Here is a 104,920-nt window from a genome sequence, read left to right on the forward strand (position 1 = left end):
CAAAACCCCTATCTGCGCATGCAGGTAGGGGTTTTGTTTTTGCGCCGCCGAAATACTCGGGACACCTGGTCGAAAGGCTGGCCCGGCCCCTGTAGGAGCCAGCTTGCTGGCGATGAGGCCCTCGAGTCTTGCAGCGCCTACCCGGCCGCCATCGCCAGCAAGCCGGCTCCCACAGGGATCGGTGTTCCGGCAGGGGCGATTGGGCGCGCCGGAGGTGGTAAAGTCCTGCCTTCGTTTTGAATTCTCCAAGGAAGTCGGCATGTCGGATGCGACGTCACTCAACCCAGCCTTCATGGTGGTTCAGAGCAACAGCCCTGAAGAGCTTCGCAGCCTGGTGATCAACGTGATGCGACGTTATCCCCTGGCCCCCCTGGAGAATGAAATCGCCCTGGTGCAGAGCAACGGCATCGCCCAGTGGTTGAAACTCGCCCTGGCCGAAGACCCCGCAGACGATGACCAGGGCGGCTGCGGCATCGCCGCCGCCATCGATGTGCAACTGCCCGGCAGCTTCATGTGGCAGCTCTATCGGATGGTCTTGGGCCGCGACGAGATCCCGGCCAGGTCCCTGCTCGACAAGGGGCCGCTAACCTGGCGCCTGATGCGCCTGCTGCCGGAGCTCATCGATCAGCCCCACTTCGAACCCCTGCAACGCTTTCTCACCCACGACAGCGACCTGCGCAAGCGCTACCAACTGGCCGAACGCCTCGCCGACCTGTTCGACCAATACCAGGTCTATCGCGCCGACTGGCTGGAAGACTGGGCTGCCGGGCGCCATCAACTGCGCGGCGGCCGTGGCGAGATCAAGCCGCTGCCCCCGGCCAATTGCTGGCAGGCCGAGCTATGGCGCGCACTGCTGCTGGATGTCGGCGAGTCGGGCATGGCCCAGAGCCGGGCCGGCGTTCACCAGCGCTTTATCGAACGGATCAACCAGCTGGAAAACCCACCGCCAGGTCTGCCGCCGCGGGTGATGGTGTTCGGCATCTCCTCGCTGCCCGCCCAGGCCCTCGAAGCCCTCGCCGGACTGGCCCGTTTCAGCCAGGTGTTGCTCTGCGTGCACAACCCCTGCCGGCATCACTGGTCCGATATCGTCGCCGACAAGGACCTGCTGCGTAACCAGTACAAACGCCAGGTCCGCAAAGCCGGAATGCCGCTGGCCCTCGATCCGCAAACCCTGCACCAGCACGCGCACCCGCTGTTGGCCGCGTGGGGCAAGCAGGGTCGTGACTACATCAACCTGCTGGACAGCTACGACGATCCCGCCAGTTATCGCGCGGCTTTCCGCGACGGCCGTATCGACCTGTTCAGCGACAGCACGCCGCTGACCCTGCTCAATCAACTGCAGGACGATATCCTCGAACTGCGCCCGCTCAATGAAACCCGCGAACACTGGCCGGCCATCGACCTGGCGCGGGACCAATCGATCCGCTTTCACGTCGCCCACAGCGCCCAGCGGGAAGTGGAAATCCTCCACGACCAACTGCTCGAGCGCTTCAGTGCCGAGCCGCAGCTGCGGCCGCGCGACATCATCGTCATGGTCCCGGATATCGACAGCTACGCGCCGCATATCCGCGCCGTCTTCGGCCAGCTCGAGCGCGGCGATCCGCGCTTCATCCCCTTCACCCTGGCCGACCAGGGCCAGCGTGGTCGCGACCCGTTGCTGATTGCCGTCGAACACCTGCTCAAGCTGCCCGACAGCCGCTTCCCGGTCAGCGAGATCCTCGACCTGCTCGATGTCCCCGCCTTGCGCGCCCGCTTCAATGTGCAAGAGCGTGACCTGCCGACCTTGCATCGCTGGATCGAAGGCGCCGGCGTGCGCTGGGGCATGAACGCGGAACAGCGCGCCGGCCTTGGCCTGCCCGACACCCTGGAGCAGAACAGCTGGCAGTTCGGCCTGCGGCGCATGCTGCTGGGCTACGCGGTCGGCAGCGGCGACGCCTGTGAAGGCATTGAACCCTACGACGAGATCGGCGGCCTCGACGCCGCCTTGATCGGCCCGCTGGTGGCCCTGCTCGACGCACTGGAAATCGCCCACCAGGAACTTTCCGAGCCGGCACTTCCCGAGCAATGGGGCGAGCGCCTGCACGCACTGATCCAGTTGTTTTTCCTCGCCGACACCGAACACGACGACTACCTGCTGATGCAGCTTGAGCAACTGCGCGCCGACTGGCTGGAAACCTGCCAGGCGGTGAACCTGCAAGAAACCCTGCCGCTGACCGTGGTACGCGAAGCCTGGTTGGCCGGCCTCGACCAGGGCCGCCTGTCCCAGCGCTTCCTGGCCGGTGCGGTGAACTTCTGCACCCTGATGCCGATGCGGGCCATCCCGTTCAAGCTGGTCTGCCTGCTGGGCATGAACGACGGCGACTATCCCCGTGCTCAGCCGCCGCTGGATTTCGACCTGATGGGCAGCGACTACCGTCCCGGCGATCGCTCACGGCGCGAAGATGACCGTTACCTGTTGCTCGAAGCCTTGCTGTCGGCCAGGCATCAGCTCTACATCAGCTGGGTCGGTCATAGCATCCGTGACAACAGCGAGCGTCCGGCCTCGGTCCTGATCGGCCAGTTGCGCGACCATCTCGCTGCCGGCTGGCGACTGCCGGACGCCGACGGTGAACAGCTGCTGAAAGGCCTGACCCAGGCGCATCCGCTGCAGCCCTTCAGCGCCCGCTATTTCCATGACAGCCATGCCGATCTGTTCAGCTATGCCCGCGAATGGCAACAACTGCACGAGCCCCAGGACCCGACCGCGACGAGCGCCGAACTCGACGCCTATCGGCAGGAAGAGCCACTGACGCTGGCCCAGCTCCAGGACTTCCTGCGTAACCCCGTGCGGCACTTTTTCAGCCAGCGCCTGAAGGTCTTCTTCGAAGCGGCCCAGGCACCGCTGGCCGACGAGGAGCCGTTCGTGCTCGACGCCCTGCAACGCTACAGCCTTAGCGACAGCCTGTTGCAAGCGGCGTTGCTCCAGGCCGATAACCCGGACGATGCGCTGCGCCACCAGGCCCGGCGATTGCAAGCGAGCGGCCTGCTGCCCATGGCCGGATTCGGCGAATTGCTGCAGCACGAACTGATCGAACCGTTGCCGGATCTGCTGCAACGTTACCGGCAACTGCTCAGCCTCTGGCCGACCCCGCTGACCAGCGCCGTGCCCGTGGCCTTCGACACCGGCGGCACCCGGGTGGAAGGCTGGCTGAGCGGCCTGCACCAACGCAGTGACGGCGGCCTGCTCGCGGTGACGACCATTCCCAACAGCATCGGCTCGCTCAAGACCCGTAAATGGCATCGCCTCACCCGGCCGTGGGTCGAGCACCTGGTGGCCTGTGCCTGCGAACTGTCGATGACCACTGCGTTGGTGGCCAGCGACGACACCCTGCTGTTGCCGCCTTTCGAAGCGCCGCGTGCCGCCGAGATCCTCGGCAACCTGCTGCTGGCCTGGCAGTCCGGCATGCGGCGTCCGCTGCCGGTCGCGGTCAAGACCGCCTTTGCCTGGCTCGCCCAATCCGACCCGCTCAAGGCGCAGGACGCGGCCCGCAAGGCCTACGATGGCGACGGTGTGAACAGCGAGGGCGAACGTCGGGAAAACGCGGCCCTGGCCCGACAGTTCGCCGACTACAACGCGCTGATCGCCAGCGAGGAATTCGAAGGCTGGTGCGATGCGCTCTATCGTCCGTTGCTCGAAGCGCCCTGGCGTTCACTCGCCGCCGAGGAGGCGCGCTCATGACCGACAGCAAGACTCCCCTGGCCCTGGCCTTCCCGCTGCGCGGCAGCCAACTGATCGAAGCCAGTGCCGGCACCGGCAAGACCTTCACCATCTCCGCGCTCTACCTGCGCCTGGTTCTCGGCCATGGCGGAGAGGCCTCGGGTTTCGGCCGCGAGTTGCTGCCGCCGCAGATCCTCGTGGTGACCTTCACCGACGCCGCCACCCAGGAATTGCGTGACCGTATCCGCACCCGCCTGGCGGAAGCCGCGCGGTTCTTTCGCGACGAGATGGAAGCCCCCGATGCGCTGATCGCCCAACTGCGTGACGAATACCTGCCCGAACACTGGCCGGCGTGCGCCAACCGCCTGGATATCGCCGCCCAGTGGATGGACGAAGCGGCGGTGTCGACGATCCACGGCTGGTGCCAGCGCATGCTGCGTGAGCATGCCTTCGACAGCGGCAGCCTGTTTACCCAGACCCTGGAGACCGACCACAGCGAACTGCTCGGCGAAGTGTTGCGCGATTACTGGCGGCTGTTCTGCTACAAGATGCACGGCGATGCGCTGAACTGGGTCCGGGCGAACTGGGGCGGCCCGGCGGCGCTGTTGCCCCGGGTGCGAGCCTTGTTCGGCAGCGAACGGCGCAACGACAATCCACAGGAGCCGGCCGAACTGATCGAGGCCTGCCTGCAGGAGCGTCGCCAGGCCCTGGTGCAGCTCAAGGCGCCCTGGCGGCAATGGGCCGTCGAACTGCGGGATATCTGCCTGCAAGGCGTGGCGAACAAGACCGTCGACGGTCGCAAGATGCAGGCGCGCTACTTCGAACCCTGGTTCGAAAAACTGACGGCCTGGGCCGAGGACGAGAGCCAGGAGCAACTGGATATCGGCACCGGCTTCAGCCGCCTGACCACCACGGGCCTGGCCGAAGCCTGGAAGGGCGAGCCGCCGAGCCACCCGGCCCTCGACGCCATGGCCGGCTTGAAGGTCAGCCTCGACGGCTTGCCCACCCCGGACGCCGCCGTGCTCGAACACGCCGCCCGCTGGGTCGGCATGCGCTTCGAGGAAGAGAAACGCCGGCGTGCCGAGATGGGTTTCGACGACATGCTGCTGCGCCTCGACGCGGCGCTCCAGGCCGACGCCGGCGAGCGTCTGGCGAGCCTGATCCGCGAGCAGTTCCCGGTGGCCCTGATCGACGAATTCCAGGACACCGACCCGGTGCAGTACCGGATCTTCGAAAGTATCTACCGCATCGAGGACAACAGCCCCGAGTGTGGCCTGTTCCTGATCGGCGACCCGAAGCAGGCGATCTACGCCTTCCGTGGCGCCGACATCTACACCTACCTGCGGGCGCGCCAGGCCACTCACGGTCGGCTGCATACCCTGGGCACCAACTTCCGTTCCAGCCAGGCGATGGTCACGGCGGTCAACCACGTCTTCGAATGGGCCGAGCAGCGCGAGCAGGGGCGCGGTGCGTTCCTGTTTCGCGAGGGCGACGACAACCCGGTGCCATTTCTGCCGGTGGCCGCCCAGGGGCGCAAGGAGGTGTTGCAGATCGACGGCCAGCCCGTGGCGGCGCTCAACCTCTGGCAACTGCCATCGGAGCAACCGGTGTCCGGCGCGGTATATCGCCAACAGTTGGCGGCGGCCTGCGCCAGTCGCATCGTCGAACTGCTCAACGGTGGGCAACGGCAGCTCAGTGGTTTTGTCCGCGACGGCGTGCTCAAGGGCGTGCTGCCCTCCGATATCGCGATCCTGGTGCGTGACGGCAAGGAGGCCCAGGCGGTGCGTGGCGAGCTGGCGAGTCGCGGCGTGCGCAGCGTCTACCTCTCGGACAAGGATTCGGTGTTCGCCGCCCAGGAGGCCCATGACCTGCTGGCCTGGCTCAAGGCCTGTGCCGAGCCGGATGTCGAACGCCCGCTGCGGGCGGCCCTGGCCTGCATCACCCTGAACCTGCCGCTGGCCGAACTGGAGCGGCTGAACCAGGACGAGCTGGCCTGGGAAGAACGGGTCATGCAGTTCCGCCGCTATCGCGAGATCTGGCGCAAGCAGGGCGTACTGCCGATGCTGCGTCGGCTGATCCACGACTTCCACTTGCCCCGGGCGCTGATGGTCCGCAGCGATGGCGAGCGGGTGCTGACCAACTTGCTGCACCTGTCCGAGCTGCTGCAACAGGCGGCCTCCGAGCTGGACGGCGAACAGGCACTGATCCGTCATCTCGGCGAGCACCTGGCATCCTCCGGCCAGGCGGGCGAAGAACAGATCCTGCGTCTGGAAAGCGACGAGCAACTGGTCAAGGTGGTGACCATCCACAAGTCCAAGGGCCTGGAATACCCCCTGGTGTTCCTGCCGTTCATCTGCTCGGTCAAACCGGTGGATGGCAGTCGCCTGCCGCTGCATTACCACGATGCCGACGGCAAGGTCCAGGTCAGCCTGAAACCCACCACCGAACTGATTGTCCAGGCCGACAACGAGCGCCTGGCCGAAGACCTGCGCCTGCTCTACGTGGCCCTGACCCGGGCCCGGCATGCCTGCTGGCTGGGAGTGGCCGACCTCAAGCGCGGCAATCACAGCAGCTCGGTGCTGCACCTGTCCGCCCTCGGTTATCTGCTCGGTGGCGGTGCTGTGCTGGGCGAGTCCACCGGCCTTGAACGCTGGCTGCTGGACCTGCAGCAGGATTGCCCGGCGCTGGCCTGCGAACCTCTGCCGGCGGCCACCGCCGAAGCCTTCCAGGCGCCGCGCAACGACGCCAGCTTGCTCGCTCCGCGCTTGCCCAAGCGCAGTGCCAGCGAATACTGGTGGATCGCTTCCTACAGCGCCTTGCGCATCGGCGAGGTGCAGAGTCCCGACAGTGACGAAGCGCCGGAAAGCCCCCAGGCGCAGAAGCTCTTCGACGACGAGCGCCTCGATCCGGCCGCGCCTCGCGACCTGGCACAGAGCGGTAGCGACATTCACCGTTTCCCCCGTGGCCCTAACCCCGGCACCTTCCTTCACGGGCTGCTCGAATGGGCCGGTGACGAGGGCTTCGATGCCGACCGCGCGCTCATCGAAAAAGCCGTCGCCCCCCGCTGCAACCTGCGCGGTTGGAAAGGCTGGATCGCGGCCCTGAGCGACTGGCTCGCCGATCTGCTGCAAACGCCTTTGCGGCTGGGCAACGATCAGCCGCCGGTGGTGCTCAAGGACCTGAAGGCCTACCGGGTGGAAATGGAGTTCTGGTTCGCCAGCCACAGCGTCGATGTGCTCAAGGTCGACGAACTGGTGCGTCGCCATACCCACGCTGGTGTCGCCCGGGCCAAGGCCGAGCCGGTATCGCTCAATGGCATGTTCAAGGGCTTTATCGACCTGACCTTCGAACACCAGGGGCGCTATTACGTGGCGGATTACAAGTCCAACTGGCTGGGCGTCGATGACGCGGCCTACACCGAGCAGGCGATGAACCTGTCGATCCTCGACAACCGTTACGACCTGCAATACGTGCTCTACCTGCTGGCCCTGCATCGCCAGCTCAAGGCGCGGCTGCCGGATTATGACTACGACCGGCATATGGGCGGGGCCTTGTACCTGTTCCTGCGGGGCACCCGTGCGCCGAGCCAGGGGGTGTTTTTCACCCGGCCGCCGCGCGAACTGATCGAGCACCTGGACCTGCTGTTCCAGGGCAAACCGGTGCCCCGTGGCGAGCCCGCCTGGGAGCAGGGGAGTCTGTTATGAAACGCTCTTTTTCCGAAATCCTGCCGACGGCGCTGAGCGACGACAGCCTGGCCGAACTGACGCCCCTGAGCCGCGCGGCGGACTTGTTGTTGCTGTTGGAGCGCTGGGTTGAACGGGGTTGGCTGCGGGCGCTGGACAAGGCCTTCGTGGCCTTTCTCCACGAGCTCGATGCCGAGGCCGATCCGCTGGTGCTGCTGGCGGCGGCGCTGACCAGCCACCAGTTGGGACACGGGCATGTCTGTCTCGATCTGTTCGCCACCTTGCAGGAACCGGACTTCGCCTTGTCGCTGCCGCCGGAGGGTGATGTGCAGGGCGGTGCGTTGCTGCTGCCGTCGCAGTTGCTGGTGGCCCTGGACGGCGAGCACTGGTGCCGGTCGCTGCAGGCCAGTTCGCTGGTGGCGCTGGCGGACGATGGGGGTATCGAGGCGGCACAGCGCCCGTTGGTGCTCAGCGGGCGACGCCTGTACCTGCGGCGCTACTGGGCTTACGAGCGGCGTATCGACGAGGCCTTGCGCCGACGCCTGGCGGAACAGGAAGAGACCCCGGACGACTTGGCGCAACGCCTGACCGCGCTGTTTGGCGCAGCAGCTCCCGGCGCCCGCATCGACTGGCAGAAACTCGCCTGTGCCCTGGCCACGCGAGGGGCATTCAGCATCGTCACCGGTGGTCCTGGCACGGGCAAGACCACCACCGTGGTGCGCCTGCTGGCGTTGCTCCAGGCCCCGGCGGTGGCGGCGGGAAAACCCTTGCGCATTCGCCTGGCGGCGCCCACCGGCAAGGCCGCCGCGCGGCTGACCGAGTCCATCAGCGCGCAGGTGCGCTCGCTGGAGATCGACGACGGCGTGCGCGGCAAGATCCCCAGCGAGGTCACCACCGTGCACCGCCTGTTGGGCAGCCGGCCGGGCACGCGGCACTTCCGGCATCACGCGGGCAATCGCCTGCCACTGGACGTGCTGGTGGTGGACGAAGCGTCGATGATCGACCTGGAAATGATGGCCAACCTGCTCGATGCCTTGCCTGACCACGCCCGGCTGGTGCTGTTGGGCGACAAGGACCAGCTGGCGTCGGTGGAGGCCGGCGCGGTCTTGGGCGACCTGTGCCGTGATGCCGAGGAGGGCTGGTACAGCGCGTCGACCCGTGACTGGTTGCAGGCGGTCAGTGGCGAGGCGATGGACGCCAGCGGTTTACGCGAGGACCTGGACGACAGCCATCCGCTGGCCCAGCAAGTGGTGATGTTGCGTCATTCCCGGCGCTTTGGCGAAGGCAGCGGTATCGGTCAGTTGGCCCGCCTGGTCAATCGCCAGTCGGCGGACGAGGCGCGAGCGCTGTTGGCGGCCGGCAGCCACGCGGATCTGTTCGCGCTGTCGCTCAAGGGCGAGCAGGACAAGAAGTTCGAACGCCTGGTATTGGACGGCCAGGGCTCCGGCCCGAAAGGCTACCGGCACTACCTGGGAGTGCTGCACAGCCGGCGTCCGGATGCGGCTACCGACCTGGCGGATGCACGCTGGACCGACTGGGCGCGCACGGTGCTCCAGGCTTTCGACGAGTTCCAGTTGCTCTGTGCCGTGCGCAAGGGCCCCTGGGGTGTCGAGGGTTTGAACCAGCGGATTACCACGGCGTTGTTCGCCCAGCGCCTGATCGACAGCGACCAGCATTGGTACGAGGGGCGTCCGGTGCTGATGACCCGCAACGACTACGGCCTGGGCCTGATGAACGGCGATATCGGCATTGCCTTGAAACTGCCGGAGCGCGACGGCCCGCAGGCTGGCCAGCCGGTGCTGCGGGTGGCCTTCCCGCGTAATGACGGGCAGGGCGGGGTGCGCTTTGTCCTGCCCAGTCGCTTGAACGATGTGGAGACGGTGTACGCCATGACGGTGCACAAGTCCCAGGGCTCGGAGTTCGCCCACACCGCGCTGATCCTGCCGCAGGTGTTGAACCCGGTGCTGACCAAGGAGTTGATCTACACCGGGATCACCCGGGCCAAGGACTGGTTCAGCCTGATCGAACCGCGCGCCGGGGTATTCGAGGAGGCGGTGGGGCGTAAGGTCAAGCGGCTCAGCGGACTGATGCTTGAGCTGGGCGCGGAGCACTGACCGCGCCGACTTCAATCCCCATGAACCGGCGCACCCGCTCGCCCTTCGCCTCCTCGCGAATCGCTTGCGGGCTGGCATCCAGCTGCACCACGCCGTTCTCCATGAACACCACCCGATCGGAAATCGACATGGCGAAATCCATCTCATGGGTGACGATCAGCATCGTCATCCCCTCATCCGCCAACTCGCGAATCACCTTCAGTACTTCCCCTACCAGCTCCGGGTCCAGCGCCGACGTCGGCTCGTCGAACAGCATGATCTGCGGTTCCATCGCCAGCGCCCGGGCAATCGCCACCCGCTGCTGCTGGCCGCCCGAGAGCTGATGCGGGTACTTGCGGGCATGGGCCAGCAACCCGACCTTGTCCAGCAGGGCCAGTGCACGCTGTTCGCTCACTTCCCGGCTCGCACCGTGGTAGAGCGACGCCAGGGTGATGTTGTCGAGGATGCAGCGATGGGGGAACAGGTTGAAGTTCTGGAACACCATGCCGATGCGCCGCACACCTCGGCGAATCTGCGGGCTGTTGGGGTGATTGGCGGCGCTGATAAAGCCCTCGCCGAATAGCACGATCTTGCCCTGGTCGATGCTTTCCAGGCCGTTGATGGTGCGGATCAGCGACGTCTTGCCCGAGCCGGACGGGCCGATGATGGAAATCACCTGGCCACTGCCGACCGCCAGGTCAATGCCCTTGAGCACGGCGTGGCTGCCATAGCACTTGTGGATATTCTGCAGATCCAGCGCCAGCGGGGCCCCGCTGACCGACTGCGCGCGGGGCGACTGGGGCAGCGTTGGTTGCGCGGCCCTGAGTCCGGCGATGGCGTTCTCGTCGAGGGTTTGCGGCGTGCGCTGGCCCAGGTCCAGGTAGCGCTCCAGGCGCTGCAGGAGCCAGCCGAACAGGCTGACGATCAGCACGTAGTACACCGCCACCGCGCCGAGGGTTTCCATCACCAGGAAGTTCTGCGCGTAGAGGCGCTGGCCGACGGTGAGCAGCTCGGTGAGGGAAATCACCGAGACCAGCGAGGTCAGTTTCACCACCGTGATGTATTCGTTGATCAGGGTTGGCAGCGAGATACGAAAGGCCTGGGGAATCACGATCAGTCGTTGCAGCCCCAGCACGCCGATGCCCAGGGCGCGGCCGGCTTCCTTCTGGCCCCTGGCGACCGAGATCAGTCCGCCGCGATGGATCTCGGCCATGTAGGCGGCTTCGGTGACCACCAGCGCGAACAATCCGGAATAGAACGGATTGGACAGCACGCTGCCGGTCAGCGGGAGCAGCTGCGGCAGGTTGTAGACGAACACCACCAGCACCAGCAGCGGGATGCTGCGAAAGAACCAGATGTAGGCGGCGGCCGGCAGGCGCAGCCAGGCCGAGGCGGACAGCTTGGCCGAGGCCAGGAAGAAGCCCAGCAACATGCCGATGAACCAGGCCAGGGCGCTGAGCTCGACCACCGTGACACAGGCTTTCCAGAAGTCCGGCGCCGAGAACAGTGAAAAGAAATAGGGCCAATCGAATTGCATAGAGACCTCGGTGTTGCAATGGAGCTGGTGCGATCGCTCGCAGGGTTCGGGTTCAATCCGGTCCCTGTAGGAGCTGGCTTGCCAGCGATGGCGCCCTCAAGTACAGCGCAAACCTTAAGGTCCTCATCGCCGGCAAGCCGGCTCCCACAGTCCGGTGATTCACCGAAAAGTGCTGTCTAGCCCGGCCCCCGCAGGAGTCTGCGCCGGCAGTCCATGGGCGTCCCGACAGAAAGGGCCTACCCCTGAATCCAATCGGTTCTACTGCGCCGCTTCCAGGCTGTACTTGCTCAGGATCGCCGCGTACTCGCCGCTCTTCTTGGTTTCCTCGAACGCCTTGAGCAACGCCTGGTACAGCGCCTCATTGCCCTTCTTCACAAAGATCCCGAGGGTCTGCGGATAGACCAGGTGTTCGCTGCTCACCACCACCCGGCCCTTGGTCTTCTCGGCGATCAGCTTCGCCGCGCCGGCAATTTCCACCTGGGCCTGGACGTTGTTCGACAGCAGCGCCTGGGTGACTTCCGGGGCCGACGGATACTCATTCACTGTGATCGCGCCCTTGCCCTTCGGCACGCAGTAGTCGGTCGACAGCTTCTGCAGCTGCGCCACCCAGGTGGTGCCCTGCTCAAGGCCGACCTTCAGCCCGCAGAGGTCTTCCGGCGTGCCCGGTTTCAGTGTGCTGGTGCCGGGCACCAGGATCGCCGCGCCGGTCATGGCGTAGGGAATGGTCATGGCCTGGGTCTGGCGCTCGGGGGTGATGTACATGCCGGAAATGATCGCGTCATAGTGACCGGCATTGAGGCCGAGGATCAGGCTCGGGAACTTGGTGTCGACGAACTGCGCCTTGGCCTCCAGATGCTTGGCCAGGGCCTGCGACAACTCCGGGTCGGAGCCGACCACGTTCTTGTCGGTGTCGTAGGACTCGAACGGCGGATAGGTGATTTCCATCCCGACTTTCAATTGGCCGGGAGTGGCCGTGGAGGCGAGGGCGGCGCTGCTGCACAGCAGGGCGGCGGCGATCAGGGTCAGGCGCGAATTGTTCTTGTGCATGTTCGGTGGCTCCGATGTGAAGGCTGGGGTGTGAGGGCTGGGTTCAGGACGGCTGCGACTGGTTTTTCAAATGGCCGAAACTCGACGGCTTGCGGGCTTTCTCGGGCAAGGCGATCTCGCCGTTCTCCACGCGCTTGCGCAGGTACTGGTAGGTTTGCAGGGCTTGGCCGTACATGTGCTCGCCAATGGCGATCTGTTCATAGTCCTGGTCGGCCTGGACGAAACCCGGCAGCGGCTGGATCAAGGTGTGGAAGTCGCAGGCATAGAACAGCGGGAAGGAATAACGCTCCTCGCTCACCGTGCGCACCCGGTGGGCCGTGGCCACGAAGGCCCCGGCGGTCATCACTTCGAGCATGTCGCCGATGTTCACCACGAAGGCGCCGGGCAGGGGCGGCGTGTCGATCCACTGGCCCAGGTCGTTCATCACTTCCAGGCCCGGCTTGTCCGCCAGCAGGATGGTGAAGCACTCGTAGTCGGTGTGGGCGCCGATGCCGGGGGCGTCCTGGGCGGCATCGTCGAAGGGGTAGTGGATCAGCCGCAGCTTCGACGGCGGCCGGGTGACCAGGGCATCGAAGGTGTTCTCTTCCAGCCCCAAGGCCAGGGCGAAACCACCGAACAGCTTGCGACCCAGGGCGAACACCGCGGCGTAATAGGCCTGCACCGCCTCCTTGAACCCCGGCAGCGTCGGCCAGTCGTTCGGTCCCAGCAATGGCGTGCCGGCCAGCACCAGCGGATCGTCCTCCGGCACTTCGAAGCCGATATCGAAGGCTTCCTTGTGATCCGGTTTACCCTTGGCGTACACCTCTTCGCCTTCCGGGACGAAGCCCTTGTGGGATTTCGAGGTGCCGATGTAGTGCTGCATCTTGGTTTCGAACGGCTGGGCGAAATAGTCCTTGGCCGCTTGGCGCAGGTTGTCGATCAACTGCGGGTCGATGCCGTGCCCGGTGATGTACAGGAAGCCCACTTCGCTGGCGGCGTTCCCCAGTTGTTCGGCCACCGCCAGGCGGTGTTCGAGCTCGACGCTGAACAGCCCGGCGATGTTCACCACCGGAATGCTCTTGAAGTTGGCCTCGGCCGGGCTTTTGTGATTGTTCTCAGGCATGACGCAAACACCTCACGGATGGGTTGATTGGCTGAAACGCTGGAAATGTTCGCGCTCGGTCCGGGCCATCCAGACGTTCAGCGACCACAGGTCGGCGACCGGCACGTTGGTGAAGGGCAGGTGATGCAGGTAGCCGTCGGCACCGAACTCCGGGGTCAGCGTGGTGACGGTGTAGCCCCGCGCCTGCTGGGCCCGCCAGATGCTTTCCCAGTGGGCCTGGTGGAAGGCCAGTTCCCGGGCGTATTCCGGGGCGCCGGGGTGCGGTACCTGCGGCCCCTGGTCATAGCCGACCCGCGCCTGGATATGGTGAACGCGCTCGACGAAGGCGCCGAGGTCGTCGGCGGGATCGTCCAGCAGGCGTTCGCAGGTGACGATCCAGTGGCTGATGTCGCTGGTGAAACGCAGGTCGGGCAGTTGCCGGATCAGTTCCAGGGTCAGCCAGGGATTGAACAGCGAGCGCGAGCGATGGGTTTCGAACGTGCAGAACTGGCCGTGGCGTTTCGCCAGGGCCATGGCCTGGCCGAAGAACTCCACCTGTTGCGCCAGGGGCCAGCGGTCGTTGCCGGCCAGCACATTGACGAAGCGCGGCTCCAGTTCGGCGGCCCAGGCCAGCTTGCAGTCCAGGTCCCGCAGGTGTTCGGCGGGCGCGGCGGCCTGTTCGGGGAGTACATCATAGGCGGTGAAGAGCGTGCTGATATAGCCCAGGCGGTTGGCGCGCAGAAAGGCGGCGAACTCGGCGCGTTCGGCGGCTTGCAGGGGCAGGCGCGCCTCCATGCCGTCGAAGCCTTCGGCCAGCAGCTCGTCGAGTGCCTGGGCCTTGCTCGCGGTGTAGCCCCAAAGGGTACGGAAAATCTCCAGTTTCATCGGTGCGCCTCAACGAAGCCTTGAACGGTTCGATGCACGTCACGGTGTTGGGCCGGGACGAGCGGTTACGGCAGTAACAGAGGGCGTCCGTCTAGCCAGTTCTCTGCGGAGCCGGTCTGACATCAGATCAGGGGAGAGTATTCCCCCCTGCTGGAGCATGGCGTCGATCTTAGACAGCCCATGGCACGCGGAAGAATAGGAAAGCTCAAATCCATACTTCAGAGATTCATAAACCAATAGTGGGCTATCTACTGCTGGGCATCCGTCCTTGCGAGCCAAGGGGTGTGCTATCGTTGCGGCTCTATTCGTACATAAATCTAAGAGAATTCCTTCATGAGCGTGGCTGTCTCGACGACAGGGCGATTTTGGGGTTGGAGACAGTTCTGCCTGTCTGCCCTGTTCTGTTTGTCGACGCACATAAGCATTGCCCAGGACGCCGCGCCCACCGGCGCGGCCGATCAACGTGCCCAGGCGGTGACCCAGGTGGTGCTGGGGATTCTCAGTTATGCTCGCTGGCCGGTGGAGCCGGAACAACTGCGCTTGTGCATCGTTGGTCCCACCGAGTACACCGACGACCTGGTCAAGGGCACCACCCAGGCCACCGGGCGACCGGTGCTGGTCCAGCGCCTGCTGGCGAGCAGTCCGGCCCTCGGCAGCGCCTGTGACGCCGTCTATATCGGCAAGCTGAGCAGCGACGAACGCAGCCGTCTCTTTACCGCCCTGAGCGGCCACGCGGTGCTGAGCATCAGCGAAGGCGGCGATCAGTGCACGGTCGGCAGCCTCTTCTGTCTGCGGGTGGCGGATAACCAGGTGTCGTTCGAGGTCAACCTCGACTCGGTCGCCCGCAGTGGTGTGCGCATTCACCCCAGCGTATTGCAACTCTCGCGCCGCCGGAGCGCCCAGCCATGATCGGTAGGTTCAAGTCCGACGCGCCCCCCAGCCTGCGCTCGGTGCTGGGGCGTGGGCATCTGCTGGCGGCCATGGCCGCGGTGGGCCTGGTGAGTGTCTCGCTGACCTTTCTCGGCGTGCTGGCCCTGCGGGTCTACGCCGACCACAACCTGCACCTGATCGCCCGCTCCATCAGCTACACCGTGGAAGCGGCGGTGGTGTTCAACGACAGCAGTGCGGCCACCGAGGCCCTGGCCCTGATCGCCGAGACCGAGGAAGTGGCCGATGCCGAGGTCTTCGACGCTCACGGTCAACGGTTGGCGCGCTGGCAGCGGCCGGAAACCGGCTTGCTGTCCAAGGTGGAGATGCAACTGGCGCGTACCCTGCTCGAACAACCTATCGATCTGCCGATCGTCCATCAGGATCGCGAGGTCGGCAGTATCCGCCTGACCGGACATGGCGGCAGCCTGCTGCGTTTCCTGCTCAGCGGTCTGCTCGGGATCCTGGTGTGCAGCGCCCTGGCGGCGTGGCTCGGGCTGTATCTGGCGCGGCGCCTGCTGCGGGGCATTATCGGCCCGTTGCGCAGCCTGGCCGAGGTGGCCCATGCCGCTCGCATCGATCGGGCGTTTGACCGGCGCGTGCCGCCCGCGTCAATTGCCGAGCTGGACAACCTGGGCAGCGACTTCAACGCCTTGCTCGACGAGTTGGAGGCCTGGCAGAGCCATCTGCGCAGCGAAAACGAATCCCTGGCCCACCAGGCCAATCACGATAGCCTGACCGGCCTGCCGAACCGTGCCTTCTTCGAAGGTCGCCTGATACGCTCCCTGCGTAACGCCGCCAAGCAGGGCGAGCGAGTCGGCGTGCTGTTTCTCGACAGCGATCGCTTCAAGCAGATCAACGACAACTTCGGTCATGCGGCGGGTGATGCGGTGCTGGTCGCGGTGGCGACGCGAGTGCGTGCGCAACTGCGTGAAGAGGACCTGGTGGCGCGCCTGGGCGGCGACGAGTTCGCCGTCCTGCTGACGCCGCTGCACAAGATCGAAGACGCCCAGCGCATCGCCGACAAGATCATCGCCAGCATGGACGCCCCCATTGCGGTGCCCGGGCAGGCCCAGGTGCTCACCTCGTTGAGCATCGGTATCGCGGTTTACCCCGAGCATGGCATTACCCCGAACGCCCTGCTCAACGCCGCCGATGCGGCGATGTACCAAGCCAAGCGCCTCGCCCGAGGCGGGCAACACACGGCGGGGTCGGAGCACTCCGCCGCCATTGTTCAAACCAGGAGTTGAACCCTTGTACACACTGACCCGACAGACCTTGCGTTTTTTCACCTTGGCCCTGTTCACGGTGCTGCTGGCATTGGCCGGCTGCCAGACCGCACCGCCCAAGGGCCTGAGCGCGGCGCAGATCGCCGTGCTCAAGCAAGAGGGCTTCCGGCTGACGGACGATGGCTGGGCTTTCGGTCTGTCGGGCAAGGTGCTGTTCGGCAGCGACCTGGAAGTGTTGAACAAAGAGAGCCATGACATCGTCGATCGCATTGCCAAGGCCCTGTTGGGCGTGGGTATCGAGCGAGTGCGGGTGGACGGGCATACCGACGCCTCGGGCAAGGACGCCTACAACGAGCAGCTCTCCGTGCGTCGGGCCAACAGTGTGGCGACGGTGCTGGAGCAGGCCGGCATGAAGCGCCAGAATATCCAGTTGCGAGGCCTCGGCAGCCGCGTGCCGGTGGCCAGCAACGACACGGTAGAGGGGCGCACCGAGAACCGCCGGGTGTCGATTGTGGTGATTGCGGACTGAGCCTTTTGCAGGGCTGCGCGGACGCTATTTGTATCGATGTTGCTAGCAACGTGATACCTGTCGAAATAAATGCCGATTCTCTTTCTCGATTCCCCTGCATGCGGGTATAAGTATGGACCCTCTCAGGAGGGCGCCGCCTGAGAGGAAGTTTGAATGTTTAACGTTCGATGGGTCAGCCGCGCTGCGTCTATCCCCGCAACGCTGTGGGAAAGCTGTTTTACCGGTGTCGAAGGCCGCTGGTGGTATGAAGCCCTGGAAGACGGTGGGCTTGAGGACCAGTTCGAATTTGCCTACGCCATTCTGGAGAAAGAGGGGCAGCCGATCGGGCTGGCTCCCACGTTTGTCATGAACGTTCCCATGGAATTGGTCGTCCCGCCCATGATTGCCAAGGTGCTGAGAGTGATCCCGGCGCTCCGTTACCAGCGCACCCTGTTCGTCGGCTCACCCTGCTCCGACGAGGGCTCCATCGGCTTGCTGCCCGGTCATTCGCTGGCGGATATCGTTGTGCCGCTGCAAGACGCGCTGACCCGAAGGGCGAAAGCCAAGAACGTCGCGATGACCGTCTGGAAGGACTTTGGCGAATTGCAGAAGCCGGCGCTTGAAGGGCTGTGCGAGGCGCGTGGGCTGTTTCCCATGGTGAGCTTTCCAGGCACGGCGGTCGAGCTGGCCTCGGGTGGTTTCGAGGGCTATCTCAAGACGCTCAAGAGCCGCCATCGTTATCTGCTGAAAAAGAAGCTCAAGCACGGCCTCGTGCCGGGGGCCTTGGCGGTAACGGTCGTGCAGCAGCCGGATGAAGAAACGCTGCAGGAGTTGTACAGCCTTTTTCTGCAAACCTACGAGAAGGGCAAGACCAAATTCGAAAAGCTCACGTTCGAGTTCTTTCGACAGATTGCCCTCAAGCCCGAATCGCATTTCATCCTGCTGAGCGATGGACAGACTGGCAAGATGGCGGCGTTCATGCTGTGCTTTCTGCTCGGTGACAAGGCCATCAACAAGTTCATCGGCATCGATTACCACGTGGGCAAGCAGTCGCACCTGTATTTCCAGCTATGGGAGCAGGCGGTGAAGTGGTCCTACAGTGTCGGGGCCACACGCCTGGACAGTGGCCAGACAGGCTATCGGGTCAAGCGTGAACTCGGTCATCAGCTGGTTTCGCTGGACTGCTATTGCCGTCATCGCAACCCGTTGCTGCATCGCATCTTCGGCGCGGTGGCCAAGGGCATTACCTGGCAGAGCCTGGACCCGGACCTGCAGACGATGGCCGAGGAGTACTAGAGCTCTTTATCAAGACCCTGTGCGGCGCAACGGCGTGGTCCAGCGCTCCGACAGAATCACCCCGCCGAGGGTCAGCGTCCCGCCCAGCAGGTGATACAGCGCCAACTCTTCATGCAGGACCACGGCGGCGATCAACGCGGTGATCAGTGGCAACAGGTTGAAAAACAGGGTGGTACGGCTCGGTCCGAGTGTCGCCACCGATCGCATCCACGCCAGCGGGGCCAGCATCGAGGCCAGCAGGCAGGCATACAGCACCAGCCCGACGTTGTGCAGGTTCGGCCCGACCTTCGGCGACAGCCAGAACAGCGGGAACAGCACCACCACCGCCACCAGCACCTGCAGGTACAGCAAGACCAGCGGTGGCAGGCGCAGTTGCCATTTCTTCAGCAAGGTACTGTAGATCGCATAGGCCAGGGTGGCGATCAGCATCATCGCGTCGCCCAGGTTCACGCCATGGGTCAGTAGCGTCGCGAGGCTGCCGGACGACACCACCACCAGCACCCCGGCAAACGACAGCAGCGCCCCGACCAGCGCGCCGGCCGTCAGGCGTTGGCCGAGGCTGAGGATGGCCAGGGCCAACGACATCAATGGCATCAACGACAGGATGATGCCCATGTTGGTGGCCGAGGTCAGGGTCGCGGCGAAGTACGCCAGGCTCTGGTAGACCGCCATGCCGAGCACCCCGAGCACGAAGATCCGGCCCAGGTTCGGGCGGATCTGGCTCCAATGGGCAATTACCGGCTTGAGCATGAACGGGGTGAACAGCAGGCCGGCCAGCAACCAGCGGTAGAAGCCGATTTCCGCCGGGAAGATCGCGCCGACCGCCATCTTGTTGATCACGGTATTGCCGGCCCAGATAAAGATCGCCAGCAGGGGGAAAGCGTATTGCATGGGGGGTGTAGCCCGAATCGTCAATGAGCGGGGATTATCCTTGTGCCGGGATGAAACCTCTACCTCGATCCTGTCAATCGTGCAGGAGCAGTACCGGTGGCCGGCGCGTAGGGCCTGGCTGGGCGCTGCTGGATGTGTAACTGCGTTTGTCTACACTGAAGGCATGCCGTGCCCTTCGGTGCGGTAACAAGGAGAAAACTCCATGAAGATGCTCCGTATCCCATTGTTGTTGATCGGCTTGTTACTTTGCTCACAGGGTTTTGCCGCGACGGCTCAGCAAAACAAGATGGCCACCTGTAACGCGGATGCCAAGACCCAGAACCTCACTGGCGACAAGCGCCAGGCCTTTATGAGCAATTGCCTGAAAGCCGCGCCTGCGGCCACATCGGCCATGCCCGCCGCCACGCCTGCGGCTACACCGGCCACCACGCCAGCCGCCATGCCGGCCACACCGGCGACCAAGCCGGCGACCGCGGCCGTGCCGGCCAAGGTGCTGACGCCGCAGCAGCAGAAGATGAAGGACTGCAATGCCGCCGCCAAGATCCAGGCGCCCAAGGGCGATGCGCACAAAGCCTTCATGAGCAATTGCCTGAAGAAGAAGTAGCGTCGAACCGCTGTCCTTCTGACGCTTGCCGCTGGTCCTCCCTGGAGAAGGCTGGCAGACTGCCTGTCTTTTAATGCCGTTCTTTTTGAGGCTGTATGTCAGCGTTTCCCCAGCGTTATGTCGTCCTGGCCAGTTTGATCCTTGTTTTCGGTGGGTTGCTGCTGGCATTGCCGTTGCGCCTGCTCCCCAGCCTGTTGGCCGGCTTACTGGTGTTCGAGCTGGTCAACATGCTCACGCCCAAGCTCGAGCACCTGATTTCCGGGCGGCGTGCGCGCTGGTTGGCGGTGGCGTTGCTGGGCACCTTGATCGTCAGCGTGCTGAGCCTGATCTTTGCCGGGGCCATCAGCTTTCTGCTGCACGAAGCGGAAAACCCCGGCGCGTCCCTCGACAAGTTCATGGTGGTGGTGGACAAGGCGCGTGGCCAGTTGCCGCCGTTCATCGACGCTTATCTGCCGGCCAGTGCGGCCGAGTTCCAGGTCGCTATCGGCGAGTGGCTGAGCAAGCACCTGAGTGAACTGCAACTGGTGGGCAAGGACGCGGCGCATATGTTCGTGACCCTGCTGATCGGCATGGTGCTGGGGGCGATCGTGGCCTTGCAGCATGTGTCGGACATCAGCCAGCGCAAACCCCTGGCGGCGGCGCTGTTCGAGCGTTTGCGGCTGCTGGTGCAGGCGTTTCGCAATATCGTCTTCGCGCAGATCAAGATCTCGGCGCTCAACACCGCGTTCACCGCGGTTTTCCTGGCGGTGGTCCTGCCACTGTGCGGGATCAAGCTGCCGCTGACCAAGACCCTGATCGTGCTGACCTTCCTGCTCGGGCTGTTGCCGGTGATCGGCAACCTGATGTCCAACACCCTGATCACCATCGTCGGCCTGTCGCTGTCGGTCTGGGTCGCGGCGGCGGCGTTGGGCTACCTGATGTTTATCCACAAGCTGGAATACTTTCTCAACGCGCGGATCGTCGGCGGTCAGATCAGTGCCAAGTCCTGGGAGCTGCTCATGGCCATGCTGGTGTGCGAGGCTGCGTTCGGCCTGCCGGGGGTGGTGGCGGGGCCGATCTACTATGCGTACATCAAGAGCGAGTTGAAGCTGGCGCAGCTGGTCTGACCCCAGCATTAAAAACGCCGCCAAACCTTGTAGGAGCTGTCGAGCCTTGGCGAGGCTGCGATGACGGTAGTCCAGTCAATATTGATGTTGCCTGACCGACCGCGATCGCCGCCTCGCCAAGGCTCGACAGCTCCTACAATAACCGCGTGTTCAATCGAGTTTCAGCCGTAGCGCTTCTTCGCCTCGATCGCCAGGCCGCTGCCGATGCTGCCGAAGATGTTGCCTTCCACATGCCGGGCGTTGGGCAACATCGCCGCCACGCTCTGGCGCAGTGCCGGAATGGCGCTGGAACCGCCGGTGAAGAACACCGTGTCGACCTGCCCGACACCCACGCCGGCATCGCCGAGCAACTGGGTGACGCTGTTGCGGATACGCTCCAGCAGGTTGTCGATGGCCGACTCGAACAATCCCCGGCTCAACGCCACGCTCAAGCCCTGTTCGATGCGGTCCATCGGCACGTGGCGCTGTTCGGCATGGGTCAGCTGGATCTTGGTTTCCTCGACTTCCATCGCCAGCCAGTGCCCGGCGCGCTGTTCGATCAGCTTGAACAGGCGATCGATGCCCCCTGTGTCCTCGATGTCGTAGCGCATGCTGCCCAGGGCCAGCTGGGATTTCTGCGAGTACACCGAGTTGATGGTGTGCCAGGTCGCCAGGTTCATGTGATGGCTGGTGGGCATATAGGCACCGCTCTTCATCCGGCTGCCGTAGCCGAACAGTGGCATCACGCCTTGCAGGCTCAGTTGCTTGTCGAAGTCGGTTCCGCCGATGTGGACACCGCCGGTGGCGAGGATATCCTCATGGCGGTTGTCCAGGCCCCGGCGCTCGGGCGACAGGCGCACCAGGGAGAAGTCCGAGGTGCCGCCGCCGATGTCGACGATCAGCACCAGCTCTTCACGGTCCAGGGTCGACTCGTAGTCGAAGGCCGCCGCGATGGGTTCGTACTGGAAGGACACGTCCTTGAAACCGAGCTTCTTCGCGACTTCCGCCAGGGTGTCTTCGGCTTCCTGGTCGGCGGCCGGGTCTTCGTCGACGAAGAACACCGGACGGCCCAGCACCACCTGCTCGAACTCGCGGCCGGCAGTAGCTTCGGCGCGCTGCTTCAACTGGCCGATAAACAGCCCCAGCAGGTCCTTGAACGGCATGGCCGTGCCCAGCACGCTGGTGTCGTGCTTGATCAGCTTGGAGCCCAGCAGGCTCTTGAGCGAGCGCATCAACCGGCCTTCGTAGCCTTCCAGGTACTCGTGCAGGGCCAGTCGGCCGTAGACCGGGCGGCGTTCCTCGATATTGAAGAAGACCACCGAGGGCAGGGTGATCTTGTCGTCTTCCAGCGCGATCAGCGTTTCCATGCCGGGGCGCAGCCAGCCGACGGTGGAGTTGGACGTGCCGAAGTCGATACCGCAGGCACGGGCCGGAGAGGCGTTGTTCATGGTGTTCGGGTTCCGGTTGAAAAAACGGCCGCGCAGTGTATGCCAGTCGCGCCCGGATTCGAAGGCCGGTGATCCGTTAAATGGCGGTTCTTGCGCGGTCTTGCCCTTGAAAGGCCAGCATTCGCCCCCAACCTTGCAGTTAATGGTTCGGCCCGCGCCTGTCGATGACAAGAAATCGCCGCGACGGCCGATATATTCCGCTACGCCCCTGAGTCACAGCCTTGAGCTCGGTCAATCCTTGTCGCGCCGATGCGCGCAGGCTGTGTCTTGCCGAGCGGCGCGATATCGATAACGGATGGTGATCCTTAGATGGACTTCAAAGATTATTACAAGATCCTGGGCGTGGAGCCGACGGCGGACGACAAGGCCATCAAGGCCGCGTACCGCAAGCTGGCGCGCAAGTACCACCCGGATGTCAGCAAGGAAAAGGACGCCGAGGCGAAATTCAAGGATGCCTCCGAAGCCTATGAGGCGCTGAGAAGCGCCGACAAGCGCGCCGAATACGACGACCTGCGCCGATACGGCCAGCACGGCCAGCCGTTCCAGGGCCCGCCGGGTTGGCAGGGGCGCGGCGGTTTTGGCGGTGGCGCGGACACGGGCGACTTCTCGGACTTCTTCAGTTCGATCTTCGGCTCGCGCGGTGCCGGTTTCGGGGGTGGCCAAGCGGGTCGCAGCGCCGGTCGGCGAGGGCAGGACGTGGAACTGGAACTGCCGATCTTCCTGGAAGAAAGCCTCTCGAACGAGTCGAAGAAGGTCAGCTTCCACATCCCGCAGCACAATGCGGCCGGCAAGCATGTCAGCAACACCAGCAAGAGCCTGAACGTGAAGATTCCGGCCGGTGTCACCGACGGCGAGCGTATCCGTCTCAAGGGCCAGGGCGCGCCGGGTATCGGCGGCGGGGCCAATGGCGACCTGTACCTGACGATTCGCTTCGCGCCTCACCCCAGGTTCGAGGTCGAAGGCGAGAACCTGATCATCACCCTGCCGCTGGCCCCCTGGGAGCTGGCGTTGGGGGCCGAGGTCGCGGTGCCGACCCTGACGGGCAAGATCAACCTCAAGGTCCCGGCGGGCAGCCAGAACGGCCAGCGCATGCGGGCCAAGGGCCACGGCCTGTTGAACAAGGCCGGGCAGCGCGGTTATCTGTTCGTGCAACTCAAGGCGGTGATGCCGCGGCAGAACGACGATGCCGTCAAGGCGTTGTGGCAGGAACTGGCGAAAAAGGCCGCCTTCGACCCGAGAGAGCACTGGGGTAGCTGATACCTGTTGGAGGAGGTGCAGCATCTGCGGGCGGAGAGCCAGATGCTGCGCCAGTGCCTGGGGTGCTTTGTCCTCGATTGAATGGCCGCCTGCGGCGGATCGCCAGCAAGCTGGCTCCTACAAGGGGCGCCCGGGTTCAGAACAGAAAGTAGCGTTGCGCCATCGGCAACACGTCCGCCGGCTCGCACCACAGCAGCACGCCATCGGCCTTGACCTGGTAGGTCTGCGGATCGACGTCGATGTGCGGCAGGTAGTCGTTGTGGATCAGGTCGGTTTTCTGCACGTCGCGGCAGCCCTTCACCACGGCGATCCTTTTCTTCAGGCCCAGGCTCTGGGGGACCCCCGCGTCCTGCGCGGCCTGGCTGATAAAGGTCAGGCTGGTGGCGTGCAATGAGCCGCCGTAGCTGGCGAACATCGGCCGGTAATGCACCGGCTGCGGGGTCGGGATCGAGGCGTTGGCATCGCCCATCAGGCTCGCGGCAATTGCCCCGCCCTTGAGGATCAGCGTCGGTTTCACGCCGAAGAACGCCGGGCGCCAGAGCACCAGGTCGGCCCATTTGCCCACTTCGATCGAGCCCACTTCATGGCTGATGCCGTGGGTGATCGCCGGGTTGATGGTGTATTTGGCGATGTAGCGCTTGACCCGGAAGTTGCTGTTGCCGTCACCGTCGCCCGGCAGCGGGCCGCGTTGTCGCTTCATCTTGTCGGCGGTCTGCCAGGTGCGCGTGATGACTTCACCGACCCGGCCCATGGCCTGGCTGTCGGAACTGATCATCGAGAACGCACCGAGGTCGTGGAGGATGTCCTCGGCGGCGATGGTTTCCCGGCGGATGCGGCTTTCGGCAAAGGCCACGTCCTCGGCGATGCTTGGATCGAGGTGATGGCAGACCATCAGCATGTCCAGGTGCTCGTCGATGGTGTTGCGGGTGAACGGCCGGGTCGGGTTGGTGGAACTGGGCAGCACGTTGGCGAAGCCGCAGGCCTTGATGATGTCCGGCGCATGGCCGCCACCCGCGCCTTCGGTGTGATAGGTGTGGATGGTGCGGCCCTTGAACGCGCCGAGGGTGGTCTCGACGAAGCCGGATTCGTTGAGGGTGTCGGTGTGGATCGCCACCTGCACGTCGTACTGGTCGGCCACGCTCAGGCAGTTGTCGATTGCGGCGGGGGTGGTGCCCCAGTCTTCATGCAGCTTGAGGCCAATGGCACCGGCCTCGACCTGCTCGATCAGCGGCTGCGGCAGGCTGGCGTTGCCCTTGCCGGTGAAGCCGATGTTCATCGGGAAGGCGTCGGCGGCCTGGAGCATGCGCGCCAGGTGCCAGGGCCCGGAGGTGCAGGTGGTGGCGTTGGTGCCGGTGGCCGGGCCCGTGCCGCCACCGATCATGGTGGTGACGCCGCTCATCAGCGCTTCTTCGATCTGCTGCGGGCAGATGAAGTGGATATGGGTGTCGATGCCGCCGGCGGTGAGGATCATGCCCTCGCCGGCGATGACTTCGGTGCTGGCGCCGATGGCGATGCTCACGTCGGGCTGGATGTCCGGGTTGCCGGCCTTGCCGATGGCGGCGATGCGACCGTCCTTGAGGCCGACGTCGGCCTTGACGATACCCCAGTGGTCGATGATCAGGGCGTTGGTGATCAGGGTGTCGACGACTTCGGCGGCCAGCAGTTGGCCCTGGCCCATGCCATCACGGATCACCTTGCCGCCGCCGAATTTCACTTCTTCGCCGTAGGTGGTGAAGTCCTTTTCCACTTCGATCCACAGTTCGGTATCGGCCAGGCGCACCTTGTCGCCGACGGTGGGGCCGAACATGTCGGCGTAGGCTTGTCTGGAAATCTTCATCGTGGATCCTTGGAAGGGTGAGCCTTCATCCGGGCGTCAGGCGTACCGGCGATGGCGAATTTGAGTCCGTCTTCGCTGGCAAGCCAGGCTCCTACAGGTCTGTGGCGGTACACAGAATCTGTGTTCGACGCTGAACTGTAGGAGCCGGCTTGCTGGCGATGGCGTCGGTGCAGGCAACCGCTCAATCAAGGTCGCCCATGACCCGCCCGGCAAACCCGAACACCCGGCGCAATCCCGCCAGTTCCACCAGCTCGACGTCCCGGCTCTGCCCCGGCTCGAAGCGCACGGCGGTACCGGCGGGGATATTCAGGCGCATGCCGCGGCTGGCGGCGCGATCGAAGGTGAGCGCGTCGTTGGTCTCGAAAAAGTGATAGTGCGAGCCGACCTGGATCGGTCGGTCGCCGCTGTTCGCCACATTCAGGCTGAGGGTGCGGCGACCGGCATTGAGCTCGATGTCGCCGGGCTGGATCTGATATTCGCCAGGAATCATTCGGGTTGTCCCAGGGTCTTGTAGTAAATGGCGGTGGCCTTGTAGCGACCGTCCGGTGTGGCGCAGTAGTTCGGCAGTTCGCCGACCCGGGTGTAGCCCAGGGCGCTGTAGAAGGCTTCGGCTTCGGAACCGACCTCGGTGTCGAGGTGCAACAGGCCGCGCTTGTGCTGGCGCGCCGTCTGTTCCAGGGCCTCGATCAGTTGCTGGCCGAGACCGCGATGCCGGGCCTCGCTGTACACCAGCAGCTTTTGCACTTCGGCGCGGTTCAGGCCGTTGGGCTTCTGGCACAGGCTCAGTTGCACGCTGGCCAGTACCTGTTCGTCGCGGACCACCACCCACAGCAGCAGGCTGCCGTCCTGCAGCGCCGCTTGCACCGTGTCGAAGTAGTCCCGGGCCTGGGCGGCATCGAGGTCGGCCAGGAAACCCACGCTGGCGCCGTGCCGAACGGCGTCAAGCAGCAAATCGATCAAACCCTGGCGGTAGTGCGCAAAGCTTTCGGTATTCACACGACGCAATTGGGCGGCGTTCATGGTGGCTTACTCCTGGTTGACGGCGGGCGGCAGGGCGCCTGGATTCAAGGTCAGTTGCATGAAGGTCAGGTCCAGCCAGCGGCCGAACTTCACGCCCACCTGGGGCATCTGTCCGGTGATGACAAAGCCCTGGCGTTCATGCAGGCGAATGGACGCGCTGTTGCCACTTTCGATGGCGGCGACCATTACATGTTTGTCACAGCCCCGGGCGCGCTCGATCAGGGCCGCCATCAGGCGCGGGCCCAGGCCGTTGCCGCGCTGGTCGCTGCGTACGTACACCGAGTGTTCGACGGTGTGGCGGAAGCCCTCGAAGGGGCGCCAGTCGCCGAAGGAGGCATAACCGAGCACGCTGTCGCTGCTGTCGACGATCACCAGGATCGGGTAGCCCTGGCCTTGCCGGGCGCTGAACCAGGCCTGGCGGTTGCCCAGGTCCACCGGTTGTTCGTTCCAGATGGCGGTGGTGTTGAGTACCGCGTCGTTGTAGATGTCACGGATCGCCGGCAGGTCGGCGTGGGCGGCATCACGGATAACGTAGGACATGCTCGGCCTCAGGCGATGGGTTGGTGGACGGTGACCAGCTTGGTGCCATCGGGGAAGGTGGCTTCAACCTGGATCTCCGGGATCATTTCCGGGATGCCTTCCATCACTTGTTCGCGGCTGAGCAGCGTGGTGCCGTAGTGCATCAGCTCGGCCACGCTCTGGCCGTCGCGGGCACCTTCCAGCAGGGCCGCCGAGATGTAGGCCATGGCTTCCGGATAGTTGAGTTTCACCCCGCGGGCCAGGCGCCGTTCGGCCACCAGACCAGCGGTGAAAATCAGCAGTTTGTCTTTTTCGCGGGGTGTCAGGTCCATGGTTCGGAGTCCGTTGGCAGGCAGTCAAAGAGGTGCGGCATATTCATGTGTTCCAGATCCTCGGTGGCACCGCGTCGCGCCCCAGCAGGGCCGGGCGCAACAGCCGCCACAGCTCGATCAGCCAGGCGCGGGCGTGCAAGGCCTCTCCGGCCAGGCAGCGCGCCACCAGCAGGTTGGGCAGTTGTGTCAGGTCGCCGCGCACCCGCGCCGGCACTGAGCGGCAGCGTTCCAGCAGTTCGCTGTCGATCTCGCCGGTGACCAGCAGGGTGGCGAAGACCGGTTGGCCGTCGAGGCCGATGGGCGAATCCAGCAGGCCGTCGCCGCCCCGGATGCGTTGGCGTTCGTGCCAGAACAGCTGACCGTCGCGGCGGATGTCCAGCTGCGAGTGGAAATGCCCGCGATCGAAACGCTCGCCACTGGCGGGGCGCCCGAGGGCGACCATGTCCCAGTAGAACAGCCGGGCGTCGCCCTCCAGATCGATGGTAGTACGGAGTTCGGCCTGGGCCGCGCTGAACACGATGGTTTCCTGGGGCAGCCATTCCAGGGTCGCTCCGGCGGCGACCTTCAGGTCCAGGGTCTGGTAGGCCGGTCCGGTGGCGCGATACCACTTGGCGGCCCCGGGGCTGGTCAGTTGCGCCCAGGCAGCGGGTTCGACCCGGGCGCTGATGGCCAGCCGGTCACCCCCGGCAATGCCGCCCGGTGGGTGGACGATGATGTGCTGGCAGACTTCGGGGCCTTCGGCGTACAGGTGTTTCTGCACCCGCAACGGCCCCAGGTGTCGCCGCGTGACCGGGCGCGTGCAATCGCCGAAGCGGGCGTAGCCGAGTTCCAGCTCGGCATGCCAACTGGGGGTGAACAGGGCGTTGGTGGCAGGTAAATTCATGGTTTCTAATTATCGTCCGGACGTTACAGGTTAGATCGTAACCAGTCCGCGCACACCTTCGGCTTCCATATTTTCTCCACGGCCTTGCTGGACGATCTCGCCCCGGGACATCACCAGGTACTGATCGGCCAGCTCGGCGGCGAAATCGTAGAACTGCTCCACCAGCAGGATCGCCATGTCGCCCCGGGCGGCGAGTTTCTTGATCACCGCGCCGATCTCCTTGATCACCGACGGCTGGATGCCTTCGGTGGGTTCATCGAGGATCAGCAGGCGTGGGCGACTGGCCAGGGCCCGGCCGATGGCGAGCTGTTGCTGCTGGCCGCCGGAGAGGTCGCCGCCGCGGCGTTGTTTCATCTGCAGCAGGACCGGGAACAGTTCGTAGATGAAGGCCGGGACTTCCCGGGCTTCGGCGGCGGGGAAGCGCGACAGGCCCATCAGCAGGTTTTCCTCCACGCTGAGGCGGCCGAAGATTTCCCGACCCTGGGGGACGTAGGCAATGCCGGCGTGGACCCGTTGGTGCGGCTTGAAATGGGTGATGGCCTTGCCTTCCCATTGCACCGCCCCTTCCTTGGCGGGCAGCAGGCCCATCAGGCACTTGAGCAGGGTGGTCTTGCCCACGCCGTTGCGCCCCAGCAGGCAGGTGACTTCGCCGACTTTCACGTCAAAGGACAGCCCCCGCAGGATGTGGCTGCCGCCGTAGTATTGGTGCAGTTTTTCGACTTGCAGCATGGTTGTGTTCCTGAATATGGGGTGCCTTCAGCGGCCGAGGTAGACCTCGATCACCCGCTCGTTTTCCTGCACCTGCTCAAGCGACCCTTCGGCTAGCACGCTGCCCTGGTGCAGCACGGTGACATGGTCGGCAATCGCGCCGACAAAGCCCATGTCGTGCTCCACCACCATCAGCGAATGCTTGCCGGCCAGGCTCTTGAACAGCTCGGCGGTGAACTCGGTCTCGGCATCGGTCATGCCCGCCACCGGTTCGTCGAGCAGCAACAGTTGCGGGTCCTGCACCAGCAGCATGCCGATCTCCAGGAACTGCTTCTGGCCGTGGGACAGCAAGCCGGCCGGGCGATTGACCGAGCCGGTCAGGCGAATGGTTTCCAGGACCTGGGCAATCCCGTCTTTCTGCTCGCCGCTCAAACGTGCCCGCAGGCTGGCCCATACCGACTTGTCGGTCTTCTGCGCCAGTTCCAGGTTCTCGAACACCGTCAGTGCCTCGAACACCGTCGGCTTCTGGAACTTGCGGCCGATCCCGGCCTGGGCGATCTGCACTTCGCTCATCGACGACAGGTCCAGGGTTTCGCCGAACCAGGCCTTGCCGTGGCTGGGCCGGGTCTTGCCGGTGATCACGTCCATCAGGGTGGTCTTGCCCGCGCCGTTGGGGCCGATGATGCAGCGCAGTTCGCCGACGCCGATGTACAGGTTCAGGTTGTTCAGGGCCTTGAAGCCGTCGAAGCTGACGCTGATGTCTTCCAGGGTCAGGATGGTGCCGTGGCGGGTGTCCAGGCCGTCGCCCTTGGCCTGGCCGAGGCCGATGGCGTCGCGGCTGCTGCCGGCGTCCCTGTTGGGCTCGAGGATCGGTTCGAGCATGAATTCGGCAGTCGCTGTGACTCTCATTGTTCGCCCCTTTTCTTCAGCAACCCGATCACGCCCTTGGGCAGGTACAGGGTCACGACGATAAACAGTGCGCCGAGGAAGAACAGCCAGTATTCGGGGAAGGCCACGGTGAACCAGCTCTTCATGCCGTTGACCATGCCCGCGCCCAGCAACGGGCCGATCAGGCTGCCGCGTCCGCCCAGGGCCACCCACACGGCGGCCTCGATGGAGTTGGTCGGCGACATTTCGCTGGGGTTGATGATGCCCACCTGCGGCACATACAGCGCCCCGGCCAGGCCGCACAACACGGCGCTCAAGACCCAGACGAACAGTTTGAAACCACGGGGATCGTAGCCGCAGAACATCAGGCGGTTTTCCGCATCGCGCAGCGCCGTCAGCACCCGGCCGAACTTGCTCCGGGCCAGGCGCCAGCCGCTGTAGAGGCTGGCGACCAGCAACACCACGGTGGCGAAGAACAGCACCGCGCGGGTGCCCGGCTCGGTGATGCCGAACCCCAGGATGCTGCGGAAGTTGGTGAAGCCGTTGTTGCCGCCGAAGCCGGTCTCGTTACGGAAGAACAGCAGCATCCCGGCGAAGGTCAGGGCCTGGGTCATGATCGAGAAGTACACGCCCTTGATTCGCGAACGGAAGGCGAAGAAACCGAACACCAGCGCCAGCAGCCCCGGCGCCAGCACCACCAGGCACAGGGCCCAGAGGAAGTGGCTGGTGCCGGTCCAGTACCAGGGCAGTTCGGTCCAGGACAGGAAGGTCATGAACGCCGGCAGTTGGTCGCCGGACGCCTCGCGCATCAGGTACATGCCCATGGCATAGCCGCCGAGGGCGAAGAACAGGCCGTGGCCCAGGGACAGCAGGCCGGCGTAGCCCCACACCAGGTCCAGTGCCAGGGCGACGATGGCGTAGCAGAGGATCTTGCCCACCAGCGTCAGGGTATAGGCCGAGACGTGGAGCAGGTTCCCGGGCGGCAGCAGCGACAGCAGCGGCAAGGCCAGCAGCAGCGCCAGGACGGTTGCGCCGATGGCAAGCGTCAGCCTGGGCCCGGCTTTTTGGGTCGCGGTGAGCATCAGGGGCTGGTTCATCAGTCGATCACCCGTCCTTTCAGTGCGAAGAGTCCTTGCGGGCGTTTCTGGATAAACAGAATGATCAGCGCGAGGATCAGGATCTTGCCCAGGACCGCGCCGATCTGCGGTTCGAGGAGCTTGTTGGCGATGCCCAGGCCGGAGGCCGCCATGACGCTGCCGGCCAACTGGCCAACACCGCCGAGCACCACCACCAGGAAGGAGTCGATGATGTAGCTCTGGCCCAGGTCCGGGCCGACGTTGCCGATCTGGCTCAGGGCGACGCCGCCAAGGCCGGCGATGCCGGAGCCGAGGCCGAAGGCGAGCATGTCCACGCGCCCGGTGGGCACGCCGCAGCAGGCGGCCATGTTGCGGTTCTGGGTGACGGCGCGCACGTTCAGGCCCAGGCGGGTCTTGTTCAGCAGCAGCCAGGTCAGGATCACCACGAACAGGGCGAAGGCGATGATCACCAGGCGGTTGTAGGGCAGGACCAGGTTGGGCAGCACCTGGATACCGCCGGAGAGCCAGGCCGGATTGGCCACCTCGACGTTCTGCGCGCCGAACAGCAGGCGCACCAGCTGGATCAACATCAGGCTGATGCCCCAGGTGGCGAGCAGGGTTTCCAGCGGGCGGCCGTAGAGATGGCGGATGATCGTGCGCTCCAGGGCCATGCCGATCCCGGCGGTGACGAAGAACGCCACCGGCAGGGCCACCAGCGGGTAGAACTCGATGGCCTGCGGCAGGAAACGCTGGAACAGCAGCTGCACGACGTAGGTGGCGTAGGCGCCGAGCATGAGCATTTCGCCGTGGGCCATGTTGATCACCCCGAGCAGGCCGAAGGTGATCGCCAGGCCGAGGGCGGCAAGCAGCAGGATCGAACCCAGGGACAGGCCGCTGAAGGCCTGGCCGAGCCATTCACCGAGCATCAGCCTGCGTTTGACTTGCGCCAGGCTGGTTTCGGCGGCGGTATGCACGCCGGCATCGGTTTCGACACCGGGTTGCAGCAGGCCTTCGAGGCGGGTCCGGGCCAGCGGGTCGCCGCTATCACCGAGCAGGCGTACGGCGGCCAGGCGCACGGCCGGGTCGCTGTCGACCAATTGCAGATTGGCCAGGGCCAGGCTGAGCGCGGCGTGGACATCGGCGTTGGTTTCGCCGGCCAGTTGCTGGTCGAGGAATTTCAGTTGCGCCGGCTTGGCGCTTTTTTGCAGTTGCTGGGCGGCGGCCAGGCGCACCTTGGCGTCGGCGGCGAGCAGTTGCTGGGCGGCGACGGCGGTGTCGATCAGGCCGCGCAGGCGGTTGTTCAGGCGCAGGGTCCTGGTTTCGCCGTTGAGCGTCAGTTGGCCGCTGTGCAGGGCATCGATCAGCTCGATGCGCGCCGGCTCCGGGTGCGCGGCCCAGGCTTCCAGCAGGGCGGCCTGCTGGTTGGGGTTGGCGGCGACGAAGTCTTCGGCCTCGCCGGCCTGGGCGGCCATCGGCCACAGCAGCGTGAGGGCGAAGGTGAAGAAAAGACGGTAGAGGGCAGTGGGCATATCATTGGCCTTGCATAAGACACTGTGGGAGCCGGATTGCTGGCGATAGCGGCCGATCAGGCAATGCAAGACTCACTGGCCTCAATCGCCAGCAAGCCGGCTCCTACAGGGGGATTGGGTCAGCCCGCAACTACCTGCCGGGCTCGACCTTCAGCGGCTGTTCAGTTGCCCTTCACCGCATAATCCGGCTTCTTGTCGTTACCCGGGATGAACGGGCTCCACGGCTGGGCCCGGATCGGTCCCTCGGTCTGCCAGACCACGTTGAACTGACCGTCCGGCTGGATCTCGCCGATCATCACCGGCTTGTGCAGGTGGTGGTTGGTCTTGTCCATGGTCAGGGTGTAGCCCGACGGCGCGGCGAAGGTCTGGCCGGCCAGGGCCTCACGGACCTTGTCGACCTCGGTGGACTTGGCCTTCTCCGCCGCCTGGGCCCACATGTGGATGCCGACGTAGGTGGCCTCCATCGGGTCGTTGGTCACCGCCTTGTCGGCACCCGGCAGGTTTTTCTTCTTGGCGTAGGCCTTCCAGTCGGCGACGAATTTCTGGTTCACCGGGTTGCTCACCGACTCGAAGTAGTTCCACGCCGCCAGGTTGCCCACCAGCGGCTTGGTGTCGATGCCGCGCAGCTCCTCCTCGCCCACCGAGAAGGCCACCACCGGTACGTCGGTGGCTTTCAGGCCCTGGTTCGCCAGTTCCTTGTAGAAGGGCACGTTGGAGTCGCCGTTGACGGTGGAAATGACCGCGGTCTTGCCACCAGCGGAGAATTTCTTGATGTTGGCGACGATGGTCTGGTAATCGGCGTGGCCGAACGGGGTGTAGACCTCTTCGATATCCTTGTCCGCCACACCCTTGGAGTGCAGGAACGAGCGCAGGATCTTGTTGGTGGTGCGCGGGTAGACGTAGTCGGTGCCCAGCAGGAAGAAACGCTTGGCGCCGCCGCCGTCTTCGCTCATCAGGTATTCCACCGCCGGGATTGCCTGCTGGTTCGGCGCGGCGCCGGTGTAGAACACGTTCGGCGACATCTCTTCGCCTTCATACTGCACCGGGTAGAACAGCAGGCCGTTGAGTTCCTCGAACACCGGCAGCACCGACTTGCGCGACACCGAGGTCCAGCAACCGAACACCACCGCGACCTTGTCCTGGGTCAGCAACTGCCGGCTCTTTTCGGCGAACAGCGGCCAGTTGGACGCCGGGTCGACCACCACCGGTTCGAGCATCTTGCCGTTGACCCCGCCCTTGGCGTTGATCTCGTCGATGGTCATCAGCGCCATGTCCTTGAGCGAGGTCTCGGAGATTGCCATGGTGCCGGACAGCGAGTGCAGGATGCCGACCTTGATGGTCTCGGCCGCCTGGACAGTCCAGGTCATGCCCATGGCGGCGATCGATGCCGAGAGTGTGAAAGCCTTGAGCAAGCTGCGACGCTTCATTGTGCAATCTCCATGAACTCAACGTTGTTATGGGGCAGGTCGAGAGGGTGATTGCAAGCGGTGTGCCTAGTCGGCTGAAGGCAGCAAAACGTCGCTTTTTAGCGGAGGGCGGGGAGGCAGGCGCCCCAAGAGGAGGCTTTGCCGCGCCGGTGGGCATGGCTATGCGTCATTCTGGTGCTGCAGGGAGGGCTGGCTCGCTCCCCCCGTGTCTCTGGCCGGGTTTGGGTTAGTTCACGCCCGGGAAAGAGTCCACATACTTGATGGTGAAGTCGGGAAAGGAGTCGACGATCTGGATTTTGTAATCAGGGAAACTGTCGACGATTTTCCACTTGCCAGGGGCGTCGGCGAAGGAATCGACTTTCTTCACGTTGAGGTCTTCAAAGGAGTTCACGACCTTGACCTTGTAGTCGGGGAAACTGTCGACGAACTTGATATTGCCGTAGATCTTCGAGACATCGACGCTGGTATCGGCCGAGGCGTTGAAGGAGCAGCAGAGCAGCAGTGCCAGGGCGGCGGTTTTCAACATGGGACTCATCCTGAGAGTGTTGGACAACGCGCCATCATACAGGTCGTCCGCTGCGATTGCAGGTGCCGGCGTCAACCGCGCTTGCGCATCAGGCCGATGAAAAACAACCCACCGATCGCCGCCGTGGCTACGCCGATGGGCAGGTCTTCCGGGGCGATCAGGGTTCGCGCCGCGACATCTACCCAGACCAGGAACAGGCTGCCCAGCAGTGCCGACACCGGCAGCAGGCGACGGTGCTCCGCGCCCACGAGGTAGCGGGCGATATGCGGCACCATCAAGCCGACGAAACCGATGGAGCCGCTGATGGACACCAGTACGCCAGTCAGCAGCGAAGCGATCAGGAACACCTTCAGACGCACATTGCGCGCACTCAGGCCGAGGGTCACGGCGGTCTGCTCGCCCGCCATCAGGGCGTTCAACGGCCGCGCCATGCTCACCAGCAGTATCAGCCCCAGCAGCACGCTCGCCGCCGGGATCGGCAGCAGTTCCCAACGGGCCAGGCCGAGGCCGCCGAGCATCCAGAACAACACCGCGGAACTGGCCCGGTGGTCGCCGAGAAACAGCAGCAGGTTGGCCAGCGCCATCATCACGAAGGACACCGCGACCCCGCACAGCAGCAGCCGGTCACTGTCCAGCCGCCCCTTGCGGCTGGCGATGGCCAGCACCACCAGCATGCTGCCCAGGGCACCGAGAAAAGCGGCGATGGGCAAGGTCAGCAGGCCGACGATTTCGCCCACATGCAGGACCACGATCACCGCGCCGAGGGTTGCCCCGGAGGTGACGCCGAGCAGGTGCGGGTCGGCCAGGGGATTGCGGGTGACCGCCTGCAGCACCGCGCCGATCAGGGCCAGCCCGGCCCCCACCAGCGCCCCGAGGAGCATGCGCGGCACCCGGATCAGCCAGACGATGGGCTCCTGGCCGGCGCTCCAGTTCACCTCGCCCAGGCCCAGCACCTTGTACGAGAGAATCCGCCACACCACGTCCACCGGCACCCGTGCCGGACCGAAGCCCAGGGACAGCACGCAGGAGAGCAGCAACAAGGCGCCGAGGGCGACCAGCAACAAGGCGTAGCGGCGGTTCATCATTGCGGGTGGAACGCCTTGGCGAGGGTTTCGATGGCCTGGACGTTATCGATGCCCGGTGTCGCCTCGACATAGGGAATGACCACGAAACGCTTGTTGCGGATGGCGTCCACCGACTGCAGCGCCGGGTTGCTTTCGAGGAAGTGCTGCTTCTGTTCGGCGGTGATTTCGCTGTAGTCGACGATGACGATCACCTGGGGATTCTTCTCCACCACGCTTTCCCAGTTCACCCGGGTCCAGCTGGCGTCGACATCATCCAGTACGTTGCGACCGCCCGCGGCTTCGATCAGCGCCTGGGGCATGGCCAGGCGGCCAGCGGTCATGGCGCGGTCTTCGCCGCTGTCGTAGAGAAACACCCGTGGGCGCTCGGCCGGCAGGCTTTTCTGCACGGCGCTCACCCGCGCCTGCATCGCGCCGACCAGGGCATCGGCACGCGCCTGCACGTCGAAGATCCGGCCCAGGTTGCGCAGGTCGTTGTAGGTGTCGTCGAGGCTGGCACCCGGGCGTTTCATCACGAAGGCGCAGGACTCGGTCAACTCGTAGACGTTGATGCCCAGGGGCGTCAGCGTCGCCGGGGTGACGGCACCGCCGACGCTCATGCCGTAGTCCCAGCCGGCGAAGAAGAAGTCGACATTGGCATTGAGCAGGGTTTCCACCGACGGGTACTTGGCCGCCAGTTCCGGCAGGCCGTCGAGGATCTTCGCCATCTGCGGGGTGACCGCTTTCCAGCCACTGATCCCGCTGTAGCCGACCATGCGCGGCTTGAGGCCGAGGGCGAGCATCATCTGGGTCATGTTGATGTCATGACTGACCGCGTGCCTGGGCGCCTCCTTGAAGGTCACCTCGCGGTTGCAGCTCTGGATCGTCAGTGGGTAGTGCGTCGACTCGGCCAGGGCGGACATGGACGTGAACAGTAAACCGAGGCAAAGCGCCAGGTGCCGTAGCTTCATGGTTGGGTTATCCAGGTGATTCGCGGGTAGCCGGAAAGTGGGTGGGTATCGATCAATGCTTCGACGCCGAAAACCTCGCGCAGCAGCTCGGCGGTCAGGACTTCGGCGGGTGTGCCGCTGGCGACGATGCGACCGTGGTGGAGCACGTACAAGCGGTCGCAGAACGCCGCGGCCAGGTTGAGGTCATGGATGCTGGCCAGGGTGCCGATCTTCAGTTGCCTGACCAGGCGCAACAGCTCCAGCTGGAAGCGTGGGTCGAGGTGGTTGGTCGGTTCGTCGAGGATCAGCAGTTGCGGTTGCTGGGCCAGCGCGCGGGCGAGGATCACCCGTTGTTTTTCACCGCCGGAGAGGGTGGCGAAGGCGTGGTCTTCGAAGCCCAGCATGCCCACCGACTCGAGGGACTGGTGGATCAGTCGGCGGTCGGCCTCGGTGTCGCCGTCGAAGAGTTTCTTGTGCGGGGTACGGCCCATGGCGACCACTTCCTCGACGGTCAGGCCAAAGGCATCGGGGAATTCCTGGAGCACCACGGCGATGCGCTGGGCGCACCAGCGTGGCGATTGTTTCCAGACGTTCTGGTGGTCGAGCAGGACCTCGCCGTGTTCCGGTTGGCTGAAGCGGTAGGCGCAGCGCAACAGGCTGGTCTTGCCGCTGCCATTGGGGCCGATCAGGCCGACGAACTCACCGGCGGCCACCCGTAGGTTGGCGTCACGCAGCTGGAACTGGTGATGGCAGTGGCCACGGCCCAGGGGTGTCCAGGCGAGATGGGTGAGGGTCAGCGAGGTCATTCGTTACTCATTGTTCGGGAAATATACGCAACCCCCTTTGTAGGAGCCGGCTTGCCGGCGATGGTCGTCAACGATAACGCGGGATACCTGAAACCACGCGGCGCTCTTGAGCTCATCGCCAGCAAGCTGGCTCCTACAGGGAGGGGTGTTGTTATATTATAACTATGCGCAATTGCAACAGATTTGCATTAAAAGTCTACCGATTTTTCGGTGGCATGCCTCTCAACGGCTTCAGCTTGAAGATGAGGCGGATTCAGGTTCACCCTTGAGGCGCGACAGCAGCGCCCAGTCCAGCAACCAGACGACAATCAGCGAGACCCCGACCAGCGGGAACAGGATCGCCAGGGCGAACATGATCACCAGGGCGGTTTTCCAACGCGGCAGATCATGGCGCAGCGGCGGCACTCCGAGGCCACCTTGCGGGCGGCGCTTCCACCACATCACCACACCGCTGACCGCGCTGAGCAGGATCATCAGGCACACCAGCAGCATGACCAACTGGTTGATCGTCCCGAACAGCTTGCCTTCATGCAGCATCACGCCCATCTCCGTGGCCCGGGCGACATTGCCGTAGTGTTGCCAGCGCACATCGGCCAGGACCGTGCCGGTGTACTGGTCTACGTGCAGTGTGGCGTCGTTGCGCGGGTCGTCGGCGAACACGGCGATGGTGAACACACCTTCGGCGGTGCTTGGCAGGGTGATGCTGTAGCCGGGTTCGACCTGCCGCGCGGTGGCGATGTCCACCATCTGTTGCAGGGGGATGCCTGGTGCTGCCGGGCCGGTCGCGGCGCCGCCGTGGTTCATGTGTTCGGCATGCTCGCCGGACACCGGCATCGGCGTGTTTTCCAGGGCCCAGGGCACGGTCTGGCGGGCCGAGTCGTTGAGGCTGCGGGCCTCGATGTCGGACTTGGGCATGTTGTTCCACATGGCGTCGGGAAACCTGTTCCAGACCTCGGCGTATTGCTTGCCCCAGACACCGGTCCAGGTCATGCCGCTGAGCAGCATGAACAACAGCAGTCCCGCACCCCAGAAGCCGGTGACGGCATGCAGGTCGCGCCAGACGATCCGTCCGCGCTTGCCCAGGCGCGGCCAGAGCACGCCGGCGCCGGAGCGGCCCCGTGGCCACCAGAGGTAGAGGCCGGACACCACCAGCATCACCCCCCAGCCGGCGGCCAGTTCCACCAGGCGGTCGCCGACCGTGCCGATCATCAGTTTGCCGTGCAGGGAGCGGGCGACGGCTTGCAGGTTGAGCTTGGCATCCTGCTCGCCGAGGATAGTGCCGCGATAGGGGTCGAGGAACACGTTGAGCTCGCGACCGTCGCGGATAACCACGAACTGCGCGCTGTGTTCGGCGTTGATGGGCGGCAGGTACTGTTTGATCCGCGCCTGTGGATAAGCCATCTCGATGCGCCGCATTTGCTCGTCGGCATTGAGGCTGTGATGACCGGCCTGGACCGTCATCAGGTCGCGGTACAGCAGCGGGTCGAGTTGCGGCTTGAACAGGTAGATGATCCCGGTCAGGGCCAGCAGGACCATGAACGGGGCGACGAACAGCCCGGCATAGAAATGCCAGCGCCAGGCCAGGTTGTAGAAAGAGATTTTAGGTTGGCTCATCAGGAGCGCTCCGCAAGGTTCGATTGTTTTTGGTCGTCTGATGTCGTGATGTCTTTGTCATCGTGCTATCCCTGTGGGAGCCGGCTTGCCGGCGATGAGGCCAGCAAGTCTTGCGTCGCTCTTACGGCCGCCATCGCCGGCAATCGAGCGTCGACCGGCCGTTCCTACAGGTTTTGCGCTGATCTCAAAAACGATGTGGTCTAGAAACTCATGTCCACCTTGGTCCAGAACGTGCGCCCCGGTTCGTTGATGGCTGTCGGGTCATTGGCCGGGTAGCCGAACCCGGCGTTACCCGCCAGGTTCAGGTGTTCGGCGTAGGCCTTGTCGAACAGGTTGTCGACACCGCTGCTGACTTTCACGTGGGCGTTGATCCGGTACGCGCCGTTGAGGGAGAACACCCCGAAACCGGCGCTTCTGGAAAAGTCCTTGCCGACCACGTTGCCTTCATTCAGGTCGACGCGGTTCTGTTGCGCCACCACCCGCCACAGGCCCCCGGCACTCCAGTTGTCGCGGCTGTAGGTCAGGCCCAGGCGGGTTTCCAGGGGCGGCATCTGCGGCAGCGCCTTGCCGTCGCTGGTGTTCTTGCCCCAGGCATAGGCCAGGGTGGCATCGGCTTTCCAGTTGGCGGTCAGCCGGTAGGCCGCGCCGAGTTCGCCGCCCATGATCCGCGCGTCGACATTGCGCGCCTGGGAGGTCGTGCCCATCATTCCCGGCTGGTAGTTGAACAGGATGAAGTCGCGCACCTGGCCGACATAACCCGAGGCCCAGGCCTCCAGGTCCTCGGTCTTGTACTGCAGGCCGACATCCAGCTGGGTGGTCTTCTCCGGCTTGATGGCATCGAAGGCGTTGAGCGAGCCGCTCGGGCCCTGGTTGGGGGAGAACAGTTCCCAGTAGTCCGGGAAGCGCTCGGCGTGACCCAGGCCGGCGTACAGCGTGGTCGGGCTGGCGGCCAGGTCGTGCTCGTAGCGGACGAAGCCGCTGGGCAGGCTGCCTGCGCGGGTCTGGTTGACGGTCGGATTCGGTCGGGCGCTCATCCCGGAGCCGATGCGCTGGCGAAAGTCCTTGGCCGAAGCCTGGTCCAGCCGGGCGCCGCTGATCAGGCGGTCGCGCTCGGTGGCGTACCAGGTCAGTTCGCCGAAGAGGCCATAGTTGTGGAACTCGGCGTCCCTGTTGCGCGGCAGGTCCTTGTAGGTGCCGATGCCCGGGCCTTTACGCTGGCGGTGCTCGTCGGTCTGGGCGTCGAGGCCGCCGATCAGTTGCCAGTCGGCCCAGCGCCAGGTGGCCTTGAGCCGGGCGCCGAGGGTGCGGCGGTCGACGTTGGAGGCCATGGGCCCGGCCATCATCCCGGTGCCCGAGGGCGTGCGCAGGCTGTAGTTGTCCATCACGTGGTCGGCGTAGTTGTAGTAGACCTGGGCCTCGAGTTTGTCGAGGACCTCGCCGAGGTTGGACTTTTCAAAACGCAGGCCGAGGCTCTCGCGCTTGAACTGTGCGCCATCCATGCTGCGTCCGGCGTAGCGGGCTTCTCCGTCGCCCTTGCCGGCGGTCAGTTCCAGCAGGGTGTCGGCGTCCGGGGTCCAGCCCAGCGCGACATCGCCGTTCCACTTGTCATAGCGCGAGGGCACGCTGTCGCCGTTGCCGTCCTTGTAGTCGCCGGCACGGGCCTGGTTACCGATCGCCCGGACATACCCCAACGGCCCGCCGGCGGCGGCATCGACCACCTTGTCGAAACGCCCGTTGGAGCCGGCCAGCACACTGGCATTGAGCCGTGTGCCGAGTTCGCCGAAGTGCTCCGGCTCGCGGTCGAAGAGGATGGTCCCGGCCGAGGCGCCCGGACCCCAGAGCACGGTTTGCGGGCCTTTGATCACCGTCAGCTTGTCGTAGGTTTCCGGGGCGATATAGGAGGTCGGTGCGTCCATGCGGCCCGGGCAGGCGCCGAGCATCTGGCCGCCATTGGTGAGGATGTTCAGCCGCGATCCGAACATGCCGCGCAGTACCGGGTCGCCGTTGGTACCGCCGTTGCGCACCAGGGCAAAGCCGGGGATGGTCTTGAGGTAGTCGCCGCCGTCACTGGCGGGCACCGGCTGGCGCGGATCCTTGGGGTCGGTGATTACCGTCAGCGGCGAACTGGGGGCGAGGGCGGTAATCACCGTCGGGGCGATTTCCCGGGCGGGATCGTCCTGCGAGTCGGCGGCGAAGACGCCGGGCGCGAGCAAGGCGCCGCACATCAGCGCGGTGGTCTGGCGCAGGCGTGCGCGGGCCTCGTTCAGGGCGAACGGCGACGACGCCCGCGCAACGCGCAGGCGAGTGTTGGCAGTGGACATAAGCGTTCCATCATTCAAGCGAATACAACACGGCTGCCGCCCTGGAACTGCGATTTACAGTCCAGGTGGGCCGGGTGAGAAAGTTGTGTCGTTGCTTAATGGAACGCGGGCGGAGCGCGGGTGCGGGCACCCGGGAAGGTGGTTTGCCGGGCGTGGCCCAGGCGGGTCAGGGTGACGACGGCGGTGGATGGCCGAGGGCCGTCAAGGGCGGCGAAGCTGAGGGTCTGCGGCAGTGCCGGGCAACTGAACAGCAGGGTGCAATAGCCGCATTTTTCCCACAGCGCATGGTGTTCGGCGCTGGGGGCGTGGTGCTCGGCGGCGCTCTGCTCCATGCCCGCCTGCCCGGGCATCTCCATCGACATGTCCATGCCCATCGACATGGGCATGCGGTGATCCATCGGCATCGCCTGGGAAATCAGCGGACCGATAAAGATCATCAACATGGCGAACAGGCTCAGCCAACTGCCGTGTACCTGTGCACGGGAGCGGGGCGACCTGAGGCGTGAGGCGCGCATGGCGTTCAAAGTCGTCGTCGGTTACTGCGCGTGGTCCATGTGACCCATGGCATTCGTACCGGCAGGCGCCTGTTTCTGCACCGACACCTCGACCGTCACGTCGCCGGCCTTTTCAAAGTGCAGGGTCAGCGGGAAGTGCTTGCCATCCTGCAGTTGGCTGCGGTCCTTGAGGTCCAGCAACATCACATGAAAGGCCATGGGCGCGAATCGAACTTCGCCCCCGGCGGGGATGTCGACGCTGGCGACGGGCTGCATTTTCATCAGGTCCTGCTGCATCACGTGTTCATGCAGTTCGGCCTTGCCGGCAATGGGACTGTCGACGCGGGTCAGGCGGTCGGCCGTGGTGCCCGGGTTGTGGATCACGAAATAGGCCGCCACCGTCGGGGCGTTGGGCGGCAGTTCCTGGGACCAGGGGTGGCTGATCTGCAAGTCACCGACCTTGAATTCGTGGGCATGGGCAAAGCAGGCGGGCAGCAGCAGGGCGGCCAGCAACAGGGCATTCTTGAGCATGGTGGTTCTCCATAACGATTCATGACGCACAAGGACTGCGAGCGTGAATCAGGTTAGCGGAGAAGCCCTGGGGTTGAGCGAGGGCCATTGCTGGCGAGGGGTGGGGGCATCGATTTCGGTAGCGGGGCGCGTGGGGTTGGTTGCGACCTGCAGAACCGGAAGTTGCGTCACGTGGCCGGGCAACGCCAGCAGCGGCGCAAAGGCCGCACAGCACCAGCAGTGCTGCATGGTGGAATGCTCATCGTTCTGCGGGGCTTTCTGTTCCAGCTTGCCGAGGTCGATGGCCACCAGCCGGGTGCCACTGGCGGAGCAGAAGCTGCCCCATAGCAGTTGCTCCGGGAGCGAACTCTCCGACGCTTGCGCCATGGCTCCGGACATCGGCATGGCGAGCAGATTGAACAGCACTGCGAAGCAGGCGATCCAGGCAAATGCTAGCCGTTGTCGGGACATGGGAAGGCTTTCCGTCAGTGTTTTCAAACAGATGGGTTATTTAGCCTGAACGTCCTTCATAAGTAAAAGCGCGGGCTGCGGTGAAAGGTCGCAAGCTTGTGTAGGGTTTATCGGTGATCCTTGTGCACAAGCGTAGCAGGATGCCGTCACATGGCCGGAACAGCATGGACCTCGATCTTCACGCCCAGGGTGGCGCGAATCACGCTGAAGATAGCGGCCAAGTTGTCCATGCTCGGATTGCCCTTGGCCGAGAGCATGCGGTGCAGGCTTTTGCTCGGCTTGTCGGTTTCCTTGGCCAGGCCCTCGAAGCCGACGGTGGCGTTGACCAGGTCACGCAGGATCACCCGTGCAATTTCGGGTTCGCCATTGAGAAACAGGGTGGCGGCTTCATCCAGCAGTGCCTGGGCGAACGCCGGGTCGCGCTGCGCCCGCTCGGCGATGGTCTGTTTGAAGCTGCGAGTAAGGGCCATTCAGTGTTACCTCGTTTTCGATGCGGCTTTTTTACGGCGCTGGTATTCGGCAATGAGCGCTTTGGCTTGCTTGATGTCGTTGTTCTGGCTGGATTTGTGACCACCGCCAAACAGGATGATCAGCCGTTTGCCCTCCTGGATCAGATAGATTCGGTAGCCTGGGCCCCAATCTATGCGGTATTCACCCAGACCGTCGAACCACTTGATGTTGGAGGTGTTGCCCATCTGCATGCGAAGGATTGCAGTGGATACCTTCGTGGCGGCCTGCACATCCAATGACGCGAACCAGTTTTCGAATGGGTTGGCCTGGTTGTCCCGAATATATTCTTCAACCTCGATCATTGTGCTCTCAAGGTAACCTAAAGGTTACTATATTTGCAAGCTGATGATCGTGATCTATTCGTGGATGCTTGCCAACGCGGCAAGTGTTTCAGTGAGCGTCTGGAACTCCCGGTCCACCGGCGGCAATGCCGGGCGCTGGAGAATCAGCACCGGTACCCCGAGCTCTCGGGCCACCTGCAATTTGGGTTCGGTCGCGCTGCTGCCGCTGTTCTTGCTGATCAGCACGTCGATGGCGCGGCGCTGGAACAAGGCGCGCTCGTCTTCCTGCAGGAAGGGCCCGCGTGCGCCGATCACTTCGCAGCGGGCGTTGCCGGGATAAGTCTCGAGGGCGCGCAAGGTCCAGAATTGCCCGGCGGGAATTTCTTCCAGATGTTGCAGCGGCTCGCGGCCGAGGGTGAACAGCGGGCGCTGGAAGGGCTTGAGGGCCTCGACCAGTTCGGCCCAGTCGGCGACTTCGCGCCAGTCGTCGCCGGGTTCCGCGACCCAGGCCGGGCGCCGCAGCGCCCAACAGGGGATGCCGCTCAAGCGCGCGGCAGTGGCGGCGTTGTGGCTGATTTGCGCGGCGTAGGGATGGGTGGCGTCCAGCAGCAGGTCGATGCCTTCATCCCGGATGAATTGCGCCAGGCCTTCGGCCCCGCCATAACCGCCGACCCGGACCTGGCATTTCAAGTCTGTCGGCACCCGCCCGACACCCGCCAGGCTGTAGATATGTCCCGGGCCCAAGGTCCGGGCAATCGCCAAGGCCTCGGTGACGCCGCCGAGCAGCAACAGGCGTTTCATGGCTGTACTCCCGCGTGACCGACGATGCCGCCCTGGCGGTCGATGGCGAAGACTTCCACCTGCACCTGCGCGGGGACCACGCTGCGGGCGAAATCGCGGGCCCGCCGGCAGACCGCATCGCCGAGGGCGATGCCCGCCGCGCTGGCCATGGCCAGCGCCTGCTGGCTGGTGTTGGCCTGGACAATCGCCGTCTGCAAGGCCTGATCGGCACCGACTTCTCCGGCCCATTCGGCCAGTTGCGGCAGGTCGATGCTCGAGTGCCGGCTGTGCAGGTCCATGTGCCCGGCCGCCAGCTTGCTGATCTTGCCGAAGCCGCCGCACAGGCTCAGCTTGTCCACCGGAACCTTGCGCAGGTGCTTGAGCACGGCGCCGACGAAGTCGCCCATTTCGATCAGGGCGATTTCCGGCAGGTTGTAGACCCGGCGCATGGTGTCTTCGCTGGCGTTGCCGGTGCAGGCGGCGATATGCAGGTAGCCGTTGGTCTTGGCGACGTCGATGCCCTGGTGGATCGAGGCGATATAGGCCGCGCAGGAAAACGGTCGGACGATGCCGCTGGTGCCGAGGATCGACAGCCCGCCGAGAATGCCCAGGCGCGGGTTCATGGTTTTCAGCGCCAGGGCCTCTCCGTCGCGGACATTGACGGTGACCGAGAAGCCGCCGGGGTAATCCAGCTCGGCTGCCAATTGCCGCAGATGGTCGCTGATCATCTGGCGCGGCACCGGGTTGATCGCCGGTTCGCCGACAGCCAGGACCAGGCCGGGGCGGGTGACGGTCCCGACGCCTTTGCCCGCATGAAACTGCACGCCGGGTTCGGCGGTCAGGCGGACTTGCGAGTACAGCAGGGCACCGTGGGTGACATCCGGGTCGTCGCCGGCATCCTTGAGGGTGCCGGCCTCGGCGCCGTCGTCATGGCGGCGACAGAACTCCAGGCGCAGGTCCACGCGCTTGCCCTTGGGCAGGGTGATCTGCACCGCGTCACAGCTGACACCACTGAGCAGCAGGCGCGCCGCCGCCAGGGCGGTGGCGGTGGCGCAGCTGCCGGTGGTCAGGCCGCTGCGCAGGGGCGCGGGCTGTTCGGCGGTTTCCTCACGCATGACCAACCCCTTGTAGGAGCTGGCTTGTCGGGACGCCGCATCGCAGCGAGGAGGCCCTTGAGCCTTGCGGTGTCCGTGCGGACGCTATCGCCAGCAAGCCGGCTCCCACAGGGGATCGGTGTTCATTCAGGCTGTTCAAGGTTTGACCACATCGAGCAAGGTGATCGGCAAGGCTTGGCGCCAGGTGTCGAAATCCCCCAGCGGTTGGGCCTGGGCGATATGAACGCGGGTCAGTTCGCCGCCATGGGCCTGGCGCCAGTTCATCAACAACAGTTCGCTTTGCAGGGTCACCGCATTCGCCACCAGCCGGCCTCCCGGCTTGAGCTGCGCCCAGCAAAGGTCCAGCACCCCGGGGCGGGTGACGCCGCCGCCGATAAAGATCGCATCCGGCGGCTCCAGGCCCTCCAGCGCATCGGGCGCACGGCCACGAATCAATTGCAGCCCCGGTACCCCGAGGGCGTCACGATTGCGCTCGATCAACTGTTGGCGACCGGCGTCGGCCTCGATGGCAATGGCCCGGCAACTGGGGTGGGCGCGCATCCATTCGATGCCGATGGAGCCGCTGCCCGCGCCGACATCCCACAACAGTTCACCGGGCAGCGGGGCGAGGCGGGCGAGGGTGATGGCGCGGACATCGCGCTTGGTCAGTTGCCCGTCATGCTCGAAGGCGCTGTCCGGCAACCCGCCAATACGCGACAGACGCGGCGTGCCGGGGGCGGCCAGGCACTCGATGGCGACCAGGTTCAGGTCGGCAATCGGCGGGTCGCTCCAATCCTCGGCCAGCCCGTCGATCCGCCGTTCCGCCGGGCCGCCCAGGTGTTCCAGCACGCTGATCCGGCTCGGGCCGAAACCCCGTTCGCGCAGCAGCGCGGCAATGGCCGCGGGACTCAGGCCATCATTGCTCAGCACCAGCAGGCGCACACCGCTGTGCAGGTGCGCAGCGAGGGCGGCCAGCGGGCGGGCGACGACCGAGAGTATCTCCACGTCCTGCAAGGCCCAGCCCAGGCGGGCGGCGGCCAGCGAGCAGGAGGAGGGCGCGGGCAACACCTGCATCTCCTCGGCGGTGACCCGGCGTGACAGGCTGGCGCCCACGCCGAACAGCATCGGATCACCGCTGGCCAGCACGCAGGTCGGCGCGCCGCGCAGGGCCAACAGCGGCTCCAGGGAAAACGGACTTGGCCAGCCCAGGCGCTCGGCGCGAATGTCCGCCGGCAGCAGGTCGAGCTGACGCTGGCCGCCGAATACCCGTGAAGCCGCCGCCAGGGCTTCGCGGGCGTGCCGGCCGAGCCCACTGAAGCCGTCTTCACCGATTCCCACGATTGTCAGCCAAGGCGCCATCTAAAATCCTCAAAACACAGCGGTTCCGACGGGCAGGCTTTTCATGCCGTCGGACAAAGCAGGCATAATACCGCGCCTTCGACGGCGAAACGCTCTTCGATAGCAGCCAATACTTTTCCTTCACTGCCGGTCGCCCCTTGAACGAACGCCTGCCTGTCACCGCCATTCGCCCCTCGGCCTGTCCGGGGTTGCTGCGTATCGTCCCGGCGCTGGACGGTGGTATCTGCCGGATCAAGCTGGCCGGCGGGGTGATCAGCGCCGACCAGGCCCGGGCGGTGGCCCGAGCCGCCGCACGTTATGCCGGCGGCGTGATCGAGGCGACCAACCGGGCCAACCTGCAGATTCGCGGTATCGGCGAGCAGCATGCGGTGCTGATCGGCGAGTTGCTCGACGCCGGCCTCGGGCCCACCACGGCGGCGGGCGACGATGTGCGCAACCTGATGCTCAGCCCGAGCGCGGGCATCGACCGCCAGTTGTTGATCGACACCCGGCCCCTGGCCGAACAGATCCTGGCGACCCTGCAGACTCACGCACGCTTTCATGAGCTGTCGGCCAAGTTCGCGGTGCAACTGGACGGCGGTGAAGCCCTGGCGATGCTGGAGCATCCGCATGACCTGTGGTTGTCGGCGTTGCTGCTGGGCGACCAGGCGTATCTGGCCTTCGGCCTGGCCGGCTGTCCGGCCAACGACCTGCCGCTGGGCGCCGTGCCCCTGGCCAAGGGGCATGCGCTGGTGGTGGCGGTGCTGGAGCTGTTCCTTGATCTGGCCCGTCCCGAGCAGACACGCATGCGTCACTTGCTGGCCGAAGTCTCGACTGCGGAGTTCCTCCGGCAATTGGCCCAACGGCTCGGTTTCGAACCCGCGGCGGTCCCGTCCTGGCAGCGATCCGCGGCGCCCGGTCTGTTGCATATCGGCACTTATCCACAGCGCCAACCGGGGCGTGTGTACATCGGCGCCGTGGCGCCTCTCGGACGGCTCGATGCGTCGATGCTCGACGGCGTGGCCCGGCTGGCTAGCGAATTCGGCGATGCCAGCCTGCGCCTGACGCCCTGGCAGGGCCTGTTGCTGCCCAATATTCGTCTCGAAGACGCGGCAAACGTTACCGCACACCTGCAACACCTCGGATTGCTATGCGACAGCGCTGACGCCCTGGCGCAACTGATCGCCTGTACCGGCTCGGCCGGCTGTGGCAAGGGCCTGGCCGACACCAAGGCCGACGCCCGCACGCTGGCGCTGCACCTGCAAGGCCGGCCCCAGGGCGTGCACTTGTCCGGCTGCACGCGTTCCTGCGCGGCCGCCCATGTGGCGCCGGCTACCTTGCTGGCGGTTTCTCCTGGCCACTATGACCTCTATTTTCGCGATGCGACCCACCCGGGCTTCGGCCGGCCGCACGCACGCAACCTTACTATTGAAGCGGCGGGCGTCCTGCTGGCAGCCCGCTCACGGAGCAACACCGATGATTGATTACATCCGCGACGGTCAGGAGATCTATCGCAACTCCTTCGCGATCATTCGCGCGGAAGCCAACCTGGCGCGCATTCCCGCGGACCTGGAAAAGCTCGCCGTGCGGGTGATCCACGCCTGCGGCATGGTCGACGCCATCGACGGCCTGCAATTCTCCCCCGGTGCCGGCAAGGCCGGGCGCGAGGCCCTGGCGGCCGGTGCGGCGATTCTCTGCGATGCGCGGATGGTCAGCGAAGGCGTGACCCGTGCGCGCCTGCCCGCCAACAATCCGGTGATCTGCACCCTGCGCGACGAGCGCGTGCCCGAGTTGGCCGAGGAACTGGGCAATACCCGTTCGGCGGCGGCGCTGGAGCTGTGGCGCCCTTATCTGGAAGGCAGCGTGGTGGTGATCGGCAATGCGCCGACGGCCTTGTTCTACCTGCTGGAAATGCTCGATGCCGGCGCGCCGAAACCGGCGTTGATCCTCGGTTTCCCGGTGGGCTTCGTCGGCGCCGCCGAATCCAAGGCGATGCTCGCGGCCGACAGCCGTGGCGTGCCGTTCGTGATCATGCAGGGCCGGCTGGGCGGTAGCGCCATGGCTGCCGCTGCGGTGAATGCTCTCGCTACGGAGATTGAATGATGCAGCAGCCTGGACGTCTGATCGGCCTCGGCGTGGGCCCCGGTGACCCGGAACTGATCACGCTCAAGGCCTTGCGCCTGCTGCGCGAGTCGCCCGTGGTGGCGTACTTCGTCGCCAAGGGCAAGAAAGGCAACGCGTTCGGCATCATCGAGGGCCACTTGCAGGAGGCCCAGACCTTGCTGCCGCTGGTCTACCCGGTGACCACCGAGGCGCTGCCCGCGCCCTTGTCCTATGAGCAGGTGATCAGCGACTTCTACGACGAGGCCAGCCTGGCCGTGGCCGCGCACCTGGATGCCGGCCGCGACGTGGCGGTGATCTGCGAAGGCGATCCGTTCTTCTACGGCTCCTACATGTACCTGCACGACCGTCTTGCCGAGCGTTACGACGCCCAGGTGATTCCCGGCGTCTGCTCGATGCTTGGTGGCGCCTCGGTGCTCGGGGCGCCGCTGGTATATCGCAACCAGAGCCTGTCGGTGTTGTCCGGCGTGCTGCCCCATGACGAGCTCAAGCGCCGCCTGGCCGACGCGGACGCGGCGGTGATCATGAAACTGGGGCGCAACTTCCACAAGGTTCGCCAGGTGCTGGAAGAGCTGGGCCTGGCCGGTCGCGCCCTGTATGTGGAGCGCGCGACCATGGCCAACCAGAAGATCGTCCCGCTCGATGAGGTCGAGCCGATGTCCTCGCCGTACTTCTCGCTGATCATCGTGCCCGGCGAACGGTGGCAGGGATGAGCCGCGCGCAACCGGCCATTGTCATCCTCGGCAATGGCAGCCTCGCGACGGCCCGCAAGCTGCAACGGATTTACCCGGATGCGCTGGTCTATGGACTGGCGGAGCGGGTCGACGGCGCGGACCGGCTCTATCACGAGTTTGGCGCGACCCTGCGCCAGCTCTATCAGCAGGACACGCCGATCATTGCCCTGTGCGCCGCCGGTATCGTGATTCGCACGCTGGCCCCGGTGCTGCTGGAGAAGGGCGCCGAGCCGCCGGTGCTGGCGGTGGCCGAGGACGGCAGCGCCGTGGTGCCGCTGTTGGGCGGGCTGGGCGGGGTGAATGTCATGGCGCGGGAAATGGCCGCCGGCCTCGGTGTGGCGGCCGCCATCACCACCAGCGGCGAGCTGCGTTTCGGCACCTGCCTGCTGAATCCGCCGAGCGGTTATGCCCTGGGCGACCTGGAGCTGGGCAAGCGCTTTGTCTCGGACCTGCTGGCTGGCGAAAGCGTGCGTATCGAAGGGGCGGCACCTTGGCTGGCGCAGGCGCACTTGCCGGAGGATCGGCAGGCACGCCTGTCGATTCATGTCGGCAGTGCCGAGCGTGCGCCGGCCGCCAATGAATTGCTGATTTATCCACGCAGCGTGCTGGTGGCGGTCACGGCCGGCGTGCCGGAGCTGGCCGGTGCCGTGCGTGAAGCCTTGCACGGGGCGAATATCGCCCGCCAGTCGCTGGCCTGCCTGTTGGCAGCGGACAGCGAGATGGCCAGTCCTGCGCTGCGCGAAGCGGCTGCCGAGCTGGGTGTGCCGCTGCGCTTTGTCGCCTCGGGCGGCTCTGTCGCCGAAATGGCACAACAGGCGATACCGCAGTTGTTGCCGCCGATCTGTGTCGGCGAAGGTCTGGCGATTGCTGTCGCCAGCCAGCCGTTGGAACCGGAGCGCATCGGTCGTCCACGGGGGCGCCTGGCGGTGATCGGCCTTGGCCCGGGTGCCGCCGAGCTGATGGTGCCGGCGGTGAAGGCCGAGCTGGCGAAGGCCAACGACGTGCTGGGTTATGAAACCTACGTGCGCATGGCCGGCCCGTTCCGCGCCGATCAGGTGCTGCATTGCACCGATAACCGCGAAGAGATGCAGCGTGCCCGGCATGCCTTCGAACTGGCGGCCCAGGGGCGCTCTGTGGTGGTGGTGTCATCGGGTGACCCGGGTGTGTTCGCCATGGCGGCGGCGGTGCTCGAAGCCCTGCACGAATCCAGTGACCCGAGCTGGCACAACGTCGACCTGGAGATCCTTCCGGGGGTGTCCGCCTCGCTGGCAACGGCGGCCCAGGCGGGTGCGCCGCTGGGGCATGACTTCTGTGTGATGTCCCTCTCGGACAATCTCAAACCCTGGAGCATCATCGAGAAACGCCTCGACCTGGCGGCCCAGGCCGACCTGGCCCTGGCGTTCTACAACCCGATCTCCCGTTCCCGCCCCTGGCAGTTGGGCCGGGCCCTGGAGATCGTCGCCGGGCACCGCACAGCGCAGACGCCAGTGGTCCTGGGACGGGATATCGGTCGGCCGGGACAGACCTTGCGGGTGACTACCCTGGGCGAGTTGACGCCGGACCAGGTGGACATGCGCACCATGGTCATCATCGGTTCATCCACCACCTGCGTCTTCCCTCGCGCCGAGGGTGGCGAGTGGGTGTACACACCGCGCTGGTACGGTGAAAAGCCCCGCTCTTGAGGGGATGTGAGCTCACAAAAGGACGACGTCCATAGTCGTCCGTAATGGGCTATAAAGGCGCTACCAGGTACCCCCGCACCCCGGTAAAGATGATCTGCGCCGCCAGGGCGCAGACGAACAGCCCCATCAGGCGGCTGACGATCTGCAGGCCCTGGTCGCCGAGCATACGTTCGATACGGTTGGACAGGTACAGCACCACGCCCACGGTCAGGCTCGCCAGGGCGATACTGACGATGGCCGAGAGCTTGTCATCCCAGTGCGGCTGGCTGACCCCCATGACCAGCAGGGCACCGATGGTGCCGGGGCCGACGGTCAGGGGAATGGTCAGCGGCACGATGGTCACGTCCTGCTGCACGTTGTCGGTCTGCACCGCCGATTTACCCTGGGCCATGCCCAGCGCCGAAATGAACAGCACGCTGCCGGCGCCGATGCGGAAGGCATCCACGGTGATGCCGAACACGCTGAAGATCACCCGCCCGAACAGGTACAGCAGCACGCTGGAAACCAGCGTCGCCAACGCGACCTTCCAGGCCAGGCGTCGCCGTTCCTTGCTGGAATAACCACGGGTCAGGCCGATGAAGCAGGACAGGACGAAGAACGGGCTGTAGAGCACCAGCATCTTCAGGTAAACGCTGAATAGCACGTGGAGCATGGTGTGGGCTCGCGACGGAGGAGGGCGACGGCAGTCTATCAGGCGTTGCGCGGGCTGTCGGCTGTGTGCGGGAAAGGGCCGCACGAATTGTCACGGATGAGCGATTACCCGACCGTCAGGAGGTCGGTACCTGGGCCTGCTGGTTCGCGCGCTCGGCCACCCAGTGCTCCACCAGTTCACGCAACTGCGACAGTTCCACCGGCTTGGCCATGTGGCCGTCCATCCCGGCCTGGCGTGCGCGTTCCTTGTGCTCGGTGAGAATGTGCGCGGTCAGCGCCACCACCGGGGTGCGCACGCGCTGGTTGCCGACTTCCCAGGCGCGCAGTTGCTGGGTCGCGGAAAAGCCGTCGAGGATCGGCATCTCGCAGTCCATCAACACCAGGTCGTAACGCTGGGCTTTCATCGCCCGCAGGGCCTCTTCGCCGTTGCTGGCGGTGTCGGGCTTGAGGTTGAGCTTGCCGAGCATGCCGCGGATCACTTTGGTGGAGATGCTGTTGTCTTCGGCCACCAGGATGCGGAAGTCGCTGGGCACCGAAATCGGCTCCACCGGCTCGGGACTCGCCACCGGTACCGGCACGGGCCCCTTGTCGCGCTGGGCCAGTTCGTCCGCCAGGGTGGTCTTGAGGGTATAGCCGGCCACCGGCTTGGCGAGGATGCGCTTGACCCCGGCATTGCGCGCGATGATCTTGCTCGGCGCGTTGCTGATGCCGGTGAGCATGATCAGCAGGATATCGTGATTCAGGCTCGGGTCTTCCTTGATCTTCGCCGCCAGTTGCATGCCGGTCATGCCGGGCATGTTCTGGTCCAGCAACACCGCGTCGAAATAGTCGCGCAGGTGGGCCTTGGTCCGCAGCAACGCCAGGGCTTCCTTGCCCGAAGGCACGGCGCTGACGTTCAGGCCCCAGGCGCTGCATTGCTGCACCAGCACCTTGCGGCAGGTGTCGTTGTCGTCGACCACCAGGACCCGCGCGCCCTTGAGCGGACCGTCGAGGTCGGAGGTCGGGTTCTCCAGGTGCAGCGGGTCCAGCGGCAAGGTCAGCCACAGGGTGCTGCCCTGGTTGATACCGCTCTTGATGCCGAACTCGCCTTGCATCAGCTGCACCAGCTGGCGGGCGATCACCAGGCCCAGGTTACCCCCCAGGCGAGTTGCCGCCAGGAAGTTCTTGCTCTGCAGCTCGGCGTGGAGCAGGGCATCGCGTTCCTCGTCGCCCATCGGCACGCCGCTGTCCTGGACCGCGATGCGCAGACGCGGTTGGCCGCTGCGCTCGTCGAGGGCGACGACAATGAGGATCTCGCCCTCGTCGGTTTTCTTCAGGGCGTGTTCCAGCAGGCTGAGCAGGGTCTGGCGCAAGCGCGTCGGGTCGCCGCTGATCACGCGGGGCACCTGGGGCTGGATGAAACTGATCAGCTCGACATTCTGCTGCTCGGCCCTGGCGCGGAAAATACTCAGGCAGTCGTCGATCAGGGCATTGAGGTCGAACTGCACGTCATCCAGTTCGATCTGCCCGGATTCCAGCTTGGAGATATCGAGGATCTCGTTGATCAGGGTCAGCAGCTCGTTGCCGGCGCTGTGGATGGTCTGCACATAGTCGCGCTGCTTGACTGACAACGGCGTGCCCAGGAGCAGTTCGGTCATGCCCAGCACGCCGTTCATCGGCGTGCGGATCTCGTGGCTGATCTTCGCCAGGAACTCGGCCTTGGCGGCGATTTCGGCATTGCTCGCCGCCAGGTCACGGCTGAGGCTGAACTGGTCCTGGGTGATGCTGCGGCGGCGCTCGCCCAGGGCCACGCTCATCAACAGGCCGCTGATGCAGATGAACACCAGCAGCGCGATGATCAGGCCTTGTGGTGCCACCTGGGTCAGCCCCAGCAGCGCGGGCAGGATGACCAGCGTACCGATGTTGAAGATCACCATGGCCACCACGAACAGGCGCGCCGGGCGGTAGCCCTTCTGCCAGTGATAGGCGGCCACCAGCAGGATACTCAGGCTGGCCAGACCTACCAGGCCGTAGGTCATGACGTTCAGCGGCAGGGTGTCGACGAACAACAGCAGCAGGCCGCCGAGGCTGATCACCAGGATATCGCCCAGCAACAGCTTGTTCAGCGGATGCGGACCCAACTGCGAAAAGAACGAGTAGGTGAACATCAGCCCGCAGGGCGCGGTCAGCAACAGCGCGATATAGGCGGCGGGGGTTTGCGCGCCATGCCAGTCGGGCAGCCAGGGGCCGATCAGGTTCAGCAGGAACAGCGCGCTGAGCAGCAGCAAACCCTCGCAGGAGGCCAGCCACAGGCTGCTGCGCGAGCGGGTGTAGGCGAAGCGGATCAGGTTGTGCAGGATCAGCATCATCAGGCTGCCGAAAAGCAGGCCGTACAACACCGACTGGCTCTGGTCGGCGGCGACCTCGATGGCCGGTTCGAGGGTGACATGGGGGCGCAGCTCGTGCTTGGACACCAGCCGCAGGTAGACATCCAGTGGGTGGCCGCTTTGTACCAGCGGCAGCATGAAGTCGCTGCTGGGCAACGGTCGCTCGGTCTGGGGCAGGTCGTTGCCGGTGCGCACCTGGGCGATCAGGTTGTCGCCGTCGAGGGTGTAGAGGTCGAGACGGGCAAGGTCCGGGGCGAAGACCCGCAGCACTTGTTCGTGGCTGCCCGGTTGCAGGCGAAAGCGTAGCCACAGGGCGCCTTCGGGCCTGGCGGCGGTCAGGCGTTCGAGCTCGACCGGACTGAATTGGTTGGTGTAGCGCGAAGAACGGATATCACTCAGTTGCAGATCGGCCTGGTCGTCGAGCAAGGACGCCCAGCCAATGCCTTGCGAGGCCTGGGCCGGAGCAAGGCAGAGCAGGGTCAGCAAGCTGACAGTGAAACCTATGGCGATCCTGAGCCAGCGCACGGCGAAATCCCTTCGTAGGTTGATGCCTGATGATAACTATGCGCAGGGCGGGAATAGTTCGGCAAGGGCTGAACGCCCTTGCCTATCCTTTCGGATAGTTTATTCCTTCGAGTCTGCGCGTTCGCGTGCAATTGCACGATAGCCTATGTCGCTACGGTAGAAGCAGCCTTCCCAATTAATCTTAGCCGCGAGCTTGTAAGCCTGCTGCTGGGCGGCGTCGACGCTGTTGCCCAGGGCGGTGGCGCAGAGTACGCGGCCGCCGGAGGTGACTACCTGCCCGTCCTTCAGTGCGGTACCGGCATGGAAGACTTTGCCTTCCAGGCCCGCGGCAGCGTCCAGGCCGTTGATCACGGCGCCCTTGGTGTAGTCGCCGGGGTAACCGCCGGCGGCCAGGACCACGCCCAGGCTCGGACGCGGGTCCCATTGGGCTTCTATCTTGTCCAGGGCCTGGGCCAGCGCGGCCTCGATCAGCAGAATCAGGCTCGATTGCAGGCGCAGCATCACCGGTTGGGTTTCCGGGTCGCCGAAGCGGCAGTTGAACTCGATGACTTTCGGGTTGCCGGCCTTGTCGATCATCAGCCCGGCGTAGAGGAAACCGGTGTAGACGTTGCCTTCCTCGGCCATGCCGCGCACGGTGGGCCAGATCACCTGGTCCATGACCCGCTGGTGCACCTCGGCGGTGACCACCGGGGCCGGCGAGTAGGCGCCCATGCCGCCGGTGTTCGGGCCGCTGTCGCCGTCGCCGACGCGCTTGTGGTCCTGGCTGGTGGCCATCGGCAGGACGTTCTTGCCGTCGACCATGACGATGAAGCTGGCTTCTTCGCCGTCGAGGAATTCCTCGATGACCACGCGCGAGCCGGCGTCGCCGAAGGCATTGCCGGCGAGCATGTCGCGCACGGCGTCTTCGGCTTCGGCCAGGGTCATGGCGACGATCACGCCTTTGCCGGCGGCCAGGCCGTCGGCCTTGATCACGATCGGCGCGCCTTTTTCACGCAGATAAGCCAGGGCCGGCTCGATCTCGGTGAAGTTCTGGTAGTCGGCGGTGGGGATCTTGTGGCGGGCCAGGAAATCCTTGGTGAAGGCCTTGGAGCCTTCGAGCTGGGCGGCACCGGCGGTCGGGCCGAAGCAGTCCAGGCCACGGGCGCGGAACAGGTCGACGACACCGGCCACCAGCGGCACTTCCGGGCCGACGATGGTCAGGGAAACGTTTTTCTCTGCAAAGTCCGCAAGCTGCTCAAGGGCCAGGACGTCGATGGCGACATTCTCGCACTTGGCCTCGATGGCGGTACCGGCGTTGCCCGGGGCAACGAAGACTTTCTCGACACGCGGATCCTGCGCCACTTTCCAGGCCAGGGCGTGTTCACGGCCACCGCTGCCGATGATCAAAACATTCATTTCAAAAACCTCGATGACGCAAATCTGGGAAACGCTGAGCTTCTGTAGGAGCGAGCTTGCTCGCGATGGTGGTCAACGATGACGCGGGGTGCCTGAAGCACAGCGGCGTCTTGTCGTTCATCGCGAGCAAGCTCGCTCCTACAGGGGGAAAGCGGTTCTGTTAGTGACGGAAATGACGCATGCCGGTGAAGACCATGGCGATGCCCGCTTCGTCGGCGGCAGCAATCACTTCATTGTCACGCATCGAGCCGCCCGGCTGGATCACCGCGGTGATGCCGACCTTGGCCGCATTGTCGATACCGTCGCGGAACGGGAAGAACGCGTCCGAGGCCATGACCGCGCCCTGCACTTGCAGGCCAGCATGTTCGGCTTTGATTGCAGCAATACGGGCAGAGTTCACTCGGCTCATCTGCCCAGCGCCGACACCGATGGTCTGGCGGTTCTTGGCGTAGACGATGGCGTTGGACTTGACGTACTTGGCGACTTTCCAGGCGAAGATCAGGTCGTGGATCTCTTGCTCGGTCGGCGCGCGTTTAGTCACCACCTTCAGGTCGTCGCTGCCGATCATGCCGATATCGCGGCTCTGTACCAGCAGGCCGCCGTTGACGCGCTTGTAGTCCCAGGCCGGAGCGCGGTTGGCGTCCCACTGGCCACAGGCCAGCAGGCGCACATTGGCCTTGGCGGCGACGATGGCGCGGGCTTCTTCGCTCACGGACGGCGCGATGATCACTTCGACGAACTGACGCTCGACGATGGCCTTGGCGGTTTCGGCATCCAGCTCGCGGTTGAAGGCGATGATACCGCCGAAGGCCGACTCGCTGTCGGTGGCGTAGGCCAGTTCGTAGGCCTGGCGGATGCCGCCTTCGGCGTCCGGGCTCACCGCCACGCCGCACGGGTTGGCGTGCTTGACGATGACGCAGGCCGGCTTGACGAAGCTCTTCACGCATTCCAGCGCGGCGTCGGTATCGGCCACGTTGTTATAGGACAGCTCCTTGCCTTGCAGCTGGGTGGCGGTGGCGATGCCGACTTCGGCGGGCTTGGCTTCCACGTAGAACGCCGCGCTCTGGTGCGGGTTCTCGCCGTAGCGCATTTCCTGGGCCTTGATGAACTGGCTGTTGAAGGTGCGCGGGAATTCGCTGCGGCCTTCGGTCGACAGGGTCTCGGCCGCCTGGTTCACGGTGCCCATGTAGTTGGCGATCATGCCGTCATAGGCGGCGGTGTGTTCGAAGGCCTTGAGCATCAGGTCGAAGCGCTGGGCGTAGGTCAGGCCGCCGGCCTTGAGGCTTTCCAGCACCTGGCCGTAGTCGCTGGCGTTGACCACGATGGCCACGTCCTTGTGGTTCTTGGCCGCCGAGCGGACCATGGTCGGGCCGCCGATGTCGATGTTCTCGATGGCGGTCGGCAGGTCGCAGCCCGGTTTGGAGATGGTGGCCTCGAACGGGTAGAGGTTGACCGCCACCAGGTCGATCGGCTTGATGCCGTGCTCGTTCATGATGGCGTCGTCGATGCCGCGACGACCGAGGATGCCGCCGTGGATTTTCGGGTGCAGGGTCTTGACCCGGCCGTCCATCATTTCAGCGAAACCGGTGTAGTCCGCGACTTCCACCGCGGCCACGCCATTGTCCCGCAACAGCTTGAAAGTCCCGCCGGTGGAGAGGATCTCCACGCCCAGGGCTTCCAGCTCCTTGGCGAATTCGAGGATCCCGGTCTTGTCGGAAACACTGATCAAGGCGCGGCGGATCGGCAGGCGGGTAGTCTGGTCGGTCATCTCAATTTCCATCAAAAGCAAAGGAGTCAGCAAAAAAGGCGACCGGTTCTACGCGGGCGCCTTTCTGGTTTGATTGAATGCTTACAGCAAATCGTACTGCTTGAGTTTCTTGCGCAGGGTGCCGCGGTTCAGCCCGAGCAGCTCGCTGGCCTTGGTCTGGTTGCCCTTGACGTAGTTCATCACGCTTTCCAGCAAGGGGGCCTCGACTTCGGAGAGCACCAGGTTGTACACGTCCGTGACGGCCGCGCCCTCAAGGTGGGCGAAATAATTGTGCAGCGCCTTCTCGACACTCCCGCGAAGGGTCTGGCCTTCTTCGCTCGGGGTGTTGAGGTGCTGTTTCAAATTGACGTTGTCGCTCACGGGCGTTGTTCCACTCACTAAAGTCTCGGTCATCATCGTCATGCGGCCACCCCTCTTCCTTCCCCTGTCACCAGGCTCTTGTAACGCTCGGCGAAGAACTCACGAACGTTGGCGCACTGTGCTTCCGTCTCTTCCACACGATTGAAGTGGGCGCGAAACTCCTTGGCGCCCGGCAAGGTTGCGAGATACCAGCCGACATGCTTGCGGGCGATACGCACACCCATCACTTCCCCATAGAAGGCATGCAACGCGGCCAGATGCTCTAGCAGAATACGTTCCACCTCGAACAGTTCCGGTGCCGGGAGGGTTTCGCCGGTCCGCAGAAAATGCTCGATTTCACGAAAAATCCATGGCCGCCCCTGGGCGGCCCGGCCGATCAACAGGCCATCGGCACCGGTCGCGTGCAGCACGTGCCGGGCTTTCTCGGCCGAATCGATGTCGCCGTTGGCGAAGACCGGGATCGACACCGCCTGCTTGATCGCGGCAATGGTGTCGTACTCGGCTTCACCGGTATACAGGTCAGCGCGGGTTCGCCCGTGAACCGCCAGCGCCGTGATTCCCGCCTGTTCGGCGATTTTCGCCACCGTCAGGCCGTTCTTGTTCGCCCGGTCCCAGCCGGTACGGATCTTCAGGGTGACCGGGACGTCCACCGCCGCCACGACGGCGTGCAGGATCTCGCTCACCAGTGCTTCGTCTTTCAGCAACGCGGAGCCGGCGGCCTTGTTGCAGACCTTCTTGGCCGGGCAGCCCATGTTGATATCGATAATCTGTGCACCCAGCTCGACATTGGCCCGGGCCGCGTCCGCCAGCATCTGTGCGTCGCCACCGGCGATCTGCACCGAGCGGGGCTCGGGATCGCCTTCGTGGATCATGCGCAGACGCGATTTGCGGCTGTTCCACAAACTCATGTCGCTGGTGACCATTTCCGAGACTACAAGACCTGCGCCCAGGCGTCGGCACAACTGACGAAAGGGTTGGTCCGTGACCCCCGCCATCGGGGCGAGGATCAAGCCGTTCTGCAATGTATATGGACCGATGCGTACCGCCGACATAGGACTTCCCTGTTGTGGGGCCGGATCATGAGAGTTCGAAAAAGGGTTGGCATGATACCCGCTCTCGATGACTGGATAAAGGCAAAACTGGATAAAATCTGAACAGTTATTCCGTTATCGCCGGCGGTTTGGTTGTTGTCGGAAAACTGTCATCCAACCGGGCGCCGGGGGCCGGGCTACTCGGGCGAGTGGAAGCTGAGACTGTAGTTCACGGCCTTGGAGCCCGGGTCGAGGATGTCCAGGGCAATATGGATCGGCGTCTGGGGTGGCATTTCGCCCTGGCCGGCCAGGTCGCCGCTCAGGTATTCGGCGGGCTTGAAGCGCCGGCTGGCGATCAGATGGCCGTTGAGGTCGGCGAAGCGCAGTTCCAGCAGCGGGAAGGGTTGGGAGAACGACGCGCGGTTGTAGATGATCGCATCCACCACCAGGGCGCCGGCGAAGTCCGGGTGACTGCGGACCACCAGGTTGCTGCTCTTGATTCGGGCAATATCGACTTTCGAGGGGACCTTGCAGCCGATTTCCGGGCACAGCTGCTGGAACCAGGGGCGGTACTGGTCCTGGCGAGCCAGCTCGTCGAAGTGATAGGCGACGTATTGTCCGGCCAGGGCCACGGCGGCCAGCAGCACCAGCAGCAGCCAGAGCAGGCGGCGCCCCCAGGGCGAGCGGCGGCGTTGCCAGTCGAGCTGGATCGGGTCGTCGACCAGGTCCAGCAGTACGTCGTCGTGCAGGCCGGGCTCGTTGCGCTCGCGCTTGGATTTCTTGCGTTCGCCTTCGGGGGCGACCTCCTCATCGTGCTCGGCGGCCGGGGCCGCATGGAACGCTTCGTCTTCCAGCTCGTCGTGTTCGATCTGCAAGCGGGGGGCGGGTGGCTCGTCGTCCAGGTCCGCGAGGTCGAAGGACATCGAAGGCTCGGTCCGTGTGGGCCTGGGCACTTCGCTCTTTCTTTCCGGCGTCTTGCTCGGGGCCGCTGGGTTATCGTCGGCAAGGAGCGCTTCGTCGTGGCTGCTCGGCGATTCGCTGAACAGGCTGTCGGGCCATTGCTCTTCTTCCGTGTCCGGGTCGTCGCGGCGGGCGCTGAGTGATTCGCCCTTGCCGGCGGGTTCCTGGCCGAACGCCTTGATCGGCTGGATTTCCCGTTGTTCCAGGCGCGCCAGCTCTTCGTCCAGGTCCAGGTTGTCCAGGTCCAGTTCCTCGGCCGTCCACTGCTTCTGGCTGATGGCCCGTGGCGGTTCCGGCGGCTCTGGGGGCGGCGGTGGCGGTGGTGCGGGTTTCGGCGTGGGTGCCACTGTCGGCGCGGCAACCGCGGCGGCGCTTGCCGCTTCCCTGGCGGCGCGTTGTTCGAGCAGTTGTCGCGCAGCGTTGAACACCTGCAGGCAGGAGCCGCAACGAACCACCCCGCGGGCCACGCTCAACTGGGCGTGGCTGACGCGGAAACTGGTCTGGCAATGCGGGCACTGGGTGACGAAGCTGTCGGTCATGCGGCGATCCGGTTCATGCAGGCGCCCATTCTAGCGCCGACGGCCACTGATGCGCACCCAGCCATCGCGATCGGCAATCGGGTCGAGGTCGAAATCCCGGGCATAAGCGGCGGCGACTTCCGCGCCTTGTTCGGCGAGAATCCCCGAGAGCGCCAGGCGCCCACCGGGTTTGACCAGGGTGGACAGCTGCGGGGCCAGGGACACCAGGGGGCCGGCGAGGATGTTGGCCACCAGCACGTCGGCCTGGACCTGGGGCAGGTCTTGCGGCAGGTACAGGGGGAACAGTTCTTCGGCGATATGGTTGCGTCCGGCGTTGTCGCGGGAGGCTTCCAGGGCCTGGACGTCGATGTCGGTGCCCACCGCTTCCCGGGCGCCCAGCAGCAGGGCGGCAATCGCCAGGATCCCCGAGCCGCAGCCGAAGTCCAGCACGCTGCAGTCCTTGAGGTCCTGGCCGTCGAGCCATTCCAGGCACAGCGCGGTGGTCGGGTGGGTGCCGGTGCCGAAGGCCAGGCCCGGGTCGAGCAGCAGGTTGACCGCGTCCGGTTCCGGCGCGGCGTGCCAGCTCGGGACGATCCACAGGCGGCGGCCGAAGCGCATCGGCTCGAAATTGTCCATCCAGCTGCGTTCCCAGTCCTGGTCCTCGATCACTTCGCTGTGGTGCTCGGGCAGGGGGGCTCCGGTCAGCAGTTCCAGGTGCGCGAGCACGTTGGTCGCGTCGGTGCCGCCTTCGAACAGGGCCAGCAGGTGGGTGTGGGACCACAGCGGGGTGGTGTTGAGTTCCGGTTCGAAGATCGGTTGATCTTCGGCATCCATGAAGGTGACCGAAACGGCGCCGACTTCGAGGAAGGCGTCTTCGTAGGTTTCGGCTTGTTCCGGGCTGATGGCCAGGCGTACTTGCAGCCAAGGCATGGCGGGCACCTTTGCAAAAATGGAGTGCGCAACCGCTGGGGGCTGCGAGAAACGCGCAAGTTTACGCGAGCGGCGCTCCTGGCGGTATTCAAAAACAACAAGGCCGCAATTAAGCGGCCTTGTTGCTTGGATCACTGCGCCTGTTGAATGGCCGCCGCTAAGGCGACGGTTCGCGAGCAAGCTCGCTCCTACAAGGCGAGCTTGTGTTCCAGGTAGTGGATGTTCACGCCACCCTTGCAGAAGCCTTCGTCGCGAACCAGGTCGCGGTGCAGCGGGATGTTGGTCTTGATCCCGTCCACCACGATTTCGTCCAGGGCGTTGCGCATGCGCGCCATGGCTTCGTCACGGTCCTTGCCGTAGGTGATCAGCTTGCCGATCAACGAGTCATAGTTCGGCGGTACCGCATAACCACTGTACAGGTGCGAGTCGACGCGAACGCCGTTGCCGCCCGGTGCGTGGAAATGCTTGACGGTGCCCGGGCTCGGAATGAACTTCTTCGGGTCCTCGGCGTTGATCCGGCACTCCAGGGCATGACCGCGGATGACCACGTCGTCCTGGGTGTACGACAACGGGTTGCCGGCGGCGATGCTGAGCATCTCCTTGAGGATGTCGATGCCGGTGACCATTTCCGATACCGGGTGTTCCACCTGCACGCGAGTGTTCATCTCGATGAAGTAGAAGCGGCCGTCCTCGTAGAGAAACTCGAAGGTGCCGGCGCCACGGTAGTTGATGTCGATGCACGCCTTGACGCAGCGGGCGAAGACTTCCTGGCGGGCCTTTTCGTCGATGCCCGGGGCCGGTGCTTCTTCCAGGACCTTCTGGTGGCGGCGCTGCAGCGAGCAGTCGCGGTCACCCAGGTGAATGGCGTGGCCCTGGCCGTCGGACAGCACCTGGACTTCCACGTGACGCGGGTTGGTGAGGAATTTTTCCAGGTACACCATCGGGTTGCCGAACGCCGCGCCGGCTTCGGTGCGGGTCAGCTTGGCCGAGGCGATCAGGTCTTCTTCCTTGTGCACCACGCGCATGCCGCGACCACCACCGCCGCCGGCGGCCTTGATGATCACCGGGTAGCCGACTTCACGGCCGATGCGCAGGGCTTCTTCCTCGTCTTCCGGCAGCGGGCCGTCGGAACCGGGAACGGTCGGTACGCCGGCCTTGATCATGGCGTCCTTGGCCGAAACCTTGTCGCCCATCAGGCGAATGGTGTCGGCTTGCGGGCCGATGAAGGCGAAACCGGATTTCTCGACCTGTTCGGCGAAGTCGGCGTTTTCCGCGAGGAAGCCGTAGCCCGGGTGGATCGCCGTGGCGCCGGTCACTTCCGCCGCCGCGATGATGGCCGGGATGTGCAGGTAGGACTGGGCGGCAGACGCCGGGCCGATGCACACGGACTCATCCGCCAGGCCCAGGTGCATCAGCTCCTTGTCGGCCTTGGAGTAGACGGCGACGGTCTTGATGCCCTGTTCCTTGCACGCGCGCAGGATCCGTAGCGCAATCTCACCGCGGTTGGCGATCAGGACTTTTTCCAACTTCGCAGGTTTCGACATCGTTGGCTCTCCGCGCTTCAAACGATGGTGAACAGCGGTTGGTCGTACTCAACCGGCTGGCCGTCTTCGACGAGGATGGATTCGATCACACCGCTGTTTTCGGCTTCGATGTGGTTCATCATCTTCATGGCTTCGACGATGCACAGGATGTCGCCTTTCTTCACGCTCTGGCCGACTTCGACGAAAGAGGCGGAGGTTGGCGAGGCCTTGCGATAGAAGGTGCCGACCATCGGCGAACGGGCTACTGCGCCGTTCAGTGCCGGGGCGGCCGCAGCGGCTGGAGCTGCTGCCACTGCCGCAGGCGCGGCAACCGGAGCGGCGGCGGCGACAGGCGCGGCCATCGGTGCCGGTGCGTAGTACTGCTGCGCCGGGGTCTTGCTGTGGCGGCTGATGCGTACGGACTCTTCGCCTTCCTTGATCTCAAGCTCGTCGATACCGGACTCTTCCAGCAACTCGATCAGTTTCTTAACTTTACGGATATCCATTAATCGTCAACTCCCAAGGGTCGGTCAGGGGTGTTTAGCCTGTGATTCAAGCTGTTCCAGGGCGGCCTCCAGGGCCAGTCGATAACCGCTGGCGCCAAGGCCGCAGATCACTCCCACAGCGACATCTGAAAAGTAGGAGTGATGGCGGAAAGGTTCGCGTTTGTGCACGTTCGACAAATGCACTTCGATGAATGGGATGCTCACCGCCAGCAGCGCGTCACGTAATGCGACACTTGTATGCGTAAAAGCCGCCGGATTGATCAGAATGAAGTCCACGCCTTCGCCGCGGGCGGCGTGGATCCGCTCGATCAGTTCGTACTCGGCGTTGCTTTGCAGGTACAGCAGATGGTGCCCGGCCTCGCGGGCCCGGCGCTCCAGGTCCTGGTTGATCTCGGGCAGCGTCACCGCGCCATAGACCCCCGGCTCGCGGGTACCGAGCAGGTTCAGGTTGGGGCCGTGCAGAACCAGAAGCGTCGCCATCTGCTGTTCCTTGTTGTCTGTGGGCAGGCGTCAAAACCCGGCGACTATGCCCCAAAGACTTTGTGACTGTCCAGTTCTCTGCAATAGCCAGCACGATAACCGATATTCGCGCGAAATTTGTGACCACGGTGTTGGATCCGGTCATTCGCTCCCGAGTGGCGGCGTATCAGACGCGAAACGCCTGCACGGCGGTACGCAACTGTCCGCCCAGCACCAGCAGGTGTTCGCCCTGGCTGCGACCTTCGCCGATGCGCAGCAGGTTGTCACCGCCCAACTGGTGAATACGCTCGCTGTGATCGCGAATCTCGCTGACCGCGCCGCTTTGCTGGGCGGTGACATCGGCGATGCGCACCGCGGTGTCGGCAATGGTCTGGATCGCCCCGACAATCTTGTCCAGGGCTCCGTCCGCGGCCTGTGCCTGGCTGGCCGTGGCCTCGGCATGTTCGACCTGGGCGCGCATGCCTTCCACCGACTGCCGCGCCGCGCTCTGCAGGCCGGCGATCAGTGTCTGGATCTCGCCTGTGGCCCCGGCCGTGCGTTGTGCCAGGCTGCGTACCTCTTCGGCCACCACGGCGAAACCACGGCCCATTTCCCCGGCGCGGGCGGCTTCGATGGCGGCGTTGAGGGCCAGCAGGTTGGTCTGGTCGGCAATCGAGCGAATCACTGTCAGCACGCCGCCGATGGTGGCCGACTCCTCGGCCAGTTGCTCGATCATCTGGGCGTTGCCCTGGACTTCGCCGACCAGCGCATGCAGGCCGGTCAGGCTCAGGCCGATGACCTTCTGGCCGTGTTCCACCGCGCTGCCGGCGCTGCGGCTGGCATCGGCGGCCTGGCTGGCATCGCCGGCCACCTGCTGGATGGTGGCTTCCAGTTCGCCGAGGGCGTCGCGAATCTGCGCGGTGTCGCCGGCCTGGCGCTCGGCGCCGGTATGCAGGCCGCCGCTCAGGTCCGCCAGGGCGCGGCTGCTGCCGGCGACTTCCTCTGCGTTCTGCCGGATGGTGCCCACCAGGTCCACCAGATAAGCCCGCAGGCGGTTCAGCGAGGCTTCGATGTCATGCAGCTCGCGGTTGGTCTTGCCCAGCTGGATATCCCGGCCGAAGTCGCCTTCGGCCCAGGTCGACAGTGCCGGCGCGAGGTTGCTCAGGACGCGGGCCAGCTTGCGCTGCAGGGTGTCGATCAGCAGGGCGATCAGCAGAATCAGGCCGATCATCACGCCCTGCATCAGCCTGACCTCGCCCTGGATCTTGCCATGCTGGGCACGGACCACCGGCTCCAGCGCGGCAATCCCTTGCTGCACGGCGTTGATCTTGAGATGGGTCGCGGTTGCCAGGTCTGCGCGCTTCTGGATCTGCTCGCGGGTGCGGGCCAGTTCCGCCGGGTAGCGGGTCAGCAGGCTGTGCAGTTCGCGCTTGAGGTCGACGCCGGTGTCCTGGGCTGCGGCCTTTTCGCTATTGCCCAGGCCCATCATGGCGCTGAAATCGTCGGTATTGGATTCGCTGCTGGCGGTCACGCCGAGCAAGGGCAGGGCTTCGAGTTGTTCGGCCTGGCCGCGGATGCTCGCCAGCTCGCGCTCGACGTCGGCGGCCAGTTCGCTGCGCCCGCTGCTGACCAGTTTGTCCCGTGCCAGGCTCAGCTTGGCCAGGTGCGACGAGGCCGCCAGCAAGGGCGGCAGGTAGGCGGCCGCTTCCGGGGTCTTGGCCCCGGTGGCGTATTGGCTCAGCTGGTCGAGGTTGCCGCCCAGTTCGCGTTCGGCCTGGAGCAGCAGGGCCTGGGGATCGCCGGCCAGCTTACCGGCGGCCAGCAGGTCGGTCTTGCTGAAGTCGTTGAGGGCGGCGAGGCTCGGGCGCAGGGTGGCGGTCATGTCCGCCGGCAGGGCCCCGAGTTCCTTTTCCAGTTGCTCGATGGCCTGGCTCGCACTGCTCAGGCGCAAGGCGTCGCCGCTGCCCAGGTAGTCTTCGATATTGCGCGCCGCCTGGTTCTGGAACTGTTGCGACAGGCTGAGGTAACGCTCCATCAACTGGTAGGGGCGCTCCAGCGCCTGCTGCGACCACCAGAGCGTGGCGCCGAGCGCCAGGCAGACGGCGACGAGCAGCAGGGTGTTGAGATTGGTCAGCAGCTTCAGGCGCATTCAGGATTCTATCCACGACAAAGAGTGGTAAGTGCCTGAAGTTATTGCTGTTTTGTTACAAGGTCATGACGGAGTCGGTGGAATCCGATGAAAAGCTGGCACTTTGCCTTGCTGCTTGCACCCGGTTGCGCCCGGCATGTTTGGCGCGGTAGAGCGCTTCGTCGGCCTGGGTGGCCATCATCAGGCTGTCGGAATCGGCCTGCAGTTCGACGACGCCGGCGCTGAAGGTGCACCACAGGTCCTGCGGTTGTGCCGGGTAGTGGATTTCCGCGAAGCGCTGGCGAATTTCATCCAGCACCTTGTAGGCCGACTCGATGTCGGTGTCGGGCATGACGATGGCGAACTCTTCGCCGCCATAACGGCCGATGAAGTCGGTCTTGCGCAGGCGTTGCTTGAGAAACAGCGCCAGGCTCTTGATCACCCGGTCGCCCATGGGGTGACCGTGGCTGTCGTTGACCCGCTTGAAGTGGTCGATGTCGAGCATCGCGAAGCTCAGCGGCTTGCATTCGCGGCGGGCGCGGAAGCTGCAATCTTCGAGCAGTTGCAGGATATGGGTGTGGTTGTACAGGCCGGTGAGGCTGTCGCGGACCATCCGCGCCTTGAGGTTGCGCGCCCGGGCGGCCCGGTTGCGCACGGTGGTGATCAGGTGGCGTGGCTTGATCGGCTTGGTCAGGAAGTCGTCGCCGCCCTCGCTCATGGCGTCGAGCTGCTTGTCCAGGTCGTCCTCGGCCGACAGGTAGATGATCGGCACGCTGACATAACGGTCGTTGTGACGGATCACCTTGGCCAGCTCGGTGCCGGTGCAGGCCGGCATGTACATGTCGAGGATGATCAGGTCGGGCTGGAAGTCCGCCAGCTCGGCCATGGCCTGGATCGGATCGATCAGGGTCCGGGTGACGATCCCGGCGCTGTTGAGCAGGCGTTCGGTGTGCAGCGCCTGGGCCCGCGAGTCGTCGATGATCAGTACCTTGTACGGATCGTATTGGGCGACGCAGGTGAGGATTTCGATTTTCTCCAGCAGGCTCGAGGCTTCCAGGGCGCCGGTGAGGAACTCCTGGCCGCCGGCGCGCACGGCGGCCAGGCGGGTCGGGGTGTCGGTTTCGTGGAGACTGAAGAACAGCAGCGGCAGCTTGTGTTCCAGACCGAGCTGCGCTTCGGCGGCCAGGTGCAGGCCCATGCCGGCGCCGCTGAAGTCGACGTCCATGACAATGGCCGAAGGCAGGCGTTCGGCCATTGACGAACGGAACGCCGCGACACTGTCCAGCGATTGGGCGCTGAGGCCGAAGAACTCCAGTTGCTTGGCCAGGCGCTCGGCGCGGTCGTGGTCTTGCAGCATCACGTAGACGGGCTTGCGCAGCGGCGGCAGGAAGGTCTGTTCGAGCTGGTCGCCGTGGCGCAGGCCGGTGCGCGACAGGCGCTGCATCAGGCGGTTGAGTTCGGTGATCAGGCCGCTGCTCAGGCGCCCGCGGTTGGCCCCTACCGCTTCCAGGGAGTGGCCGATGTGGCGGGCCAGCTGGGTGTGTTCGGGTTGTTCGAAGCGTTCGGCGAAGCGCAGCAGGCGCAGGTTGGCCTCGCTCAGCTCGGACATGTCGGCGCTCGACCATTCGCTGCGCTGCAGGCGTTGCCAGATCTCGAGGATCTGCCGGGCCTGGTGAATGACCCGCTGGGCAAAGTGCTGCTTGAGGCGCTCGCGGCTGGGGTCTTCTGGCTCGGTCATATCCTGACTACTAGTAAGGGGAGGAACGGCTGGGGTCGACTGATGGCTCTATGCTAGCAGCTCTTTGGGTCAATGGCGGTGTCGTACGTCAATTAACCTCATTCATTTGGTGACCCGCCGGTCAAAGGGTGAGTGTTATCCCACAACAAGAGCGGATAGGTCGTATCGAGGAGGCGTCCTGTCGGGGCTTGATTTATAGTGCTCGCACGGATGGCAACGCTGCCGTGTCCCTGGCCTGCTGCAAAGACAGGAAAGGCACGATGGAGCAGGGTTGTGGTCGAACCGATGAATTCAGGAAAAGGATAGAGCCATGCTGGACTGGAAAAAACGCGAAGACAGCGCGCCGGAGCGTGCCGCCGCCCCCAAGTCGGCGACCCACGGTTACTTTCGCGGGGTGCTGTTCAGTCGTGCGCTGGCGACGCTGCTGGGCCTGTACCTGCTGGTCACGATCCTGATCGGCTGGTACTGGAGCCAGGAGCCGGCGTTGTTTCCGGTGCAGCAGAATGCGCAACTAGCCGCGGAGAAGGACGGTCGCAAGATGGTGGTGGGCTACACCACGGTCGAAACCCTCAAGACCGTGGCCGGCACCTTGCTGAACAAGCCCGGTGGCTACCTGTCCAACGACCGCTTTCCGCCGGGCGTCTGGCTGGACGATATTCCCCACTGGGAATACGGCGTACTGGTTCAGGTCCGCGACCTGACCCGCGCCCTGCGCAAGGACTTCGCCCGCTCCCAGTCGCAATCGGCTGAAGATGCCGACCTGGCCAAGGCCGAGCCGCGCTTCAACTTCGACAACAAGAGCTGGATGCTGCCGTCCAGCGAGTCGGAGTACCAGGAAGGGATCAACTCCCTGAGCCGCTACCAGGCCCGTTTGTCCGACCCGAACCAGAGCACCGCGCAGTTCTATGCCCGTGCCGACAACCTGAACAACTGGCTCGGCGATGTGGCGACCCGCCTGGGTTCGCTGTCCCAGCGCCTGTCGGCCAGCGTCGGGCGGGTCAAGCTCAACACCGCGCTGAAAACCGAAAGCGTGATCCCGGGGCAGGTGCCGCAGGTCGACGAGGAAATCGTCGAAACCCCGTGGTTGCAGATCGACGACGTGTTCTATGAGGCGCGCGGCCAGGCCTGGGCGCTGTCCCACCTGTTGCGGGCCATCGAAGTCGACTTCGCCGATGTCTTGGCGAAGAAGAACGCCACGGTCAGTGTGCGGCAGATCATTCGCGAACTGGAGGCGTCGCAGCAGCGGGTGTGGAGCCCGATGATCCTCAATGGCAGTGGCTTCGGCGTCCTGGCGAATCACTCGCTGGTGATGGCCAACTACATTTCCCGCGCCAACGCCGCGGTGATCGATTTGCGTCAACTGCTGAACCAGGGCTGAGCCATGGACAATGCTTCGAAGGAGGCCCGGCACCGCGCCGCCTCCGACGCCGAACAGATCGCCTGGGTCGACGCCGATGACCATCTGCTCGGCGCCCTGGCCCGGGCCGAGCTGCGCGAGCGCGGCCTGATCGGGCGCGGCACCTTTATCCTGCTGTTCAACTCCGCCGGTGAGCTGTGCGTGCATCGGCGCACCTTGAGCAAGGCCATCTACCCCGGTTACTGGGACGTGGCCGCCGGCGGCATGGTCCAGGCGGATGAAAGCTACGCCGAGTCCGCCGCCCGTGAGCTGGAAGAGGAGCTGGGCGTCAGTGGCGTGCCGCTGACCGAGCACGAGCACTTTTTCTTCGACCAGCCGGACAACCGTCTCTGGTGCGCGGTGTTCAGCGCGGTCTGGGACGGACCGCTGCGGTTGCAGCCGGAAGAGGTCCTCGAAGCGCGTTTTATCCCGGTTGACCAGGCGCTGCGCGAAACCCTGGAAAAGCCCTATTGTCCGGACTCCCTGGCGGCGTTGAAACGTTATCTGCAATAACACGGCAGCGACGTCGCAAAAGCTTCATCAATTGGCGCCGATTGGCTATTGGGCCGAGGGCTTTTTGCCGTTACACTGCGCGCCTTTCAAAAGCTGCGGCGGCATTGCCCGCCGCAGTTGCGCTGCCCCTGCCTGAGTGGGGCTTCGCGGTCGCAGGCCCCTCCCGGGGTGCGACCAGTCTTTAGTCCTCCCAAGAGGATTACCGGTGGCCAAAAAAGCCGCATCCTTCGCCGCCCTCGGTGGCCTGGTGTTCTCCACCGACGCAGGTCGACATTGCCCGGACTGTAGCCAGCCGGTGGCCGCCTGCATCTGCAAACAAACCGTTCTCCCGGCCGGCGACGGCATTGCCCGCGTGCGTCGCGAAAGCAAGGGTCGTGGCGGCAAGACGGTGACCACCATCACCGGCGTGCCACTGGCCGAAGAGGCCCTCAAGGAGCTGGCGACGACGTTGAAGAAACGTTGTGGGACCGGTGGAGCCTTGAAAGACGGCGTCATCGAGATCCAGGGCGATCACGTCGAGTTGCTGCTGGCCGAACTGGTCAAACACGGTTTCAAGGCGAAGAAGTCCGGCGGCTAGCAGCCTCTGTGAAAACCACTGTGCAGTGACCTGCCGGGCTGAACGAGGCCGGGCTGTCGTCCCCAGGGTTTTCACAGAGCCTGTTTTCGAACGGCCTCTAAACTCGGTGCTGGATTCAAGGTCTTAGTCCCTTGTATGCAGGCGAATCGTCATTTTAATTCTTTAGACTGCGCGCAGCCTGGACCCAGGCGGCGCTATTTGACTTCTTTATAGGGGACTTCGATGTCCGTACGACGCACACGCAAGGACGATGGCAGCCAATGGACAGTTGCGGACAGCCGCAGTGTTTATGGGATCCGCCATTGGGGGGCCGGGTATTTCGCGATCAATGACGCCGGTCGCGTCGAGGTTCGTCCGAACGGTCCGAGCAGTTCGCCCATCGACCTCTTCGAGCAGGTCGACGAACTGCGCAAGAGCGGTTTGTCCTTGCCGTTGCTGGTGCGCTTCCCGGATATCCTGCAGGACCGTGTCCGCCAACTGACCGGGGCGTTTGACGCCAACATCGAACGTCTGGAGTACCAGAGCAAGTACACCGCGTTGTACCCGATCAAGGTCAACCAGCAGGAAGCGGTGATCGAGAACATCATCGCCACCCAGAACGTTTCCATCGGCCTGGAAGCCGGTTCCAAGCCGGAGCTGCTGGCGGTGCTGGCCCTGGCGCCGAAGGGCGGCACCATTGTCTGCAACGGCTACAAGGACCGCGAGTTCATTCGCCTGGCGCTGATGGGCCAGAAGCTCGGTCACACGGTGTTCATCGTGATCGAGAAAGAATCCGAGGTCGAACTGGTGATCGAAGAGGCCGCCAGCCTCAAGGTCAAGCCACGGATCGGCCTGCGGGTGCGCCTGTCGTCCCTGGCCTCGAGCAAGTGGGCCGACACCGGTGGCGAAAAGTCCAAGTTCGGCCTCTCGGCGGCGCAGTTGCTGTCGGTGGTCGAGCGTTTCCGCGACGCCGGCCTGGACCAGGGCATTCGCCTGCTGCACTTCCACATGGGTTCGCAGATCGCCAACCTGGCGGACTACCAGTACGGTTTCAAGGAAGCGATCCGCTACTACGGCGAACTGCGCAACCTCGGCCTGCCGGTGGACCACATCGACGTCGGCGGCGGCCTGGGGGTGGACTACGACGGTACCCACTCGCGCAATGCCAGCTCGATCAACTACGACATGGATGACTACGCCGGTGTCGTGGTCGGCATGCTCAAGGAGTTCTGCGATGCACAGAACCTGCCGCATCCGAACATCTTTTCCGAAAGCGGCCGTTCGCTGACCGCCCACCACGCCATGCTGGTGGTGCAGGTGACCGACGTCGAGAAGCACAACGACGACGTGCCACGCATCGAGAACCCGGAGAACCTGCCGGAAACCGTGCAGTGGCTGGTGGAGCTGCTGGGGCCGACCGATATCGAGATGGTCACCGAAACCTACTGGCGCGCCACGCACTACATGAGCGACGTGGCCACCCAGTACGCCGACGGCAAGCTGACCCTGGCCGAGAAAGCCCTGGCCGAGCAATGCTATTTCGCCGTATGCCGGCGCCTGCACAACTCGTTGAAGGCCCGCCAGCGTTCGCACCGCCAGGTGCTCGACGAGCTCAACGACAAGCTGGCCGACAAGTACATCTGCAACTTCTCGGTGTTCCAGAGCCTGCCGGATACCTGGGCCATCGGCCAGGTCCTGCCGATCCTGCCGCTGCACCGTCTCGACGAAGAGCCGCTGCGCCGCGCGGTGCTGCAGGACCTGACCTGTGACTCCGACGGCAAGATCAAGCAATACGTCGACGAGCAGAGCATCGAGACCAGCCTGCCGGTACACGCCCTGAACGACGGCGAGGACTACCTGCTGGGGATCTTCCTGGTGGGCGCCTACCAGGAAATTCTCGGTGACATGCACAACCTGTTCGGCGATACCGACTCGGTGAACATCTACCAGAACGCCGATGGCAGCGTTTACCACGCCGGTATCGAAACCCACGACACCATCGAAGACATGCTGCGTTATGTGCACCTGTCGCCGGAGGAACTGATGACGCACTACCGCGACAAAGTCGCCAGCGCGAACATCAGTGTCAAGGAGCGTACCCAGTACCTGGACGCCTTGCGCCTGGGGCTGACCCGCTCTTCGTACCTGTCTTCATGAGGCTGCGCCAATAGTTCCTAGGAAATGGCCTTGTTTGAATTTGGTTGTTTCCTGTGAGTCTGTAGGTAATGTCTGTTTGTCAAAAACCCACCCTCCGCGGTGGGTTTTTTATGCCTTGGAGCCAAGATGGTGGCTTCCAGTATTCCGTGTTTTGCGTAGGTCTTTTCTCTAACTCTACTTCGGCCCTCTACTCGGCCTTGTCTCTCGGCGAGAATCCCGGTTGGGCCCACGTATGAGGAAAGCCAATGTTCGATCCAGTCAACGAGCCGTTTTTTCGGCTGGATGTCGCGGGCTTGTCCCATTCCCTGATTGTCACCGCCTTTACCGGCACGGAGGCGATCGACGAACTCTTTGCCTTCGAGCTGGATGTCCTGGACGAGGAGGGCGAACTGGACCTGGCCGGGTTGATGTACCGCAGTTGCTACCTGGCGCTGGGGGCTGAAAACGCCGGTTTTCACGGCCAGATACAGGGCGTCAACCTGACACTCCGGGGCTTGGCGCGGGGCCATTGCCGGCTGTCCCTGGGACCTCGCCTGGGTTGCCTGGCACAGCGCTTCGGCCGGCGACTTTTCCAGCAGTTCTCGGTCCCGGAGATCATTGCCCGGGTGCTCGAGGAGCATGGCCTGGGCGACGCCGCCGTGTGCTTCTCGCTCAAGGGCCACTATCCTCGGCGGACCTATTGCGTGCAGTACGAGGAGTCGAGCCTGGCGTTTGTGCAGCGGCTCTGTGCGCAAGAGGGCATCCATTTCCATTTCCAGCACAGCAGGGAGGCCCACCTGCTGGTCTTTGCCGATCATCAGGGGGCGTTCCGACGGACTCATCGGGCGTGCTTCGCTGACGAGACCGGTCCCGGCGTGCTGGACCTGTGCGTCACGCTGGCGGACAGCGCCCACCGGCGTGCCGGTCGCGGGCGCCCGGTGGCGCGGGGGGAAAGCGATCTGTACGGCTTGGCCTGCGGGGCGTACCTGCCCGTTTCGGGCCACCCTTGCGCGTCATGGAACCGCCTGTGGCTGGTCACCCGGCTTCGGCATCGCGGCGGCAGCCTGCCCGGCGCGCCTGCGGACCCCGGGCCACGGCTGCGCTACAGCAATGCCTTTGCGGCGACTTCCTGGGAGGTGGCGTTTCGTGGCCGAAGGCGCCGGCCCGCTCCGCTGTTGTCGGGCCTGTTCCGGGCGCAGGTGATCGGCACCGATGAGCAGGGGACCTGTCGCGATGCTCAGGGGCGGGTGGCGGTGCGGATCGAAGCCTTTTCCCTGGGGATGGGCTCGCCAGAGGTGCCGTGCTGGCTGCCGATGGTCCCGTCGTTGCAGCGTGAGTGCGAGGAAAGCGGCTCGGCACTGGCGGTCGGTACGCCGGTATGGGTGCGCTTCCAGGGCGGCGATCCGCAGTCCCCGCGGATTGTCATGGGGGGCGATGCGCGGTGGCCGACGCGGCGGCCCGGTGCGGTGCAGCGTCCGCGCCGGGAGCCGATTCTCGAGTCACTGCACGCCGGTTATCCCCTGGTGCTGCTGTGTGGGCGGCCCATGGGGGGCAGTGATCATCACTGTGTCGTGCCGGATTGCGCCTGTCGGGGCGCACCTTCGCGAAGGGGGGCACCATGAGCCGGGCGGATGAATCCAGCCAGTGGCTGTTGCTGGATGTGCCTGGGGCTCCGGGAGTGGTCGAGGCGCTGAAGGAGCGTTACGCGCACTACCTGGCCTACAACCTGTTCGACGGCACGCCGTTTCATGGCCTGGGTGAGGTCGCTCCGCGGTTGTTGCAACTGGCCGAGGATTGTCCGTTGAGCCGTTTCAGCCAGGCCAACCCAGGTCTCTGGCCCGGGTTGTTCCTGCGCAGCCGAGCCCCGCTGCCGACGTTGCTGGCCCACCTGCGGCAGATACTGGTGGTGCGCTTCGACGAGCAGGAACAAGGTTTGCTCAGCTATTACAACCCGCAGACCGCCAGCTATTTCTTCGATTCGGCGGATCCTGGCGAACTGAGCGGCTGGCTCGGCCCCATCAGTTGTCTGTACTGGCATGGCGGGACCTGGGCTGACAAGGCGATTGGCAGTGTCGGTTGGCAGCAACTGATCAATCCCGGGCTAGAGGTTCCAGTCCTCGGCGCGCCGCCATCCTTGAGCTGCCGCCAGCAGCGTCGGTTGCAGAGCTGCCTGCTGGAACGCCATGCCTACCAGTGGAGCCGCTGCAGCGGTCATGAATACGACAGGACCTGGTGCCATGTGCAGGAGGGTATCGCCCAGGGGTTTCGGGAGTACGGCCTTCTCGATGGCTGGTTGCATTTACGTGCGGAGTATCCCGCTGCGCCTATTCCGACGAGTCTGCCGGGGGGCTCTCCTGTCGAGCGTCTGGAAAACCTGCGGCGTACCTGGAGTGCAGGTCAGGGTTGATCGCCAGCTTGCTCGGCGGCGGGAATTGGCGTAACGCCATATGACTACAAGTTATGAGCCGGTCACATTCTGTGTCTGGGTCATTTCTTAGGTTTGTATTTGGGGAAAGGAGACTTGGGGAAAAGGAGACAGATTTATTTTTGAAGCACATCTTTCCAAGAAATAAATCCGCCCCTTTCGGTTTACTTACTCAAAAAGCGTAGCCAATCCCAATTTTTAAAGTTGTATCGAAGGTCTTACTTTCTGGCATCCATACCGGACTTCCGCTCGAAGTTCTGTGCGTAGCACTGCTGCCATATTTAAAGGACGTGTAATCGACGCCCACATTTCCATGAAAGTTTTTCGTGAATGCATAATCTGTAGATAAGCCGGCTTTATACAGATTGGAATCTCCGAGCGAACCAGAGAATCCAGAAGGGCCATTCCCATCAAAGTCTGCCGCGAACGTGCGCCCAACCAAGGCATTGGCGGTAAACACCAAACGGGAAAAGGGCGAGTATTGGACAAGCGTGCCGGCGCCATACCAGTTGTGGGTAAAGGTTGAGTCGGAGCTGGCTTTGATCTGCTGCTCATGACGGCCAAGTTCGCCGTAAGGGGTGATCATGAACGTCCCGTCAAGCGCAAAACCTTTTCCCCAGCGCAGACTGTAGTCGGAAATGGTTGACCCCACCTGTCCAGCCGAAGAGCCAAAGCCTCTGCCGCGGAGTGTGCCCTCATATCCGACATGTCCGTCGCTCTTACTGTATTGAAGTTGAAGGTAGTCGTTATCAAACAATACATCATTCATCATGGAGAAAGATAATGCGAAGCCGGGGATATGACCGCTTTCTGTATAATACTTTCCGACAGCACTGCCTCCTCTCCCGTCGTTGGTTTCCTTATAATCGACTTTTGTGGAGATGGCCTGGATTTCAAATTGATTGTTCGATGCTTTTATATCGTCTGTTCCGGCGAATGCCGTCGAGCACAAAGCTGCAGTGGCGACAAAAACTGCCATCTCATTGATTTTCAATCTATTCCCCTAGAATTAAAAATTACAATAGTCAACTGGTTGCAACGGCTATGAAGGCCGCGACTGGCCAGAATTTTTCATATGTTCTGTTGCCAGCTTGTAATGCTGGCAGATTGCAGGCTGTTCAGGTTCGGCCAGGATGGCGACGAGTGAGGCAATGCCGCTGTCTTCACTTCCTGTGGGTTGCAGCGTTTCGGGCGAAACGCGAGTCCTTGCGTTACGATCAGGCATGTCAACTCAATAGTATTCACGAAAGATGAAAGTACATCGTGCTATGACAGGCGCGACGAACCAACCTTGAGCAGACGAATACATGCAGAAGGTGTTGTAGCTAAAATTTAGATTTACCCAAAGCTTGAACTTAGTACCTGCTTACAGCAGATATCAAAGAGCCATCAAAGGCTAGCACCTATTACTCGCCAGAAAAAGCATGGTTTTCGCCCAGCAACGCTCATTGATGGGCAAGCGCGAGCAACCCTTTCAATCGAGATGGTTTGTATCAATAAATAAATATTAAAGTACAAACCTGCACTTCGAGTGGGCTCTGTTGACTCAACAAGCCACGAATCTCAATGGCTACGGCCATTTTCTCAACTGAACCGCCAGGTAACGTCTACCTTACAATTGACTCACGCTCTTCTATCTCTCGCACCCGCAAAGCCGCCTCTTAAACAAGGAATAAGTCCCATTCCCTTCAATGCTGAATTGATAACTTCAACCCCGTTCAGCATTGGTTCAGCTTAATCGACAACATTGCCATTGCCCGTTCGTGGCGGTGCTTGCTGCGACGATGCTGACTCAAAGCCGCTGAACCAGCCGTCATTGCGTTGCAGCTTCAAGGCGCAGAGCCCCAGTGTCAGGCTGCGCAGCGCCATGAACAGCAGGAAACTTATCCACAGGCCGTGGTTGCCAAAGGCGCTCAGCAGCCAGGCGCAGGGCAGGCTGAGCAGCACGCTGAGCAACATGCTGTCGCGCATTTCCCGGGCGCGGGTGGCACCGATGAACAGGCCATCGAGCAGGTAGCTCCAGACCGCGATCAGCGGCAACAGGGCCAGGTAAGGCAGGTAGCCGAAGGCGGTGTCGCGGACACTGGGGATGTCGGTCTGCAGGCTGACGAACAGATGGCCGCCGAACAGGAACGCCAGCCCGAAGCCCAGGCTCGTCAGCAGCGACCAACCTGCCGCGACCACCAGGGAACGGCGCAGGGTGTCGCGATCGCGGGCACCGATGGCGTGGCCACAGAGCGCTTCCACGGCATGGGCCAGTCCGTCCAGGGCGTGGGCGGTGAGCAACAGGCCGTTGAGCAGCAGGGCGTTGGCCGCGACAGTGGCGTCGCCCAGGCGGGCGCCCTGGACGGTGATCAGGAAGAACACCGATTGCAGCGCCATGCTGCGAATGAAGATATCGCGGTTCACCGTCAGCAGCGGGCGCCAGCTCTGCCAACGCTGCAGCGCTGCCCAGGCGATCTGCCCGGGGTAGGCGCGTAGGGCCTTGCCGGTCAGGCTCAGGCCGAGCAGCGCGCCGGTCCATTCGGCGATCACCGAGGCCCGGGCCGAACCGACCACGCCCCAGTCCAGCCCGAGGACGAACCACAGGTTCAGGGCAATATTCACCAGGTTGGTGCTTAGCAGGATGGCCAGCGGCGCGCGGGCGTTCTGGGTCCCGAGGAACCAGCCGACCAGGGCATAGCTGGCAAGCGCCGCCGGCAGACCGAAGAGTCGGGTGTGGAAGAAGGCCAGGGTCAGTTCGTGCAACTCGCTCGAGGGTTGCATGAGCACCAGCGCCAGTTCGCCGAACGGCATGGCGATCGCCCCCAGGAACAGCGCCAGCACCAGACTCAGCAACAACCCTTGGGCCAGCACCTGGCGCAATGCCGCGCCGTCCCCGCGTCCGGCAGCCTGTGCGGCGAAACCGGTGGAGCCCATGCGCAGGAAACCCATGGCCCAGGCGAGAAAGATATACAGGCTGGCCCCCACCGCCACGGCGCCCAACTGATGGGCATGGGGCAGATGGCCGATCACGCTGCTGTCGACCAGCGCCACCAGCGGAACGGAGATATTCGACAGGATCATGGGCGCGGCAAGCGCCCAGACACGGCGGTGGGTCGGGCGGTCTCGCCAGTCAGCGATCAAGGACGGCATGCGGGCGACTCGTCAATGAATGATCCAGCTCAACAACCAGAGTCCGAGCAACAGCCAGAGGATGCCGAGGAAGACGGAAGCCCGCATGAAGGCGCGGATGGCCGAGTAGATCAGCATCAGGCCGAAGACCAGGATCAGCAGGCTGAAGATCGAGGGGCTGATGCCCAGGGCGCGGGCGAACCCGTCGATAAAGTTTTCGCCGGCATGGGTCAGCATATGGAAGAAGCCGTTGAGGCCATCGATGATAAAGCGGATCACCGAGCCCAGTGCCTGGCCCAACCATTCGAAAAAGCTTTCTACCTGCATAGTTACCCCTGATGAATAAGTCGACTGACGCGCCGCACTGGCAGGGAGCAGGTTTTACAGGCGCGCCCGAGGGTTGTCCAGACACTGCATCAGGAGGGATTGAGCAGATGCAGCCTGGGCTGCGGAAACAGGTTGTTGAGGGTTTCCAGCAGGTGCACGTGGTAGATGGGTTTACGGAACAGCTCCAGGACCTGGAGCCGCAGCATGTCATTGACATCGTCCATGTCGGCGTGGCCGGACGTCACGATCACCGGCAGGTGTTGGCGCGAGGTGTGTTCACGCAGACGCTTGATCAGCGACATGCCGCTTTCTTCCGGCATGCGCAGGTCGGTGATCACCAGGGCGATGTCCGGGTGATGCGTCAGGTGCGAAAGGGCCCGCTCGACGGAGGTGGCGGTGAAGCAGCAAAAGCCTTCGCTCTCCAGCAGCTCGGCAAGTTCCAGCAGCACGTCCTCTTCGTCATCCATGAGAAGGAGCTGTTGGCGTGGGGGGGAAGAGACGTCCATGAGCAATTCCTGTTGCTGAGTTCGCTTCTGAGTGTAGCGCCTCTTTGCCTGGGCAAGGTCGGGGGATGGGCGAATGGCACCGCGCGCGAAGACTGGGGCTCGGGCGCGAGTCGATGCCCGAGCCCCGGCACAACCCGGCCAGGGCGCCGGCTAGCTCGGTGGATAGGCCATCATCAGCTTGGCCACCGCCTGGTTGATCGCCGTGCTGCGCTCGGCCGGTGTCGACCTGTCCTTGACCGTCTTCTCGGCACTGCCGCGCCAGACCAGCTTACCGTCCTTGCCATCGAACAGGTCCACCTGGATCGTCGCGACCTGGTAGTCGTAACTGCGGATTTCCGTGTAGCCCGGGCCGCCCCAGAAGCCGCCGTGCCAAGGGCCACCCCAGGCGCCGCCGTAATTGGTGCTGACCTGTTGCTGGCGGTTGTCGACGATCAGGTACGCCTGCACCTTCACATCGGCCTTGCCGCCGGCCACGGCCGGGCGCAGGCCATGCTGGTCCAGCTGCTCGCCGACCGCCTGGCGGATACGCTGCTCGGTCAGGTCGCTCTTGATCCGTGGATCGTCCGGCCGGTATTGCAACGCGGGTTCTTTCCAGCCCCAGCTCCGGTATCCAGCGAAATCGCGACTGGCGTCGAAGTCGTGGCTGACCTGGGTGGTTTCGCAAGCGCTGAGCAGCACGGCGAAAGCCACTAAAGCGAGACGGCGGAACATGATTTTTCTCCGGGGGTAGTCTAGCTGGGTGGATAACTGGCCAGGGCCTTGCCCACCGCGTCGCGCAAGGCATCCGCGCGCTCGAGCTGATTGCCCTGGGTACCGGTCTCGGCGCTGGCGCTCCAGACCGGTTGGCCGGTGCCGGCGTCGAACAGGCTGATGCGCACCACGAGCACCTGCACCTCATAGGTGCGCACGATCGGGGCGCTGGGGTACATGCCATAGCGGTAGCCGTAGGGGCCACCGGCATAGCCGTAATCTTCCTGGACCTGGCGCAGGCGTTTCTCCACGTGCAGGTCGGCGCTGACCCGCAGGTCCGGCGGTGCGGTGTCGCGGCGTGGGCGCAAGCCCTGTTGTTCGAGGGCGTTGCCCACCACTTCGGCCAGCTGCGCCGGGTCGGCCCAGGTGGTGCCGGCGGGCAGCCGGTCATTGGTCCAGGCCCAGGTGCGGTAGCGCGCATAGTCCCGTGGCGCCGCCGGGTAGGCGCTCAGGTCCGGGGCACGGGAAACCTGCGCCGGAGCGGGTGGCAGAGGCAGGGAGCTGGCGGTGTAGGGGTTGTTGCTCTGGCAGGCCGTCACACCCAGGCACAACGCTAGCAGACAAAAACGGCGACTCATTGCAGCCTCCACATTCAGACCGGACGGCAGATCCAGTGCAGGTAACGTCCCAGCCCGGCAAAACCGGGGTGGCGACGGTGGGCCAGTTCCATTTCCAACAGGTCCGCCAGCGCGGCGCGGGCCTGGAATTCAACCGGCATGTAGTCGTGAAAAACCCGCACCCCGCTCTGTATTTCGACCCGCCACAGACCTTCAAGTTGCGCCGCCAGCTCACGCGGATCAAGCGGTCGTTGCGGGGTCAGGCTCTGTTTTTCGCCGGCCATGTCGTTCTTGCGCATCTTGCGGAAATGGCCCTTGAGCAAGTTGCGGTAGACCAGTGCATCGCGGTTGTAGAAGGCCAGGGACAGCCAGCCATCCGCTTTGCACAGCTGATGCAGCACCGGCAGGATCGCATGGGGTTCGGCCAGCCATTCCAGCACGGCGTGGCAGAGCACCAGGTCATAAGGCTCGGTGAGCTGGCCAAGCAGCTCCTGCCACGGTGCCTGGATGAACGTCGCGCTTTGTCCGGCCTCGGCAAAGCGCTGGCGCGCGCCCTCGAGCATCGGCTCGGCGGGTTCGGCCAGGGTCACCTGGTGACCGCGTTCGGCCAGCCACAACGACATATGGCCCAGGCCGGCACCGATATCCAGCACCCGCAACGGGCGCTGCGGCAGGCTCTCGGTCAGGTCCGCCTGGAGCACCGCCAGGCGGATCGCGCCCTTGGCCCCGCCGTAGATTTTCTCGGCGAAACGGGTCGCCAACTGATCGAAATGACGGTCGCTCATTGGACGAAGCGCCGTTCGCTGTCGGCCAGCTTGGCGCGGACCACCTCGTTCATGTCCAAGCCCAGTTCGCTGCAGAGCAGGAGCAGGTACAGGACGATATCGCCGACTTCCTGCCCGGCATGGGCCAGCTTTTCCGGCGGCAGCTGGCGGGACTGATCCTCGCTGAGCCACTGGAAAATCTCCACCAGTTCGGCCATCTCCACGCTGGCGGCCATGGCCAGGTTCTTCGGGCTGTGGAAGGCTTTCCAGTCGTTGCGGTCACGGATGCCGTGCAGGCGTTGGGTCAGTTCATCGAGGTTCATGCGGGTGTTCTCCTTCAAGGCGTCTAGCTTCCGGTGGATGAGAACGGGAAGCAAGGGCCTTGCTGTAGGGATAACACCTGGCGAAGATGAAATATTCGTCAGGACGGGTAGGCGCGGTGTCAGGCGATGGGGCGCCACAGGCCGATCAGATGCTCCAGCCCCCTGGTACCGGACAAGCGGAATGCGCCGTTCGACCCTGGTGCGCTGGCCCATAGAACGACTTCGCCGGGCAGGCGCACCGGTCTCTTGAATGCCACCTCGATCTCGATATTCGCGCTCGGCAGGTGTGCTTGCAGGGCGGCCAGGATCCGGGCCTTGTTCCACAGGCCATGGGCGATGGCTCGGGGGAACCCGAACCAGCGGGCGCTCAGGGCCGTCAGATGGGTCGGGTTGTAGTCGCCTGAAACCCTGGCGTACTGTCGACCGATATCGGCGGGAACCTGCCAGCGGCACAGCTCCGTCAAGGGCAAGGGCGCTGCCTCGCTGGGCGTCGCGGGCTTTGCATCGAGCGTGATGCGCCGGCAGAGTAGCCGGCTTTCGGCTTCCCAAAGCGGTCCGAGGGCATCATCGACCTGGGTGAGCAGATCGAAGGTCGCGCCCTGGATATGGGGCTGCAGGTTGCGCACCCGCACGCCGATCCGCAGATTGCCCGGGCCACCCAAGGGCCGCAGCAGGCGGATGCGATTGTTCAGGTGCAGCAGACCCGCCAGGGGGAAGGGGAAATCCCTGGCCGTCAGTAACTGCAATTGCAGGGGCAAGGCCAGCACATGAGGATAGGTGGCCGGCATTGGGCCGTTATCGGGAAAACCGCAGACCCGGCGATACGCGGCCAGGCGTTGGGCATCGACGGTCACCCAACTGCGTAGCCCTTGATCAGGCAAGTCCCGACCGGTGATTTTGCGCCGCGTGGCCGCGCGCAGGTACAGCGCGGGCAGGCTGGGCGCGGCGGTCAGGTATTGCCAGTTCACGGCCATGCGCGGGCTCCCAGTGGGTAGTCGCTTTTCTTGTAGGAAAGATCCTTCATTTTTATGGGAAATGTTCTTTAGATAATAGGGTGTATTCATTGCATCGTATTGCCGTGTTGGCCGCGACGGCATTGTCAGAATGGATGGCTTGGCCTAAGGTCGCAGCTGCAAGCCGTCCTGCGACATAAGGTCTATTCATGCCGACTAACGGACAACGTGGTCCCCAACGCCAGATTCCGCTGCTGTCGTCCCTGCCGCGCCCGCTGTATGCCCGGGCCGAGAGCCTGAACGCCGGGTCGTGGACGCCCCGTCATCGTCATGACTGGGTGCAGTTTTCCTATGCCATCAGCGGAGTGCTGGGCGTGCACACCGCCGAGGGCAGCTTCTTCGCGCCGCCGCAGTGGGGGGTGTGGATTCCCGCGGGGCTGGAACATGAGGTGGTCACCTCGATGCGCGCGGAAATGCGCAGCCTGTATGTGCGTCGCGAGGATTGCCAGTGGGCGCCGTCGCGCTGCCGGGTGCTGGAAGTCACGCCGCTGGCGCGGGAGCTGATCAAGAGTTTCTGCCTGCTGCCGGCCGAGTATCCCGAGGACGGCGGCAGCGAAGGGCGCCTGGTGCAGGTGTTGCTGGATCAGTTGGCGGGACTGCCGGAGGTGGGGTTCTCGTTGCCGTTGCCGCGTCATTCGCGTTTGCTAGGCTTGTGCAACGAATTGATTGAAAACCCCGAGCTGGGCGTGACCCTGGGGCAGTGGGCCGAGCGCCTGGGGATGTCGGAAAAAACCCTGATGCGGCTGTTTCAGCGTGAGACGGGCCTGAGTTTTCGTGGCTGGCGCCAGCGGGCGCGATTGCTGTCGTCGCTCAGTGTGCTGGAGGAGGGCGACAGCGTGACCCGCGCCGCGCTGTCCTGTGGCTATGACTCGACGTCGGCCTTTATCGCCGCATTCAAGGGCTTGTTCGGCTATACGCCTGGGGAGCTGTTCCGCCACTGAGTGGAGGAACTTTGGATACGTGATACGTCCCCTGCTCAACGCGGTCACTTGTAGGAGCCGGCTTGCCGGCGATGACGGCCGCAAGATCGATGCAAGACTTGCTGGCCTCATCGCCGAAAGCCCGGCTCCTACAGGTGGGGCGGGGCCTCAGGTCCGGAAACGCTTGACCAAGGCATCCAGCTCGCTGGACAGCCCCGCAAGGCCCTGGGAATCGAGCCGCGCCGAGTTCGCCAGTTCCGCCACCAATTGCGCATCGCCATGGATCTGGCTGATATGTCGGTTGATGTCTTCGGCCACGTGGTGTTGCTCTTCGGCCGCCGTGGCGATCTGGGTGTTCATGTCGCGGATCACGTCCACCGATTCGCGGATCTGCCCGAAACTGGTGCGCGCCAGGCCGATGCGGTTCACCGACTCCTGCGACACCTCGAGGCTGGCATGCATCTGCTGGGCGACCTGACTGGTGCGCTTGGCCAGGTTGCCCAGCAGTCCGTCGATCTCCGCCGTGGAGTCGGCGGTGCGCTTGGCCAGGGCCCGCACCTCGTCGGCCACCACCGCGAAGCCGCGACCCTGTTCACCGGCCCGGGCCGCTTCGATGGCGGCGTTGAGCGCCAGCAGGTTGGTCTGTTCGGCGATCGAACGAATGGTGCCGAGAATCGACTGGATATTGTTGCTGTCGCTCTCCAGTTGCTGCATCGACTGGGCCGACTGTTCGATCTCGTGGCTCAACTGGTCGACGCTGCTGACCGCCGCATCGATCTGTTGCTGGCCTTCACGGGCCTGGCGCTGGCCGCTGTCGGCCGATTCGGCGGCCTGGCTGCAGGAGCGCGCGACTTCGTTGGCGGTGGCGACCATCTCGTGGAAGGCCGTGGAGACCATGTCCACCGCCTCGCGCTGGCGCCCGGCGGCGTCGGCCATGTCCCCGGAAACCCGGGTGGAGTTCCGTGACGAATCGAGAATCTTGTTCGCCGACAGGCCGATATGCTGGATCAGGCTGCGGATTGCGCCGAGGAACTGGTTGAACCAGTTCGCCAACTGCGCGGTTTCGTCGCTGCCACGGATCTGCAGGTTCTGGGTCAGGTCGCCTTCGCCCTGGGCGATGCCTTCCAGGCCGCTGGCCACGCTGCGGATCGGCCTTACGATGAGGCTGGCGAAGCTAGCGCCGACGATGGCGAAGATCACCGCGAGCACGGCGGCGATGATTGCCACCAGCCAGGTCAACTGGTTGGCGGAGCTCATCACTTCGCTTTGCTTGATCAGACCGATGAAGGTCCAGCCCAACTGCTCCGATGGCCAGACATTGGCCATGTAGTGCTCGCCGTTGAGGTCGACTTCCACCAGGCCCTTGCCGGCCTTGGCCAGGTCGGCATAGCCGCTGCCGAGGCTGCCCAGCGCCTTGAAGTTGTGCTCGGGCTGCTTGGGGTCCACCAGCAGGTTGCCGCTGTTCTCCATCAACATCAGGTAGCCGCTGTCACCGAGCTTGATCTGTTTGACGATCTCGGTGAGCTGCTTGAGGGTCACGTCGACACCGATTACACCACCCTGGGGGCCCAGCTTGTTGTCCACGGTGCGCACGGTACCGATCATCACGGCGTCGTCGGGGGCCCAGTAGTAGGCGGAGGTCCGCAGGGTCTTGCCGGGACTGGCTATCGCGGTCTTGTACCAGGGACGGACGCGAGGGTCGTAGCTGGCCAGTTTCGGGTCGGCCGGCGTGGAGGCGTAGCCACCGTTGCCAACGCCGTAGGACACGTAGGAATAAGCCGGATGGGCCTGTCTCATGCCCTCGAGCAGGTCGTAGATCTGTTTGTCCTGTTCGTTAAGAGCAATTTGCGCGGCATCGGCGCTCATGTAGCTCTTGATCGCACCATCGGAGTTTTTGATCAGCGGCTGGTTCGTCAGGTATTCGACGTTCTGGCTGACACCGTCGAAGAACAGTTGCATGGCGTTGCTGACCTGGCGGATCTCCCGGCCGCTGCCGTCGACAAAATTGCTGCGCGCTTCGCTACGCAGGTTCAGGACCACCAGGGTGGCGACCAGTACCACCGGCAAACAGGCGATGATTGCAAACGCCCAGGTCAGTTTCTGCTTGATGTTCATCCGCGCTCCAGATTTTTCTTGTAGACCCCGGGCGTGCCGGGCACGTGCGGTCTGTAATAGGGCAGCTGTGAAAGTGTGATGTGCGCTGAAAATCCGTTTCGCTGGTGGTGGATCGATTGTCCGACAAAAATGCCTCTGTCTCAGAGCGCTTCGGCTGGTGCGGGAAAAAGTTGAGGTACGGGGCGCATATTCTGATTTTTTCCTGGCCTGTTCGTCGGAATAATCTGGCACATTGAGTGCATTGGAGAGTATTCGAGGTCGGCATCCTCTCCCCGCTGTGAGAGGATTGCCGTATAACGAGTGACATTCGCGTGTTTGGCAATAAAGGACCCCCAATAAAAGCTGATGAAGACTCCAAAACGCATTGAACCCCTGATCGAGGACGGTCTGGTCGACGAGGTGCTGCGCCCACTCATGAGTGGTAAAGAAGCAGCGGTTTATGTGGTGCGCTGTGGCAACCAGCTACGTTGCGCCAAGGTCTACAAGGAGGCGAATAAACGAAGTTTTCGTCAGGCGGCCGAGTATCAGGAAGGCCGCAAGGTGCGCAACAGCCGGCAGGCACGCGCGATGGCCAAGGGGTCCAAGTTTGGGCGCAAGGAAGCCGAGGACGCCTGGCAGAACGCGGAAGTGGCGGCGTTGTTCCGTCTGGCCAATGCCGGTGTGCGGGTGCCCAAGCCGTTCGACTTCCTGGAAGGCGTGCTGTTGATGGAGTTGGTGGCGGACGAGTACGGCGATGCCGCGCCACGCCTCAACGATGTGGTCCTGGAGCCGGAACAGGCGCGCGAGTATCACGCGTTCCTGATTTCCCAGATCGTGCTGATGCTGTGTACCGGTCTGGTGCACGGTGACCTCTCGGAGTTCAACGTGCTGTTGACGCCGCAGGGGCCGGTGATCATCGACCTGCCCCAGGCGGTGGATGCGGCGGGCAACAACCATGCGTTCAGCATGCTGGAGCGTGACGTCGGCAACATGGCGTCCTACTTCGGGCGTTTTGCCCCGGAGCTCAAGCGTACGCGCTATGCCAAGGAAATGTGGGCATTGTACGAGGCCGGCACCTTGCATCCGGCCAGCGTCCTGACGGGCGAGTTCGACGATCCGGAAGAGCTGGCGGATGTCGGCAGTGTCATGCGCGAGATCGAAGCCGCGCGTTTGGACGAAGAGCGCCGGCAGGCGATCCGCGCAGCGGATGACCGGCCGCCGAGCAAGACCGAGGAGCCGCCTCCGCCGTGGATGCAGCAGTAAAGGGGTAAGGGAGAAATCCGGCTTCGGCCGGATTTTTTACTGACAGCAGCCCCCCGACGCCAGATCCTTGAGGATCGGGCAATCGGGCCGATGGTCGCCCTGGCAGTGTTCCACCAGATCCTGCAGGGTGTCGCGCAAGCTGGCCAGCTCCTCGATCTTGCGGCTCAATTCATCGATATGCTGGCGGGCCAGGGCCTTGACGTCGGCGCTGGCGCGTTGGCGGTCCTGCCAGAGGGTCAGCAACTTGCCGACCTCCTCCAGGGAGAAGCCCAGGTCGCGGGAACGCTTGATAAACGCCAGGTTGTGCAAATCCTGCGCACTGTACAAACGGTAGCCGCTGTCCGTACGGCTGGCGGTCTTGAGCAGGCCGATGGACTCGTAGTAGCGAATCATCTTCGCGCTCAGGCCACTCTGGCGGGCTGCTTGGCCGATGTTCATGACAACTCCTTCAGTCGAGGTCTTCGGGTTTCCAGGTCTTGAGCAGCAATGCATTGCTCACCACGCTGACACTGGACAAGGCCATGGCCGCTCCGGCCAGTACCGGGTTGAGCAGGCCGAAGGCGGCGAGGGGAATGCCGATCAGGTTATAGACGAACGCCCAGAACAGATTCTGCCGGATCTTCGCATAGGTCTTGCGACTGATCTCCAGGGCCGCCGGCACCAGTCGCGGATCGCCGCGCATCAGGGTGATGCCGGCCGCGTGCATGGCGACATCGGTGCCGCCGCCCATGGCAATACCGATATCGGCGGCGGCCAGCGCCGGGGCGTCGTTGATGCCGTCGCCCACCATGGCCACCACACCTTTGAGCTTAAGCTCGGCGACGATGGCGGCCTTGTCCGCCGGCAGTACCTGCGCGTGAACATCGTCGATGCCCAGGGCTTCGGTGACCACCCGGGCGCTGCCGCAGTTGTCACCGGTCAGCAGGTGGCTGCCGATCTGCCGCGCCTTGAGCTGTGCGATGGCTTGCAGGGCGCCGTGCTTGAGGGTATCGCCGAAGGCGAACAGCCCGAGCACGCGCGGTTGCGGGCTTTGTTCGATCAGCCAGGACAAGGTCCGGCCCTCGGCTTCCCAGGCGCTCGCCGCCTGCGCCAAGACGCCGGCATCCAGGCCGCTTTCCTCCAGCAGACGCTGATTGCCCAGGGCCAGGGTGCGCTCGCCGAGACGACCGGCGATGCCGCGCCCGCTCAGCGCGCGGCTGTCACTGACATCCACCGGCGTCAGGCCGCGTTCCGCGCAGGCGTCCAGCACCGCCTTGGCCAAGGGGTGTTCGCTACCGCGCTGGAGAGCACCGGCCAGTTGCAGCGCCGTATCGTCATCCGCGTCCGCGCTGACCAGGTGAGCGATGCGCGGCGCGCCGGAGGTGAGGGTACCGGTCTTGTCGAAGACCACGGTGCGGACTTCATGGGCGCGCTCCAGGGCTTCGGCGTCCTTGATCAGGATGCCATGGCGGGCGGCCACGCCGGTGCCGGCCATGATCGCCGTCGGCGTTGCCAGGCCCAGGGCGCAGGGGCAGGCGATCACCAGCACCGCCACCGCATTGATCAGCGCGGTCTCCAGCGGCGCGCCGAGCAGCCACCAGCCGATCAGCGTTGCCAGGGCCAGTAGCAGGACGGTGGGGACGAACACCTGGCTGACCTTGTCTACCAGTTTCTGGATCGGTGCCTTGCCGGCCTGGGCGTCTTCCACCAGGCGGATGATCCGCGCCAGTACGGTTTCGGCGCCCAGCGCCCGGGTTCTCACCAGCAACCGGCCTTCGCCGTTGATGGCGCCGCCGGTGACCTTGTCGCCCGGCTGCTTGGGCACCGGCAGGCTTTCACCGCTGATCAGCGCTTCATCGGCGTGACTGCGACCTTCGACCACCTCGCCGTCCACCGGGAAGCGTTCGCCGGGCAAGACCCGCACCAGGTCATCGAGGTGCAGGGCACTGATGGCAACGTCCTGCTCGCGGCCGTCGACCACCTGGATCGCTCGCTCCGGCCGCAGGGCTTCCAGGGCGCGGATGGCACTGGCGGTCTGGCGCTTGGCGCGGCTTTCCAGGTACTTGCCCAACAGCACCAGGGCGATCACCACCGCCGAGGCTTCGAAGTACAGATGGGGCATGCCGTCCGGGCCGGCATTGGCCCATTGATACAGGCTCAGGCCATAGCCGGCGCTGGTGCCGAGGGCAACCAGCAGGTCCATGTTGCCCGTCCCGGCCTTGACGGCTTTCCAGGCCGCCACATAAAAACGCGCGCCGAAGATGAACTGCACCGGTGTTGCCAGGGCCCATTGCAGCCAGGCCGGCAACATCCAGTGGTAGCCCAGCGGCTGGACCAGCATCGGCACCACCAGCGGCAGGGCCAGGGCAATCGCCAGCAGCAGGGCGATGCGCTCACGGCCCAGGCGCCGCGCCTGGTCCCGGGCGACGGCAACCTCGCCCTGCCGCAGGCTGGCGCCGTAACCGGCGTTGCTGACCGCGGCGATCAGCACGCCGGGGTCGACCTGGCCGAGCAGATCCAGATGGGCCCGCTCACTGGCCAGGTTGACGCTGGCCCGCTGCACGCCCGGCACCTTGGTCAGGGCACGTTCTACCCGGCCCGCGCAGGAAGCGCAGGTCATGCCGGCGATATCCAGTTCCAGGGTTTGCGTGGGCACGCGGTAGCCGGCCTGCTCGACGGCACTGAGCAGCGCCGGCAGGCTATCGGCCGGGGCCTGGACGCGGGCCTGTTCGGTGGCGAGGTTGACGCTGACGGCACTGGCACCCGCCACCTTGCTCAGGGCGCGCTCGACGCGACCGGCGCAACTGGCACAGGTCATGCCGGCGATCGGCAGGTCGAAGAGGGTGGATTCGAGCATGGGCAATACTCCTGGAGAAGTTGCCCACAGCATCAACCTTGCCACCTTGGCAAGGTCAAGCCGTTATTGATAACCCAACGACACTTGTCGCAAGCGCAGGCCTTCCGGGCCGCCGACGATGGCGAACTTGCGCACCTCCCCACCGTTGAGCCGGATCACCTGTTCGGGGGTGGCCAGCATGCCGGCGTTGCAGCCGGGGGCCTGCCCCGGCAAGGATTTCAGGCGGACGGAGACATTGCCCGGCGGCAGGTTGAACGAGGTGGACTGTTCCTGGAACAGCCGCCCGGACAACTGATCCTGGAGATAGATGCCGATTTCGCAGGAGGTGGACACTTCCAGGCGCTCGCGAGAAATGATCAGCACGGCATAGTTCTCTCCGGCCGCGCTGGCGAAGGGGCTCGCACCGAAAAGGCTGAGAAGGCCGAACAGGCTGAAAACTGACCAGCGCATGGCTGAATCTCCTACGGTTTGATCGTCGATGCCGAAGCTTGGCGCAGGCCCGCGCTAAATGCCAGCCCGGCAGTGTCGCCAGTAACTTGACCTTGCCATAGTGGCAAGCTTGAAACTCCAGGCATTCCCCAATGAAAGGAGCCGTGTCATGCAAGTCTTCAATGTCCAGGGTATGTCGTGTGGCCACTGTGTACGGGCCATTACCCAGGCGGTTCAGGCCCGGGATCCGGCGGCCGATGTGCGGGTCGACCTGGCGGCGAAGGAGGTGGGGGTCAGCAGCAGTCGGCTGTCGGCGGAGGACGTGCTCAGCGCGATCAGCGAAGAAGGTTATGAGGCGAAGCTGGCCAACTGACAATGCAGGTTTTTTAATAGTTAGCGACCTATCAGAATGTTCAAGGCTGCTTCGCGCCGCTAGACTAGCCGCCCGCGCCGATCTTCCCTGGACACCTGATGAACCTGCGAACCATCCTGATTCTCGGAGCCCTGAGCGCCTTCGCGCCTTTGGCCATCGACTTCTACCTGCCGGGATTTCCGGCCATGGCCACGGCCTTCGGGACCGATGAAAAACATGTCCAGCTGACCCTGGCCGTGTATTTCCTCGGCCTTTCCATCGGCCAGTTGGCCTACGGCCCGGTAGCCGATCGCTTCGGTCGGCGGGTGCCGTTGCTGGCGGGCGTGGGGTTGTTCACCGTCGCGTCCCTGGCCTGCTCCTTCGCACCTAGCCTGGAGTGGCTGATTGCCGCGCGTTTCGTCCAGGCCCTGGGCGGTTGCGCCGGGATGGTGATTTCCCGGGCGGTGGTCAGCGACAAATGCGATGCAGTGGGGTCGGCCAAGGTCTTCTCGCAACTGATGCTGGTGGTGGGGCTGGCACCGATCCTGGCACCGATGCTCGGCGGTGTGCTGGTCAACCTCTATGGCTGGCATTCGATCTTTATCGCCCTGACCTTGTTCAGTGCCATGGCGGGCATCGCCGTGACCTTCGGCCTGCCCGAGAGCTTGCCGGCCCATCAGCCGCGTCCTCCATTGTCGGGCGCGCTGCGCCAGTACGGTCGCCTGTTATCGGACCGCCTGTTCCTCGGCCATGCCCTGACCGGCGGCATTGCGATTGCTGGGATGTTTGCCTACATCGCCGGTTCACCGTTCGTTTTCATCAAGCTCTATGGGGTGCCGGCCGAGCACTACGGCTGGCTGTTCGGCAGCAATGCGGCGGGCTTCATCCTGACGGCACAGGTCAATGCCCGCTTGCTGGCCAAGCGCGGCCCGGCCTTCTTGCTGGCGCGCGCGGTGTGGGTTTACCTGCTGGCCGGCCTGACGCTGCTGGGGATCAGCAGCCTGCACACGGAACAACTGTGGCCCTTGCTGGTGCCGTTGTTCATCTGCATTTCCAGCCTGGGCTGCATCCTGCCCAACGCCTCGGCCTGTGCCATGAACGGCCAGGGCGCGCGCGCCGGCAGTGCCTCGGCGACGCTGGGTTGCCTGCAGTTCGGCGTGGCAGCGGCCGCAGCGTCATTGGTCGGCGTGCTGCACGATGGCAGCGCCGTACCGATGGCCCTGGTCATCAGCCTGTGCGGTGTGCTGGTGGTTACGCTGGCCGTGTCGACCCGCCGTGTAAAGAACGCGCGAGTCATCCAGGGCTAGGTCCCCGACGTGGGGTCAGCCTGTGGCGCGTTGCTGGCGGTCGGGAAAAACGTGGGGGGCCTGCAGCCTGGCTTGCAGGGTGCTGACAAAGGCGCGGGCCTCGGATTCGCTACGGAAGGTCACCACGTGCTGGTCCAGGCGGACCTGCCATTGATTGCCGTGGGGCCTGGTCAGTTCTTTAACCAGTATCTTCATTGCGTACTTCCTCCTGTTGGTAACGGCTCATTCTCGTTTTCTTGAAAATGACTGCATAAAACCAAAACAGCAGTGAGGACTCGAGTGTAGCGCGGATTTCCTACCGGAAAATGACACGGCTCAAACATCTGACTGGTGGTTGCTCTATTTTTTGCGGGAGCAAACCTTTCTCATAAACCCCCGACTCCGGACACGCCGCGACCTCCTGTAGGAGCCGGCTTGCCGGCGATGGCGACCGCTCAGACGATGCAAGGCTTGCGGGCCTCATCGTCGGAACGCCGCCCGCAGCAAGCTGGCTCCTACAGGGGGAGGGTGTTGTCAGGTCGACAGGCGTGCGGAATTCGACTCAGAACCCCTCCAGCACGATCTTGCCCTTGGCCTTGCCACTTTCCAGCAATTCATGGGCGCGGCGCAGGTTGGCGGCATTGATCTGGCCGAAATGCTCGCCCAGCGTGGTTTTCAACACCCCGGCATCGATCAGCTCGGCGACGCGGTTGAGCAGGTTGTGCTGTTCGATCATGTCGTCGGTCTCGAACATCGAGCGGGTGTACATGAACTCCCAGTGCAACGACAGGCTCTTGCGCTTGAGCTTGCTGATATCGAGGCCCTTCGGGTCGTCGATCAGGGCCAGCTTGCCCTGGGGCTTGAGGGCTTCGACCAGTTGGTCGAGGTGGCTGTCGGTCTGGGTCAGGCTGGCGACATGGGTCACCTGCGCCTGCCCGTGGGCCCTGAGTTCTTCACTCAACGGCCGGCGGTGATCGATGACCAGGTCCGCGCCCAGCGCCCTCACCCAGGCCTGGGTTTCGGGGCGCGATGCGCTGCCGATGACTTTCAGGCCGGTCAACTGGCTGGCGAGCTGGGTCAGGATCGAACCCACGCCACCGGCGGCGCCGACGATCAGCAGGCTCTGGCCCTGATCCGCCTTGTCCTCGGCGATCTGCAGGCGCTCGAACAGCAGCTCCCAGGCGGTAATGGCGGTCAGGGGCAAGGCGGCGGCCTCGGCGAAACCCAGGCTGTTCGGCATGCGCCCGACGATGCGCTCATCCACCACGTGCAGTTCGCTGTTGGCGCCGGGACGCGTCAGGGAGCCGGCGTAGAAGACCCGGTCACCGACCTTGAACAGGCTGACATCGCTGCCCACCGCCTTGACCACACCGGCCACGTCCCAGCCCAGCACCTTGGCCTCGCCGTTTTCCGGCGGCATGAACTGGCGGACCTTGGTGTCCACCGGATTGACGGAGATGGCCTTGACCTCCACCAGCAGGTCGCGGGGGCCGGCGACCGGGGCGGGCAGCTCGATGTCCTGCAGGGACTGCGGGTCGTGGGCGGGCAGGGACGTGTAGAAGGCGATGGCTTTCATGGGGGCACTCCAGGGGGCAGTGATTTCGATGGCGCCATGATTGGCTATTTCCCTTGGAGATAAAACCGGCTAAAACAGCAGTCTCTTTCAATATTTTTTTGATAATGCCGGAGCCCGTCATGCTGCGTTTCGACGACTTGCAGTTGTTCGTCCGTGCCGCCGACCTCGGCAGCCTGTCGGCGGCGGCGCGGGTCATGGACATGTCGGCGGCGGTGGCCAGCGCCGCGCTGAAGCGCATCGAGCAGCAACTGGGCGCGCGCCTGCTGGCGCGCTCGACCCGCAGCCTGAGACTGACGGCCGAAGGCGAGGGCTTCCTTGAATATGCCCGGGCGGCGTTGAGCCAACTCGATGAGGGGCGCCGCCTGCTGGCCCGCGGTCAGGACCAGGTCAGCGGCGTCCTGCAGTTGTCGGCACCCTCGGACTTCGGACGCAACCTGCTGCTGCCCTGGCTGGACGAGTTCCAGCGCGAACACCCGCAACTGACGGTGCGTCTGCTGCTGGGGGATCGCATTGCCGACCTGTTCCGCCAGCCGGTGGACATTGCCTTGCGTTATGGCGAACCGGAGGACTCCAGCCTGGTGGCGCTGCCCGTGGCGCCGGACAATCGCCGCGTGCTGTGCGCGGCACCGAGCTATCTGGCGCGGCACGGCGAGCCCCACACGCTGGCGCAACTGGCACAGCACAACTGCCTGCTCTATATGCTGAACAGCCGGGTCCATGACCACTGGAGTTTTCACGACGGCAAGCGCGACGTCGGCCTGACCGTCAGCGGTGATCGGTTCAGCGACGATGCCGATGTGGTGCGGCGCTGGGCGGTGGCCGGTGCCGGGATCGCCTACAAATCCTGGCTGGATGTGTCGGCCGATGTCCTCGCGGGACGTCTGCGGGTGCTGCTGCCGGAACTGCGCTGTGAGCGCGCGCCGCTGAATTTGTTGTGCGCCCATCGCGCCCAATTGAGTAAGCCGGTGAACCTGTTGCGCGAGATGTTGAGCCGGCGATGCGCGCAGCTGGGGCGCCTGGCGCCGGTTTCCCGTGCATGAGACACGCCGATCTCGAAGAGGTTCTGTTACAACCCGTTCAGGAATAAAGGTCGGCTCCGGGGACATTGTGGTTTAGGCTGCTTGCATTGGATCCAATATCCTTTCGGCGGATCACGCATTTTGTTTCATTCGCCGCCGTTGATTGCCAAACGACGAAGAATCGCCCGCTTTTTGGCATTTTCGCGCCTTGGCTTGGGCGGGATTACTCCTCAGTATGCCCCGTGTGCGTTAGATCAATGTTTCAACAGGGAGTGAAGACATGGAATATGCACCTTGCGTCAGTCAGATTGCCACGTTGCTTGCCGACCCCAAGCGCAGTGCGATGATGTGGGCGTTGTTGGATGGCAGCGCGCGGGCTGCCGATGAGTTGGCCCTGTGCACGGGCCTGTCGCTGTCCTCGGCCAGTGCCCACCTGGCGCGCCTGAGTTCAGGCGGCCTGGTCCGTACCGAGGAGCGGGGCCGCAAGCGCTTCTTCCGGCTCGCCGCCCCGGAAATCGCCACGGCGGTGCAGGCCCTGGCCAGCGCTTCATTGGCCAGTGCGCCGCTGGCCATGGCGCATGCGGTCAAGGCCCTGGCACCGGATGCCGAGGCCCTGCGCCATGCCCGGATTTGCCACGACCACCTGGGAGGCGAACTGGCCTGCGAGCTCTACCAGCGTCTGCTCGGGGCGGGCTGGATCGAACAGCAGGAGTTGCGGCTGCGGGTGACCAGCAAGGGCGCTGCCCGTCTGGCTGAGCGCGGCCTGTACATCCAGGCGCTGGCCCATGGGCAGCGCGAGATCGCCTGTGTCTGCCACGATGTGCAACGCCGTCCCCACCTGGGTGGCGCGCTGGGCGCCGGGTTGCTGCAACTGTTCCTGCAATCGGGTTGGCTGGCCTTGCGGGAAGACTCCCGGGCCTTGCAGGTTTCCGCCCTCGGGCAGCGGCAGATCGACAAACTGGCCAGTGAAATCGAGCTCGAAATGGCCGGCTGAGTCCCGGTGGCCTGCCGCATGGATGCGGCGGGCGTCGCTCAAGACTGCGAACAGGTCGTATCCAGAAACCGCTCCCCCCGACGATACCGCACACTCGATCGAAGATTCGAATCGAGGGATATCCCATGGAAGCTCAAGGCTACAGTGCGGCGGAACGACTGGAACGATTGCCCATCAGCGGTTATCACCGATGGATTTTCATCATCATTGCCCTGGCGTTTTTCTTCGACTCCATGGACCTGGCGATGATGACCTTCCTGCTCGGTTCGATCAAAACCGAGTTCGCCCTCGGCAGCGCCCAGGCCGGCTTGCTGGCCAGTTCGAGCTTCTTCGGCATGGTGGTGGGGGCTTCGCTGTCGGGCCTGCTCGCCGACCGTTTCGGGCGCAAGCCGGTGTTCCAGTGGAGCATCGTGCTCTGGGGCGTGGCCAGTTACCTGTGCTCCACCGCGCAGACCGTCGAGACGCTGACGCTGTTTCGCATCCTGCTGGGGTTCGGCATGGGCATGGAGTTTCCCATTGCCCAGTCGATGCTCTCGGAGTTGATTCCGGCCAAGCGGCGCGGGCGCTATATCGCGTTGATGGACGGCTTCTGGCCCCTCGGCTTTGTCGCGGCGGGGGTGCTGTCCTATTTCCTGCTGCCGCTGGTGGGCTGGCGGGACATCTTCCTGGTGTTGGCGATACCGGCGGTGTTCGTCCTGGCGATTCGCTTTTTCATCCCGGAGTCGCCGCGCTGGCTGGAACAGGCCGGGCGACATGCAGCGGCTGACACGGTGCTGCGTGGTATCGAGGAGCGGGTGCGCACGTCGCTCCGGCACGCGACGCTGCCGGTCCCGGTGCGCCTGCCCCGTGGCGTGGAGCGTGTGCCGAGTTTCCTTTCGGCCTTTCGACAGTTGTGGTCGCCGTTGTACCGCCAGCGCACGATGATGATCTGGAGCGTCTGGTTCTTTGCCTTGCTCGGTTTCTACGGCCTGACCTCCTGGCTCAGTGCCTTGCTGCAGCAGTCGGGTTTCGCGGTGACGCAGTCGGTGTATTACACGGTGCTGATTTCCCTGGGCGGGATTCCGGGCTTCCTGATGGCGGCCTGGCTGGTGGAGCGTTGGGGGCGCAAGCCGGTGTGCGTGGTGACCTTGCTCGGTGGTGGGGTCATGGCGTTTTTCTACGGGCAGAGCGCGGTGTTTGGCGGCAATGTCGGCTTGCTGGTGGGCTCGGGGTTGTTGATGCAGTTCTTCCTGTTCGGCATGTGGGCGGTGTTGTACACCTACACGCCGGAGTTGTACCCGACCTCGGCGCGGGCCACGGGCTCCGGTTTTGCCTCGGCGGTGGGACGGATCGGTTCGTTGCTCGGGCCGCTGGTGACCGGGCTGGTGTTCCCGGTGACGGGGCAGGGCGGGGTGTTTGCCCTGGGGGCACTGTGCTTCGCGGTGGCGGCGGTGCTGGTCTGGCGCTTTGGCATGGAGACCCGGGGCAAGGCGCTGGAGGAGTTGAGCGAGGTGGTGCGGATATAAGGCCGAACCCGGTCCTTTGTGGGATACGCGGATTTGTGGGAGCCGGCTTGCTGGCGATGGGGGCAGTCAGCCTTGCATCGTCTGATTGGACGCCATCGCCAGCAAGCCGGCTCCTACAGTTCGGTGGTGTTTGTCAGACCCTGAGCATCAGGGTTTGACCAACCGCGCATCCAGGCTGTTCTGCGCCAGGCGTTGGGCCTGTTCCTTGGTCATGCCCAGGTGGGTGTGCAGGGCGTGGAAGTTCTCGGTCACATAACCGCCGAAGTAGGCCGGGTCATCGGAGTTCACCGTGACTTTCACGCCGCGTTCGAGCATGTCGAGGATGTTGTGCTGCGACATATGGTCGAACACGCAGAGCTTGGTGTTCGACAACGGGCAGACGGTCAGCGGGATCTGTTCGTCGATGATCCGCTGCATCAGTCGCTCGTCCTCGATGGCCCGTACGCCGTGGTCGATGCGCTGGATCTTCAGCAGGTCGAGGGCTTCCCAGATGTACTCCGGCGGACCTTCCTCGCCGGCGTGGGCGACGGTCAGGAAGCCTTCGGCGCGGGCGCGATCGAAGACCCGCTGGAACTTGCTCGGCGGGTGACCCATTTCCGAACTGTCGAGCCCGACCGCGACAAAGGCGTCGCGGAACGGCAGCGCCTGGTCCAGGGTCTTTTGCGCCTGCTCTTCACTGAGGTGACGCAGGAAGCTGAGGATCAGGCCGCTGCTGATTCCCAGTTGCTGTTCGCCATCCTTGAGGGCCGCGGTAATGCCGTTGAGCACCACTTCGAAGGGGATGCCCCGGTCGGTGTGGGTCTGGGGATCGAAGAAGGGTTCGGTGTGGATCACGTTCTGCGCCTTGCAACGCAGCAGGTAGGCCCAGGTCAGGTCGTAGAAGTCCTGGGAGGTGCGCAGCACGTCGGCGCCCTGGTAGTAGAGGTCGAGGAATTCCTGCAGGTTGTTGAAGGCATAGGCCTTGCGCAGGGTCTCCACATCGCTCCACGGCAGGGCGATCTTGTTGCGTTCGGCCAGGGCGAACAGCAGCTCCGGCTCCAGCGAGCCTTCCAGGTGCAGGTGCAGTTCTGCCTTGGGCAGGGCATTGAGCCAGTCGTACATGGTTTTTTTCTCATCAGGTGCAGATGGTGCACATTCTACAGGTGTCTGTTGAAACACTTACCAGGGAATCGTCTCGCCCTTGTAGTTGATGAAGTGATGTCCGCCCCTGCCGGCATAGGCATTGACCTGGTCGATCAGGCCACGGACGCTGGTCGCCACGTCGATGTCCGCACCTTCGCCGCCCATGTCGGTTTTCACCCAGCCCGGGTGCATCGACAAGACCGTGAAGGTCGGCGCCTCGATTTCGCTCAGGAAGGTGCTGACCATGGAGTTCATCGCCGCCTTGCTCGCCTTGTAGAAGGCCAGCTCCGGCGCATCGGGCGTGGTCACGCTGCCCAGGCCCGAACTCATGAAGGCGATGACCCCATTGCCCCGGCGAATCTGGCCGACGAAGCGCTGGGCCAGGGCCACCGGGGCGATGGCATTGGTCATGAACAGCTGTCCGATCTCCGCCAGCGAGGCGTTGCCCGGTCTCTGGTCCTCGGGACCCTTGACGCCGGCATTGACGAACAGCAAGTCGAAGACCTGGCCTTCCAGGCGTTGCGCCAGCGCGCTGACCGCTGCCTGATCGTCCATGTCCAGGGCTTCGATCCGTACCGGGCCGAGGGCCTTGAGGGCATCGGCCTTGTGCACGTCGCGCACGGTGGCGGTCACGTTCCAGCCGTCGGCCAGCAGTTGTTTGGCCAGCCCGAGTCCGAGGCCTCGGGAAGCACCGATGATCAATGCGTTTTTAGGGTTCATGAGCAAACTCCTTGTCAGATGAAAGTCCGGTTCTCAATGGACAACTTTGTTGCAGGCGATGCTGCAATTCCAGACGCAATTCGCCCAGTTCGGCGATGCGCGATTCGATCAGCACCAGCTTGTCTTGCAGCAGTTGCGTCACGGCGCTGTCGGCATCCGGCGCGTTCCACAGCCCGGCGACGCTGCTGCCGATTTCACCCAGGCTGAAGCCCAGGCGCTGGGCGGTCTTGATGTACTGCACCAGTTGCACCATCTCGGGAGGATAGTCCCGATAACCGTTGGCGCTACGTCGGGCTTTGATCAAGCCGCGCTGTTCGTAGAAACGCAGGGTGTCGCAACTGACGGCACAGGTCCGCGCCAACTCACCGATACGCATGCCCGTCGCTCTCCGGAAGGACTTGACCTTGGAGCATACTCCAGGCTTTAGCCTCTGTGCTCCTCGAATGTTTATGGAGAGAGCGCATGTGGACCACAGAACAGTACCGTCGACTGGTTCGGGCCAGCGCCTGGTATGACTTGATCGTCACGGCGGGCTTTGTCACGCCCTGGAGTTTTTTCGCCCTGCACGCCGCCCTGCTGGCGCTGGCCACGGCGCTGAACCTGCCCGGAAGCTTTCCGCCGTTCGCACCCGTGCACCTGTTGATGGCGAACCTGCTGGGCTCGATCGTTTGTGTCTGGGCCATATTGCGCATCCGCGACCCGCAACGGACATTCGGCCGTTATGACGCGGTGGGCCGGATGCTGTTCGCAACCTGGCAGGCTTACGCCCTGAGCCAGGGGGCGAGCATGATCATTGGTGTGTTCCTGTTCTTTGAACTGGCCTGGGGGATCGCGCAGTTATTGCCGGTGCGCGGGACATCCGATCAGGCCATATTGGCTGATATGACCTGATCAAAAAACGATCAAATCTCCGCAGGCTTGGCCGGATCGGCTACCCGGCCACCCTTGCACGGCTTATCCACAGGTTGCTCCACAGTATCTGTGTGCAAGCTCGAGGCTCGGCTATAAAGGTCATTCGGCTATTTTCCAAACGCGATAAACCCCGGTAACTCGCTGTTTACTGGATGATTTTGCGCGGCTGGAGGGTGATTGGACAAAAACTGATCAGCGGCCGCAAAGCCACGTTGCAGAAGGGGTACAGCCGGATGTGCTCAGGTTATCCACAGCCGGGTGCACAGTGACTGTGGGCAACCGGCTGGTGTGTTCCGGGTGAGGGGCCGAGGACGCTTACGCCTGGCGCTGCAAGAGAATGCGTCCGCGACTGAGATCGGCCAGTTGCCGTTGCAGCGTATCGATCTGGGCTTCGCCCACGGCCAGCTCCAGTTCCACGCCATTGGCGGTGAACTGTTCTTCCACGATCAGGCCACCCAGCTCGGCCACGCGCAGTTTGACCAGCGCCAGTTCGCTGAAGCCGCAGGCACAGCTCAGGGCAACCCGACTGATCAGCGGCAACCGCTCGGCATTCTGCAGACACTTGTTGGCGCCGCCGCCATAGGCGCGGGCCAACCCACCGGTGCCCAACTGGATGCCGCCGTACCAGCGGATGACCAGCACCACGACCTGGTCGCAGTCCTGGGCCTCGATGGCGGCCAGGATCGGCCGGCCCGCGGTACCGCCGGGTTCGCCGTCGTCGCTGCTGCGGTACTGGTCGGCCAGCTTCCAGGCCCAGCAGTTGTGGGTGGCATCCAGATCGCTGTGTTGCTCGATGAAGGCCTGGGCCTCGGCGACGCTGGTGATGGGGGCGGCGAGGGTGATAAAGCGGCTTTTGCGAATTTCCTCTCGGTATTCGCAAACGCCGGCAAGGGTAAAAGGCATACGGGGATTCGGCTTCGTGGATCAGAGGGGCGGCGTCAGGCCGCAACCCTTGAGGATGATACGGATCAGGTTGTCGCTGGCGTCTTCCATGTCCTGCTTGGTCAACCGCGGGCGACCGGTGACCCGGCAGATCTGGGTAGCGAAGTCGGCGTAATGCTGGGTGCTGCCCCAGAGCAGGAAGATCAGGTGCACCGGATCGACCGGGTCCATCTTGCCCGCATCGATCCAGGCCTGGAACACATTCGCCCGGCCCTGGAACCAGGTGCGGTAGTCCTGGTTGAAGTGCTCGGTCAGGCATTCGCCGCCGCTGATGATTTCCATGGCGAAGATCCGCGAGGCCTGTGGCTGGCGACGGGAGAACTCCATCTTGGCGCGGATGTAGCGGGTCAGGGCCTGGGCCGGGTCGTCATCGGCGCTGAGGTGATTGAAGGTATTGTCCCACTGTTCGAGGATATTGCTCAGTACCGCGATATACAGGCCCAGCTTGTGGGTGAAGTAATAATGCAGGTTGGCCTTGGGCAGCCCGGCGTTCAGGGCGATGGTGTTCATGCTGGTGCCTTTGAAACCATGGCGGGCGAATTCGTCTTCGGCGGCCTTGATGATCGCTTCCTGGTTTTTCTGGCGAATTCGGCTGGCGGGCTTTCCGGCAAGGGCAAGGGCTTCAACGGTCATAGGCAGTTCCGAGCGGGTCTGTGGGTGTAACCCGTGCACAGATAGCGTACCCACGGGGTTCAGACAAGTCCTGTCATCATATAAAGCCTTGATACGGGGCGATTCGGTCGCTTTCAGGGCCATTATTTACGCCGCTCGGATATGTGGGAGCCGGCTTGCTGGCGATGGACGTCAACGATAACGCGGGGTATCTGAAACCACGCGGCGCTCTTGAGCTCATCGCCAGCAAGCTGGCTCCTACAAGGGGCGCTGTGTTTTCAGAGCGGTGGATATCTTCAACGGGTCGCCGCCAGGCTCTCGAGGAAACTTTCCAGTACCAGGTGCGGACGCCGGCCTTTGCGCGTCACCGAGGCCAGGCTCAGGTCATAGAAGCGGCTGCCGGCCTTGAGCGCGCGCAGCCGACCTTGCTGGACCCAGAGGCTGGCATAGTGGTCGGGCAGATAGCCGATATAGCGTCCGGTCAGGATCAGGAAGGCCATGCCTTCGCGGTCCGAGGCGCTGGCGGTGCAATTGAGCGCCTGATAATGCGCCTGGATCTCGGCCGGCAGGCGGAAGGTCGGGGCGATGGCATCCTGGGCGTTGAGACGGTCATCGTCCAGTTGCTTGTCGTCCACATAGAACAGCGGATGCCCCACCGCGCAGTAGAGCAGCGAACGCTCGCTGTACAGCGGTTGATATTCCAGGCCCGACAAGGCGCTGGCCTGGGGGACCACGCCGACATGCAGGCGGCCGTCGAGCACGCCCTGTTCGACCTCGTTGGGCGCGATCATGCGGATCTGGATCTGCACATCCGGCCCACGCTCCTTCAACTGGGCCAGCGCATGGGTGATGCGCATATGGGGCAGGGTCACCAGGTTGTCGGTCAGGCCGATGGTCAGTTCGCCGCGCAGATGCTGGTGCAGGCCGTTGACCTCGGTGCGAAAACTTTCCAGGGCGCCCAGCAGTTGCAACGCCGAGTGATACACCTCGCGACCTTCCTCGGTCAGCGAGAACCCGGCTCGTCCGCGTTGGCACAGGCGCAGCCCGAGACGCTGCTCCAGATCGCTCATCTGCTGGCTGATGGCCGAGCGGCCGATACCGAGCACGGTTTCCGCCGCGGAAAAGCCGCCGCATTCCACCACGCTGCGAAAGATACGCAGCAAGCGGATATCAAAGTCGCTGACTTGGGCCAGGGGATCGGGACGGCGGCTGCTCATGGCGGGGTCATATAGTTTAGTGATTGGCTGACTGAACATTAGAAAAGTTGCATTTCACCGACTTTATCGCCATGGCAACTTAGCTGCAAGAACGCTTTCAACTCCTGCACTGCTTATTGCCCTGCGAGGTTTCGCCCATGAACATGTCTGAAAACGCCCCGTCTTCCCTGGCCAGCCAGCTCAAGCTGGATGCCCACTGGATGCCCTACACCGCCAACCGCAACTTCCAGCGTGACCCGCGGCTGATCGTCGGCGCCGAAGGCAGTTGGCTGATCGATGACAAGGGCCGCAAGGTGTACGACTCGCTGTCCGGTCTGTGGACCTGCGGTGCCGGGCACACCCGCAAGGAAATCCAGGAAGCGGTCGCCAAGCAACTGGGCACCCTCGACTACTCGCCGGGCTTTCAATACGGTCACCCGCTGTCGTTCCAACTGGCGGAGAAAATCACCGCGCTGACGCCGGGCAATCTGAACCATGTGTTCTTCACCGACTCCGGCTCCGAGTGCGCCGACACCGCGGTGAAGATGGTGCGCGCCTACTGGCGCCTGAAAGGCCAGTCCACCAAGACCAAGATGATCGGTCGTGCCCGTGGTTATCACGGGGTGAATATCGCCGGCACCAGCCTGGGTGGCGTCAACGGCAACCGCAAGCTGTTCGGCCAGGCGATGATGGATGTCGATCATCTGCCCCACACCCTGTTGGCGAGCAATGCCTTCTCCCGTGGCATGCCGGAGCAGGGTGGGATCGCCTTGGCCGATGAGCTGCTCAAGCTGATCGAACTGCATGATGCGTCCAACATCGCGGCGGTATTCGTCGAGCCCCTGGCCGGTTCCGCCGGCGTGCTGGTGCCGCCACAGGGCTACCTCAAGCGCCTGCGGGAAATCTGCGACCAGCACAACATCCTGCTGGTGTTCGACGAAGTGATCACCGGTTTCGGTCGGACCGGCGCGATGTTCGGTGCCGACAGCTTTGGCGTGACCCCGGACCTGATGTGCATCGCCAAGCAAGTCACCAACGGCGCCATCCCGATGGGCGCGGTGATTGCCAGCAGCGAGATCTACCAGACCTTCATGAACCAGCCGACTCCCGAGTACGCCGTGGAGTTCCCCCACGGCTACACTTACTCGGCGCACCCGGTGGCGTGCGCGGCGGGCCTGGCGGCACTCGACCTGCTGCAAAAGGAAAACCTGGTGCAGAGCGTGGCCGAAGTTGCGCCGCACTTTGAAAATGCCTTGCACGGTTTGAAGGGCAGCAAGAACGTCATCGACATTCGCAACTACGGCCTGGCCGGCGCGATCCAGATCGCTGCCCGTGACGGCGACGCCATCGTGCGTCCCTTCGAAGCCGGCATGGCCTTGTGGAAAGCCGGTTTCTACGTGCGCTTCGGCGGCGACACCCTGCAGTTCGGCCCAACCTTCAACAGCCAGCCGCAGGACCTTGATCGCCTGTTCGATGCGGTCGGTGAAGTGCTGAACAAGCTCGACTGATCCTTCCTATATAGAAGGCCAACCTTAATTCCGTGCAGGAGCGAGGTGACTCGCTCCTGTCTGCCCCTGTTCTGGAGCCCCGCAATGAGCGCAATTCAACATTTGATCGACGGCCAACTGGTCAGCGATTCCGGTCGCACGGCCGCTGTGTACAACCCATCCACCGGTCAGGTCATCCATCAGGTACCGCTGGCGGATCGCGAAACCATCCAGCAGGCCATCGATTCGGCCAAGGCGGCCTTTCCGGCCTGGCGCAATACGCCACCGGCCAAGCGTGCCCAGGTGATGTTCCGCTTCAAGCAACTGCTGGAGCAGAACGAGGCGCGCATCGCCCAACTGATCAGCGAAGAACACGGCAAGACCCTGGAAGACGCCGCTGGTGAGTTGAAGCGCGGTATCGAGAACGTCGAGTACGCCTGCGCCGCGCCGGAGTTGTTGAAAGGTGAATATAGCCGTAACGTCGGTCCGAACATCGACGCCTGGTCCGACTTCCAGCCGCTGGGCGTGGTGGCTGGCATCACGCCGTTCAACTTCCCGGCGATGGTGCCGCTGTGGATGTACCCGTTGGCGATCGTTTGCGGCAACTGCTTCATCCTCAAGCCGTCCGAGCGCGACCCGAGCTCGACCCTGCTGATCGCCCAGCTGCTGCTGGAAGCCGGTTTGCCCAAGGGCGTGCTGAACGTGGTGCACGGTGACAAGACCGCGGTGGATGCCCTGATCGAGGCGCCGGAAGTCAAGGCCCTGAGCTTCGTCGGTTCGACCCCGATTGCCGAGTACATCTACGCCGAAGGCACCAAGCGCGGCAAGCGCGTCCAGGCCTTGGGCGGGGCGAAGAACCATGCGGTGCTGATGCCGGATGCGGACCTGGACAACGCGGTCAGTGCCTTGATGGGCGCGGCCTATGGTTCCTGTGGCGAGCGTTGCATGGCGATCTCGGTGGCCGTTTGCGTGGGCGACCAGGTGGCGGACGCGCTGGTGGCCAAGCTGGTGCCACAGATCAAGGCGCTGAAGATCGGTGCCGGTACTTCGTGTGGGCTGGACATGGGGCCGTTGGTCACCGGTCAGCATCGCGACAAGGTCAGCGGCTATATCGAAGAGGGCGTGGTGTCGGGGGCGCAGTTGGTGGTCGACGGCCGTGGCTTGAGCGTCAAGGATCATGAAGAGGGCTTCTTCCTCGGCGGCTGCCTGTTTGATCGCGTGACGCCTGAGATGCGCATCTACAAGGAAGAGATCTTCGGGCCGGTGCTGTGCATCGTCCGGGTCAACAGCCTGGAAGCGGCCATGCAACTGATCAACGATCACGAATACGGTAATGGCACCTGCATCTTTACCCGTGACGGTGAAGCGGCGCGCTTGTTCTGCGACGAGATCGAAGTGGGTATGGTCGGGGTCAACGTACCGTTGCCGGTGCCGGTGGCGTATCACAGCTTTGGCGGTTGGAAACGTTCGCTGTTTGGCGACCTGCATGCCTACGGTCCGGACGGTGTGCGTTTCTATACCCGGCGCAAGGCGATCACCCAGCGCTGGCCGCAACGTGCCAGCCATGAGGCGTCGCAGTTCGCTTTCCCGAGCCTGTAAACCGTCGGGGGGTGAACTCGGTCCCTGTAGGAGCTGGC

95 protein-coding genes and 2 pseudogenes are annotated in these 104,920 nt (G+C 64.1%); 31 read left to right on the top strand and 66 right to left on the bottom strand.

The genetic code is table 11. The features are described from left to right. The 4 genes and pseudogenes from UCMB321_RS31190 to recD all read left to right on the top strand — a co-directional run. A pseudogene (locus UCMB321_RS31190) lies at window positions 1-240 on the top strand (hypothetical protein); the annotation flags it as partial. A gap of 19 nt (window positions 241-259) precedes the next feature. Continuing rightward, window positions 260-3,718, top strand: coding sequence for an exodeoxyribonuclease V subunit gamma (gene recC / locus UCMB321_RS03525; RefSeq protein ID WP_040063909.1), 3,459 nt, complete (start codon window positions 260-262; stop codon window positions 3,716-3,718). After that, complete coding sequence (gene recB / locus UCMB321_RS03530) at window positions 3,715-7,401, top strand: exodeoxyribonuclease V subunit beta (protein WP_040063910.1); 3,687 nt, start codon at window positions 3,715-3,717, stop codon at window positions 7,399-7,401. The genes recC and recB overlap by 4 nt, the downstream gene beginning before the upstream one ends. Continuing rightward, the gene (gene recD / locus UCMB321_RS03535) at window positions 7,398-9,494 is read left to right on the top strand and encodes an exodeoxyribonuclease V subunit alpha (RefSeq protein ID WP_040063912.1); all 2,097 of its coding nucleotides are present in this window, start codon (window positions 7,398-7,400) and stop codon (window positions 9,492-9,494) included. Before recB ends, recD begins: the two co-directional genes overlap by 4 nt. Here the strand turns inward: recD and UCMB321_RS03540 are convergent. The 4 genes from UCMB321_RS03540 to UCMB321_RS03555 form a co-directional block, all read right to left on the bottom strand. Beyond that, window positions 9,457-11,010: an amino acid ABC transporter permease/ATP-binding protein gene (locus UCMB321_RS03540; RefSeq protein WP_040063914.1), complete on the bottom strand. Its 1,554-nt coding sequence runs from the start codon at window positions 11,008-11,010 to the stop codon at window positions 9,457-9,459. The two genes, recD and UCMB321_RS03540, sit on opposite strands and share 38 nt — an antisense overlap. 258 nt (window positions 11,011-11,268) lie before the next feature. Further along, window positions 11,269-12,057, bottom strand: a complete 789-nt coding sequence (locus UCMB321_RS03545; RefSeq protein ID WP_040063916.1) for an ABC transporter substrate-binding protein — start codon at window positions 12,055-12,057, stop codon at window positions 11,269-11,271. Window positions 12,058-12,100: 43 nt separating this feature from the next. Further along, a complete protein-coding gene (locus UCMB321_RS03550) occupies window positions 12,101-13,159 on the bottom strand; it encodes an isopenicillin N synthase family dioxygenase (RefSeq protein ID WP_040063918.1) in 1,059 nt (352 codons plus the stop codon). A gap of 12 nt (window positions 13,160-13,171) precedes the next feature. Next, entirely contained in the window at window positions 13,172-14,023 is an 852-nt protein-coding gene (locus UCMB321_RS03555; protein WP_040063919.1) for a sugar phosphate isomerase/epimerase family protein, read from the bottom strand. Between the two features lie 333 nt (window positions 14,024-14,356). Here UCMB321_RS03555 and yfiR point away from each other — a divergent pair, with 333 nt between their 5' ends. The 4 genes from yfiR to UCMB321_RS03575 all read left to right on the top strand — a co-directional run bounded on the left by yfiR (window position 14,357) and on the right by UCMB321_RS03575 (window position 17,983). After that, window positions 14,357-14,932 (top strand): regulatory sequestration protein YfiR, encoded by a 576-nt coding sequence (gene yfiR, locus UCMB321_RS03560; protein ID WP_040063920.1) that lies wholly within the window; start codon window positions 14,357-14,359, stop codon window positions 14,930-14,932. Continuing rightward, window positions 14,932-16,200, top strand: a complete 1,269-nt coding sequence (gene dgcN, locus UCMB321_RS03565) for a diguanylate cyclase DgcN/YfiN (RefSeq protein WP_167337415.1) — start codon at window positions 14,932-14,934, stop codon at window positions 16,198-16,200. The genes yfiR and dgcN overlap by 1 nt, the downstream gene beginning before the upstream one ends. Before the next feature lie 4 nt (window positions 16,201-16,204). Beyond that, window positions 16,205-16,708, top strand: a complete 504-nt coding sequence (yfiB, locus tag UCMB321_RS03570) for an outer membrane lipoprotein YfiB (protein ID WP_040063922.1) — start codon at window positions 16,205-16,207, stop codon at window positions 16,706-16,708. A gap of 153 nt (window positions 16,709-16,861) precedes the next feature. Further along, window positions 16,862-17,983, top strand: coding sequence for a peptidogalycan biosysnthesis protein (locus tag UCMB321_RS03575; RefSeq protein ID WP_040063923.1), 1,122 nt, complete (start codon window positions 16,862-16,864; stop codon window positions 17,981-17,983). Between the two features lie 9 nt (window positions 17,984-17,992). Here UCMB321_RS03575 and UCMB321_RS03580 read toward each other — a convergent pair whose 3' ends face one another. Further along, window positions 17,993-18,874, bottom strand: a complete 882-nt coding sequence (locus tag UCMB321_RS03580) for a DMT family transporter (protein ID WP_040063925.1) — start codon at window positions 18,872-18,874, stop codon at window positions 17,993-17,995. Window positions 18,875-19,076: 202 nt separating this feature from the next. Here UCMB321_RS03580 and UCMB321_RS03585 point away from each other — a divergent pair, with 202 nt between their 5' ends. Then, on the top strand, window positions 19,077-19,478 hold the full coding sequence (locus UCMB321_RS03585; protein WP_040063926.1) for a PsiF family protein: 402 nt from the start codon (window positions 19,077-19,079) through the stop codon (window positions 19,476-19,478). Window positions 19,479-19,573: 95 nt separating this feature from the next. Further along, complete coding sequence (locus tag UCMB321_RS03590; protein WP_040063928.1) at window positions 19,574-20,584, top strand: AI-2E family transporter; 1,011 nt, start codon at window positions 19,574-19,576, stop codon at window positions 20,582-20,584. 161 nt (window positions 20,585-20,745) lie between these two features. Here the strand turns inward: UCMB321_RS03590 and UCMB321_RS03595 are convergent, their stop codons facing one another. Then, window positions 20,746-22,011, bottom strand: coding sequence for an Hsp70 family protein (locus UCMB321_RS03595; protein ID WP_040063930.1), 1,266 nt, complete (start codon window positions 22,009-22,011; stop codon window positions 20,746-20,748). Between the two features lie 309 nt (window positions 22,012-22,320). Between UCMB321_RS03595 and UCMB321_RS03600 the strand changes: the two genes are divergently transcribed. Then, on the top strand, window positions 22,321-23,268 hold the full coding sequence (locus tag UCMB321_RS03600) for a DnaJ C-terminal domain-containing protein (protein WP_040063932.1): 948 nt from the start codon (window positions 22,321-22,323) through the stop codon (window positions 23,266-23,268). Between the two features lie 136 nt (window positions 23,269-23,404). Here UCMB321_RS03600 and ureC read toward each other — a convergent pair whose 3' ends face one another. From ureC to UCMB321_RS03725, 25 genes are all read right to left on the bottom strand, one after another. After that, window positions 23,405-25,105, bottom strand: a complete 1,701-nt coding sequence (gene ureC, locus UCMB321_RS03605; protein WP_040063935.1) for an urease subunit alpha — start codon at window positions 25,103-25,105, stop codon at window positions 23,405-23,407. Window positions 25,106-25,286: 181 nt separating this feature from the next. After that, window positions 25,287-25,595 (bottom strand): urease subunit beta, encoded by a 309-nt coding sequence (locus UCMB321_RS03610; protein WP_040063937.1) that lies wholly within the window; start codon window positions 25,593-25,595, stop codon window positions 25,287-25,289. Then, complete coding sequence (locus tag UCMB321_RS03615; RefSeq protein ID WP_040063939.1) at window positions 25,592-26,125, bottom strand: GNAT family N-acetyltransferase; 534 nt, start codon at window positions 26,123-26,125, stop codon at window positions 25,592-25,594. Before UCMB321_RS03615 ends, UCMB321_RS03610 begins: the two co-directional genes overlap by 4 nt. Before the next feature lie 6 nt (window positions 26,126-26,131). Further along, window positions 26,132-26,665, bottom strand: coding sequence for a GNAT family N-acetyltransferase (locus tag UCMB321_RS03620; protein ID WP_040063940.1), 534 nt, complete (start codon window positions 26,663-26,665; stop codon window positions 26,132-26,134). An 8-nt stretch (window positions 26,666-26,673) separates the two neighbouring features. Then, entirely contained in the window at window positions 26,674-26,976 is a 303-nt protein-coding gene (gene ureA / locus UCMB321_RS03625; RefSeq protein WP_040063941.1) for an urease subunit gamma, read from the bottom strand. 43 nt (window positions 26,977-27,019) lie between these two features. Further along, on the bottom strand, window positions 27,020-27,859 hold the full coding sequence (locus tag UCMB321_RS03630; RefSeq protein WP_040063942.1) for an urease accessory protein UreD: 840 nt from the start codon (window positions 27,857-27,859) through the stop codon (window positions 27,020-27,022). 30 nt (window positions 27,860-27,889) lie between these two features. Continuing rightward, entirely contained in the window at window positions 27,890-28,588 is a 699-nt protein-coding gene (urtE, locus tag UCMB321_RS03635; RefSeq protein ID WP_040063943.1) for an urea ABC transporter ATP-binding subunit UrtE, read from the bottom strand. Window positions 28,589-28,615: 27 nt separating this feature from the next. Continuing rightward, window positions 28,616-29,476 carry an urea ABC transporter ATP-binding protein UrtD gene (gene urtD / locus UCMB321_RS03640; protein ID WP_040063944.1) on the bottom strand — a complete coding sequence of 287 codons (861 nt, stop codon included), beginning with the start codon at window positions 29,474-29,476 and terminating at the stop codon, window positions 28,616-28,618. Beyond that, window positions 29,473-30,552 carry an urea ABC transporter permease subunit UrtC gene (gene urtC / locus UCMB321_RS03645; RefSeq protein ID WP_040063945.1) on the bottom strand — a complete coding sequence of 360 codons (1,080 nt, stop codon included), beginning with the start codon at window positions 30,550-30,552 and terminating at the stop codon, window positions 29,473-29,475. Before urtC ends, urtD begins: the two co-directional genes overlap by 4 nt. Then, on the bottom strand, window positions 30,552-32,060 hold the full coding sequence (gene urtB / locus UCMB321_RS03650) for an urea ABC transporter permease subunit UrtB (RefSeq protein WP_040064041.1): 1,509 nt from the start codon (window positions 32,058-32,060) through the stop codon (window positions 30,552-30,554). Before urtB ends, urtC begins: the two co-directional genes overlap by 1 nt. A 161-nt stretch (window positions 32,061-32,221) precedes the next feature. Further along, a complete protein-coding gene (gene urtA / locus UCMB321_RS03655; RefSeq protein ID WP_040063946.1) occupies window positions 32,222-33,487 on the bottom strand; it encodes an urea ABC transporter substrate-binding protein in 1,266 nt (421 codons plus the stop codon). A 226-nt stretch (window positions 33,488-33,713) separates the two neighbouring features. Continuing rightward, window positions 33,714-34,013 carry a 7(1) septoil knot domain-containing protein gene (locus UCMB321_RS03660; RefSeq protein ID WP_040063947.1) on the bottom strand — a complete coding sequence of 100 codons (300 nt, stop codon included), beginning with the start codon at window positions 34,011-34,013 and terminating at the stop codon, window positions 33,714-33,716. Between the two features lie 71 nt (window positions 34,014-34,084). Then, window positions 34,085-35,098: a FecCD family ABC transporter permease gene (locus UCMB321_RS03665; RefSeq protein ID WP_040063948.1), complete on the bottom strand. Its 1,014-nt coding sequence runs from the start codon at window positions 35,096-35,098 to the stop codon at window positions 34,085-34,087. Next, complete coding sequence (locus UCMB321_RS03670; RefSeq protein WP_040063949.1) at window positions 35,095-36,045, bottom strand: ABC transporter substrate-binding protein; 951 nt, start codon at window positions 36,043-36,045, stop codon at window positions 35,095-35,097. The genes UCMB321_RS03665 and UCMB321_RS03670 overlap by 4 nt, the downstream gene beginning before the upstream one ends. After that, complete coding sequence (locus tag UCMB321_RS03675) at window positions 36,042-36,830, bottom strand: ABC transporter ATP-binding protein (RefSeq protein ID WP_040063952.1); 789 nt, start codon at window positions 36,828-36,830, stop codon at window positions 36,042-36,044. The genes UCMB321_RS03670 and UCMB321_RS03675 overlap by 4 nt, the downstream gene beginning before the upstream one ends. Window positions 36,831-37,061: 231 nt before the next feature. After that, window positions 37,062-38,444, bottom strand: coding sequence for a PepSY-associated TM helix domain-containing protein (locus UCMB321_RS03680; protein WP_040063954.1), 1,383 nt, complete (start codon window positions 38,442-38,444; stop codon window positions 37,062-37,064). Between the two features lie 200 nt (window positions 38,445-38,644). Further along, window positions 38,645-40,765: a TonB-dependent copper receptor gene (locus UCMB321_RS03685; RefSeq protein WP_040063955.1), complete on the bottom strand. Its 2,121-nt coding sequence runs from the start codon at window positions 40,763-40,765 to the stop codon at window positions 38,645-38,647. A 95-nt stretch (window positions 40,766-40,860) separates the two neighbouring features. Then, window positions 40,861-41,280: a DUF2946 domain-containing protein gene (locus UCMB321_RS03690; protein WP_040063956.1), complete on the bottom strand. Its 420-nt coding sequence runs from the start codon at window positions 41,278-41,280 to the stop codon at window positions 40,861-40,863. Window positions 41,281-41,301: 21 nt separating this feature from the next. Further along, window positions 41,302-41,790 (bottom strand): copper chaperone PCu(A)C, encoded by a 489-nt coding sequence (locus UCMB321_RS03695; protein ID WP_040063957.1) that lies wholly within the window; start codon window positions 41,788-41,790, stop codon window positions 41,302-41,304. 48 nt (window positions 41,791-41,838) lie between these two features. Beyond that, entirely contained in the window at window positions 41,839-42,240 is a 402-nt protein-coding gene (locus UCMB321_RS03700; protein WP_040063959.1) for a DUF2946 domain-containing protein, read from the bottom strand. 146 nt (window positions 42,241-42,386) lie between these two features. Next, window positions 42,387-42,710, bottom strand: a complete 324-nt coding sequence (locus UCMB321_RS03705) for a helix-turn-helix domain-containing transcriptional regulator (protein WP_040063960.1) — start codon at window positions 42,708-42,710, stop codon at window positions 42,387-42,389. 6 nt (window positions 42,711-42,716) lie between these two features. Further along, window positions 42,717-43,052 carry a type II toxin-antitoxin system RelE/ParE family toxin gene (locus UCMB321_RS03710; RefSeq protein WP_040063962.1) on the bottom strand — a complete coding sequence of 112 codons (336 nt, stop codon included), beginning with the start codon at window positions 43,050-43,052 and terminating at the stop codon, window positions 42,717-42,719. 54 nt (window positions 43,053-43,106) lie between these two features. After that, the gene (locus UCMB321_RS03715) at window positions 43,107-43,832 is read right to left on the bottom strand and encodes a cobalt-precorrin-6A reductase (RefSeq protein WP_040063964.1); all 726 of its coding nucleotides are present in this window, start codon (window positions 43,830-43,832) and stop codon (window positions 43,107-43,109) included. Beyond that, window positions 43,829-44,926, bottom strand: coding sequence for a cobalt-precorrin-5B (C(1))-methyltransferase (locus UCMB321_RS03720; RefSeq protein WP_040063966.1), 1,098 nt, complete (start codon window positions 44,924-44,926; stop codon window positions 43,829-43,831). Before UCMB321_RS03720 ends, UCMB321_RS03715 begins: the two co-directional genes overlap by 4 nt. 135 nt (window positions 44,927-45,061) lie before the next feature. Next, entirely contained in the window at window positions 45,062-46,264 is a 1,203-nt protein-coding gene (locus UCMB321_RS03725; protein ID WP_040063967.1) for a bifunctional cobalt-precorrin-7 (C(5))-methyltransferase/cobalt-precorrin-6B (C(15))-methyltransferase, read from the bottom strand. 137 nt (window positions 46,265-46,401) lie between these two features. Between UCMB321_RS03725 and cobG the strand changes: the two genes are divergently transcribed. Genes cobG through cobJ form a run of 4 tightly spaced genes read left to right on the top strand, consistent with a single transcriptional unit; the run spans window position 46,402 to window position 50,780 of the window. After that, window positions 46,402-47,727: a precorrin-3B synthase gene (cobG, locus tag UCMB321_RS03730; protein ID WP_040063968.1), complete on the top strand. Its 1,326-nt coding sequence runs from the start codon at window positions 46,402-46,404 to the stop codon at window positions 47,725-47,727. After that, the gene (locus tag UCMB321_RS03735; protein WP_040063969.1) at window positions 47,720-48,346 is read left to right on the top strand and encodes a precorrin-8X methylmutase; all 627 of its coding nucleotides are present in this window, start codon (window positions 47,720-47,722) and stop codon (window positions 48,344-48,346) included. Before cobG ends, UCMB321_RS03735 begins: the two co-directional genes overlap by 8 nt. Further along, window positions 48,346-49,077, top strand: a complete 732-nt coding sequence (locus UCMB321_RS03740) for a precorrin-2 C(20)-methyltransferase (protein ID WP_040063970.1) — start codon at window positions 48,346-48,348, stop codon at window positions 49,075-49,077. Before UCMB321_RS03735 ends, UCMB321_RS03740 begins: the two co-directional genes overlap by 1 nt. Continuing rightward, window positions 49,074-50,780 (top strand): precorrin-3B C(17)-methyltransferase, encoded by a 1,707-nt coding sequence (cobJ, locus tag UCMB321_RS03745; protein WP_040063971.1) that lies wholly within the window; start codon window positions 49,074-49,076, stop codon window positions 50,778-50,780. The genes UCMB321_RS03740 and cobJ overlap by 4 nt, the downstream gene beginning before the upstream one ends. A 49-nt stretch (window positions 50,781-50,829) precedes the next feature. Here the strand turns inward: cobJ and UCMB321_RS03750 are convergent, their stop codons facing one another. The 13 genes from UCMB321_RS03750 to UCMB321_RS03810 all read right to left on the bottom strand — a co-directional run bounded on the left by UCMB321_RS03750 (window position 50,830) and on the right by UCMB321_RS03810 (window position 67,638). Further along, complete coding sequence (locus UCMB321_RS03750; protein ID WP_040063972.1) at window positions 50,830-51,432, bottom strand: MarC family protein; 603 nt, start codon at window positions 51,430-51,432, stop codon at window positions 50,830-50,832. A 115-nt stretch (window positions 51,433-51,547) separates the two neighbouring features. After that, window positions 51,548-54,322 carry a hybrid sensor histidine kinase/response regulator gene (locus UCMB321_RS03755; protein ID WP_040063973.1) on the bottom strand — a complete coding sequence of 925 codons (2,775 nt, stop codon included), beginning with the start codon at window positions 54,320-54,322 and terminating at the stop codon, window positions 51,548-51,550. A gap of 99 nt (window positions 54,323-54,421) precedes the next feature. Continuing rightward, the gene (gene purD / locus UCMB321_RS03760; protein WP_040063974.1) at window positions 54,422-55,717 is read right to left on the bottom strand and encodes a phosphoribosylamine--glycine ligase; all 1,296 of its coding nucleotides are present in this window, start codon (window positions 55,715-55,717) and stop codon (window positions 54,422-54,424) included. A 160-nt stretch (window positions 55,718-55,877) separates the two neighbouring features. Beyond that, window positions 55,878-57,485, bottom strand: a complete 1,608-nt coding sequence (purH, locus tag UCMB321_RS03765; protein WP_040063976.1) for a bifunctional phosphoribosylaminoimidazolecarboxamide formyltransferase/IMP cyclohydrolase — start codon at window positions 57,483-57,485, stop codon at window positions 55,878-55,880. A gap of 81 nt (window positions 57,486-57,566) precedes the next feature. Beyond that, complete coding sequence (gene fis / locus UCMB321_RS03770; protein ID WP_003186237.1) at window positions 57,567-57,887, bottom strand: DNA-binding transcriptional regulator Fis; 321 nt, start codon at window positions 57,885-57,887, stop codon at window positions 57,567-57,569. After that, window positions 57,884-58,897: a tRNA dihydrouridine synthase DusB gene (dusB, locus tag UCMB321_RS03775; RefSeq protein ID WP_040063978.1), complete on the bottom strand. Its 1,014-nt coding sequence runs from the start codon at window positions 58,895-58,897 to the stop codon at window positions 57,884-57,886. The genes fis and dusB overlap by 4 nt, the downstream gene beginning before the upstream one ends. Before the next feature lie 176 nt (window positions 58,898-59,073). Then, the gene (locus UCMB321_RS03780; protein ID WP_040063979.1) at window positions 59,074-60,375 is read right to left on the bottom strand and encodes a DUF3426 domain-containing protein; all 1,302 of its coding nucleotides are present in this window, start codon (window positions 60,373-60,375) and stop codon (window positions 59,074-59,076) included. 30 nt (window positions 60,376-60,405) lie between these two features. Further along, on the bottom strand, window positions 60,406-61,284 hold the full coding sequence (gene prmA, locus UCMB321_RS03785) for a 50S ribosomal protein L11 methyltransferase (protein WP_040063981.1): 879 nt from the start codon (window positions 61,282-61,284) through the stop codon (window positions 60,406-60,408). Between the two features lie 188 nt (window positions 61,285-61,472). Then, window positions 61,473-62,828, bottom strand: a complete 1,356-nt coding sequence (gene accC / locus UCMB321_RS03790; RefSeq protein ID WP_040063982.1) for an acetyl-CoA carboxylase biotin carboxylase subunit — start codon at window positions 62,826-62,828, stop codon at window positions 61,473-61,475. 17 nt (window positions 62,829-62,845) lie between these two features. After that, entirely contained in the window at window positions 62,846-63,313 is a 468-nt protein-coding gene (gene accB, locus UCMB321_RS03795; RefSeq protein ID WP_040063983.1) for an acetyl-CoA carboxylase biotin carboxyl carrier protein, read from the bottom strand. 24 nt (window positions 63,314-63,337) lie between these two features. Next, the gene (aroQ, locus tag UCMB321_RS03800) at window positions 63,338-63,793 is read right to left on the bottom strand and encodes a type II 3-dehydroquinate dehydratase (RefSeq protein ID WP_040063984.1); all 456 of its coding nucleotides are present in this window, start codon (window positions 63,791-63,793) and stop codon (window positions 63,338-63,340) included. A gap of 166 nt (window positions 63,794-63,959) precedes the next feature. Next, entirely contained in the window at window positions 63,960-65,921 is a 1,962-nt protein-coding gene (locus UCMB321_RS03805) for a methyl-accepting chemotaxis protein (protein ID WP_040063986.1), read from the bottom strand. A 55-nt stretch (window positions 65,922-65,976) separates the two neighbouring features. Then, window positions 65,977-67,638 carry a response regulator gene (locus UCMB321_RS03810; RefSeq protein WP_040063987.1) on the bottom strand — a complete coding sequence of 554 codons (1,662 nt, stop codon included), beginning with the start codon at window positions 67,636-67,638 and terminating at the stop codon, window positions 65,977-65,979. 310 nt (window positions 67,639-67,948) lie between these two features. Here UCMB321_RS03810 and UCMB321_RS03815 point away from each other — a divergent pair, with 310 nt between their 5' ends. The 6 genes from UCMB321_RS03815 (at window position 67,949) to UCMB321_RS03840 (ending at window position 74,646) form a co-directional block, all read left to right on the top strand. After that, window positions 67,949-69,016, top strand: a complete 1,068-nt coding sequence (locus UCMB321_RS03815) for a DUF2333 family protein (protein ID WP_040063988.1) — start codon at window positions 67,949-67,951, stop codon at window positions 69,014-69,016. A gap of 3 nt (window positions 69,017-69,019) precedes the next feature. After that, complete coding sequence (locus tag UCMB321_RS03820) at window positions 69,020-69,547, top strand: NUDIX hydrolase (RefSeq protein WP_040063989.1); 528 nt, start codon at window positions 69,020-69,022, stop codon at window positions 69,545-69,547. A gap of 205 nt (window positions 69,548-69,752) precedes the next feature. Continuing rightward, on the top strand, window positions 69,753-70,124 hold the full coding sequence (locus UCMB321_RS03825) for a translation initiation factor Sui1 (RefSeq protein ID WP_040063990.1): 372 nt from the start codon (window positions 69,753-69,755) through the stop codon (window positions 70,122-70,124). Window positions 70,125-70,346: 222 nt separating this feature from the next. Next, window positions 70,347-72,260, top strand: a complete 1,914-nt coding sequence (speA, locus tag UCMB321_RS03830; protein WP_040063991.1) for an arginine decarboxylase — start codon at window positions 70,347-70,349, stop codon at window positions 72,258-72,260. Window positions 72,261-72,505: 245 nt separating this feature from the next. Next, window positions 72,506-73,861: a contractile injection system protein, VgrG/Pvc8 family gene (locus UCMB321_RS03835; RefSeq protein ID WP_040063992.1), complete on the top strand. Its 1,356-nt coding sequence runs from the start codon at window positions 72,506-72,508 to the stop codon at window positions 73,859-73,861. Further along, window positions 73,858-74,646: a DUF4123 domain-containing protein gene (locus UCMB321_RS03840; RefSeq protein ID WP_040063993.1), complete on the top strand. Its 789-nt coding sequence runs from the start codon at window positions 73,858-73,860 to the stop codon at window positions 74,644-74,646. Before UCMB321_RS03835 ends, UCMB321_RS03840 begins: the two co-directional genes overlap by 4 nt. Window positions 74,647-74,836: 190 nt before the next feature. On the opposite strand, the gene UCMB321_RS03845 is transcribed toward UCMB321_RS03840, so the two are convergent. From UCMB321_RS03845 to UCMB321_RS03885, 9 genes are all read right to left on the bottom strand, one after another. After that, window positions 74,837-75,658, bottom strand: coding sequence for a porin (locus UCMB321_RS03845; RefSeq protein ID WP_157015848.1), 822 nt, complete (start codon window positions 75,656-75,658; stop codon window positions 74,837-74,839). Window positions 75,659-76,398: 740 nt separating this feature from the next. Continuing rightward, on the bottom strand, window positions 76,399-77,799 hold the full coding sequence (locus UCMB321_RS03850; protein ID WP_084614795.1) for an MATE family efflux transporter: 1,401 nt from the start codon (window positions 77,797-77,799) through the stop codon (window positions 76,399-76,401). Between the two features lie 12 nt (window positions 77,800-77,811). Continuing rightward, window positions 77,812-78,105 carry a hypothetical protein gene (locus UCMB321_RS03855; RefSeq protein ID WP_040063997.1) on the bottom strand — a complete coding sequence of 98 codons (294 nt, stop codon included), beginning with the start codon at window positions 78,103-78,105 and terminating at the stop codon, window positions 77,812-77,814. Between the two features lie 89 nt (window positions 78,106-78,194). Beyond that, on the bottom strand, window positions 78,195-78,611 hold the full coding sequence (locus UCMB321_RS03860; protein ID WP_084614797.1) for a response regulator: 417 nt from the start codon (window positions 78,609-78,611) through the stop codon (window positions 78,195-78,197). 150 nt (window positions 78,612-78,761) lie between these two features. Next, a complete protein-coding gene (locus UCMB321_RS03865; RefSeq protein ID WP_040064003.1) occupies window positions 78,762-79,322 on the bottom strand; it encodes a DUF4136 domain-containing protein in 561 nt (186 codons plus the stop codon). Window positions 79,323-79,342: 20 nt separating this feature from the next. Then, a complete protein-coding gene (locus tag UCMB321_RS03870) occupies window positions 79,343-79,939 on the bottom strand; it encodes a DUF4136 domain-containing protein (RefSeq protein WP_040064004.1) in 597 nt (198 codons plus the stop codon). Between the two features lie 14 nt (window positions 79,940-79,953). Then, window positions 79,954-80,703: a methyltransferase gene (locus UCMB321_RS03875; RefSeq protein ID WP_040064005.1), complete on the bottom strand. Its 750-nt coding sequence runs from the start codon at window positions 80,701-80,703 to the stop codon at window positions 79,954-79,956. Then, window positions 80,700-81,005, bottom strand: coding sequence for a MazG-like family protein (locus UCMB321_RS03880; RefSeq protein WP_040064007.1), 306 nt, complete (start codon window positions 81,003-81,005; stop codon window positions 80,700-80,702). The genes UCMB321_RS03875 and UCMB321_RS03880 overlap by 4 nt, the downstream gene beginning before the upstream one ends. Window positions 81,006-81,124: 119 nt before the next feature. Continuing rightward, entirely contained in the window at window positions 81,125-81,979 is an 855-nt protein-coding gene (locus tag UCMB321_RS03885) for a MaoC family dehydratase (RefSeq protein ID WP_040064009.1), read from the bottom strand. A gap of 188 nt (window positions 81,980-82,167) precedes the next feature. On the opposite strand from UCMB321_RS03885, the gene UCMB321_RS03890 reads away from it, so the two are divergent. Then, complete coding sequence (locus tag UCMB321_RS03890; protein WP_040064011.1) at window positions 82,168-82,959, top strand: AraC family transcriptional regulator; 792 nt, start codon at window positions 82,168-82,170, stop codon at window positions 82,957-82,959. Window positions 82,960-83,106: 147 nt separating this feature from the next. Here the strand turns inward: UCMB321_RS03890 and UCMB321_RS31680 are convergent, their stop codons facing one another. Further along, entirely contained in the window at window positions 83,107-83,874 is a 768-nt protein-coding gene (locus tag UCMB321_RS31680) for a methyl-accepting chemotaxis protein (RefSeq protein ID WP_425338527.1), read from the bottom strand. Window positions 83,875-83,964: 90 nt separating this feature from the next. Further along, window positions 83,965-85,053, bottom strand: a pseudogene (locus UCMB321_RS31685) (cache domain-containing protein); the annotation flags it as partial. Window positions 85,054-85,398: 345 nt separating this feature from the next. Between UCMB321_RS31685 and UCMB321_RS03900 the strand changes: the two are divergent. Continuing rightward, entirely contained in the window at window positions 85,399-86,295 is an 897-nt protein-coding gene (locus UCMB321_RS03900) for a PA4780 family RIO1-like protein kinase (RefSeq protein ID WP_040064013.1), read from the top strand. 36 nt (window positions 86,296-86,331) lie between these two features. On the opposite strand, the gene cueR is transcribed toward UCMB321_RS03900, so the two are convergent. The 3 genes from cueR to UCMB321_RS03915 all read right to left on the bottom strand — a co-directional run bounded on the left by cueR (window position 86,332) and on the right by UCMB321_RS03915 (window position 89,581). Beyond that, window positions 86,332-86,733, bottom strand: a complete 402-nt coding sequence (gene cueR, locus UCMB321_RS03905) for a Cu(I)-responsive transcriptional regulator (RefSeq protein WP_040064016.1) — start codon at window positions 86,731-86,733, stop codon at window positions 86,332-86,334. Between the two features lie 10 nt (window positions 86,734-86,743). After that, the gene (locus UCMB321_RS03910; protein ID WP_040064017.1) at window positions 86,744-89,131 is read right to left on the bottom strand and encodes a heavy metal translocating P-type ATPase; all 2,388 of its coding nucleotides are present in this window, start codon (window positions 89,129-89,131) and stop codon (window positions 86,744-86,746) included. 63 nt (window positions 89,132-89,194) lie between these two features. Continuing rightward, a complete protein-coding gene (locus UCMB321_RS03915) occupies window positions 89,195-89,581 on the bottom strand; it encodes a hypothetical protein (RefSeq protein WP_040064019.1) in 387 nt (128 codons plus the stop codon). A 148-nt stretch (window positions 89,582-89,729) separates the two neighbouring features. Here UCMB321_RS03915 and UCMB321_RS03920 point away from each other — a divergent pair, with 148 nt between their 5' ends. Together UCMB321_RS03920 and UCMB321_RS03925 are read left to right on the top strand one after the other, a co-directional pair. Next, complete coding sequence (locus tag UCMB321_RS03920) at window positions 89,730-89,933, top strand: heavy-metal-associated domain-containing protein (protein WP_040064021.1); 204 nt, start codon at window positions 89,730-89,732, stop codon at window positions 89,931-89,933. Between the two features lie 98 nt (window positions 89,934-90,031). Then, window positions 90,032-91,219 (top strand): multidrug effflux MFS transporter, encoded by a 1,188-nt coding sequence (locus UCMB321_RS03925; protein ID WP_040064023.1) that lies wholly within the window; start codon window positions 90,032-90,034, stop codon window positions 91,217-91,219. Between the two features lie 15 nt (window positions 91,220-91,234). Here the strand turns inward: UCMB321_RS03925 and UCMB321_RS03930 are convergent, their stop codons facing one another. Continuing rightward, on the bottom strand, window positions 91,235-91,414 hold the full coding sequence (locus UCMB321_RS03930) for a hypothetical protein (RefSeq protein ID WP_040064024.1): 180 nt from the start codon (window positions 91,412-91,414) through the stop codon (window positions 91,235-91,237). Between the two features lie 346 nt (window positions 91,415-91,760). Then, window positions 91,761-92,774: a zinc-binding alcohol dehydrogenase family protein gene (locus UCMB321_RS03935; RefSeq protein WP_040064026.1), complete on the bottom strand. Its 1,014-nt coding sequence runs from the start codon at window positions 92,772-92,774 to the stop codon at window positions 91,761-91,763. Between the two features lie 119 nt (window positions 92,775-92,893). Here UCMB321_RS03935 and UCMB321_RS03940 point away from each other — a divergent pair, with 119 nt between their 5' ends. From UCMB321_RS03940 to UCMB321_RS03950, 3 genes are all read left to right on the top strand, one after another. Further along, window positions 92,894-93,814, top strand: coding sequence for a LysR family transcriptional regulator (locus UCMB321_RS03940; protein ID WP_040064028.1), 921 nt, complete (start codon window positions 92,894-92,896; stop codon window positions 93,812-93,814). A 259-nt stretch (window positions 93,815-94,073) separates the two neighbouring features. Continuing rightward, window positions 94,074-94,787 (top strand): ArsR/SmtB family transcription factor, encoded by a 714-nt coding sequence (locus UCMB321_RS03945; protein ID WP_040064029.1) that lies wholly within the window; start codon window positions 94,074-94,076, stop codon window positions 94,785-94,787. Between the two features lie 125 nt (window positions 94,788-94,912). Continuing rightward, window positions 94,913-96,292, top strand: coding sequence for an MFS transporter (locus UCMB321_RS03950; protein ID WP_040064031.1), 1,380 nt, complete (start codon window positions 94,913-94,915; stop codon window positions 96,290-96,292). Window positions 96,293-96,439: 147 nt separating this feature from the next. On the opposite strand, the gene UCMB321_RS03955 is transcribed toward UCMB321_RS03950, so the two are convergent. Genes UCMB321_RS03955 through UCMB321_RS03965 form a run of 3 tightly spaced genes read right to left on the bottom strand, consistent with a single transcriptional unit; the run spans window position 96,440 to window position 98,510 of the window. Further along, complete coding sequence (locus tag UCMB321_RS03955; protein WP_040064032.1) at window positions 96,440-97,393, bottom strand: adenosine deaminase; 954 nt, start codon at window positions 97,391-97,393, stop codon at window positions 96,440-96,442. Window positions 97,394-97,450: 57 nt separating this feature from the next. Next, window positions 97,451-98,134, bottom strand: a complete 684-nt coding sequence (locus UCMB321_RS03960) for an SDR family oxidoreductase (RefSeq protein WP_040064034.1) — start codon at window positions 98,132-98,134, stop codon at window positions 97,451-97,453. Next, window positions 98,124-98,510 (bottom strand): MerR family transcriptional regulator, encoded by a 387-nt coding sequence (locus tag UCMB321_RS03965; RefSeq protein ID WP_052451066.1) that lies wholly within the window; start codon window positions 98,508-98,510, stop codon window positions 98,124-98,126. Before UCMB321_RS03965 ends, UCMB321_RS03960 begins: the two co-directional genes overlap by 11 nt. Before the next feature lie 86 nt (window positions 98,511-98,596). Here UCMB321_RS03965 and UCMB321_RS03970 point away from each other — a divergent pair, with 86 nt between their 5' ends. Continuing rightward, entirely contained in the window at window positions 98,597-99,025 is a 429-nt protein-coding gene (locus UCMB321_RS03970; protein ID WP_040064035.1) for a hypothetical protein, read from the top strand. A gap of 336 nt (window positions 99,026-99,361) precedes the next feature. On the opposite strand, the gene UCMB321_RS03975 is transcribed toward UCMB321_RS03970, so the two are convergent. The 3 genes from UCMB321_RS03975 to UCMB321_RS03985 all read right to left on the bottom strand — a co-directional run bounded on the left by UCMB321_RS03975 (window position 99,362) and on the right by UCMB321_RS03985 (window position 101,817). Continuing rightward, the gene (locus tag UCMB321_RS03975; RefSeq protein ID WP_040064036.1) at window positions 99,362-99,949 is read right to left on the bottom strand and encodes an IMPACT family protein; all 588 of its coding nucleotides are present in this window, start codon (window positions 99,947-99,949) and stop codon (window positions 99,362-99,364) included. Window positions 99,950-99,970: 21 nt separating this feature from the next. Next, entirely contained in the window at window positions 99,971-100,627 is a 657-nt protein-coding gene (locus UCMB321_RS03980; RefSeq protein WP_425338528.1) for a TetR/AcrR family transcriptional regulator, read from the bottom strand. 269 nt (window positions 100,628-100,896) lie between these two features. After that, window positions 100,897-101,817, bottom strand: a complete 921-nt coding sequence (locus UCMB321_RS03985) for a LysR family transcriptional regulator (protein WP_040064038.1) — start codon at window positions 101,815-101,817, stop codon at window positions 100,897-100,899. 137 nt (window positions 101,818-101,954) lie between these two features. Here UCMB321_RS03985 and aptA point away from each other — a divergent pair, with 137 nt between their 5' ends. Next, complete coding sequence (gene aptA, locus UCMB321_RS03990; protein ID WP_040064039.1) at window positions 101,955-103,304, top strand: omega-aminotransferase AptA; 1,350 nt, start codon at window positions 101,955-101,957, stop codon at window positions 103,302-103,304. A gap of 84 nt (window positions 103,305-103,388) precedes the next feature. Next, on the top strand, window positions 103,389-104,882 hold the full coding sequence (locus UCMB321_RS03995) for a CoA-acylating methylmalonate-semialdehyde dehydrogenase (protein WP_040064040.1): 1,494 nt from the start codon (window positions 103,389-103,391) through the stop codon (window positions 104,880-104,882). Window positions 104,883-104,920: the final 38 nt, after the last annotated feature.

Origin of the sequence: Pseudomonas batumici, assembly GCF_000820515.1 — a bacterium.
Taxonomy (GTDB): Bacteria; Pseudomonadota; Gammaproteobacteria; order Pseudomonadales; family Pseudomonadaceae; genus Aquipseudomonas; species Aquipseudomonas batumici.

Excerpts from the sequence above, each read along its gene's own strand:
- recC (WP_040063909.1), top strand. The coding sequence starts at position 260 with ATGTCGGATGCGACGTCACTCAACCCAGCCTTCATGGTGGTTCAGAGC.
- recB (WP_040063910.1), top strand. The coding sequence starts at position 3,715 with ATGACCGACAGCAAGACTCCCCTGGCCCTGGCCTTCCCGCTGCGCGGC.
- recD (WP_040063912.1), top strand. The coding sequence starts at position 7,398 with ATGAAACGCTCTTTTTCCGAAATCCTGCCGACGGCGCTGAGCGACGAC.
- UCMB321_RS03540 (WP_040063914.1), bottom strand. The coding sequence starts at position 11,010 with ATGCAATTCGATTGGCCCTATTTCTTTTCACTGTTCTCGGCGCCGGAC.
- UCMB321_RS03545 (WP_040063916.1), bottom strand. The coding sequence starts at position 12,057 with ATGCACAAGAACAATTCGCGCCTGACCCTGATCGCCGCCGCCCTGCTG.
- UCMB321_RS03550 (WP_040063918.1), bottom strand. The coding sequence starts at position 13,159 with ATGCCTGAGAACAATCACAAAAGCCCGGCCGAGGCCAACTTCAAGAGC.
- UCMB321_RS03555 (WP_040063919.1), bottom strand. The coding sequence starts at position 14,023 with ATGAAACTGGAGATTTTCCGTACCCTTTGGGGCTACACCGCGAGCAAG.
- yfiR (WP_040063920.1), top strand. The coding sequence starts at position 14,357 with ATGAGCGTGGCTGTCTCGACGACAGGGCGATTTTGGGGTTGGAGACAG.
- UCMB321_RS03575 (WP_040063923.1), top strand. The coding sequence starts at position 16,862 with ATGTTTAACGTTCGATGGGTCAGCCGCGCTGCGTCTATCCCCGCAACG.
- UCMB321_RS03580 (WP_040063925.1), bottom strand. The coding sequence starts at position 18,874 with ATGCAATACGCTTTCCCCCTGCTGGCGATCTTTATCTGGGCCGGCAAT.
- UCMB321_RS03585 (WP_040063926.1), top strand. The coding sequence starts at position 19,077 with ATGAAGATGCTCCGTATCCCATTGTTGTTGATCGGCTTGTTACTTTGC.
- UCMB321_RS03590 (WP_040063928.1), top strand. The coding sequence starts at position 19,574 with ATGTCAGCGTTTCCCCAGCGTTATGTCGTCCTGGCCAGTTTGATCCTT.
- UCMB321_RS03595 (WP_040063930.1), bottom strand. The coding sequence starts at position 22,011 with ATGAACAACGCCTCTCCGGCCCGTGCCTGCGGTATCGACTTCGGCACG.
- UCMB321_RS03600 (WP_040063932.1), top strand. The coding sequence starts at position 22,321 with ATGGACTTCAAAGATTATTACAAGATCCTGGGCGTGGAGCCGACGGCG.
- ureC (WP_040063935.1), bottom strand. The coding sequence starts at position 25,105 with ATGAAGATTTCCAGACAAGCCTACGCCGACATGTTCGGCCCCACCGTC.
- UCMB321_RS03610 (WP_040063937.1), bottom strand. The coding sequence starts at position 25,595 with ATGATTCCTGGCGAATATCAGATCCAGCCCGGCGACATCGAGCTCAAT.
- UCMB321_RS03615 (WP_040063939.1), bottom strand. The coding sequence starts at position 26,125 with ATGAACGCCGCCCAATTGCGTCGTGTGAATACCGAAAGCTTTGCGCAC.
- UCMB321_RS03620 (WP_040063940.1), bottom strand. The coding sequence starts at position 26,665 with ATGTCCTACGTTATCCGTGATGCCGCCCACGCCGACCTGCCGGCGATC.
- ureA (WP_040063941.1), bottom strand. The coding sequence starts at position 26,976 with ATGGACCTGACACCCCGCGAAAAAGACAAACTGCTGATTTTCACCGCT.
- UCMB321_RS03630 (WP_040063942.1), bottom strand. The coding sequence starts at position 27,859 with ATGAATTTACCTGCCACCAACGCCCTGTTCACCCCCAGTTGGCATGCC.
- urtE (WP_040063943.1), bottom strand. The coding sequence starts at position 28,588 with ATGCTGCAAGTCGAAAAACTGCACCAATACTACGGCGGCAGCCACATC.
- urtD (WP_040063944.1), bottom strand. The coding sequence starts at position 29,476 with ATGAGAGTCACAGCGACTGCCGAATTCATGCTCGAACCGATCCTCGAG.
- urtC (WP_040063945.1), bottom strand. The coding sequence starts at position 30,552 with ATGAACCAGCCCCTGATGCTCACCGCGACCCAAAAAGCCGGGCCCAGG.
- urtB (WP_040064041.1), bottom strand. The coding sequence starts at position 32,060 with ATGCCCACTGCCCTCTACCGTCTTTTCTTCACCTTCGCCCTCACGCTG.
- urtA (WP_040063946.1), bottom strand. The coding sequence starts at position 33,487 with ATGAAGCGTCGCAGCTTGCTCAAGGCTTTCACACTCTCGGCATCGATC.
- UCMB321_RS03660 (WP_040063947.1), bottom strand. The coding sequence starts at position 34,013 with ATGTTGAAAACCGCCGCCCTGGCACTGCTGCTCTGCTGCTCCTTCAAC.
- UCMB321_RS03665 (WP_040063948.1), bottom strand. The coding sequence starts at position 35,098 with ATGATGAACCGCCGCTACGCCTTGTTGCTGGTCGCCCTCGGCGCCTTG.
- UCMB321_RS03670 (WP_040063949.1), bottom strand. The coding sequence starts at position 36,045 with ATGAAGCTACGGCACCTGGCGCTTTGCCTCGGTTTACTGTTCACGTCC.
- UCMB321_RS03675 (WP_040063952.1), bottom strand. The coding sequence starts at position 36,830 with ATGACCTCGCTGACCCTCACCCATCTCGCCTGGACACCCCTGGGCCGT.
- UCMB321_RS03680 (WP_040063954.1), bottom strand. The coding sequence starts at position 38,444 with ATGAGCCAACCTAAAATCTCTTTCTACAACCTGGCCTGGCGCTGGCAT.
- UCMB321_RS03685 (WP_040063955.1), bottom strand. The coding sequence starts at position 40,765 with ATGTCCACTGCCAACACTCGCCTGCGCGTTGCGCGGGCGTCGTCGCCG.
- UCMB321_RS03690 (WP_040063956.1), bottom strand. The coding sequence starts at position 41,280 with ATGCGCGCCTCACGCCTCAGGTCGCCCCGCTCCCGTGCACAGGTACAC.
- UCMB321_RS03695 (WP_040063957.1), bottom strand. The coding sequence starts at position 41,790 with ATGCTCAAGAATGCCCTGTTGCTGGCCGCCCTGCTGCTGCCCGCCTGC.
- UCMB321_RS03700 (WP_040063959.1), bottom strand. The coding sequence starts at position 42,240 with ATGTCCCGACAACGGCTAGCATTTGCCTGGATCGCCTGCTTCGCAGTG.
- UCMB321_RS03705 (WP_040063960.1), bottom strand. The coding sequence starts at position 42,710 with ATGGCCCTTACTCGCAGCTTCAAACAGACCATCGCCGAGCGGGCGCAG.
- UCMB321_RS03710 (WP_040063962.1), bottom strand. The coding sequence starts at position 43,052 with ATGATCGAGGTTGAAGAATATATTCGGGACAACCAGGCCAACCCATTC.
- UCMB321_RS03715 (WP_040063964.1), bottom strand. The coding sequence starts at position 43,832 with ATGAAACGCCTGTTGCTGCTCGGCGGCGTCACCGAGGCCTTGGCGATT.
- UCMB321_RS03720 (WP_040063966.1), bottom strand. The coding sequence starts at position 44,926 with ATGCGTGAGGAAACCGCCGAACAGCCCGCGCCCCTGCGCAGCGGCCTG.
- UCMB321_RS03725 (WP_040063967.1), bottom strand. The coding sequence starts at position 46,264 with ATGGCGCCTTGGCTGACAATCGTGGGAATCGGTGAAGACGGCTTCAGT.
- UCMB321_RS03735 (WP_040063969.1), top strand. The coding sequence starts at position 47,720 with ATGATTGATTACATCCGCGACGGTCAGGAGATCTATCGCAACTCCTTC.
- UCMB321_RS03740 (WP_040063970.1), top strand. The coding sequence starts at position 48,346 with ATGCAGCAGCCTGGACGTCTGATCGGCCTCGGCGTGGGCCCCGGTGAC.
- cobJ (WP_040063971.1), top strand. The coding sequence starts at position 49,074 with ATGAGCCGCGCGCAACCGGCCATTGTCATCCTCGGCAATGGCAGCCTC.
- UCMB321_RS03750 (WP_040063972.1), bottom strand. The coding sequence starts at position 51,432 with ATGCTCCACGTGCTATTCAGCGTTTACCTGAAGATGCTGGTGCTCTAC.
- purD (WP_040063974.1), bottom strand. The coding sequence starts at position 55,717 with ATGAATGTTTTGATCATCGGCAGCGGTGGCCGTGAACACGCCCTGGCC.
- purH (WP_040063976.1), bottom strand. The coding sequence starts at position 57,485 with ATGACCGACCAGACTACCCGCCTGCCGATCCGCCGCGCCTTGATCAGT.
- fis (WP_003186237.1), bottom strand. The coding sequence starts at position 57,887 with ATGACGATGATGACCGAGACTTTAGTGAGTGGAACAACGCCCGTGAGC.
- dusB (WP_040063978.1), bottom strand. The coding sequence starts at position 58,897 with ATGTCGGCGGTACGCATCGGTCCATATACATTGCAGAACGGCTTGATC.
- UCMB321_RS03780 (WP_040063979.1), bottom strand. The coding sequence starts at position 60,375 with ATGACCGACAGCTTCGTCACCCAGTGCCCGCATTGCCAGACCAGTTTC.
- prmA (WP_040063981.1), bottom strand. The coding sequence starts at position 61,284 with ATGCCTTGGCTGCAAGTACGCCTGGCCATCAGCCCGGAACAAGCCGAA.
- accC (WP_040063982.1), bottom strand. The coding sequence starts at position 62,828 with ATGTCGAAACCTGCGAAGTTGGAAAAAGTCCTGATCGCCAACCGCGGT.
- accB (WP_040063983.1), bottom strand. The coding sequence starts at position 63,313 with ATGGATATCCGTAAAGTTAAGAAACTGATCGAGTTGCTGGAAGAGTCC.
- aroQ (WP_040063984.1), bottom strand. The coding sequence starts at position 63,793 with ATGGCGACGCTTCTGGTTCTGCACGGCCCCAACCTGAACCTGCTCGGT.
- UCMB321_RS03805 (WP_040063986.1), bottom strand. The coding sequence starts at position 65,921 with ATGCGCCTGAAGCTGCTGACCAATCTCAACACCCTGCTGCTCGTCGCC.
- UCMB321_RS03810 (WP_040063987.1), bottom strand. The coding sequence starts at position 67,638 with ATGACCGAGCCAGAAGACCCCAGCCGCGAGCGCCTCAAGCAGCACTTT.
- UCMB321_RS03815 (WP_040063988.1), top strand. The coding sequence starts at position 67,949 with ATGCTGGACTGGAAAAAACGCGAAGACAGCGCGCCGGAGCGTGCCGCC.
- UCMB321_RS03820 (WP_040063989.1), top strand. The coding sequence starts at position 69,020 with ATGGACAATGCTTCGAAGGAGGCCCGGCACCGCGCCGCCTCCGACGCC.
- speA (WP_040063991.1), top strand. The coding sequence starts at position 70,347 with ATGTCCGTACGACGCACACGCAAGGACGATGGCAGCCAATGGACAGTT.
- UCMB321_RS03835 (WP_040063992.1), top strand. The coding sequence starts at position 72,506 with ATGTTCGATCCAGTCAACGAGCCGTTTTTTCGGCTGGATGTCGCGGGC.
- UCMB321_RS03840 (WP_040063993.1), top strand. The coding sequence starts at position 73,858 with ATGAGCCGGGCGGATGAATCCAGCCAGTGGCTGTTGCTGGATGTGCCT.
- UCMB321_RS03850 (WP_084614795.1), bottom strand. The coding sequence starts at position 77,799 with ATGCCGTCCTTGATCGCTGACTGGCGAGACCGCCCGACCCACCGCCGT.
- UCMB321_RS03855 (WP_040063997.1), bottom strand. The coding sequence starts at position 78,105 with ATGCAGGTAGAAAGCTTTTTCGAATGGTTGGGCCAGGCACTGGGCTCG.
- UCMB321_RS03860 (WP_084614797.1), bottom strand. The coding sequence starts at position 78,611 with ATGGACGTCTCTTCCCCCCCACGCCAACAGCTCCTTCTCATGGATGAC.
- UCMB321_RS03865 (WP_040064003.1), bottom strand. The coding sequence starts at position 79,322 with ATGTTCCGCCGTCTCGCTTTAGTGGCTTTCGCCGTGCTGCTCAGCGCT.
- UCMB321_RS03870 (WP_040064004.1), bottom strand. The coding sequence starts at position 79,939 with ATGAGTCGCCGTTTTTGTCTGCTAGCGTTGTGCCTGGGTGTGACGGCC.
- UCMB321_RS03875 (WP_040064005.1), bottom strand. The coding sequence starts at position 80,703 with ATGAGCGACCGTCATTTCGATCAGTTGGCGACCCGTTTCGCCGAGAAA.
- UCMB321_RS03880 (WP_040064007.1), bottom strand. The coding sequence starts at position 81,005 with ATGAACCTCGATGAACTGACCCAACGCCTGCACGGCATCCGTGACCGC.
- UCMB321_RS03885 (WP_040064009.1), bottom strand. The coding sequence starts at position 81,979 with ATGGCCGTGAACTGGCAATACCTGACCGCCGCGCCCAGCCTGCCCGCG.
- UCMB321_RS03890 (WP_040064011.1), top strand. The coding sequence starts at position 82,168 with ATGCCGACTAACGGACAACGTGGTCCCCAACGCCAGATTCCGCTGCTG.
- UCMB321_RS31680 (WP_425338527.1), bottom strand. The coding sequence starts at position 83,874 with ATGGCCGACGCCGCCGGGCGCCAGCGCGAGGCGGTGGACATGGTCTCC.
- UCMB321_RS03900 (WP_040064013.1), top strand. The coding sequence starts at position 85,399 with ATGAAGACTCCAAAACGCATTGAACCCCTGATCGAGGACGGTCTGGTC.
- cueR (WP_040064016.1), bottom strand. The coding sequence starts at position 86,733 with ATGAACATCGGCCAAGCAGCCCGCCAGAGTGGCCTGAGCGCGAAGATG.
- UCMB321_RS03910 (WP_040064017.1), bottom strand. The coding sequence starts at position 89,131 with ATGCTCGAATCCACCCTCTTCGACCTGCCGATCGCCGGCATGACCTGT.
- UCMB321_RS03915 (WP_040064019.1), bottom strand. The coding sequence starts at position 89,581 with ATGCGCTGGTCAGTTTTCAGCCTGTTCGGCCTTCTCAGCCTTTTCGGT.
- UCMB321_RS03920 (WP_040064021.1), top strand. The coding sequence starts at position 89,730 with ATGCAAGTCTTCAATGTCCAGGGTATGTCGTGTGGCCACTGTGTACGG.
- UCMB321_RS03925 (WP_040064023.1), top strand. The coding sequence starts at position 90,032 with ATGAACCTGCGAACCATCCTGATTCTCGGAGCCCTGAGCGCCTTCGCG.
- UCMB321_RS03930 (WP_040064024.1), bottom strand. The coding sequence starts at position 91,414 with ATGAAGATACTGGTTAAAGAACTGACCAGGCCCCACGGCAATCAATGG.
- UCMB321_RS03935 (WP_040064026.1), bottom strand. The coding sequence starts at position 92,774 with ATGAAAGCCATCGCCTTCTACACGTCCCTGCCCGCCCACGACCCGCAG.
- UCMB321_RS03940 (WP_040064028.1), top strand. The coding sequence starts at position 92,894 with ATGCTGCGTTTCGACGACTTGCAGTTGTTCGTCCGTGCCGCCGACCTC.
- UCMB321_RS03945 (WP_040064029.1), top strand. The coding sequence starts at position 94,074 with ATGGAATATGCACCTTGCGTCAGTCAGATTGCCACGTTGCTTGCCGAC.
- UCMB321_RS03950 (WP_040064031.1), top strand. The coding sequence starts at position 94,913 with ATGGAAGCTCAAGGCTACAGTGCGGCGGAACGACTGGAACGATTGCCC.
- UCMB321_RS03955 (WP_040064032.1), bottom strand. The coding sequence starts at position 97,393 with ATGTACGACTGGCTCAATGCCCTGCCCAAGGCAGAACTGCACCTGCAC.
- UCMB321_RS03960 (WP_040064034.1), bottom strand. The coding sequence starts at position 98,134 with ATGAACCCTAAAAACGCATTGATCATCGGTGCTTCCCGAGGCCTCGGA.
- UCMB321_RS03965 (WP_052451066.1), bottom strand. The coding sequence starts at position 98,510 with ATGCGTATCGGTGAGTTGGCGCGGACCTGTGCCGTCAGTTGCGACACC.
- UCMB321_RS03970 (WP_040064035.1), top strand. The coding sequence starts at position 98,597 with ATGTGGACCACAGAACAGTACCGTCGACTGGTTCGGGCCAGCGCCTGG.
- UCMB321_RS03975 (WP_040064036.1), bottom strand. The coding sequence starts at position 99,949 with ATGCCTTTTACCCTTGCCGGCGTTTGCGAATACCGAGAGGAAATTCGC.
- UCMB321_RS03985 (WP_040064038.1), bottom strand. The coding sequence starts at position 101,817 with ATGAGCAGCCGCCGTCCCGATCCCCTGGCCCAAGTCAGCGACTTTGAT.
- aptA (WP_040064039.1), top strand. The coding sequence starts at position 101,955 with ATGAACATGTCTGAAAACGCCCCGTCTTCCCTGGCCAGCCAGCTCAAG.
- UCMB321_RS03995 (WP_040064040.1), top strand. The coding sequence starts at position 103,389 with ATGAGCGCAATTCAACATTTGATCGACGGCCAACTGGTCAGCGATTCC.